The sequence below is a fragment of the Spongiimicrobium salis genome (assembly GCF_043678055.1).
GTDB classification, from domain to species: Bacteria; Bacteroidota; Bacteroidia; order Flavobacteriales; family Flavobacteriaceae; genus Spongiimicrobium; species Spongiimicrobium salis.
Map to the genome: position 1 here is coordinate 115344 of NZ_JBHEQA010000002.1, position 115343 is coordinate 230686.

Annotated in this window: 98 protein-coding genes (2 of these 98 cut by a window edge); 49 read left to right on the plus strand and 49 right to left on the minus strand. The window is 39.0% G+C overall.

All coding sequences use genetic code 11. The features are described 5' to 3' along the window. From ACEXOE_RS09905 to ACEXOE_RS09925, 5 genes are all read left to right on the plus strand, one after another. Positions 1–100: the end of an SPOR domain-containing protein gene (locus ACEXOE_RS09905; protein WP_394748618.1), read on the plus strand. The gene continues 506 nt to the left of window position 1, outside the view; the window shows 100 of its 606 coding nt (coding positions 507–606); its start codon lies off the left edge, out of view; its stop codon occupies positions 98–100. After that, the gene (gene menA, locus ACEXOE_RS09910) at positions 101–1009 is read left to right on the plus strand and encodes a 1,4-dihydroxy-2-naphthoate octaprenyltransferase (protein WP_394748620.1); all 909 of its coding nucleotides are present in this window, start codon (positions 101–103) and stop codon (positions 1007–1009) included. 32 nt (positions 1010–1041) lie between these two features. Continuing rightward, complete coding sequence (locus tag ACEXOE_RS09915) at positions 1042–1797, plus strand: LytR/AlgR family response regulator transcription factor (RefSeq protein ID WP_394748621.1); 756 nt, start codon at positions 1042–1044, stop codon at positions 1795–1797. A gap of 669 nt (positions 1798–2466) precedes the next feature. After that, complete coding sequence (locus ACEXOE_RS09920) at positions 2467–4431, plus strand: sensor histidine kinase (protein ID WP_394748622.1); 1965 nt, start codon at positions 2467–2469, stop codon at positions 4429–4431. A gap of 24 nt (positions 4432–4455) precedes the next feature. Further along, entirely contained in the window at positions 4456–5136 is a 681-nt protein-coding gene (locus ACEXOE_RS09925; protein ID WP_394748623.1) for a metal-dependent hydrolase, read from the plus strand. Here the strand turns inward: ACEXOE_RS09925 and ACEXOE_RS09930 are convergent, their stop codons facing one another. After that, positions 5137–5931 (minus strand): SDR family oxidoreductase, encoded by a 795-nt coding sequence (locus ACEXOE_RS09930; protein ID WP_394748624.1) that lies wholly within the window; start codon positions 5929–5931, stop codon positions 5137–5139. It lies immediately after the preceding gene. A 48-nt stretch (positions 5932–5979) separates the two neighbouring features. Between ACEXOE_RS09930 and ACEXOE_RS09935 the strand changes: the two genes are divergently transcribed. The 7 genes from ACEXOE_RS09935 to ACEXOE_RS09965 all read left to right on the plus strand — a co-directional run bounded on the left by ACEXOE_RS09935 (position 5980) and on the right by ACEXOE_RS09965 (position 15267). Continuing rightward, the gene (locus tag ACEXOE_RS09935) at positions 5980–7032 is read left to right on the plus strand and encodes an o-succinylbenzoate synthase (RefSeq protein ID WP_394748625.1); all 1053 of its coding nucleotides are present in this window, start codon (positions 5980–5982) and stop codon (positions 7030–7032) included. Continuing rightward, positions 7023–7955: a CPBP family intramembrane glutamic endopeptidase gene (locus tag ACEXOE_RS09940; RefSeq protein ID WP_394748626.1), complete on the plus strand. Its 933-nt coding sequence runs from the start codon at positions 7023–7025 to the stop codon at positions 7953–7955. The genes ACEXOE_RS09935 and ACEXOE_RS09940 overlap by 10 nt, the downstream gene beginning before the upstream one ends. Beyond that, positions 7939–9012, plus strand: a complete 1074-nt coding sequence (locus tag ACEXOE_RS09945; protein WP_394748627.1) for an AMP-binding protein — start codon at positions 7939–7941, stop codon at positions 9010–9012. The genes ACEXOE_RS09940 and ACEXOE_RS09945 overlap by 17 nt, the downstream gene beginning before the upstream one ends. A gap of 97 nt (positions 9013–9109) precedes the next feature. Next, complete coding sequence (locus ACEXOE_RS09950) at positions 9110–9529, plus strand: TonB-dependent receptor plug domain-containing protein (RefSeq protein ID WP_394748628.1); 420 nt, start codon at positions 9110–9112, stop codon at positions 9527–9529. A gap of 6 nt (positions 9530–9535) precedes the next feature. After that, positions 9536–11653, plus strand: a complete 2118-nt coding sequence (locus ACEXOE_RS09955; RefSeq protein WP_394748629.1) for a YfbK domain-containing protein — start codon at positions 9536–9538, stop codon at positions 11651–11653. Between the two features lie 86 nt (positions 11654–11739). After that, a complete protein-coding gene (locus ACEXOE_RS09960) occupies positions 11740–13086 on the plus strand; it encodes a M24 family metallopeptidase (protein ID WP_394748630.1) in 1347 nt (448 codons plus the stop codon). Positions 13087–13098: 12 nt separating this feature from the next. Then, positions 13099–15267 (plus strand): TonB-dependent receptor plug domain-containing protein, encoded by a 2169-nt coding sequence (locus ACEXOE_RS09965; RefSeq protein WP_394748631.1) that lies wholly within the window; start codon positions 13099–13101, stop codon positions 15265–15267. Between the two features lie 7 nt (positions 15268–15274). Here ACEXOE_RS09965 and ACEXOE_RS09970 read toward each other — a convergent pair whose 3' ends face one another. Then, positions 15275–16903 carry an acyl-CoA carboxylase subunit beta gene (locus ACEXOE_RS09970; protein ID WP_394748632.1) on the minus strand — a complete coding sequence of 543 codons (1629 nt, stop codon included), beginning with the start codon at positions 16901–16903 and terminating at the stop codon, positions 15275–15277. Between the two features lie 78 nt (positions 16904–16981). Between ACEXOE_RS09970 and ACEXOE_RS09975 the strand changes: the two genes are divergently transcribed. The 3 genes from ACEXOE_RS09975 to ettA all read left to right on the plus strand — a co-directional run bounded on the left by ACEXOE_RS09975 (position 16982) and on the right by ettA (position 20077). Beyond that, positions 16982–17965, plus strand: coding sequence for a Gfo/Idh/MocA family protein (locus ACEXOE_RS09975; RefSeq protein ID WP_394748633.1), 984 nt, complete (start codon positions 16982–16984; stop codon positions 17963–17965). A gap of 118 nt (positions 17966–18083) precedes the next feature. After that, positions 18084–18266 carry a CAL67264 family membrane protein gene (locus tag ACEXOE_RS09980; RefSeq protein WP_394748634.1) on the plus strand — a complete coding sequence of 61 codons (183 nt, stop codon included), beginning with the start codon at positions 18084–18086 and terminating at the stop codon, positions 18264–18266. Positions 18267–18385: 119 nt separating this feature from the next. Next, the gene (gene ettA / locus ACEXOE_RS09985; protein WP_394748635.1) at positions 18386–20077 is read left to right on the plus strand and encodes an energy-dependent translational throttle protein EttA; all 1692 of its coding nucleotides are present in this window, start codon (positions 18386–18388) and stop codon (positions 20075–20077) included. 137 nt (positions 20078–20214) lie between these two features. Here ettA and ACEXOE_RS09990 read toward each other — a convergent pair whose 3' ends face one another. Then, positions 20215–21009, minus strand: a complete 795-nt coding sequence (locus ACEXOE_RS09990) for an MBL fold metallo-hydrolase (protein WP_394748636.1) — start codon at positions 21007–21009, stop codon at positions 20215–20217. A gap of 506 nt (positions 21010–21515) precedes the next feature. Here ACEXOE_RS09990 and ACEXOE_RS09995 point away from each other — a divergent pair. After that, positions 21516–22403 carry a hypothetical protein gene (locus tag ACEXOE_RS09995; RefSeq protein ID WP_394748637.1) on the plus strand — a complete coding sequence of 296 codons (888 nt, stop codon included), beginning with the start codon at positions 21516–21518 and terminating at the stop codon, positions 22401–22403. Between the two features lie 80 nt (positions 22404–22483). Here ACEXOE_RS09995 and fumC read toward each other — a convergent pair whose 3' ends face one another. Next, a complete protein-coding gene (gene fumC / locus ACEXOE_RS10000; RefSeq protein WP_394749623.1) occupies positions 22484–23881 on the minus strand; it encodes a class II fumarate hydratase in 1398 nt (465 codons plus the stop codon). 418 nt (positions 23882–24299) lie between these two features. Between fumC and ACEXOE_RS10005 the strand changes: the two genes are divergently transcribed. The 4 genes from ACEXOE_RS10005 (at position 24300) to ACEXOE_RS10020 (ending at position 33405) form a co-directional block, all read left to right on the plus strand. Continuing rightward, a complete protein-coding gene (locus ACEXOE_RS10005) occupies positions 24300–24659 on the plus strand; it encodes a hypothetical protein (RefSeq protein WP_394748638.1) in 360 nt (119 codons plus the stop codon). 6 nt (positions 24660–24665) lie between these two features. After that, a complete protein-coding gene (locus ACEXOE_RS10010; RefSeq protein WP_394748639.1) occupies positions 24666–28598 on the plus strand; it encodes a hypothetical protein in 3933 nt (1310 codons plus the stop codon). Positions 28599–28612: 14 nt separating this feature from the next. Beyond that, complete coding sequence (locus ACEXOE_RS10015; protein ID WP_394748640.1) at positions 28613–32767, plus strand: DUF6443 domain-containing protein; 4155 nt, start codon at positions 28613–28615, stop codon at positions 32765–32767. Between the two features lie 464 nt (positions 32768–33231). Beyond that, the gene (locus ACEXOE_RS10020) at positions 33232–33405 is read left to right on the plus strand and encodes a hypothetical protein (protein ID WP_394748641.1); all 174 of its coding nucleotides are present in this window, start codon (positions 33232–33234) and stop codon (positions 33403–33405) included. A gap of 51 nt (positions 33406–33456) precedes the next feature. Here the strand turns inward: ACEXOE_RS10020 and ACEXOE_RS10025 are convergent, their stop codons facing one another. The 4 genes from ACEXOE_RS10025 to prfB form a co-directional block, all read right to left on the minus strand. Further along, entirely contained in the window at positions 33457–35982 is a 2526-nt protein-coding gene (locus ACEXOE_RS10025; RefSeq protein ID WP_394748642.1) for a TonB-dependent receptor domain-containing protein, read from the minus strand. A gap of 12 nt (positions 35983–35994) precedes the next feature. After that, the gene (locus ACEXOE_RS10030) at positions 35995–36453 is read right to left on the minus strand and encodes a protein kinase family protein (RefSeq protein ID WP_394748643.1); all 459 of its coding nucleotides are present in this window, start codon (positions 36451–36453) and stop codon (positions 35995–35997) included. A 119-nt stretch (positions 36454–36572) separates the two neighbouring features. Further along, a complete protein-coding gene (gene arsC, locus ACEXOE_RS10035) occupies positions 36573–36914 on the minus strand; it encodes an arsenate reductase (glutaredoxin) (RefSeq protein ID WP_394748644.1) in 342 nt (113 codons plus the stop codon). Between the two features lie 118 nt (positions 36915–37032). Then, positions 37033–38128 (minus strand): peptide chain release factor 2 gene (gene prfB / locus ACEXOE_RS10040; RefSeq protein WP_394748645.1). Its coding sequence is split into 2 segments (ribosomal slippage): positions 37033–38064 and positions 38066–38128, totalling 1095 coding nucleotides; the frame shifts between segments, so codons are not numbered across the junction. Between the two features lie 86 nt (positions 38129–38214). Between prfB and ACEXOE_RS10045 the strand changes: the two genes are divergently transcribed. Then, entirely contained in the window at positions 38215–40617 is a 2403-nt protein-coding gene (locus tag ACEXOE_RS10045) for a zinc-dependent metalloprotease (RefSeq protein WP_394748646.1), read from the plus strand. A 53-nt stretch (positions 40618–40670) separates the two neighbouring features. Continuing rightward, the gene (locus tag ACEXOE_RS10050) at positions 40671–41693 is read left to right on the plus strand and encodes a threonine aldolase family protein (protein ID WP_394748647.1); all 1023 of its coding nucleotides are present in this window, start codon (positions 40671–40673) and stop codon (positions 41691–41693) included. On the opposite strand, the gene ACEXOE_RS10055 is transcribed toward ACEXOE_RS10050, so the two are convergent. From ACEXOE_RS10055 to ACEXOE_RS10065, 3 genes are all read right to left on the minus strand, one after another. Continuing rightward, positions 41688–42011 carry a YegP family protein gene (locus tag ACEXOE_RS10055; RefSeq protein WP_394748648.1) on the minus strand — a complete coding sequence of 108 codons (324 nt, stop codon included), beginning with the start codon at positions 42009–42011 and terminating at the stop codon, positions 41688–41690. The two genes, ACEXOE_RS10050 and ACEXOE_RS10055, sit on opposite strands and share 6 nt — an antisense overlap. Before the next feature lie 145 nt (positions 42012–42156). Further along, positions 42157–42483 (minus strand): YbaB/EbfC family nucleoid-associated protein, encoded by a 327-nt coding sequence (locus tag ACEXOE_RS10060; protein WP_394748649.1) that lies wholly within the window; start codon positions 42481–42483, stop codon positions 42157–42159. Between the two features lie 62 nt (positions 42484–42545). Then, on the minus strand, positions 42546–43016 hold the full coding sequence (locus ACEXOE_RS10065; protein WP_394748650.1) for a tRNA (cytidine(34)-2'-O)-methyltransferase: 471 nt from the start codon (positions 43014–43016) through the stop codon (positions 42546–42548). A 145-nt stretch (positions 43017–43161) separates the two neighbouring features. On the opposite strand from ACEXOE_RS10065, the gene ACEXOE_RS10070 reads away from it, so the two are divergent. From ACEXOE_RS10070 to ACEXOE_RS10080, 3 genes are all read left to right on the plus strand, one after another. Next, positions 43162–45222, plus strand: a complete 2061-nt coding sequence (locus tag ACEXOE_RS10070; RefSeq protein WP_394748651.1) for a S9 family peptidase — start codon at positions 43162–43164, stop codon at positions 45220–45222. 77 nt (positions 45223–45299) lie between these two features. Then, positions 45300–46340, plus strand: a complete 1041-nt coding sequence (locus ACEXOE_RS10075) for a PLP-dependent cysteine synthase family protein (RefSeq protein ID WP_394748652.1) — start codon at positions 45300–45302, stop codon at positions 46338–46340. Positions 46341–46515: 175 nt separating this feature from the next. Next, positions 46516–47775: an aminotransferase class I/II-fold pyridoxal phosphate-dependent enzyme gene (locus ACEXOE_RS10080; protein ID WP_394748653.1), complete on the plus strand. Its 1260-nt coding sequence runs from the start codon at positions 46516–46518 to the stop codon at positions 47773–47775. A 62-nt stretch (positions 47776–47837) separates the two neighbouring features. On the opposite strand, the gene ACEXOE_RS10085 is transcribed toward ACEXOE_RS10080, so the two are convergent. Then, positions 47838–48956, minus strand: coding sequence for a GTP cyclohydrolase (locus ACEXOE_RS10085; RefSeq protein ID WP_394748654.1), 1119 nt, complete (start codon positions 48954–48956; stop codon positions 47838–47840). Positions 48957–49078: 122 nt separating this feature from the next. Then, entirely contained in the window at positions 49079–50119 is a 1041-nt protein-coding gene (locus ACEXOE_RS10090) for a transporter (RefSeq protein ID WP_394748655.1), read from the minus strand. Between the two features lie 111 nt (positions 50120–50230). On the opposite strand from ACEXOE_RS10090, the gene ACEXOE_RS10095 reads away from it, so the two are divergent. The 6 genes from ACEXOE_RS10095 (at position 50231) to ACEXOE_RS10120 (ending at position 59192) form a co-directional block, all read left to right on the plus strand. Continuing rightward, entirely contained in the window at positions 50231–50494 is a 264-nt protein-coding gene (locus ACEXOE_RS10095; protein WP_394748656.1) for a DUF4834 family protein, read from the plus strand. 21 nt (positions 50495–50515) lie between these two features. Further along, positions 50516–52957 (plus strand): YfhO family protein, encoded by a 2442-nt coding sequence (locus ACEXOE_RS10100; RefSeq protein WP_394748657.1) that lies wholly within the window; start codon positions 50516–50518, stop codon positions 52955–52957. Further along, positions 52957–54237, plus strand: coding sequence for a glycosyltransferase family 4 protein (locus tag ACEXOE_RS10105; protein WP_394748658.1), 1281 nt, complete (start codon positions 52957–52959; stop codon positions 54235–54237). The genes ACEXOE_RS10100 and ACEXOE_RS10105 overlap by 1 nt, the downstream gene beginning before the upstream one ends. Then, positions 54228–55685, plus strand: a complete 1458-nt coding sequence (locus ACEXOE_RS10110) for a lipopolysaccharide biosynthesis protein (RefSeq protein ID WP_394748659.1) — start codon at positions 54228–54230, stop codon at positions 55683–55685. Before ACEXOE_RS10105 ends, ACEXOE_RS10110 begins: the two co-directional genes overlap by 10 nt. Before the next feature lie 76 nt (positions 55686–55761). Continuing rightward, positions 55762–56523: a cyclase family protein gene (locus ACEXOE_RS10115; RefSeq protein WP_394748660.1), complete on the plus strand. Its 762-nt coding sequence runs from the start codon at positions 55762–55764 to the stop codon at positions 56521–56523. Positions 56524–56615: 92 nt separating this feature from the next. Then, positions 56616–59192 carry a M1 family metallopeptidase gene (locus ACEXOE_RS10120; protein WP_394748661.1) on the plus strand — a complete coding sequence of 859 codons (2577 nt, stop codon included), beginning with the start codon at positions 56616–56618 and terminating at the stop codon, positions 59190–59192. A 67-nt stretch (positions 59193–59259) separates the two neighbouring features. On the opposite strand, the gene ACEXOE_RS10125 is transcribed toward ACEXOE_RS10120, so the two are convergent. The 3 genes from ACEXOE_RS10125 to uvrA form a co-directional block, all read right to left on the minus strand. Next, positions 59260–60498 carry a hypothetical protein gene (locus ACEXOE_RS10125; RefSeq protein WP_394748662.1) on the minus strand — a complete coding sequence of 413 codons (1239 nt, stop codon included), beginning with the start codon at positions 60496–60498 and terminating at the stop codon, positions 59260–59262. 190 nt (positions 60499–60688) lie between these two features. Continuing rightward, positions 60689–62587, minus strand: a complete 1899-nt coding sequence (locus ACEXOE_RS10130; RefSeq protein ID WP_394748663.1) for an outer membrane protein assembly factor BamB family protein — start codon at positions 62585–62587, stop codon at positions 60689–60691. A gap of 141 nt (positions 62588–62728) precedes the next feature. Continuing rightward, entirely contained in the window at positions 62729–65506 is a 2778-nt protein-coding gene (gene uvrA / locus ACEXOE_RS10135; protein WP_394748664.1) for an excinuclease ABC subunit UvrA, read from the minus strand. Positions 65507–65757: 251 nt separating this feature from the next. Between uvrA and ACEXOE_RS10140 the strand changes: the two genes are divergently transcribed. Further along, complete coding sequence (locus tag ACEXOE_RS10140; RefSeq protein WP_394748665.1) at positions 65758–66339, plus strand: RNA polymerase sigma factor; 582 nt, start codon at positions 65758–65760, stop codon at positions 66337–66339. Positions 66340–67018: 679 nt separating this feature from the next. Then, entirely contained in the window at positions 67019–67600 is a 582-nt protein-coding gene (locus ACEXOE_RS10145; protein ID WP_394748666.1) for a sigma-70 family RNA polymerase sigma factor, read from the plus strand. A 230-nt stretch (positions 67601–67830) separates the two neighbouring features. Here ACEXOE_RS10145 and ACEXOE_RS10150 read toward each other — a convergent pair whose 3' ends face one another. Continuing rightward, on the minus strand, positions 67831–68493 hold the full coding sequence (locus tag ACEXOE_RS10150) for an endonuclease III domain-containing protein (protein WP_394748667.1): 663 nt from the start codon (positions 68491–68493) through the stop codon (positions 67831–67833). 55 nt (positions 68494–68548) lie between these two features. Here ACEXOE_RS10150 and bcp point away from each other — a divergent pair, with 55 nt between their 5' ends. Then, on the plus strand, positions 68549–69001 hold the full coding sequence (bcp, locus tag ACEXOE_RS10155; RefSeq protein WP_394748668.1) for a thioredoxin-dependent thiol peroxidase: 453 nt from the start codon (positions 68549–68551) through the stop codon (positions 68999–69001). Positions 69002–69067: 66 nt separating this feature from the next. Here the strand turns inward: bcp and ACEXOE_RS10160 are convergent, their stop codons facing one another. Next, positions 69068–70522, minus strand: a complete 1455-nt coding sequence (locus tag ACEXOE_RS10160; RefSeq protein WP_394748669.1) for a TonB-dependent receptor — start codon at positions 70520–70522, stop codon at positions 69068–69070. A 76-nt stretch (positions 70523–70598) separates the two neighbouring features. Between ACEXOE_RS10160 and ACEXOE_RS10165 the strand changes: the two genes are divergently transcribed. Both ACEXOE_RS10165 and ACEXOE_RS10170 read left to right on the plus strand, forming a co-directional pair. Beyond that, complete coding sequence (locus ACEXOE_RS10165; RefSeq protein WP_394748670.1) at positions 70599–71372, plus strand: MBL fold metallo-hydrolase; 774 nt, start codon at positions 70599–70601, stop codon at positions 71370–71372. Between the two features lie 52 nt (positions 71373–71424). Further along, positions 71425–71919: a hydrolase gene (locus ACEXOE_RS10170; protein WP_394748671.1), complete on the plus strand. Its 495-nt coding sequence runs from the start codon at positions 71425–71427 to the stop codon at positions 71917–71919. On the opposite strand, the gene ACEXOE_RS10175 is transcribed toward ACEXOE_RS10170, so the two are convergent. From ACEXOE_RS10175 to ACEXOE_RS10240, 14 genes are all read right to left on the minus strand, one after another. Then, complete coding sequence (locus tag ACEXOE_RS10175) at positions 71916–72578, minus strand: alpha/beta hydrolase (RefSeq protein ID WP_394748672.1); 663 nt, start codon at positions 72576–72578, stop codon at positions 71916–71918. The two genes, ACEXOE_RS10170 and ACEXOE_RS10175, sit on opposite strands and share 4 nt — an antisense overlap. Positions 72579–72595: 17 nt before the next feature. Beyond that, complete coding sequence (locus ACEXOE_RS10180) at positions 72596–72919, minus strand: hypothetical protein (RefSeq protein WP_394748673.1); 324 nt, start codon at positions 72917–72919, stop codon at positions 72596–72598. Positions 72920–73003: 84 nt separating this feature from the next. Continuing rightward, positions 73004–73315, minus strand: a complete 312-nt coding sequence (locus ACEXOE_RS10185; RefSeq protein WP_394748674.1) for a hypothetical protein — start codon at positions 73313–73315, stop codon at positions 73004–73006. 41 nt (positions 73316–73356) lie between these two features. Beyond that, positions 73357–74610 carry a dihydroorotase gene (locus tag ACEXOE_RS10190; RefSeq protein ID WP_394748675.1) on the minus strand — a complete coding sequence of 418 codons (1254 nt, stop codon included), beginning with the start codon at positions 74608–74610 and terminating at the stop codon, positions 73357–73359. A 54-nt stretch (positions 74611–74664) separates the two neighbouring features. Further along, positions 74665–76584: a BatA domain-containing protein gene (locus tag ACEXOE_RS10195; protein ID WP_394748676.1), complete on the minus strand. Its 1920-nt coding sequence runs from the start codon at positions 76582–76584 to the stop codon at positions 74665–74667. Positions 76585–76733: 149 nt separating this feature from the next. Beyond that, positions 76734–77741 (minus strand): glycosyltransferase family 2 protein, encoded by a 1008-nt coding sequence (locus ACEXOE_RS10200; RefSeq protein WP_394748677.1) that lies wholly within the window; start codon positions 77739–77741, stop codon positions 76734–76736. A gap of 179 nt (positions 77742–77920) precedes the next feature. After that, positions 77921–78865 carry a TolB family protein gene (locus tag ACEXOE_RS10205; protein WP_394748678.1) on the minus strand — a complete coding sequence of 315 codons (945 nt, stop codon included), beginning with the start codon at positions 78863–78865 and terminating at the stop codon, positions 77921–77923. Then, complete coding sequence (locus ACEXOE_RS10210) at positions 78865–79551, minus strand: SGNH/GDSL hydrolase family protein (protein WP_394748679.1); 687 nt, start codon at positions 79549–79551, stop codon at positions 78865–78867. Before ACEXOE_RS10210 ends, ACEXOE_RS10205 begins: the two co-directional genes overlap by 1 nt. An 11-nt stretch (positions 79552–79562) precedes the next feature. After that, positions 79563–80486, minus strand: a complete 924-nt coding sequence (locus ACEXOE_RS10215) for a carbon-nitrogen hydrolase family protein (RefSeq protein WP_394748680.1) — start codon at positions 80484–80486, stop codon at positions 79563–79565. A 3-nt stretch (positions 80487–80489) separates the two neighbouring features. Further along, the gene (locus tag ACEXOE_RS10220) at positions 80490–80726 is read right to left on the minus strand and encodes a putative signal transducing protein (RefSeq protein ID WP_394748681.1); all 237 of its coding nucleotides are present in this window, start codon (positions 80724–80726) and stop codon (positions 80490–80492) included. Positions 80727–80737: 11 nt separating this feature from the next. After that, a complete protein-coding gene (locus ACEXOE_RS10225) occupies positions 80738–81622 on the minus strand; it encodes a cyanophycinase (protein WP_394748682.1) in 885 nt (294 codons plus the stop codon). Positions 81623–81634: 12 nt separating this feature from the next. Then, a complete protein-coding gene (locus ACEXOE_RS10230; protein WP_394748683.1) occupies positions 81635–82120 on the minus strand; it encodes a hypothetical protein in 486 nt (161 codons plus the stop codon). Positions 82121–82343: 223 nt separating this feature from the next. Next, positions 82344–82958: an HD domain-containing protein gene (locus tag ACEXOE_RS10235; protein WP_394748684.1), complete on the minus strand. Its 615-nt coding sequence runs from the start codon at positions 82956–82958 to the stop codon at positions 82344–82346. 44 nt (positions 82959–83002) lie between these two features. Then, positions 83003–83374, minus strand: a complete 372-nt coding sequence (locus ACEXOE_RS10240; RefSeq protein ID WP_394748685.1) for a VOC family protein — start codon at positions 83372–83374, stop codon at positions 83003–83005. 185 nt (positions 83375–83559) lie between these two features. Here ACEXOE_RS10240 and ACEXOE_RS10245 point away from each other — a divergent pair, with 185 nt between their 5' ends. Both ACEXOE_RS10245 and ACEXOE_RS10250 read left to right on the plus strand, forming a co-directional pair. Further along, complete coding sequence (locus ACEXOE_RS10245) at positions 83560–85065, plus strand: catalase (protein ID WP_394749624.1); 1506 nt, start codon at positions 83560–83562, stop codon at positions 85063–85065. Between the two features lie 85 nt (positions 85066–85150). Then, positions 85151–85684: an ankyrin repeat domain-containing protein gene (locus ACEXOE_RS10250; protein WP_394748686.1), complete on the plus strand. Its 534-nt coding sequence runs from the start codon at positions 85151–85153 to the stop codon at positions 85682–85684. Positions 85685–85772: 88 nt separating this feature from the next. On the opposite strand, the gene ACEXOE_RS10255 is transcribed toward ACEXOE_RS10250, so the two are convergent. Further along, positions 85773–87245 (minus strand): S10 family peptidase, encoded by a 1473-nt coding sequence (locus tag ACEXOE_RS10255; RefSeq protein ID WP_394749625.1) that lies wholly within the window; start codon positions 87243–87245, stop codon positions 85773–85775. A 216-nt stretch (positions 87246–87461) separates the two neighbouring features. On the opposite strand from ACEXOE_RS10255, the gene ACEXOE_RS10260 reads away from it, so the two are divergent. From ACEXOE_RS10260 to ACEXOE_RS10270, 3 genes are all read left to right on the plus strand, one after another. Continuing rightward, entirely contained in the window at positions 87462–88592 is a 1131-nt protein-coding gene (locus tag ACEXOE_RS10260; protein WP_394748687.1) for a Gfo/Idh/MocA family protein, read from the plus strand. Between the two features lie 313 nt (positions 88593–88905). Next, positions 88906–90459 carry a hypothetical protein gene (locus ACEXOE_RS10265; protein ID WP_394748688.1) on the plus strand — a complete coding sequence of 518 codons (1554 nt, stop codon included), beginning with the start codon at positions 88906–88908 and terminating at the stop codon, positions 90457–90459. 75 nt (positions 90460–90534) lie between these two features. Then, positions 90535–92355: a cytochrome c peroxidase gene (locus tag ACEXOE_RS10270; RefSeq protein ID WP_394748689.1), complete on the plus strand. Its 1821-nt coding sequence runs from the start codon at positions 90535–90537 to the stop codon at positions 92353–92355. On the opposite strand, the gene ACEXOE_RS10275 is transcribed toward ACEXOE_RS10270, so the two are convergent. From ACEXOE_RS10275 to ACEXOE_RS10285, 3 genes are read right to left on the minus strand one after another with little or no spacing between them, the layout of a single operon-like run. Next, positions 92352–93116, minus strand: coding sequence for a TIGR02757 family protein (locus ACEXOE_RS10275; protein WP_394748690.1), 765 nt, complete (start codon positions 93114–93116; stop codon positions 92352–92354). The two genes, ACEXOE_RS10270 and ACEXOE_RS10275, sit on opposite strands and share 4 nt — an antisense overlap. Beyond that, positions 93113–93670 (minus strand): CPBP family intramembrane glutamic endopeptidase, encoded by a 558-nt coding sequence (locus tag ACEXOE_RS10280; protein WP_394748691.1) that lies wholly within the window; start codon positions 93668–93670, stop codon positions 93113–93115. Before ACEXOE_RS10280 ends, ACEXOE_RS10275 begins: the two co-directional genes overlap by 4 nt. 1 nt (position 93671) lies before the next feature. Further along, a complete protein-coding gene (locus ACEXOE_RS10285) occupies positions 93672–94334 on the minus strand; it encodes an ABC transporter ATP-binding protein (RefSeq protein WP_394748692.1) in 663 nt (220 codons plus the stop codon). A gap of 317 nt (positions 94335–94651) precedes the next feature. On the opposite strand from ACEXOE_RS10285, the gene folE reads away from it, so the two are divergent. The 3 genes from folE to ACEXOE_RS10300 all read left to right on the plus strand — a co-directional run bounded on the left by folE (position 94652) and on the right by ACEXOE_RS10300 (position 96178). Continuing rightward, entirely contained in the window at positions 94652–95248 is a 597-nt protein-coding gene (folE, locus tag ACEXOE_RS10290) for a GTP cyclohydrolase I FolE (RefSeq protein ID WP_394748693.1), read from the plus strand. A gap of 113 nt (positions 95249–95361) precedes the next feature. Next, entirely contained in the window at positions 95362–95823 is a 462-nt protein-coding gene (locus ACEXOE_RS10295) for a GIN domain-containing protein (protein WP_394748694.1), read from the plus strand. A gap of 55 nt (positions 95824–95878) precedes the next feature. Further along, a complete protein-coding gene (locus ACEXOE_RS10300) occupies positions 95879–96178 on the plus strand; it encodes a hypothetical protein (protein ID WP_394748695.1) in 300 nt (99 codons plus the stop codon). 4 nt (positions 96179–96182) lie between these two features. Here the strand turns inward: ACEXOE_RS10300 and ACEXOE_RS10305 are convergent, their stop codons facing one another. Further along, the gene (locus tag ACEXOE_RS10305; RefSeq protein ID WP_394748696.1) at positions 96183–96896 is read right to left on the minus strand and encodes a methyltransferase domain-containing protein; all 714 of its coding nucleotides are present in this window, start codon (positions 96894–96896) and stop codon (positions 96183–96185) included. 13 nt (positions 96897–96909) lie between these two features. Next, the gene (locus tag ACEXOE_RS10310) at positions 96910–97881 is read right to left on the minus strand and encodes a DUF302 domain-containing protein (RefSeq protein ID WP_394748697.1); all 972 of its coding nucleotides are present in this window, start codon (positions 97879–97881) and stop codon (positions 96910–96912) included. Positions 97882–98201: 320 nt separating this feature from the next. Here ACEXOE_RS10310 and ACEXOE_RS10315 point away from each other — a divergent pair, with 320 nt between their 5' ends. Beyond that, entirely contained in the window at positions 98202–99422 is a 1221-nt protein-coding gene (locus ACEXOE_RS10315) for a sulfite oxidase (protein WP_394748698.1), read from the plus strand. A 62-nt stretch (positions 99423–99484) separates the two neighbouring features. Continuing rightward, complete coding sequence (locus tag ACEXOE_RS10320) at positions 99485–100363, plus strand: sterol desaturase family protein (protein ID WP_394748699.1); 879 nt, start codon at positions 99485–99487, stop codon at positions 100361–100363. 63 nt (positions 100364–100426) lie between these two features. Here ACEXOE_RS10320 and ACEXOE_RS10325 read toward each other — a convergent pair whose 3' ends face one another. The 9 genes from ACEXOE_RS10325 to ACEXOE_RS10365 form a co-directional block, all read right to left on the minus strand. After that, positions 100427–100990, minus strand: a complete 564-nt coding sequence (locus ACEXOE_RS10325) for a type 1 periplasmic binding fold superfamily protein (RefSeq protein WP_394748700.1) — start codon at positions 100988–100990, stop codon at positions 100427–100429. A 16-nt stretch (positions 100991–101006) separates the two neighbouring features. Next, a complete protein-coding gene (locus tag ACEXOE_RS10330) occupies positions 101007–103418 on the minus strand; it encodes a TonB-dependent receptor (protein WP_394748701.1) in 2412 nt (803 codons plus the stop codon). A gap of 67 nt (positions 103419–103485) precedes the next feature. Beyond that, positions 103486–103785 carry a hypothetical protein gene (locus ACEXOE_RS10335; protein WP_394748702.1) on the minus strand — a complete coding sequence of 100 codons (300 nt, stop codon included), beginning with the start codon at positions 103783–103785 and terminating at the stop codon, positions 103486–103488. Positions 103786–103892: 107 nt separating this feature from the next. After that, a complete protein-coding gene (locus ACEXOE_RS10340) occupies positions 103893–104216 on the minus strand; it encodes a DUF6787 family protein (protein WP_394748703.1) in 324 nt (107 codons plus the stop codon). A gap of 32 nt (positions 104217–104248) precedes the next feature. Continuing rightward, the gene (locus ACEXOE_RS10345) at positions 104249–104707 is read right to left on the minus strand and encodes a DUF6146 family protein (protein WP_394748704.1); all 459 of its coding nucleotides are present in this window, start codon (positions 104705–104707) and stop codon (positions 104249–104251) included. A gap of 71 nt (positions 104708–104778) precedes the next feature. After that, entirely contained in the window at positions 104779–105423 is a 645-nt protein-coding gene (locus ACEXOE_RS10350; protein WP_394748705.1) for a DUF937 domain-containing protein, read from the minus strand. An 80-nt stretch (positions 105424–105503) separates the two neighbouring features. Next, positions 105504–106454 carry a D-2-hydroxyacid dehydrogenase gene (locus ACEXOE_RS10355; protein WP_394748706.1) on the minus strand — a complete coding sequence of 317 codons (951 nt, stop codon included), beginning with the start codon at positions 106452–106454 and terminating at the stop codon, positions 105504–105506. A gap of 110 nt (positions 106455–106564) precedes the next feature. Then, the gene (gene serC, locus ACEXOE_RS10360) at positions 106565–107629 is read right to left on the minus strand and encodes a 3-phosphoserine/phosphohydroxythreonine transaminase (RefSeq protein WP_394748707.1); all 1065 of its coding nucleotides are present in this window, start codon (positions 107627–107629) and stop codon (positions 106565–106567) included. A gap of 67 nt (positions 107630–107696) precedes the next feature. After that, entirely contained in the window at positions 107697–108764 is a 1068-nt protein-coding gene (locus tag ACEXOE_RS10365; RefSeq protein ID WP_394748708.1) for an acyl-CoA reductase, read from the minus strand. A gap of 66 nt (positions 108765–108830) precedes the next feature. Between ACEXOE_RS10365 and ACEXOE_RS10370 the strand changes: the two genes are divergently transcribed. Next, positions 108831–109184 carry a 4Fe-4S dicluster domain-containing protein gene (locus tag ACEXOE_RS10370; RefSeq protein ID WP_394748709.1) on the plus strand — a complete coding sequence of 118 codons (354 nt, stop codon included), beginning with the start codon at positions 108831–108833 and terminating at the stop codon, positions 109182–109184. A gap of 49 nt (positions 109185–109233) precedes the next feature. Here ACEXOE_RS10370 and ACEXOE_RS10375 read toward each other — a convergent pair whose 3' ends face one another. After that, a complete protein-coding gene (locus ACEXOE_RS10375) occupies positions 109234–110784 on the minus strand; it encodes a hypothetical protein (protein ID WP_394748710.1) in 1551 nt (516 codons plus the stop codon). A gap of 247 nt (positions 110785–111031) precedes the next feature. On the opposite strand from ACEXOE_RS10375, the gene ychF reads away from it, so the two are divergent. Then, entirely contained in the window at positions 111032–112126 is a 1095-nt protein-coding gene (gene ychF, locus ACEXOE_RS10380; protein WP_394748711.1) for a redox-regulated ATPase YchF, read from the plus strand. A 72-nt stretch (positions 112127–112198) separates the two neighbouring features. Next, complete coding sequence (locus tag ACEXOE_RS10385; RefSeq protein WP_394748712.1) at positions 112199–113098, plus strand: DMT family transporter; 900 nt, start codon at positions 112199–112201, stop codon at positions 113096–113098. Between the two features lie 93 nt (positions 113099–113191). Here ACEXOE_RS10385 and ACEXOE_RS10390 read toward each other — a convergent pair whose 3' ends face one another. Then, positions 113192–115343, minus strand: partial view of a M16 family metallopeptidase gene (locus ACEXOE_RS10390; protein ID WP_394748713.1) — the 3' portion only. The gene runs 692 nt beyond the window's last position; 2152 of the gene's 2844 nt are visible here — the last part of the coding sequence; its start codon lies off the right edge, out of view; the stop codon is at positions 113192–113194.

The window sequence follows — 115343 nt, forward strand, 5'->3', positions numbered from 1 at the left end:
ACAGTCTTTTAGAAAACAATTGGTTGCCATGGGCTTCGATGATTCTTTTGTGGCTTCCTACAAGGATGGAAAACGAATCAAAATAGAAGCATCACATTAATTGGAGACTTTTAAAGCGTGGATAAACGCAGCTAGATTACGTACCTTACCTCTTTCTATCTCAGGAATTTTAGTGGGATCGGCCTTAGCCAATTTCAATGGATATTCCAGTGTCGCCATTTTGATTCTGGCCCTATGCACTACTATTGGTTTTCAGATTACGTCCAATTTTGCAAATGACTATGGAGATGGTGTTAAAGGCACGGACAATGAAGATAGGATTGGACCTAAAAGAGCCTATCAAAGTGGATTGTTGTCTGGGAAAGCCTTGAAAAAAGGAATTTACATTTCTATTGGTATTACGATGTTGCTGGTTATTGTCCTGGTATACATCGCTTTTGGGGTTGAAAACTTTTGGTACGTATTAATTTTTCTGGCCTTGGGCCTTTTAAGTATTTGGGCCGCAATTCGGTATACCGTTGGTTCTTCGGCTTACGGTTACAGGGGCTATGGCGATATTTTTGTTTTTGCCTTTTTTGGAATTTTAGCAGTTTTGGGAACGCAGTTTTTGTATATGAAAACCTTGATGCCAATCTCAATTTTGCCGGCTATTGCCATCGGCGCCCTTAGCACCGGAGTACTGAATTTAAATAATTTGAGGGACTGGCAGTCCGACACAAAATCAAATAAGAATACCTTGATCGTAAAAATGGGGTTTCGTAAAGGAAAGCAATATCATTATCTATTATTGATTACCGCTTTCGTATGTACATTGACCTTTATGGTCTATACATTTACAGATTGGATACACTTTATTGGCCTTCTGGCGTTTGTGCCTATTTTCGTTCATTTTCTTCGTGTTTTTAGAGTAGATAGTCCTTCTTTATTGGACCCGGAGTTAAAGAAACTAGCGCTTAGCACGTTTTTATTGGCAATATTGTTTTACTTTAGTTATAATAATTTTTTGTAATTTTGAAATTAACCATCTAAAACCTACCGACTTTGGAGCAGCCTATTAAAATCCTTATTGTTGAAGACAATGTTATTATTGCAGATGATATGCAATCGATGTTGGAAGAGATTGGATATGAAATCGTAGATAATGTAATCGTTTATGAACAAGCTGAGGAAGTTCTAAAAACGAAACATGTTGATTTAGTTCTTATCGATATCATCTTGGCATCGGACAAGACAGGAATAGACTTAGGGAAACACATCAGAAAAAACTACAATATTCCTTTTATTTTCGTTACCTCCAATTCCGATAGGGCTACGGTTGAAAATGCTAAAATGGTGAAACCCAATGGGTATTTGGTAAAACCATTTGAGCAACAAGATTTGTATACCTCTATAGAAATTGCACTATCCAATTTTAATTATGCTGAAAAATCAGGGGTCACGCATAGTGATGAAGGACAGGAAGATAAATTAATGTCCAATTCTGTATTGAAAGATTCCATCTTCGTAAAAAAACAGCATTTGTATTATAGGATTCAATTTGGGGATATCCAATTTATCAAGGCAGATAATGTATATCTGGAGGTAAATACGATCGATAAGAAATTTTTGGTGCGATCTCCTTTAAAGGATTATCTGGAAAAACTTCCGCAAGACAAATTTTATAGGGCGCACAAATCCTATATCGTAAATGTAGATCATATTGACGCCATAAATTCTAAGGATATCATGATCAACAATACCTTGATTCCGATATCCAAAGATTTCAAAGAGTTTATTATTTCTGCAATGAACTCCTAAAAAAACAATTAGAAAAAACTACAAGACATTTCTTCATTTATTACCAAGGGAATCTTATAAACAGATATTTACACCTGGTTTATAGGATGTACTGTGTTTTGATGCGACCCATTTCTCGTAAACAAACCTTCCTTTGATTGCGGTGTTTTTCGAGATTTGTATGAATTTTATAGTTAAAAAAGGGCCTTTGAAAACCCAAAAAAAACGATGAAATACATCATTGAAGAAATGAGCCTCTTTTCACAACATATTTCGGATGTTACACAACAATATCCTAGACCATTGGATTCAACATGATATATTTGAAGTGTAAAAGCTAAGACCCAAATCTTATCATTTTCATATAGTGTTCATTAAAAAGGCTGTGCGTAACCATGCACAGCCTTTTTGATTTTAAAGATCAAAATGGCAATACTAAATTCCTACTGTGAAGGGCACAATGAGAAGGAAAAGCAGTATTTTAGTACGCACTTACTGTAAACAACAAATCAAATGATGAACACCAAAAATGAAATTATGACGGCAACTGCTCTAGCACCTAGGAATACATCAAGGAATGGAAATTTCATCCCTGGAAGAATTGTATAATGTAATCGAAATTGTAAATGACATCATACTACATTATTCAATAAACCAGTGATTCGATTTTTTTTACCTCGTTATACTATCATGAAAAAACAACCTACGAAACCGATTCTTTTTTTTCTCTTGTTTGTATCCTTGACGGTTGGCATAACAGCTCAGACGACCCCAGAGGAAGATACAAAACTAAAGAAGTTCCAAAATATTGACAAAGCCGAAGAAAAGTTTACCTATTTTTTCGAAACCGATAACCGCTATGACGATAATTCGGGATACGATTGGTTGGAAACTGTCAATGTCTACATAAGTAGTTCCCGAAAGATAAAGGATAGTTTGGGAATTCGGAATTACGATTTGATGCGCTCCCAGATATATTACGACCTGGAAGAATTTGATAGAAGTCTTGCTATTGCCAATGAACTTTATAAGGAAAAGGACAAGTTGGATTCCCTAAAGAAGATTACGCTCTTTAACATAATGGATCGCAACTATGGGGAAATAAAAATCTATGATAAACAGATTGAGATACGGGAAGAGAAACAGCAATCTGGCTTAACGGACGATGTTGTTTTGTATGATATCTATTCCAATTTAGGGCTTCATAGGGAAGCTATGAAGAATTATATCAATGCGGAAAAGAAAAATATCACGGAGAAAGATATGTTTGCCCAAGCCAAGTATCGCAATGATATTGGAAATTACTTGAGACTGGATAAATCTACTGCTGTGGCCCTGGATCATTATGTTGAAGCAAGAGGGTTTCTAGAGATTTATATGGGCGATGTTACTTCGGATAAAACGGAAAGTGATGTGGTTAAAAGTAAATTGTTGAGCGGGGCCATTTCCGGAAACTTTGGGAAATGCTATGTTCAATTGAACCAATATGAAGAGGCCATCCCATATTTTGAAGAGGCTATAGATATTATCCGTAAAAACAATAAGAATACCAATTCCAAAGACCTCATCGAAAGTACCTTGGGATTGGCGGAATGCTACCTTCAAATCGATAATCTAAAGAAAGCCAAAATGTATTTGGATCAGCCTTTCAGTTTGGGGAAAGTAGCCCAAAGAATGCAATACAATACCCTCTTATCTATTTATTATGATAAGATTGCAGATTTTAGAAATGCGACTTTTTACCTGAAAAAGAACGCTAGAATCCAAGATTCCTTAAATGATAGTGATTTTAGAACCAAGCAACAACGTTTGGATGTCGTTTTGGTGCAATACGATTTAGAGAATACCAAGAAAAGAATTGGAGAGCAACAACTGGAAATAGAAAAGTCCAAGAATGAACTTGTTGAAAACGAGGAAAGGATCAACTTGGTATTTATTTCATTGATATTTACCTTGCTAGGCTTTGCAGGTCTTGTATATGCATATTTAAAAAGTATTAAAAATCAGCGTCTCATTGCGGAGCAAAAGCACTTTATAGAAGCTTCTCTGGTAGAGAAGGATTCTTTATTGAAAGAGATTCACCATAGGGTAAAGAACAACTTGCAAATGGTTTCCAGTTTGCTGAGTTTGCAAACGAAAAACACGCGTAGTAAAGCAGCTATTCAGGCATTGGAAGAAGGAAAGAGTAGGGTAAAGGCCATGGCATTGATCCACCAAAAACTCTATCAACACGATGACCTGTCCGTGATTGAAATGCAAGGATATATAGAAAGTCTCATCAATAGTGTACAATCTGTTTTCAAAAAAGGAGGGCATAATATTAATATTACCATCGATGCCGAAGATGTGGAGTTGGACATTGATCGCGCTATTCCATTTGGACTTATCTTAAATGAATTGGTTTCCAATTCCTTTAAATATGCTTTCCCTGAAGACGACACCAATGGAAAGATCTATGTGCACCTTCGTAAAAATAAAGAAGTGGGGTATTTTGAATACACAGATAATGGTATCGGATTGCCTGAGGATACAGATGAGCGTACAGAATCATCTATGGGAATACGTCTGATGAATCGCTTGGTAAATCAACTACAGTCTACCTTAAATGTAGATAAAACCACCGAAGGAGTACGTTTTTGGTTCAATTTTAAATAAATTCGTATTCCAAAAACACCTGTTATGAAAATTACCTTCTTAGGGCATGCGTCCCTAAAAATAGAGACTGCGTCTAAAACAATCATTGTAGATCCTTTTATTAGTGGAAACGAAAGGGCTAAGGATAAAATAAATTTAGCAACATTGCAAGCAGATTATATCTTGGTTACCCATGCGCATCAGGATCATACCTTGGATGTGGAAGCCATTGCAAAACAATCCAACGCAACCATTGTAAGTAATTTTGAAATTTCAAATCATTATCAGGCGAAAGGATTTCAAGTACATCCCATGGCTCATGGAGGGCAATGGAATTTTGATTTTGGAAGGGTGAAGTATGTGAATGCCATCCATACCTCCTCTTTTCCCGATGGTACTTATGGTGGTCAACCTGGAGGATTTGTACTCTCTATAGCAGGTAAAAATATCTATATTGCCGGAGATACCGCCCTTAGTATGGATATGAAGTTGATTCCTATGAGGACGGCATTGGATTTGGCAATTTTGCCTATAGGGGACAATTTTACCATGGGGGTGGAAGATGCTGTATTAGCCTCCGATTTTGTGGAGTGCAATACCATTATGGGCTATCACTTTGATACTTTTGGATATATAGAAATTGATCATGAGGAAGCAAAACAAAAGTTTAAGGAAGCGGGGAAAACGCTACATTTGCTGGACATAGGAGCAACATTGTCTGTTTAATTAACGCACCTTACTGCGCAAAACAAACTTGTGCAAGAACTTGGGAAAGAAGCGTTTTAAGTAAACACCCGCCACTTCTTTTTTACCGACATAGACCTCGAATTTTTTTTGCTCAATGGCCCTGATCAAACGCTGGGATAGTGCATGGGGCGTAATTCCTTTTTGAGTCGCCTCGTCGTCTGTATTTTGTGCGCTTCCATCCGCGGTCAAGGCATTTTTTGCCACATTGGTCTGCACAAAACCAGGACAGATCATGCTTACGTGGATTTGGTCTTTTTCATGTTCCATGCGCAAGACATCAAAAAAACCATGAAGGGCATGTTTGGCACCACAATATCCCGAACGATAGGGAGATCCAAATTTCCCCATGACACTAGTGACCACGGCAAAATGCCCTGAGGCCCTTTCTTGAAAATGCGGAAGTAAGGCTTTGGTCAGGGCTACGGTTCCCAAATAATTAATATCCATGAGTTTCTTATAGACCTCAAATGTGGTTTCGGCGATAAGGGATCGTTGACTAATTCCCGCATTATTGACAAGAATGTCAATAGCACCAAAAGCTTTAAGGGCAGCATCTACTTTTTGGGGCATGGCATGGTGCTCAGCAAGATCTAAAGGCACAATTTCAATGGCATCCGGAGTAAAACTTCTGCGTTTTACTTCTTCCAGTTGTGCCGTATTTCGTGCAGAAATAATAAGTTTGCATCCTCTTTTGCTCAATGCATAGGTCAACGCTTCACCAATTCCAGAAGAGGCTCCGGTAATCCATACTACCTTATTGTCAATCTTACTCATTTCTTTCTTTTTATCACTTAAAATATAACTAAATTTGATTTTAGAACAATGAAAGCGAATTATAAAAAATACATTCTCGATTTTAAAAGGCCAAGCGGCACATCAAGAGGTGTTCTGACGCAAAAAGAAACCTGGTTCATTGGGATACAGGATGGATCTCGTTTTGGAATAGGGGAGTGTGGTGTTTTGAGAAGTCTGAGTGTTGATGATCGTCCAGATTATGAACACAAATTACAATGGGTCTGTGATCATATCCATTGGGGAATGGAAAAACTTTGGAATGCCTTATTGGAATTTCCGAGTATTCAATTTGGATTGGAACAAGCATTTCTATCTTTGGCCTCAAAGGATCCCTTTGTTTTATTTCCTTCTTCCTTTACGGAAAAAGAAGCTGTGATTCCCATCAACGGCCTCATTTGGATGGGGGATGAAAATTTTATGTTAGAGCAGATTCAACAAAAATTGGAGACGGGCTTTGACTGTATTAAAATGAAGATAGGGGCTTTAAATTTTGAAACGGAATTAAAGGTATTGGCCGCTATTAGAAAAGAATATACCGCCGAACAAATTGAATTGCGCGTAGATGCCAATGGTGCTTTTGCTCCAGAAAATGCTTTGGAAAAACTAAAGGTTTTAGCAGATTTTGACTTGCATTCCATAGAACAACCTATACGTCAGGGTAATATTTCCGCTATGGCCGAACTATGTAAAAAAACGCCCTTGCCCATTGCCTTGGATGAAGAATTGATCGGTGTTTTTTCTGTAACAAAAAAACAAGAATTGCTACAAACCATACGTCCACAATACATGATATTAAAACCAAGTTTGGTAGGAGGTATTAAGGGAAGTATGGAGTGGATAAAAATGGCAGAAGAAGTACAATGTAAATGGTGGATTACCAGCGCTTTGGAAAGCAATATAGGCTTAAACGCCATTGCGCAATGGACCTATACCTTGGAAAACCCTATGCCACAGGGATTGGGAACCGGAAGTTTGTATACAAACAATATTGAAAGCCCTTTGACCGTTGAAAATGGAGCATTGTATTATGATGCCAAAAAAAATTGGAATAAAAATTTAAGTAAAGAACTATGTACGTAGAACAAGGATATAAAGGTAATATTGGAGTGTGGAAGTATTTTATCATTCCGGGCCTGTTTATTGCCTTTATGGTATTTAACTATATCGTCACCATTATGTCTGGTATGGATGTGGAAGTTGAAATGCAACGAATGATTGAACTTATAGGGAGAAATGGTGTTTTTGTGACCTTGTTGCTGCCCTTGGCGGCAGGATTGTTTGTGGTTTTGGGATGGACCAAATTGGTGCATTCGCAATCTATTACCTCTTTGACTACATCGCGCCAAAAAATAGATTGGAAACGTATTGGGTTTTCTTTTTTACTCTGGGGAGTGCTCACAGCGGCAATTACAATGACCTTCATTGTACTCTCACCAGAGAATTATGTATTTAATTTTAGACCGATACCTTTCTTGACAATGGCCTTGATCGGTATTTTATTGGTTCCTCTTCAAACTAGTTTTGAGGAATATCTTTTTAGAGGGTACATGATGCAAGGTATTGGAATCATGGCCAAAAATAGATGGGTGCCTTTGGTCATTACCTCAGTTTTATTTGGACTGATGCATTTGGGAAATCCTGAAGTTGGTAAATTGGGATATGGTATTATGGTATACTACATCGGTACTGGTTTTTTTCTGGGAATACTGACCCTAATGGACAAAGGTTTGGAATTGGCGCTGGGATTCCATGCAGCAAATAACCTTATTGGGGCACTTTTGTTGACGGCGGATTGGACTGCTTTTCAAACCGACTCTATTTACAGGGATGTCTCCGATCCTACTTTAGGATGGGACGTTTTAATACCGGTATTGGTAATTTTCCCCATACTGCTCATGATTTTTGCCAAAGTCTATAAATGGTCCGATTGGAAAGAGCGACTGACAGGAAAAGTGCTTAGTCGTGAAGAATTCTTAGACCAAGAAGATGGCGCAAAGCTATAAAGAAATACACCCAAAATTTAAATGTAACGGAACTTCCTACAATAGGGAAGAGCTAAAAGAAGTAGCCTATAGTCTGGTTAAAGAAGGAGAAGCTTACGAACAGGAAATCGGAGATTTTCTTTTGGATTGGTTGGATGGATCCGATTTAATACATGTACAGACTTCCGGTTCAACGGCATTGCCCAAACACATACGTATAAAGAAGCAACAGATGGTCCATTCTGCACTGGCTACAGGGCAGTTATTTGGACTTGAGGCTGGAACTACGGCATTGCATTGCCTGCCAAGTCGTTTTATAGCAGGAAAAATGATGTGGGTCAGGGCCCTGGTCCTAGGATGGGAAATGGATTATGTGGCTCCTTCCTCTAAACTAGATATTCGGAAACCCTATGATTTTTCTGCAATGATTCCCCTGCAATTGGAAAATGCCCTTTCCAATATCAATTACATACAGACTTTGATTGTAGGAGGAGCTCCCATGTCCATGGAATTAAGGGAAAAAGTACAAGAAAAGGACACCCTTATTTTTGAGACCTATGGCATGACAGAAACCATTACCCACATTGCCGTCAAGAAAGTAAATCACCAAAAAGCGAATGAAAATAAAGATACCTTTACTACTCTTCCCGCAGTACGGGTTGGCATAGATGCAAGAGGTTGTCTGGTTATAGACGCCCCACGAATATCCCATGCTAAAGTAGTTACCAATGATGTGGTAAGCTTGCTATCGGAAACTGAATTTCAATGGAAAGGACGCTATGACAATATTATTAATTCAGGAGGAATTAAATTGGTGCCCGAAGTCATTGAAAAAATAGTGTCCGCCTATATTTCCCAACCCTTCTTTGTTGCCGGCCTTGCAGATGATTCCTTGGGACAGCGACTGGTATTGCTCGTTGAAGGAAGTCTGGACAAGACATTATTAATGGATGAAATCAGCAAAATTTCTGCGCTGGACAAGTTTCAAAAACCCAAGGAAATCTATTGCCTTCCTAATTTTGTTCGGACTTCAAATGGTAAAATACAACGTTCAAATACCCTGAAAATGTTGTCGTAAGCGACTTCCCTCACTCAAAAATACCCTTCCCTCATTTCTTGTTTTAAGCCCTTTTTCATTGGACTAGTTTTACATCGATATAAAAAACTAGGAAATCATGAAAAACATACTATTACTTGCCGCATGGATACTTTTAGGGAATACGGTACAGGCACAAGAAGAAAAAAACGAACCCCCAAATGAGGTCGGAATAAAAAAACTTCAGCCAGTCGCTGTGAAAACAAATGGCCCTGCATTCAAAGTATATGAGTTAGAAGCTGAAAATGAACATTGGTATTCCATCCAAGATGTCTATAGTAGTCTGATAACGAAGGTGCCCAGTATTCGTATTTCAAATCAAAGGATAGGACAAACCCCTCGAATTACTATCCGGGGAGATCAAAATACCATTGTTATTGTAGATGGCATACGCTATGACGCTTCGATTTTTACAATATTAAATCCACAAGACATTCAAAGTATCAAGGTAAGCGCAGATCCGGCTGCTGCCACCTATTTTATTGCTAATCAAAACTAAAGAGAAATGAAAAAACTAATGACAATAGGAATGATGATCCTAGGGATTTTCACCTACGCCCAAGAAATGAATATTACTGGAATAGTGCAGGACCAATCTGGTCTCCCTTTGCCCGGAGTAATGGTTACGGTTACACAAACAAAAAAAACGACCCAGACCGATTTTGATGGGAACTATACTATTCAGGCGGTTAAAGGAAATACACTAACTTTTAAGTATTTGGGATTTAAAACAAAAAAAGTAAAAGTTGAAAACTCCAATACTATTCATGTAACCCTGGAAGAAGATATACAAGCCTTGGAAGAAATTGTTGTGGTAGGTTATGGCGTGCAAAGAAGAAGTTATACCACAGCTTCGGTAAGTAGCCGAGTACCTACAAAGGCCGAACTAAAGCGTAGAAAAAAGAAAGCCTATCATCAAAGTATTAGTCAGGCCCTTCAAGGAAAGGTCAGCGGAGTACAAATTTCCAACAGTTCAGGGAATGCCGGAAATGCAAATTCCATAAAGATTAGGGGAACTGCAAGTGTTCAGGATAAACAACCCCTCTATATTGTTGATGGTGTTCCGGTAAAAAAAGAACATAATGCTATTGTGGCTCAAATAGATCCCTCCACCATAGATAACATAAATGTGTACAAAAAGGCCAAGGCACGTCAGCTTTTTGGGCGCTCTGCAAGGCATGGGTGTATAGTAATCACTACAAAAAAAGGAACCTATCAAGTAGAAAATGACGAAGCCTATGCCCAAATTACAGAGAATACCTTTGAGAAGGTACAGTTGAACCCCCTTTCCACTTTTTCCATAGACGTGGACAAAGCGTCGTATAGCAATGTCAGGAGAATGATCAATAATGGAAATAGCGTTCCTGTGGATGCCGTGAAAATAGAAGAAATGCTTAATTATTTTGAATATTCCTATCCACAGCCCAAGGAACATCCTTTTTCCATAAATACAGAATTGGCAACAACGCCATGGAATACAAAAACCAAATTGGTGAAAATTGGATTACAAGGAAAAACCTATGCCAATGAAGCCTTGCCAGCATCAAATCTCACTTTTTTAATCGATGTTTCCGGTTCTATGAGCTCTCCCAATAAACTGCCCTTATTGAAATCTGCCTTTAAACTATTGGTAAATCAATTGCGTGAAAAAGATAGGGTATCCATAGTGGTATATGCAGGAGCGGCAGGAGTGGTTTTGGAGCCTACTAGGGGGAGTAATTCCGAGAAAATCATGAATGCCTTGGACCGTCTGGAAGCGGGAGGATCTACAGCTGGCGGAAGAGGAATTGAATTGGCCTACCAGTTGGCTATGGCCAATTTTAAGAAAAACGGAAATAATAGAGTCATTTTGGCGACGGATGGGGATTTTAATGTAGGAGCTTCTTCCGACAAGGACATGGAAAGTTTAATCGAGGAGAAACGAAAGTCTGGTGTGTTTCTTTCCGTTCTAGGTTTTGGTATGGGCAATCTTAAAGATTCCAAGTTGGAAACTTTAGCAGATAAAGGAAATGGCAATCATGCTTATATCGATACCATGCAGGAAGCCCAGAAAGTATTTGGAAAAGAATTTGGAGGTACCCTGTATACGATAGCAAAAGATGTAAAGATTCAGGTGGAATTCAATCCTGAAATTGTTCAGGCCTATCGCTTGATCGGTTATGAAAATAGACTTTTGGCCGATGAGGATTTTATTGATGATACCAAGGATGCCGGGGAATTGGGAAGTGGTCATAGCGTTACCGCACTGTATGAAGTCATTCCTGTTGGGGTATCGAGCAAGTATTTGAAGGATGTGGCCGATCTAAAGTATACTACTGAAAAGTCTAATAAGAATTTCTCCAATGAGTTACTTACGGTTAAATTTAGATATAAAAAGCCCGATGGGGACGAGAGTATTGAATTGACCCATATTTTAAAGAATAAGGAAGTCGTAATGTCACCCGACTTTAAATTTGCTTCAGCTGTGGCCCTTTTTGGTATGCATTTAAGAAAATCCCAATATAGGAACAATGCTGCAATCAATGATGTAATTACATTGGCAGAAGCGGGTAAGCATAAAGATAAATCGGGCTATCGCAGTGAATTTATACGCCTGGTCAAAACCGTTGAAAATAGTTTGTAAAAGAAGCGCCGAAAGGCGCTTTTTCAATTGTCGAAGGATTGGGATACCATAAAATTCCGTATTTTCATAATGACTAATCCAAGGACATGAAAAACTATATTCTAGTGCTCTGCATTGTATTTACAGCATATGGGCATGCCCAACAAGTGCTTCCGGAACGGGAACGGGCAAAGGTGGTAGATGAAATTTTAGCCGAACGCTTTGACGAACTGCTGCCTAAATTAATGGACCGGACTGCTATTGATATGTGGATCGTAATCTCTAGAGAATACAATGAAGATCCAGTGCTCCGCACCATGCTTCCAGCTACATGGCTCAATGCCCGGAGACGCACTATTTTACTTTTTTACCGGAATAAAGAAGAAAACACTATTGAAAAACTCGCGGTAGCCCGATATAATGTGGGAAAGAGCATTACATCGGCCTGGGATAAGGAAAAGGAGCCGGATCAATGGAAACGCCTGATGCAATTGATAGAAGAGCGGAAGCCTCGGAAAATTGGACTCAACTTTTCTAAAGACCACAATATTGCTGACGGATTGGATAAGACAGACTATGATGCTTTTATGGAATACCTCCCCAAAAAATATCATGCAAAAGTAGTATCTGCAGAACAATTGGCCGTGCGATGGATAGAAACCAGAACGGATCGGGAAATGATCATTTACAATCAGTTGGTAGATATTACACACGATATTATTGCTGAAGCATTTTCAGAAAAAGTAATTAGTCCTGGAATAACCACAACAACCGAAGTAGAATGGTGGATGCGACAAAAAGTAACCGATTTAGGTTTGGAAACCTGGTTTCATCCTACGGTGGACATACAGCGGGCCAGCGAAGAACTGGTCAGTCATCTGTATTCTTTCTCCGGAAGGCCCGATAATAGCGTAATTCTTCCAGGAGATTTACTGCATTGTGACTTTGGAATTCGTTATTTGCGCTTAAATACAGATTGTCAGGAATTGGCCTATGTATTACTGCCCGAGGAGAAGGATGCCCCCAAATTTTTAAAAGAGGGGCTACGGGATGGAAATAAGGTTCAGGATTTCCTGACGAAAAACATGATTAAAGGGAGAACGGGAAATGAAATTCTGGCCAAGGCCTTAAAAGAGGCTAAGGAGGATGGCCTGCGCCCAGCTATCTATACCCACCCTTTAGGCATGTATGGACATTCAGCCGGGACTACCATAGGGATGTGGGATGCACAAGGAGGAGTGATGAAAGCAGATGGAGACGCCTATCCACTAAACCCGAATACGGTATATGCCATAGAATTAAACACCACCATTCATATTCCCGAATGGAAACGAGATATACGGATTATGTTGGAAGAAGCTGGTTTCTATGGGGAAAAAGGCTTCAGATATGTCAATGGCAGACAAACGGAATTGCTGTTGATACCGAGGATTAAAGTACATCAGAACAACTAAAAAAATGGGGAAATGAAAAGTCGTTGGCATATTGTGATTTTCTATTTTTTTGCATTTTTGGCTTTCGGACAGGAATATCAAGAAAAAGGCATCACTATTTGTTGGGATACATCTTCTTCTATGGCAGACCGGGCATTGGAAAAAGAGTTTTCTGTTTTGGATAAAATCTTTGAACGGAATCAAAATCAAACAGTACAGTTGCTATTTTTTAATGTTACTATTGAAGAAAGGGAATTTCATATCCAAAATGGAGATTGGCAAAGTGTAAAAAAAAGCATTTTGGAACAAGATTATGATGGAGGTACCCTTTACTCCTTATTGAAAAACAAGATCAAGTATGATCAAGTTTTTGTGTTTACGGATGGAAAATCTTCTTTTGCCCAAGACGTTCTGACCCTTCCATTAAAAAGTGTTATTGTCAATAGCAACCTTGACAGAAATGTTGATTTTTTAAAACGAACTGCCTTGCTCAATCGTAGTCGGTTGATGGATTTTGCAGCAATGCAACCCAAAGGCAAGAAAGTAGAAGCGCTCCAGAAAGAAGAAATTAGAGGTAGTGTATACATTGAGAACAAACCCGCTTCCAATGTACGTGTTTGGATCAAAGGCAGAAGTGATAGTAATGTGACCGATAATGAAGGTCGCTTTGCAATCAAAGGGGTTTTGGGCGATAGTTTATTGATCGAGAACGGAGGCACTTTACATACGATGGCAATCACTGCTTTGGAACAAGAGATATTTCTCAAAGCCGATGTTGTGCCTTTAGAGGAAGTTGTTTTGATAGAAGAACGCTTGGAAGAAAAAACGATTTCTGCTTATGGAACGGAAAATAAGGAAAAGATTGGGTATGCCGTGCAATCTATCGGGGACGAAAGTATTACCCCTATTCAAACCAATGTATCCCAATCCCTACAGAACAAATTTTCCGGGGTAAGGCTTGGCAATGAGAATGATATTAGTCAAGTGACCACCCGTACCGATGTTTCTATCATATCCAATAATTACGGTTTGATTGTTATTGATGGCATTCCGCAGCAACAATCGGATTCTTCCGTGGGAAGTGGAACGAGTTCTTTGGCAAATTTTAGCTCCTTAGATCCAAGTATTATTGCAGATATTACCATTTTAAAAGGTCTGGCAGCAACCAATAGGTATGGCGCCTTGGGAAGCAATGGTGTGATTTTGATCACTACCAAAAATGCAGTTTATGATGCAAAAAATACGGAAGCGAAAAATACAGCATTATTGAAGAATAACGTATATACCCCTGAAGAAGAAACTGCAACGGGAAGTACTTCTCCTATTTTCAAGGCGTTAAAAAGTGCAGGTTCCCATGCAGAAGCCTATACATTATACAAATCCCTTCGGACTTTTAATGGTAATAGGAACATTGGTTTTTACCTTGAAGCTTTTAATTTTTTTAAGGAAACCGACCCTGTATTGGCTACCCGTATTATTTCGAACGGCATTGAAGATAACAACCAAGATCTAACTACATTACGAACCACCGCATTATGCCTATCGTCTATAGGTGCTTTTGAACAGGCTCTGGCTGTCAATGAACAAATACAAGCATTATTTCCTACAATTGCACAATCTTATTTAAATAGTGCGTTGGAGAAAAAAGCCATGGGAAAATACCAGGAGGCCTTGACTGGGTTACTGGCGCTTTCAGAAGGCAAGACCAACAACGCCATTAAAATAAGGGATGTACGTAAATCGTTGCATCGGGAAATCAATAATCTGATCGCAAAACAAAAACCACTTTTAAATTTAAAGGACGTTCCAGCCAAATACAATAATGTATTGACCTTGGATGTACGTTTGGTTTTTGAATGGAATGACCCGGATAAAGTATTTGAAATTCAGTTTGTAAATCCTCAAAAACGCTTTTTCAATTGGAAGCAGGATGCGACCGCCAATGGGGATCGCGTGCAAAGCAGCATCATTCAGCGATCTACGAGTGAGGAATTTGAATTTTACGGCCCAGATGTAAAAGGGGAATGGATTATCAATACGAGATATATCCAAACCGCACTTAGCCCCAAGGAGGTGCCTCTTTTGCTTAAATGTAGTGTGTATAAAAACTATGGACGTTCCAACGAAAGCAAAGAAGAATTCCTAATTTCCCTGAATACTCCAGGGGAGAAAAAAATGATTCATCGTTTTACCGTAAAATGATGCTTCTTTACACCTGTATCACCCCCAAATTGAAAGGTTTTTCAATGGGTGCATGATTGGCAGCTTCAATACCCATGGAAATCCATGTACGCGTGTCCAAAGGATCGATGATGGCATCGGTCCATAAACGGGCTGCAGCATAGTATGGAGAAATCTGATTGTCATACCGTGCTTTTATCGTATTGAATAAGGCCTTTTCCTTTTCTTCATCAATGAGTTCCCCTTTCTTTTGTAAAGAAGCTTTCTCAATTTGTAGCAGTACTTTGGCTGCGGAATTTCCACTCATTACCGCCAATTCGGCACTGGGCCATGCGGCAATCAATCTTGGATCATAGGCCTTACCGCACATGGCGTAGTTTCCTGCACCGTAACTGTTCCCCATAACAATGGTGAATTTGGGAACAACAGAATTGCTGACGGCATTCACCATTTTGGCTCCATCTTTAATAATACCGCCATGTTCGCTTTTGCTTCCGACCATAAATCCGGTAACATCCTGTAAAAAGACCAAAGGGATTTTCTTTTGGTTGCAATTGGCGATAAAACGGGTTGCCTTATCTGCGGAATCAGAATAGATAACGCCTCCAAATTGCATTTCCCCCTTCTTGTTCTTTACCACTTTTCTATGATTGGCCACAATACCGACGGCCCAGCCATCAATTCTGGCATAACCTGTTAAAATGGTTTTTCCGTAGCCTTCTTTGTATTGCTCAAACTCCGAATTGTCTACCAAACGTTTAATGATTTCCAAAGTATCGTATTGATCACTTCGGCTGTGCGGCAATATGCCATAGATATCTTCAGGATTTTCCTTGGGTTTTACCGCTTCGATACGGTTATATCCGGCCTTGTCGTAATCCCCTATTTTATCTACAATATTTTTAATGGTATCAAGGGCGTGCGCGTCATCTTTTGCCTTATAATCCGTGACGCCACTAATTTCACAATGTGTGGTGGCTCCTCCAAGCGTTTCATTGTCGATACTTTCCCCGATGGCTGCTTTTACCAGATAACTTCCCGCTAAAAAAATACTGCCCGTTTTATCTACAATAAGAGCTTCATCACTCATAATGGGTAAGTACGCGCCTCCAGCAACACAACTTCCCATCACCGCCGCAATCTGCGTGATTCCCATACTGCTCATCACCGCATTATTCCTAAAAATCCGACCAAAGTGTTCTTTGTCAGGAAAAATCTCATCCTGCATAGGGAGATATACCCCAGCGCTATCTACTAGATAAATAATGGGTAATCTGTTTTCAATGGCTATTTCTTGAGCCCTAAGATTCTTTTTCCCGGTAATGGGAAACCAGGCCCCCGCTTTCACCGTAGCATCATTGGCCACAACAAGACATTGTTTTCCCTTGATATATCCTATTTTGATCACTACTCCGCCTGAAGGACATCCCCCGTGTTCCTCATACATTCCCTCTCCGGCAAAAGCACCTATTTCAATACTTTTGGAATCCTCATCCAAAAGATAATCAATACGCTCCCTAGCGGTCATTTTGCCATTGGCGTGCAATTTTTCAATGCGTTTTTTTCCACCGCCAAGGGCGACTTTGGCAAGCTTGTGCTTCAATGTAGATAATAGTAATTTGTTTCGGTCTTCGTTCTTATTGAAGTTAATATCCATGCGTAATAGTAGTTTCTTTAACGGACGTAAAGATAAGGAGTAATATTCATTAACTTTGATAAATTTTCAAAATCAAAAATGGGGAATAAAATACGTTGGGGGATATTGGGCCCTGGAAAAATAGCACATCACTTTGTAAAGGATTTACAGCTTGTAGAAGAGGCAGAATTATGTGCCGTAGCCTCCAGGACACTGGAAAAAGCGGAGCAATTTAAGTCGGACTATAACGTTAAACATGCTTTTGGAAGTTACCAGGAATTATTTGCTTGTGAGGAAGTGGATGTCATTTATATTGCCACGCCCCATACCCATCATGCCAAGTGGGCCATTGAGGCCATGAGAAATGGAAAACATGTATTGTGTGAAAAACCTCTTGGCATCAACACGGCAGAAGTGCACCGCATTATCCAAGCCGCCAAAGCGAACAAGGTTTTCCTTATGGAAGCGCTATGGAGTAGGTTTAATCCCACCATTCAAAAAATAAAAGAACGAATTGATAAGGGGGATATAGGAACTGTAGGCTATGTCAATGCCGATTTTGCTTTTTATGCCATGGATAGGGATGTCCATGGGAGGGTCTTGAATCCTGAACTGGCAGGGGGTACATTATTGGATATTGGAATATATCCTATTTTTCTGGCGTATCTTATTTTAGGCGTGCCATCACAAATCTTGGCAACATCTAATTTTCATGAAAACGGTGCCGAAGTACAAACCTCCATGATTTTTTCCTACGACAATGCCCAAGCTGTCCTGTATTCTGGATTTACAAGCAAGTCTAGAATGAAAGCCGAAATTGCAGGAAGCGAGGGATCTATATATTTGGATGCGCGATGGCATGAAACCCAAGGCTATACTATAGAGAAGAATGAAGTTATGACGGAGGTGAATTCTCCGACCTCGGGAAGAGGCTATAGTTACGAAATTGAAGAAGTGCATCGCTGTCTAAAGGCCAATGTATTGGAAAGTGAACTGTGGTCTCATCAAAATAGCATGGATTTAATTGGTCTTCTGGATCAGGTGAGGTCACAAGCGGGAATACGTTTCCCTTTTGAAGCATAGGGTGAATATGCTTCATATAGGAATTTAAATCCTAGATAGTAGGTGAAATTTGTTTTTTTGATGCCTAAAATGTCTTATATTTCACGATATTTGATATTTACGATTAACCTTTATAAAAATGGGAATGAATAAAAATACGGTGCTTGCTTTGGCGACGATGATAATGATTTTTGTTGGTCTTGGCCTCATAGCACTTGGAGCCTTTAGATATGACGAAACCGCAGGATGGGGCTTTGCCGCAGTTGGTGTTGGTTTCTTTGCTATTGCTTGGGTGTTTAATGCCCTAAAAGGTAGAGTGTAAGGGCTGCCATTTTCTTATCCTTAAGCTGAATATGAGATCACTTTTATTCATTAAAGCGAAATACGAACAGTAATTTTTTTCGTGCTTACTTAAAAACTACAATTACAAAATACAAGAACATGTCGGACGATAAAAAAGTCATTTTTTCCATGTCTGGAGTGACAAAAACCTATAAGAATGCCAATACTCCAGTTTTAAAAAATATATACTTAAGCTTCTTTTATGGAGCCAAAATAGGAATTCTAGGCCTCAATGGTTCAGGGAAGTCCACCTTATTAAAAATCATTGCAGGCGTAGATAAGAATTATCAGGGAGATGTTGTTTTTTCTCCTGGATATCGCGTGGGGTATTTAGAACAAGAACCCCAGTTGGATGAGGAGAAAACGGTATTGGAAGTGGTAAAAGAGGGAGTGGCCGAAACGGTTGCCATTCTTGACGAGTATAATAAAATCAATGATATGTTCGGCCTTCCTGAAGTCTATGAAGATGCGGATAAAATGCAAAAACTAATGGATAAGCAGGCCGACCTTCAAGATAAGATCGATGCTTCCAATGCCTGGGAATTGGATACTAAACTAGAAATTGCCATGGATGCGCTGCGTACCCCGGAACCGGATAAAAAAATAGGCGTACTTTCTGGAGGGGAACGAAGACGTGTTGCCCTGTGTCGATTGCTTTTGCAGGAACCGGAGATTCTACTATTGGATGAGCCCACTAACCACTTGGATGCAGAGTCTGTACATTGGTTGGAACATCATTTGGCACAATACAAGGGCACGGTAATAGCAGTGACCCATGATAGATACTTTTTAGATAATGTGGCAGGTTGGATTTTAGAGTTGGATAGAGGAGAAGGTATTCCTTGGCAAGGGAATTATTCAGGATGGCTAGATCAAAAATCCAAACGATTGGCTCAGGAAAGTAAAACAGCGTCCAAACGTCAAAAAACCTTGGAACGTGAGTTGGAATGGGTACGTCAGGGGGCCAAAGGTCGACAAACAAAGCAGAAGGCGCGTTTGAAGAATTATGACAAACTAATGAGTCAAGATCAAAAACAGTTGGATGCAAAACTAGAAATCTATATCCCCAATGGACCTCGTTTGGGTACAAATGTAATTGAGTGTACCGGAGTGAGTAAGGCCTATGGTGATAAACTGTTGTATGAAGATTTGAATTTTAATCTTCCCCAAGCAGGTATTGTTGGGGTAATTGGACCTAATGGCGCAGGGAAAACCACCATTTTCAGAATGATCATGAATGAGGAAAATCCAGATAAAGGGGAATTCAAACTAGGAGATACGGCCAAAGTAGCCTATGTAGATCAAAGTCATTCCAATATTGACCCGAACAAGACCATTTGGCAAAACTTTAGCGATGAACAGGAACTTGTCATGATGGGAGGACGTCAGGTAAATTCAAGGGCATATTTAAGTCGATTCAATTTTTCTGGGAGCGAACAAAATAAGAAAGTAAACATGCTTTCGGGGGGAGAACGTAATCGTTTACACTTGGCAATGACCTTAAAGGAAGAAGGTAACGTCTTGCTTTTGGATGAGCCTACGAATGATTTGGATGTGAATACATTGAGAGCACTGGAAGAAGGTCTTGAAAATTTTGCCGGTTGTGCCGTTGTGATTTCGCACGATCGCTGGTTCTTAGATCGGATCTGTACACATATCCTGGCCTTTGAAGGAGATTCTCAAGTGTATTTCTTTGAAGGGTCTTTCTCGGATTATGAGGAGAGTAAGAAAAAACGTTTGGGCGGAGACTTAATCCCTAAACGTATTAAATACAAGAAACTCATTCGCTAGATAAGATAGAATTAGGGTATAAAGCGAGCCCTGCCCCTAAGCGTTTTGACAATATCTAAAGACCACATGAATGAAGGCTAATCAATTCATTTTTGTGGTCTTTTGTTTTTTAATAAGTAGACAGTATCCTAGGAAAACTAGTAGTCTTGGGTAGGATACCAATCCAATTGTACTACTTCAATGTCGGGATTTCCTTTATTGACTAAGGTCTTGAATTTAGCAACATCGCTTACATTTGGGTTGCCTCTATAATGATAAGGATATACTTGTTTAGGGGCAAATTCCAAGACCGCGGATGCTGCGCTTTCTTCTGTCATGGTATAGGGTAGGTTCATGCAAATAAAGGCCTTATCTATATTTTTTAAAGCCCGCATTTCCGGAATATCCTCCGTATCTCCCGAAAAGTAGAGGCGTTGCCCTTCAATGGTCAGGACATATCCATTTCCACGTCCTTTGGAATGAAATCTGCGCGCTTCTTCCCGCAGATTGTACATGGGAATTGCTTCAACATGAATTTCATAGCGTTCTTTGCTTTCCCCATTGTTCAATACATCTATTTGAGGTGTAAATACAGCGGGCATTTTATCGGCAATAGCTTGAGGCATTATGATCTTCGCTTTTTCCGTATGCAATTCTTCCAATGTTTTTAAACTGAAATGATCCCCGTGGATATCGGTAATCAAAATAAGGTCAGGCTGTTTTTGCCCTTTAAAGGCCTTCGCTCCCCCTACGGGATCTACATAGATGGTAATATCGTTCCATTCAAGAACGGTTGTAGCATGTGAAATGGGTATAACTTTAATATCTGAAGAAGTTTTAGAATATCCATGAGAGACCTGGGCAATGATTTTTTCATTGGTCTTTTCAACACTTTGTTTGCAACCTAATAGGAACAAGGTCAAACAAGAAAATAATACGATCGATTTTTTCATAGACTCGTTTTTAATGAAAATCAAATACATTTAAGAGTACAATACTGCGATACTACTTCCGTCGTAATAGGTAGGGATTTTATACATAAATAGGTATGATTTATCAATTTTTCAAGGATTTTTTACTTTGATTTTACCCCTTTTATACTCCATACCGCGCTACAATTTCGTCATAATATTTCAAAAAAACAGCGGGGAGGATATATTTTATAGCAAATTTTTAAAGCGAAAGGGAGAAAGAGATTCTTAAATCTTGAAGAGTATTTGTTTTTATCAAAAAATCCTTTCAAACCTATGAAAATCAGTATGTAAAAGTATTTTCTTTTGGAATGCCCTGGTATTTTAAATTGAATTGCCCCTGTGATAAAATACACTTTTTCTCTAGAAGTGCCCGGCTAATTTTTTAACTAAAAAGTCTAAAAATAAAATTGATCCGTATATTAACATATACAAACAGATAACTTATAATTGAAAAAAGGAGATTCTAATTAATTAATTTTAATATTATGACGGAAACAAAAAATAATAATGGATTAAAAGTAATAGCTGGTTTGCTAGGAGTAATTCTTATAGGAACCATTATCTATACTGTAAGTCTTTATCAGGATAAGCAAAAAGTCACTGCGGACTTGACCAAAGAAAAAGAATTGGTCGTAGAAGATCTTAATGGTCTGAAATCTGAATATGACAAGGCTATTTTAGAAAGTAACGCTACCAATGAGGAATTGGTGACGGCAAGAGATAATATTGCAAAATATATTGATTCTGTAAAAACAATGAAGGCAGATATCTCTTCTTTGTACAGATATAGAAGACAAGTAAGTGTATTAAAGAAAGAAAGAGAGCAGTTATTGAAGCAAGTAGATTCATTGACGCAGTCCAATACTTTAATTGCTATGCAGCGTGACAGTACGTTTGTAGAATTAGAAAAACAAACGGTATTCAATGATTCTCTAGTAGTACAAAATACGCAATTGGCCGATGTTGTTGAAAAAGGTTCTGCATTGAACTTATCTAGCTTTACGGTAGATGCGGTAAAAGAACGTAAAAGTGGAAAATTGGTTTCTACTTCCAGAGCGAGCAGATCGGATAAATTTAAAATTTGCTTTACGGTAGCCAATAATGTTATTGCCGAAGCTGGAGACCGGGAATTCCTAGTTGAGGTTTTGGATCCCCAAGGAAATGTAATGGGAGAGAGTTATTCTAAAACTTCAGATAGTGGAGCTTCTATTACCTACAGTAAGGGAACAAATTTCTACTATGAGAACAAGGCTTTGGACGTATGTGATTATGTTAACAAGCCTGAAGGAAATTTCCAAAAAGGAAATTATATGGTGAATATTTATGACGAGAAATTAAAATTAATGGGGACCTCTAGGTTTACATTGAAATAATAAACACTATCCATAATATAAAAGGGGATCAATATATATTGATCCCCTTTTTCATTTTATACTATTTTTATGTTCGCCTTCTATTTCAAAGATCCTACCATATCCTCTGGGCGCACCCATTGATCGTACTCTTCAGCAGTTACATATCCTAGATTAATAGCTTCCTCTTTTAAGGTTGTTCCATTGGCATGTGCCGTATTTGCTATTTCGGCAGCCTTATAGTATCCAATTTTTGTGTTTAAGGCGGTGACCAACATCAACGAATTATTCAAGAGTTGTTTAATGACCTCATGATTGGGCTCAATTCCAGCGGCACAGTTCACATCGAAACTAACACAGGCATCACCTATGAGTTGTGCCGATTGCAAAATGTTGGCAGCCATCATAGGTTTAAATACATTGAGTTCATAATGTCCTTGAGTTCCTCCAACACTAACGGCTACATCATTCCCCATTACCTGTGCGCAGACCATGGTCAAAGCTTCACATTGGGTAGGGTTTACTTTTCCAGGCATGATAGAACTACCAGGTTCATTGGCCGGAATAATAATCTCTCCAATTCCCGAACGGGGTCCCGACGCCATCATGCGAATATCATGGGCAATCTTGTTTAAGGAGACCGCTAATTGTTTTAGAGCGCCGTGACTTTCCACAATGGCATCATGTGCAGCCAAAGCTTCAAACTTATTTTCGGCAGTGATAAAGGGCAATTGTGTAAACTCGGCAATATACTTGGCTACAAGGACATCATAACCTTTAGGGGTATTTAAGCCTGTTCCAACCGCTGTACCACCCAAAGCCAATTCACTAAGATGATCTAAGGTATTGTTCAGTGCTTTTAGACCGTGATCCAATTGGGATACATACCCAGAAAACTCCTGACCAAGGGTAAGGGGAGTGGCATCCATTAAATGGGTACGCCCAATTTTTACCACTTGGGCAAAATCTTTTGCTTTTTGGTCCAAGGTATTTCTAAGTTGGGTTACCCCGGGGATAGTCACTTCTACGATTTTCTTATAAGCAGCGATATGCATTCCCGTGGGGAAGGTGTCGTTGGAAGATTGGGATTTATTTACATCATCGTTGGGTTGGATCGTTTTCTCGCCTTCCCCAATTTTTTTTCCGGCCATTTCATGAGCCCTGTTGGCAATCACTTCATTGACATTCATGTTGCTTTGAGTACCTGAACCCGTTTGCCAGACGACTAAAGGGAACTGATCATCGTGCTTACCGTCCAATATCTCATCACATACGGCACTGATCAAATCTCTCTTTTCTTCGGTTAAAACCCCTAGTTCACAATTGGTATGGGCAGCCGCTTTTTTCAAATAGGCAAATCCATAGACAATATCCAAGGGCATGGATGCAGCGGGCCCTATTTTAAAATTATTTCTGGAGCGTTCCGTCTGGGCACCCCAATATTTTTCTGCGGGAACCTTCACTTCCCCCATAGTATCTTTTTCTATTCTAAAACTCATCTTGGCAACAATTAAATTAGATCGCAAAGGTAGGGGTTTGAAGTGTAAGATGAAATTTTTTGAGATTTCAAAACGATGTTCAACCATCTTGAAATTAACCTGAATCCAGCTATTCCCTATATAGAAAATAAAATTTCATTTTTTTTCGATTTTTTTCGGGTAACAAATTCTGGAGATAGGAAGTGATAGGTGACAAGCATCATTGATGTCCACCTAGTTTTAACCTCTTATAGCCAATATTTATGAATAGAAAACCAGTATTCTTTTTAATTTTTCTAATGACGTTCCCTATGTCATTGCCTTAGTCTAATCCTGAGAACAGAACCACACAATGTGTTTTCATATAGAGCTCTAGAAACATGGAACTATTTGTGAAAATACACTTTAATAATGTTTAATTAAACAAACAATATCAATAATGAATAAATTGTTTTTCTTTCTATTATTTGTTCTTATTTCTACCAGTTCCATAGGTCAGGAAATAAGAGCCTCCAAAAAGGTAGAAGGGTTGATTTCCCACACCTACCTGAACCATGATTCCCCAGTTCGAATTCAATATAAAGCCTTTGTATATACTGGATCGGGCAAGTACAGCTATAAATGGCGAATTAGAGGGGCCAAATTTAATAAATCCTCAAGAGGGGACACCTACAGCAGTTACTTTGCTTGCCAAAAAGGAGAACGCCCAGAGCGCACCGTTTATTGCGAGGTTACCGACTTGGGTACCCGAAAAAAAATACTTCTAAAAACCACACATTCCGTAGAATTCTGTAATTAATCCAATATGAAAAAACAATATATACTTCCTGTTTTTCTATTATTAATTTTTATAGTACAAGCGCAAGATTCACAACCGTTTATAACGGGAGGGGATCCTTTTAGTGCAAATGAAAATATAATATCGAGCCCTGAAACAGCTTCCCTAGGGCAATTTGGGGAGTTGTCTGCTAGTCCGTATAATGGTACGGCCAATGTCAATGTTCCTATCTATAATCTCGAATGGGAAGGCATGTCTATTCCGATAAGCCTATCCTATAGTTCATCAGGAGTCCAAGTGGCCTCCGAAGCATCTTGGGTGGGTTTGAATTGGAGTTCGTCCACTACCTTTGGAATACATAGAAAAATCTATGGGCAAGATGATTTTAACGACCGTGCAGCGGGAATTTATCAAGGAGCGCCTAAAAGTGGATATATCTATAACCCCTTGACATTGGAGTTGGAAGAAGGGGCCCCACAGCCATATCTCAGTTTAGATGATATTTTAAATGTACATCATAGCTTTGCAATAAGAACAGCGGAAGGGAGGCAGAAAGTATTTATGGATACGCAACCCGATGTATATACCGTGAATGTTTTTGGAGCATCCTACACATTTATTTTTAATAAGAAAGCTTCCAATAGCGATATTTTGACAACGCAGGTTTTCAATAATAATAATGCAGTTATTACCTATGATTTAAATGATCATACCTTTACCCTAATCGATGAAAATGGTTTTACCTATACTTTCAACACCAAAGAGATTAATACCACCTTTGATTCTGTTCAAAGTGATGGGGGATCGCCACCTGGTGACTACATCAGTGCCATTCGAAGTATTTTCGCTACTCATAACAGAGACAATGCGGGCCTTGTCACGTTCTGGCATCTTGATCAGGTGACCTCTCCCAAAGGAAGAACACTGAACTTTACCTATCAAAAAGGACTGAATTTTACATTTCCTTCTTATAACATTAGTGAAAGAATAGACGACCATCAGATATTAAATAGGAATGATGAACAATATATGGGCCTTGGAGGAGGGGGTAAAACCCATTCTGTTTCTACAGTGGTCATTGAAAACAATTACCTTACTAGAATCGATGGTGATTTTGGTAGGATACGATTTAATTTATCAGAGCGCGAAGATCTGGCCACGGGTCATACTATAGACGAACTTTCCGATGACGCACTAGTGTTAGTTATCACCGGAACGGGAGAATTTGTAAGAGACTGTCATGGTTTAAATACCACTTGCGGAACCAGTACAGCCTTAAAACCCTGGAAATTGGAGAGTGTAGAGGTAGAAGACTTCATTGGGAATACGATTCTGAACGCTGCTCTGGAATACAGTTATTTCGATTCACATAAACTAGGTACAGTTGCAGCGGAAAGATATTTGCGCTTGAAATTGGATCAGGTAACCGTTAACGATCAAATATATACTTTTGATTATTTAGACTTTGATTTACTTCCTGCAAAGGATACTTTTGCTGTAGATTTCTGGGGTTTTTATAATGGTGAGGATCAAAATACCCATCAAGTACCAAGTTTGGGACGGTTCATAACCACGGTGATCAATCTTCAAGCTGGCGGCGTGAGTTCCTTAGCACAGTCTTTCTTTACATACGATGGCGCAAATCGTTCTAGTAATTTTAATTATGGAAAAAGAGGAACACTCAATAGGTTCACTTACCCAACTGGTGCATCATTGCATTTGGAATATGAACCGCATGACGTGGTACTTGAAGCACCAGCACCATTTGAAGAAGTATCCAACTTTTTGGATTACACTAATTATACGGGACCATCTCGAATCGAATGGACCAATATGATAGATGAATCCTTATTTAATCCAACCTATCAGTATTTAAAATATGCTAAAGATCCCACCTACAATTACTTTGAAAAAGAATTGCCTACCATACAAGGAGACCCTGTTGTAATTCCCTTAGGAATCAATCAATCCTTTGTAGTCGATTTCACATCGGTTATCAATATAGAAGGGCATCTTCAAACACATTGCAATTGGGAAGGATTGGAATATTGGGGCAATTTCCCCACCGTGGTCTTGGTCAATTTGGATACAGGGAATGAAGTGACACTTTTTACCTATAGTGATGCTCCAAATGAATTTGGAAATACGCAAGCTGTGAATCACGTCTCTGCGTCCAGAACGGTTCTACCTGGGGAATATGTAGTTTCTCGTCGCCTAGGGGTTTTGCCACCTGGAGAAGATTACAATGACTACCCGGGAGCTCCCCACGTGGAATATCATAGTGATGATATACAGCTTTTTACCTTTGAAACATTGACCGATGAGGATTTGGCGCAATTTCTAGAACGTTTTGAAATAGGAGGCTTGCGTGTAAAATCATTGACCAATCGTTCGCGTAATGGAGATTTTTTATCATCCAAAGAGTATAAATACGAATATTCCGATGGATTGCCAGGCCTTCTTTCTTCTGGAAGGCTTATGGATGACCTGATTTTCTATTCAAAGGCCTCTGGATTCCATTCCTACAATCCACGAGGTTATGCAGATTTTGTATATACGGGATCAAATATGCTCGGGGGAAATAATAGTGCACAAGGTTCCCATATTGGGTATTCCAATGTTCAGGAATTTCAGGTCAACGCCCTTGGGGAACCCTTGGGAATGATTGAAACTGAGTTCCATAATCAAAAGAATGAATACTTTACAGATACATTTGACCTTCCCTATGCCTATAATTCTTTGATAGGGGATGGAGATCCCTATATTAACGTTCTGGGAATTAACTTACAGTGGTTCTGTAGTGGATTGACTTTTGGAAATGATTGTGCTGGAACTACAAGGTTTACAAGTACATATGGGTATTCAGAGATTAAAAACACAGTGCTTTTGGGCCTTCCGTTGCGACTTAACTATAGTTATATTAATGGTAGTGTTCTGGAACAACGTGTTTTTAATAGTGCTTCAGATCTGGTAGAGAAAACGGAGAATACTTATATTTCTTTGAACGGAAATGTGTCATTGGATCATTATGCCAGTTTTATGAATATTCCTATGGCTGCAGTGGAAGCTGGTCCTAATTCGGGAGAAGCTGCTGGCAATTGGTTGTCTTCTTGGGAAGAAGGGGTATGGGGGGCAAATCATCATACCTATTATCCTTATTCATTTCCTATACACCATGGTCTTGTGGCCAAAGTAGCCAACTCCACAAAGACGACATTTTTAGAAAATGATTATGTATTGAACGAGGCGTTCACTATCTATGACCCTAGTACCCATTTTACGAAAGAACAACAGGTTATTCTGGATGAAGTAGATCAAATTTCCAACAAACTCTATTATCCCACGGACACCGAAGTGTACAACCATCCAAACATTAATAGGCTTCGTGATGAAAATAGATTGTCCACATTGGTCAAAAGAGAAGAATTTAGGAATCAGGACAAAACCTTGACACAACTCTTTGGTTTCGATAATTCCGCAGATACCCAGAATACGACCCTGATACATTCGATAGCCTCTGCAAAAGGAAATGATGCCTTAGAAACACGATATTATATTGATAAATATGATGAATACGGTAATATTATTCAGAAACATCATAATAATGGGATGACAACCTCTTATTTATGGACTTATTTTTCCTTGTACCCCAGTGCTGTGGTGCAAAATGCAACGCATCAGCAAATTTTAGATACAGGCGTCAATTTAAATATTGTCAACAGCCAGGTATCCAGTATAGAAGAAAAAAATACAGAGCTGCAAAAAATACGTGATGGCTTGCCCACCTCTCTGGTAACTACCTATACGTACGATCCTTTGATTGGGATAACGAGTGAGACCGATCCAAGAGGCTATACCATGTACTACATCTATGATGATCATAACCGACTCAAATATGTCAAAGATCAAAACGGAAAAGTCTATAGTAAGAATGAGTATGAATATAGAATTAACCATTAAAATCGGAAAAACAGATGAAAAAATATATAATCGCTATCATAGTATTACTTCCGATTGTAGTTCTCGGGCAAATCGATACTACCGATGGAGGAGATACCACTACAGATACCTCCAATGCAGCACCCTCATTAAATTATATAAAAACGACCACCTATTTAGAAGCTAAAGATCAGGGACAAGAAGATAACCTAGGTCCCTTTCAAAAAATAGAAGCTATCAGTTATTTAGATGGTCTTGGAAGGCCCATACAATCCATTGCTCTAAGAGCAGGAGGGCAACTTCAAAACATTTTCAGTTATACAGAGTACGATGAATTCGGGAGGACCCCAAAACAATATCTACCGTACGCAAGTGATGTGGAAGTGATAGATCCGCTGGACTTTATGGACCAAGATGCCCTTAAGATGGCTATTGGTCAGTTTTATGCTACGCCAAAATATGAAAACACCCAAAACCCCTATTCGGAGATGGTATATGAATCCTCTCCTTTGAACAGGGTATATGAACAGGCAGCACCTGGGAATTCTTGGGACCTGTCCCAAGGACATACGGTCAAGTTTGATTATGAGACTAACTCGGTGAACGAAGTGCGCTATTTTAAGGTCACCTTTTCGGGAGGAAATACGCAAAACCCCCGACTCCATATAGCGGGTTATTATGCTACAGGGCAACTCTACAAGACCACCACCAAAGATGAGAACTGGACTCCTACCACCGGAAACAACCACACTACGGAAGAATTCACGAATAAACTGGGACAAGTGGTTTTAAAACGAACCTACAATGAGGGCACTGCACACGACACCTATTATGTCTATGATAATTTCAAAAATCTTAGCTTTGTACTATCTCCGGAGGCAACCTATAAAATATTGATTACCAGTACTGCGGCACACCCATCTATATTGGATAAGCTTGGGTACCAATACAAATACGATAACAGGAACAGGCTTATCGAAAAGAAAATACCCGGAAAGGGATGGGAATATATTGTCTACAATACCTTGGACCAGCCCATTTTGACTCAAGATGCCAATCAGCGTACAAAATCCCCCAAGGAATGGCTCTTTACCAAATATGATGCCTTTGGGCGAGTGGCCTATACGGGAATAAAAAAATCGAACTTAGGGAGAGGAACCTTTCAGACGGTAGCGAACAGTGTTGGGGAAGGGGAGCTTTATGAAGAACAGGCTTCCGCACCGATAACGGTTGCGGGCACCTCACTGTATTATAGTAACACAGCTTTACCAAGTTATCTAGGTCTCGAGGACCAGATTCTTACAGTGAACTACTATGGTGCATATGTAGATCATGAGGGTCTTGAAGTACCATTGACGGTATATGAACAGAATAGGACCGATCAAACGCAAGGATTGCCCACAGTATCCAAAGTTCGTGTCTTGGGAACTGATCATTGGATTACGACCCTTACGGGCTACGATGATAAAGGTCGCCCTATTTTTGTAGGGAGCGAGAATTCGTATTTGGGAACTTTGAACACTGTGGAGTCCCTCCTGGATTTTACCGGAAATGTACTGGAGAGTAGAACAACGAACCAAAAAGAAGGTCAACCAGAGATAGTGACCAAGGATTATTTTAGCTACGACCATCAAAACAGACTCATTACCCATATGCAACAGATCAATAATGAGCCCGTTCAGCTTATCGCCAGTAACACCTATGATGAACTGGGTCAATTGGTATCTAAACGTGTGGGGAGAGAACTCTTTGAGTCAGGATATACCGATCTGGTCAATGTAAGCATGTCCGATGGGGGAAGGCTCATTACAAAAACCAGCGCGACCAACAATTATGATGCGGGATTGGCTACCGTGGGACAACTGGAAGGCAATGGAGGACTTTCTTTTCGTGTAGTATCCATTGGAAAGGAAATGCGGGTAGGTTTCAACGAATTGAATGAAAATGCGGGGGTATATGATATCAATTATTTCTTTCGATTTATGACAAATTTGGTGAATGGTAAATATAGGTATATTGTCTACAAACGTCCTCTGGCAGGAGGAGCGGCCACTAATATTTTCTCTGGTTATTACGATGCATCCGATAATAATTTCGGAATCGAACGGGAAGGAAACCAGATACATTTTTTACAGAACGGCAATATTGTGGCATCCACTCCATTGGAAGATATGAGCTTGGACCTTATCGGGGATATCAGTTTAAGGACACCAGGTTCGCAAATAAGCGATCTTAATTTCTACACCACTAACATCAATAGAAGCCTGCAACGGGTAAATTTTCGTTACAACGTTCGTGGATGGCTGACCGATATCAATGATGTCAACGGCTTTAGTTCGAAAGAAACTAGCCTTTTCAACTTCCATATTAATTACGATGGCCCCGTTCAAGGAGATGCCGGACTCCCCGGACGTGCAAAACCCCTATATAACGGAAATATATCACAGACGATCTGGAAAACAGCAAATGAAGATATGGAAAAGCATACCTATGGCTATAAATATGACGCTTTGAACAGGCTTAAAATTGGCTATAGTAGAAAAGGGATAAGTCTTACGGGATATGACCATTATAATGTATCTGGCATTGATTACGATAGGAATGGAAATATCGAGAATTTGATACGCCAAGGGGATTATAACGGGAATGCTCTTGCCATGGATGATCTTACCTATAACTATAACGGCAACCAGTTGTTAGGAGTAAGTGATAATGGCCATGCAAATCTAAAAGACGAAGGTTTTTTTGATGGGAATAGTTCTGGAGACGATTATGAGTATGATGTTAATGGAAATGTGACAAAAGACCATAATAAGGGAATCAGTGGTATTACCTATAATCATCTGAACCTCCCAGAACAAGTAACGATCTATGGGAATGGGGGAATAGGAACCATTACTTATGTATATGATGCCACGGGAAACAAAATTCAAAAGAAGGTAAGCCAGTATCAGGGACCATTGGTACCGCCCACAATAGAAACGACCCATTATGCTGGCAGTTATATCTATAAGGATAACAATGGAGTTGAACAATTACAGATGTTTTCCCATCCCGAAGGTTATGTAGAACCGATATATGATATCAACGGTTTTTCCGGCTATGGCTATGCTTTTAATTATACCGACCACTTGGGAAATGTTAGACTCACCTATTCCGATAGCAATGGAAACGGTTCCATAGATCCGGTCACGGAGATTATCTCCGAGAAAAATTATTATCCTTTTGGCCTACAGCAAAAAGGCTATAATCATGAAGTTACCTCTAACGCTAACCCAATGGCAGAGCGCTTTGCCTATAATGGAAAAGAAAACAATCCGGAATTTGGATTAGAATGGTACGATTTTGGAGCTAGGAATTATGAAGCTTCTTTAGGGAGATGGATGAATATTGATCCATTGGCAGATCAAATGAGAAGGCATTCTCCATATAATTATGCTTTTGACAACCCAATTTTCTTTGTGGATCCAGATGGGATGATGCCTTGTCCTAATGGGAATTGTAATGAAAAACGAAAAAACGAAAAAACATCAGAGGTGGGTGCTTTTATAAATTATTCCACCAGTTTTGAATCACAAAAAGGTTTTTTTCTTATGGAGCCTTTAACTGTTTGGAGGGTAGGAAGCAATAAAGTTAAAAAAGGCAGAGCAGTTAAGTCTAGTACATATAATACTGATGGCACGGAGGAAGAGGGTAAATTAAATGAGTTAATTAGTGAATTTACTGGAATTGAAGATGTAGATAAGACTTTTAACCGTGAAACAACGACTCAAGAATCTCAACTATTTGACAAGGAAGGTAACATAGTAGAAAATCCGAGGGATGCATGGACGCTCGAAATAACAGAAATGTCTGTTTTTGAAACAATTAATTTAGAAGACGGAGTGAATTTAGATACTCAGATTAATACAACCACCAAAATCACGACACGAGTTTTCTCAAGATCAGGCAAAAATGACGGTTTTTTTACGGCTACATCTAAAACAAGTACCGTAAAAACATATAAATCTAATGCTACTTTAGGTACTATGGATACAGGGTTTGTAGAAGGGGTCATAAATTCGGTTTCTAAAAATGCGGTAATAAGACGGAATCAAACCTCTCAAGCACAGAACAATATGCAGAATCTTCAAGAATTGTGGCAAAAAGCTGCTGAAGAGACAACAAGGAGAGCAGGAGGAGGAAACTAACTGAATTAATAGTAGACGTCAATGCATTCAACTGTAAGAGAATGGATATAGTTGTAAAATTATATAAAAAAGACCATGACATCTTTGTTGTGGCTTTTGATATGATATCCAATATGTTGGACAACTTTCATAGACCAACTATGTGGAGCCGATATATGATGTCACTAGTTTTTCGAGCTTTGGGTATGTTTTTGATTATACCGACCACTCGGGAAATGTGGGACTTACCTACGCCGACTGCTTGACAGCGAAGTTTGGAACTTGGTAATAAAGCCCTAATTAGTAAAATCACGAAACCGCGACAATTTTGTTGCGGTTTTTTTATCATCGACTTATTTTAGGCCTTCTTGTACAAATGGAAGCAATTATTTAAACTGTAATAGCAGTATTTTTAGATTTTTTAAAATTTGATTTGCAGGATATCCACTTTTCCAACTATCTTTGCAGCATTAAAACGCAATAACATGTTCGATTTTGACCAGTATTTAGGTTTTTTAGCTTTCTTGACCATTTTGACCATCGGATTTTGGTTAATGATATTCTTACTGACTTTTGTGGTTCCTTACTGGTTATTCGGTAACATCATAGAAATATTCAAAGAGAAAAGAGCGGCTAAAAAAGCCAAAAGAGAAGCATAAAAAAAGAAGCCATTTGGCTTCTTTTTTGTTTCTGTACTATTTCTTATTCTACTATCCTTCAAACTCAAAATCGTCACCGCCACCACCATTATTTTGCTGTTGACCTCGCCTTCCACTTCTTCTTTGATTTTGCTGTTGGTTAAATCGGTATAAGAAAGAAAGCGTTACTTGTCGTTGTCTAAATTGAAATTCACTATCCGTAAATACATTGGCCGTTCTGGTTTCACTTCTGCGCTTTCTGCTATTAAAGACATCGCTTACATTTAAAGTGAGGGTCCCTTTATCCTTGACCACATCTTTACTGAATGCCAAATTGGTACTTAAGATTCCCTTATTTCTACTTTGGGCATTTCTGGAAGCTCCCCTGTAAAAGATGTTGGATTGTACGTTGATGGAATAGGGTAAGGGCAAACGGGCACTTACACGGGTAAACCAGGTAAAGTTATCCGCGTCGAAATTTTGTGTAATCTCTTCGCCCTGAAAATTGGTAAAGGTATTACTACCTCTTAACTCTTGTTGAAATAGGTTGAGATTCCAAGTCAAACGCCATTTTCTTTTGGGGGTATAGGTTGTCGTAAATTCTGCTCCATATCTACTATCTGTAGCCAAGTTTATAGGGGTACGTGCCTGTACAGGAACCACAATAGGTGTCGTAGGATCATCGGGGTTTTCTATGGTTACAAAATCCCCCGTCTCCTGGGTAATAAATTGAAATACTCCCGTAGATCGATTAAAATAGCCCGAAGTAGTAAAGGTTACTTTATCCCAGCGCTTTAAATACCCCAAATCAAAGGCATTGGTATAGGTAGGATTTAGGTCAGGATTTCCTTGAAACAAATTGGTGTTACTAGATCGGGATGGAAACGGATTGATAAAACGAGATCGCGGTCTTCGTAAACGTCGGCTATAACTTAGGGTAAGCTGTTCGGTTTCCGTAAACTCATACCCTAAAAATAGGGAGGGAAACCAATCGGTAAAATCTTTGTCGGTCACATCATTGGTATCGACCAGGGTAATGCCAATATCAGAATTTTCTACTCGGAGCCCTCCAAGAATATTGAATTTACCCCATTTGGTGCCCAATTGTACATAGGCGGCATTGACGTATTCCCTATAATTCAATTCGTTACTGAAGTTGGGATCACTGATAAAGTTTCCATTGGATTCTAAAATACCGAAGTCAAAATCGGTCGTAAAATCATTAAAGGTCCCTCTATAGCCCAATTCCAATTGGGAGCTATTGTCTTTCCCAAAGGGCAATACGTAATCGGCTTGTACCAATTGATTCACCTGACGTTCATCATTTAAAGTCTGTTCCGTAGGAAGATTGCTATTATCATTTAATATGATTTCATTGATCAATGAATTCTCCTCTTCATCTCCACTGGAGAATTGATAATCAAAAGTCAAAATATGCCCCTCATCATTGAATCGTTTTTCAAAATTCAAGGAATACTGTATCCGTTCATTATTATCGTCTTCAACGGTAAAACGATTCCGTTGAATGGTAGGTACATTGTTTGCATCAAAATTGGAGAAATCGATATCGGTTTCGTTTTCGCCCGAAGACTTTCGGTATACAAAAGAATTGGTAATGCTGCTCGTTTCATCCAAGAAAAGCTCAAAACCAATATTGGTATTAAAGTTTTTGTTTTGTCGTTGAAAATCGCGGACTTCGTCTTGAAAACTAGCCGTATTCCCATTTTCGTCAAAGTTTTCCTGCTCAAATAAAGCATTTCCAGGAGCATCTCTATAACGGAAAGAGGTATTCGTAAAAATATTGAAATTCTTTCGTCTGAGGTTTAAACTCAGGGCTCCTCCGAAATTATCAGGGTTCCCGGCAAAGACATTAACGGAACCGTTCAATCCGGCCGTTTTGCTCTGTTTTAAAATAATATTTAGAATCCCTGCGGTTCCTTCCGCATCATAACGTGCCGAAGGATTGGTAATGACTTCTACTTTTTCAATAGCATCTGCCGGAAGTTGCTGTAAGGCTTCAGGACTCAATCCAGAAAGGGCAGAGGGTTTTCCGTTGATCAGGATTCGTACACTTTCATTTCCACGTAAGCTAATGTTCCCTTCAACATCTACAGTAACCGAAGGCACATTGTCCAACACATCGGTGACAGACCCCCCTTTTACCGTTAAATCCTGTCCTACATTATACACTTTCTTATCGAGACGTAGTTCTACCGTGGTGCGTTCTCCCACGAGTTCCACACCTTCCAGTTGGGCGACATCCAATCCCAATTCAATAGTACCTAAATCCGTTGCCCCTTGAAGCATTTGATCATTAAGGGTATAGGTTTTATAGGAGATGTATTCTACTCTAATATTGTATTTTCCAGGAAATGTTTCCACCTCAAACACTCCTTTCTCATTGGTAATTCCACCCGTTACTCGATCGGGATTTCTTATGCTTTGGAGAACTAAAGTAGCATACTCTAGGGGTTCTCCTGTATCTTTATCTAAAACTGTTCCGGTAATCTTTATAGGTTCTGGACGTTTTCCTTGGGGCCTTTGGGCAATTGTAGTAATAGTCGTTAATAAAAGGATTAACGGAAATAGTTTCTTCATTGATTTTTTAAGTTAGTCTTTGTTCTTTTTTTTCTTCCTCTTCTTCTTTTTTTTCTTTTTGAAGCCGTTATTTCTCAATTCAATAAAAGCTTCATATTTATCCTGGGGAAGTCCAGCTTTTAATTCTGCATCTTGTTTTTCAAACAACTTGGAAATGGCTTCTTGTGTCTCCCGCTGTGGAAGATTGGATAGGATGACCTCGTTTCGCGATTTTAGAAATTTTAATAATGTCGCTCGCATAATAGCCGTTTCAAACTCGTTCAACGCTATTTGCTTGATGATCTTGGGCATCTCATTATCCACCATTTGCTCTGGTGTCAATGGCTCCTGTTCCTTCTGTGGCGTTTGCGCTTGAGGAATCCTGCTCCGTTGCCGTTGTCTGCCGTATCCATTACCGTATTGTGCCTGGGCCCAGGATAATGAAAGCAGCGTTACTAGTACTACTAAAAGGTTTTTTTTGGTGGTTTTCATAACTTAACTAGTTAATTGGATTTCAAAAATAGATGAAGGTTTAAGTAGGCTGGGTTAAATGTATGTTAAAATGATATACCTGCATTTTACCCTTATATCCTTTAGGATGTTGACTTTTCCTAAAGCAGATCTTTAATGCGAACCGGGGGGCGCCCAATAACTGCTTTACCATCGCGAATGACGATAGGTCTTTCAATGAGTTTTGGGTGGGCCGCCATGGCTGCAATAATGGCGTTGTCCGAGAGTTCTTTTCCTTTGAATTCTTCCTTCCAAATCGCCTCATTTTTGCGTACAAGATCAATAGGAGGGATTCCTAATTGTTTTATGACTTCGCTAAGTTCCTCCGCTGTGGGAACGGTTTCCAGATATTTTATGATTTCAAAGTCTTGACCTGAATTTTCAAGAATCTCAAGACCTTCGCGTGATTTTCTACAGCGCGGATTGTGATAGATTTTCAGCATGGTATTTTTGATATATTAAATAGGTTCATTTTCTATAGATGCCTAAAAGGAAGTATCAAATGAAAAATGTACATAATTTAAAGCAATAATGATGCCTAAACAACCAGGTAGAAGAGACCTATTCTTCTTTCTGCCCCATCATCATTAAATAGGCCTTCAAAAAAGGGTCAAGGCTGCCGTCCATAACGGCATCTACATTTCCTGTCTCTTCCCCCGTACGAACATCTTTGACCAATTTATAAGGCTGCATGGTATAGTTTCGAATTTGAGAACCCCATTCGATCTTCATTTTCGAAGCCTCAATTTCACTACGAGCCTCCATTTTCTTTCGAAGTTCAATTTCATACAATTGGGACTTTAGCATTTTTAGCGCGGTAGCCCTATTATCATGTTGTGATCTGGAATCGGAACAAGAAATCCTAATCCCTGAAGGCTTATGTGTTAATTGTACCTTGGTCTCTACCTTATTGACATTCTGCCCCCCAGCACCACTGGAACGAGCCGTAGTGATTTCAATATCTGCGGGGTTTATTTCTATTTCAATACTATCATCTACCATGGGATACACATATACCGAGGCAAATGACGTATGGCGTTTGGCATTACTGTCAAAAGGGGAGATGCGTACCAAACGGTGCACCCCGTTTTCCCCTTTTAGCCAACCAAAAGAATATTCGCCTTCAATTTGCAGGGTCACGGTCTTAATTCCGGCCACATCACCTTCTTGATAATTGAGTTCCTTGACTTTATACCCATTCTTTTCGCTCCACATCATGTACATGCGCATCAGCATGGCCGCCCAGTCACAACTCTCTGTACCCCCTGCACCAGCTGTAATCTGTAAAATTGCTGTTAAATCGTCACCTTCTTCAGACAGCATATTTTTGAACTCCAAATTTTCGATCGTTTCGATGGTCTTTTGGTAATGCGTTTCGACTTCTTTTTCGCTTACTTCTCCTTCTTTTAAGAATTCGACGAGCACTTCAAGATCACCAACTAGGGTTTTTGCCGCATTAAAATCATCGACCCATTTTTTTTTGGATTGAATGAATTTCATCTGAGCTTGGGCTTCTTGGGCATTGTCCCAAAAGTCTGGAGCTAAGGTTTTCTCTTCTTCGTTTTCTATTTCAATAAGTTTCGCATCGATGTCAAAGATACCTCCTTAACGCACCAAGGCGATCCATAAGATCTTTAGATTGATCTGTTGTTATCATTGTAATTTTGATTTTTGTCAAAAATAGGACTTAACTATGGTTGTGCAATCAATTTTACATAAATTTAGTGCTTCAATCTAAGAAAAATGAGACACTATTTACTTTTAGGATTTTTATTTGCTGGATACCTTAGTTCTTTTTCACAATTCAGTGAAAAAAGCAAGGATTTTCAGAAATTCAAGGGACTTTTTAATTTTTACTACGATGCGGGAAACGATAAGATGTATCTGGAAGTAGATGAGCTCAACAAAGAGTTTCTTTACGTGTATTCCCTGAGCAGTGGCATCGGAAGTAATGATATTGGTTTGGACCGCGGACAATTGGGGAACGAACAGGTAGTGTATTTCAAGAAAGCGGGAAATAAGTTACTATTGGTACAACCTAATTTAAGGTTTAGGGCAATTACAGAGAATGATTTGGAAAGGAAATCTGTAGAACAAGCCTTTGCTAAATCGGTGCTTTTTGGATTTAAAATAGAGGAGGAGAAAAAAGGGAAGTACATTATTGATATTACGGATTTTTTAATGCAGGATGCCCATGGCGTAGCAGGCAGGTTGCGAAGTTCCAATCAAGGGTCGTACAATCTGGACAAATCCAAAAGTGCCATGGCCTTGGAAAGGACCAAGGCTTTTCCAAAAAATATTGAATTTGATGTGACATTGACCTTTAAAGGAAACCCCACAGGTTTTAATATTCGTTCGGTAACACCAAATGCTAATTTGGTCACAGTGGCACAGCATCATTCTTTTATTGAACTTCCGGATAACAAGTATAAACAGCGGGTTTTTGACCCAAGGAGTGGTTCTTATCCTTTTTCGTACTATGATTATGCCACTCCAGTAGAGAAACCCATTTTGAAACGGTTCATCACCAGACACCGACTGGAAAAAAAGAACCCCAATGCAGCCGTTAGTGAAGCGGTAGAACCCATTGTATATTATTTGGACAATGGTACTCCAGAACCTGTGCGTTCTGCCCTGTTGGATGGAGGTAGATGGTGGAATCAAGCTTTTGAAGCTATAGGATATAAAGATGCATTTCAATTAAAGATCTTGCCCGATGATGCAGACCCTTTGGATGTGCGTTATAATGTGATCCAGTGGGTGCACCGATCCACAAGGGGTTGGAGTTATGGAAGCAGTATTACCGATCCGCGGACGGGAGAAATTATTAAGGGGCACGTAAGTTTGGGAAGTTTGCGCATACGTCAAGACTTTTTAATCGCGCAGGCCTTAATGAACAGACCCTTTGCCCAAAGAGATGACAATCACCAGGAAATGTTGAATTTGGCATTGGCCAGAATCCGACAATTATCGGCTCATGAAATAGGACATACGCTTGGTTTTGCTCATAATTTTGCAGCAAGTACCAACGGTAGGGCTTCGGTAATGGATTATCCGCATCCCCAATTTTCGATAAAGAACGGAAACATTGATTTTTCCAATGCCTATGCGGTAGGCATTGGGGATTGGGATAAAGTGACGGTAGCTTATTCTTATGCAAATTTCCCTGAAGGAACAACAGAAAAAGAAGGGTTAAATGAAATTTTAGCCAAAGCCCAACAACAAGGCTTGCGTTATATTTCCGATCAGGATGCCAGACCACAGGGAGGAGCTCATGCTTTGGGCCATTTGTGGGACAATGGAAAGAACATTAGCGAAGAACTGAACGATGTTTTAAAAGTACGTCAATTAGCAATAGACAATTTTTCTATTGATAATATCAGAACAGGAGAATCCAATTCTACCTTAGAGGATGTTTTTGCACCACTTTATTTCTTCCATCGCTATCAAACCGAAGGGGTTGCCAAAATAATTGGTGGTTTGGATTATAATTATACGGTGAAGGGAGATGGACAAATTACGGTGGAGACCGTTGAAAAAGAAATTCAAGAACAGGCATTAAAAAGTATTCTTAAAACCTTGGATGCCGAAACTATTGCCATTCCAATAGATAAGTTGTCCTTATTTCCTCCAAGAGCTATTGGTTATGGAAGAACCCGAGAGTCTTTTAAAGGGAAAACCGGCGTATCCTTCGATGCTTTGGCAGCACCTGAAACTGCTGCTGATATGACCTTAGGTTTATTATTGCATCCACAAAGGGCGTCTCGATTAATCCAACAAAAAAGCATGGATAAAAAGCAATTGGGACTTGCTGAAGTTTTAGATGCGGTGGTTGTCAATACGATGAACAAAACCCTAAAGAACGATTATATGAATACTGTGCAACAGAATATTAATTACAGGGTTTTATTCCATATCATGAACCTTGCAGCGCATACCAATGTGCATCCGCAAGTGAATGCCATTGCCCATCAAAAATTAAGGGAGTTACGGTCTGCTTTGACCAAAAACGCGATAAAAGATGCCAATAGCGCCGAAATGTTGAGACGAATAAAAATCTTTGATCAGGCTCCCGATCAATTTAAAGTACTTCCTGTTCCGGTAATACCCGATGGTTCTCCTATTGGTATGGATTGCATGGATTAATGGAGTATTGCTTTTATGGAAAAGAAAGAACAACGTAAAAATATAATATCAAATTGGAAATAAATTTAATAAGTGATACGGTAACCAAGCCAACTGCTGGAATGTTGAATGCAATGATGACAGCAGAAGTGGGAGACGATGTTTTTAAAGCAGACCCTACTGTAAATGCCTTAGAAGCTAAAGTAGCCGAGATGTTCGGTATGGAAGCGGCCCTGTATTTCCCCAGCGGAACTATGGCCAATCAGACAGGCATTAAGTTACATACCCAACCCGGGGACCAATTGATTTGCGATAAGTATGCCCATGTCTATAATTATGAAGGAGGTGGCGTGAGCTTTAATAGTGGGGTATCCTGTAAATTAGTCGATGGCCATAGAGGTATGATGACGGCTGAGCAGGTAGCTGCAAGTGTGAATCCTCCAGATTTTTATCATAGCCCGCTATCTTCTTTGGTCTGCATTGAAAATACCACCAATAAAGGAGGAGGTGCTTGTTGGGATTTTGAGGAATTGAAAAAAATCAGAAAGGTATGTGATGAACATGGGTTGGCCTATCATTTGGACGGTGCGAGAATATGGAACGCTTTGGTTGCCCAAGGGGAATCCCCAAAGGCCTATGGCGCATTGTTCGATACGATAAGTGTATGCTTAAGCAAAGGGCTAGGGTGTCCTGTAGGGTCAGTTCTCATAGGTAGTGAAGCGGATATGCAGAAAGCCATCCGGATTCGTAAGATTTTTGGTGGTGGAATGCGCCAAGCAGGATATTTGGCTGCGGCAGGAATCTATGCTCTGGACCATCAATTGGAACGCTTGGCGGAGGATCATAAAAAGGCGAAGGAAATTGGGGAAACCTTGGAGTCGCTTTCTTTTATCCAAAAAGTGGAACCTATTGAGACCAATATCATCATTTTTGAAATAGATGAGTCAAAAATGGCTGCAGCCACCTTTGTAGAAAAATTAAAAGATAAAAATGTGCACCTCATAGGTATGGGGCAGGGGAAATTGCGCATTGTTACACATTTGGATTATACCGATGAGATGCATCAGGCATTTCTCAAAATCGTGAAGGCACTATAAGATTTTGGATTGGGATAGGGAAGCAATTCGTTTTTTTAAATTCTTAATTCCGTTTTCCATCCCAGCCTCAGAACTGTATTGTTCGCTATGCCCAATAGGGATTCCTTTTCGATCCTTTAAACGGAATCGGAATTTGCCATCATGATCCGTCTTACGCTCAAAAACGCTATGGTATTGTACTAAAGCAGGCAGTTTTTCCAAGGTCTTGTTGACTTCTTCCTCATTGGAATAAGCTACACTATTGAGCAGGGTAGCCCCGTTGCTCGTACTAAGACTAAAAGAGTAGCTATTGTCAGTTCCTTTTTTTATTTCTATCATTGGGCCAGTAGGTATTATATCATCCCTTTAATATACTGGATTTTTTGGTATTGATGAAATACAAAAGAAAAATCTCAAGGACATCCTATAAACAAAGGTGGAAACCTATATTTTTATCTGACATCAAAAGACATGGATGGTACTTTTATTTAAAAAGAGAATCCATTCCCGGAATATTGGGCATGCCATCCTTGGCTACCGCTGCTAATTCTGCTTCATGTACTTCGGTAGCTTTTTCAATGGCTTTGTTCAAGGTCAAAATTAAATAATCTTCCAATTGTTCCTTGTCCTGCAGCAAGCTGTCATCTATCGCAATACGTTTTACGGTTCTATTCGCTGTAATTTCCACTTCCAATAGATTATCAGGGGATGTTTCCTGTAGCGTAACGGTGTGCAATCGTTCCTTGGTGGCCTTTACTTTTTCTTGGGTTTCTTTTAATTTCCCCATCATTCCCATAAGATCTCCGAACATAATTTTTTATTTTATTTATAAAGGTAAAATTAATAAAATACCAACATACTTTAACTAGAAACTCATAGGTTTCCTTCCAATTGACGTAGTCCTTCTCCCAAGGCCATGGCCACGGCATTTCCCAGGTTAAAGCTACGAATAGGGCCAGGAAATGGTATTTTAACGCACTGCTGCTTAAATTGTTCCAAAAGTTCAACAGGTAGTCCTTTGGATTCCTTTCCAAAAATCAACCAATCCCCTTTTTGATAGTTTTGCTCGTAATAGGTGGTTTGTGCCTTGGCCGTGAACAAGAAAATGCGAGAGATATCATGAATTTGGGCCATCAAGGCTTCAAAACTATCATGATAATGTAGTTGTAAATCCCCCCAATAATCCAATCCCGCTCTTTTGACCCTACTATCCGTAATTTCAAATCCTAGCGGGCGTACCAGATGGAGTGTGCTATGACTGCCTACACATAAACGACCAATATTGCCCGTATTATTGGGTATTTCTGGAGTAACTAGTACAATATTAAAGTTGCATGCTTTCACGCGGTTCTTTTTTAATTAATGTCAATTGCATTTTAATGTATTGGATACGAATTTTAAATACAGTTTTTTAAGGATTCATTGGAAAAAAGCCTGTTTTTTTGTTTTAAATCTTAGCTTTGCAAGCGTTTCTCAAAATGGAAAGAAAATGACGAAATTACCAAGTGCTCCCATAGCAAAGAAAATCCCGCACGAACTTACAAAACATAATGATACCAGAGTAGATGATTATTACTGGTTGAATGAAAGGGAAAATGATGAGGTTATTTCACATTTGCATCAGGAAAATGCGTATTACGAGCAATGTACGGCCCATACCAAAGCCTTCCAAAAAAACCTGTTCGAAGAAATGAAATCCCGTATTAAAGAGGATGATGCCTCGGTGCCCTATAAGAGAAATGGCTATTGGTATATCACAAGGTTTGAAATTGGAAAGGATTATCCCATATACTCCAGAAAGAAGAATAGCTTAGAGGCCCCAGAAGAAATTATGTTCGAATGCAATGAAATGGCAGAAGGACACGACTTTTTTAATCTAGGTGGCATTTCCGTGAGTTCGGACAATACTTTAGCGGCCTATGCCGTGGATACCGTTTCCAGAAGACAGTATACCATAAGGGTGAAAAATTTGAATACTGGGGAACTTTATCCAGATTGTATTGAAAACACGACGGGCGGAGCAGTCTGGGCAAATGATAATAAAACCTTGTTTTACACGAAAAAAGACCCGGTAACCTTGCGTTCCGATAAAATCTATAAGCATAAACTGGGAACATCATCTGAGGACGATATTTTGGTTTTCCATGAAAAGGATGAGACTTTTGGTACGTTCGTTACCAAGACAAAATCCAAAAAGTATATTGTTATTGGTTCATATAGCACGTTGACCAGTGAATATCAGATTTTAAGTGCTGATGAACCCGATGGAGCTTTTCAACTTTTTTCAGCACGGGAGAGGGGATTGGAATATAATATTGTGCATTTTGAATCGTATTTCTATATTTTGACCAATAGGGATGGCGCTACAAATTTTAAATTGATGCGCACCTCCCAGGATCATACCGAGAGTGAACATTGGGAAGAATTTATTGCCCACCGGGAAGATGTTCTATTGGAAGACATTGATATTTTTAAAGAGTACTACGTCCTTTCTGAACGGAACAACGGTCTTAACAAAATAAAAGTGATCCGTTGGGATGGGACGCAAGCGTACTATTTGCCCTTTGATAATGAAACCTATACCGCTTACGTAAGTGTGAATCCAGATTTTGATTCCAAAATATTACGATATGCCTATAATTCCTTGACCACGCCCAATTCGGTCATAGACTTTAATATGGATACCCAAGAAAAAGAAATAAAAAAGGAACAAGAAGTACTGGGAGGCACATTTAACAAAATAAATTATAAATCAGAACGTATTTGGGCAGAAGCTAGAGATGGTGCAAAAATTCCTGTATCCCTTGTCTACCATAAGAACACCTTATTGGATGGGACTGCTCCTTTACTACAATATGCCTATGGATCGTATGGATCTACCATTGATCCTTCGTTTTCTTCTATACGACTCAGTTTATTGGATAGGGGCTTTATCTATGCCATTGCCCATATTCGCGGAGGGGAATACCTGGGCAGGCAATGGTACGAAAATGGGAAGTTGCTGAAAAAGAGGAATACGTTTACCGATTTTATAGACGCTTCTAAATATTTAGTGGCCCAGAAGTATACCAGTCCAGAACATTTATATGCTTCGGGAGGTTCTGCAGGGGGGCTTTTGATGGGAGCAGTAGCCAATATGGCTCCTGAGCTATATCAGGGTGTCATTGCTGCGGTACCCTTTGTAGATGTTGTGACCACAATGCTGGACGATTCCATTCCCTTGACCACTGGGGAGTACGATGAATGGGGGAATCCCAATGAGATGGCATATTACAATTATATGAAATCCTATTCTCCCTATGATAATGTAAAAACCCAGGAATACCCTAATCTTTTAGTGACTACCGGGTTTCATGATTCTCAGGTACAATATTTTGAACCCGCCAAATGGGTAGCAAAACTTCGAGAAATGAAAACCGATTCCAAGAAATTGTTATTTGACATCAATATGGATGCAGGTCATGGGGGGGCTTCCGGCCGTTTTGAGGCCCTAAAAGAGGTTGCCAAAGAATATGCCTTTTTGCTGGATTTAGAAGGAAAAATCCCATAGTCGAAAAAAAAACTTAAATTTGCGGTTGGATTTATTCCAGATATAAACCAACTAGTGTTTTAAACTAGACCGAACATATGGAGAATAAGATAAATGCGCATAATAATATCCTAGAACTTATAGGAAACACTCCTCTTGTGAAGCTAAATACGGTTACACAGCATTTAAAAGGAAATTTTTATGCAAAAGTTGAGGCTTTTAACCCCGGAAACTCTTCCAAAGATAGAATAGCCTATCACATTATCGAAGAAGCGGAACGTAAGGGAATCTTAACAGAAGGAAGCACGATCATAGAAACTACATCGGGTAATACGGGCTTTAGTATTGCTATGGTAAGTATTATTAAAGGGTATAACTGTATTTTGGCCGTGAGTTCAAAATCTTCCCCGGATAAAATCGATATGTTACGATCTATGGGAGCAAAGGTATACGTTTGCCCGGCACATGTGAGTGCAGATGATCCTAGATCCTATTATCAAGTAGCCAAAAGGTTGCATGAAGAGACGAAGGGATCGGTATATATCAATCAATACTTTAACGCCCTTAATGCAGAGGCACATTACAAGTCTACCGGACCAGAAATCTGGAAACAGACACAAGGTAAGATTACCCATTTTGTAGCCTGTAGTGGTACTGGTGGAACGATTTCTGGAACTGCAAAATATCTTAAGGAGCAGAATCCCAATATCAAGGTAATTGGAGTAGATGCGTATGGTTCTGTCCTAAAAAAATATCATGAAACGGGAGAATTGGATACCAATGAAATCTATCCTTATCGAATAGAGGGCCTAGGGAAAAATCTCATTCCAGGTGCTACTGATTTTGATTGTATCGATACTTTCGTAAAAGTTACCGATGAGGCGAGTGCACATACCGCAAGGGAAGTGTCTAAAAAAGAAGGCATATTTGTTGGATATACCAGTGGAGCGGTAACTCAGGCGTTAAAGCAGTTGGATGCCGAAGGGGAATTTAATGAGAATGACAATATCGTTGTAATTTTCCCAGACCACGGTTCCCGATACATGAGTAAAATATATTCCGATCAATGGATGGAGGATCAAGGCTTCTTCGATAAAAAGAATGAAGAGGAAACCATAGAAGTCCAATACATAAAATAATAAAGCGTAATTTATACGGCTTAAAAGCAATGGAATAGCTATCCATTGCTTTTTTATTGTTATAAAATAATTTATGAATGCTGACTAAAAATCTATATTTTTGCAGCTAGTCAAATGAGGTCATGATTCTTTTTTTATCGTGAACAATTTGATAGTACAAACCAAGAAAAGCTGAATGAGAGATCTATTTGATAGAATTATTGAGAATAAGGGACCTTTGGGAAAATGGGCTTCCCAAGCGGAAGGGTATTTTGTTTTTCCAAAATTAGAGGGACCTATCTCCAACAGAATGAAATTCCAAGGAAAAGACGTAATTACTTGGAGTATTAATGACTATTTGGGATTGGCAAACCTTCCTGAAATTAAGAAAGTAGATGGAGAGGCGGCTGCAGAACATGGAGCTGCGTATCCAATGGGGGCCAGAATGATGAGTGGCCATACGGAATATCACGAACAACTAGAGCAGGAGTTGGCTGCTTTTGTACATAAAGAATCTTCTTATCTATTAAATTTTGGGTATCAGGGAATCATGTCCGCTATTGATGCCTTGGTTTCTAAAGATGACATTATTGTCTATGATGTAGATTCCCATGCTTGTATTATTGATGGGGTGCGTTTGCATATGGGAAAACGCTTTACCTTTAAGCACAATGATATTGAAAGCCTTGAAAAGAACTTGGAGCGTGCTGTGAAAATGGCAGAGCAGACAGGAGGAGGAATATTAGTGATTTCTGAAGGAGTTTTCGGGATGCGTGGTGAACAAGGAAAATTGAAAGAAATTGTAGCCCTTAAAAAGAAATATAACTTCCGATTATTAGTAGATGATGCCCATGGTTTTGGAACCTTGGGAAAAACAGGAGCAGGAGCAGGGGAAGAACAAGGTGTACAGGATGATATTGATGTATACTTTGCCACTTTTGCAAAATCTATGGCCAGTATTGGGGCTTTTTTGGCAGCTGATAAAGAAATCATAGATTATCTAAAATATAATCTGCGTTCGCAGATGTTCGCAAAATCATTGCCCATGGTCTATGTGAAGGGGGCATTGAAACGATTGCATATGCTGCGCACCATGCCAGAACTTAAAAATAAGTTGTGGGAAAATGTAAATGCATTACAAAACGGTCTTAAGGAAAAAGGATTCGATATAGGGTCTACTTCCAGCTGTGTTACGCCTGTATATTTGAACGGAAGTATCCCTGAAGCAATGGCCTTAGTGAAAGACTTACGGGAAAATCACGGGATTTTCTGTTCTATCGTAGTATATCCTGTAATTCCTAAAGGATTGATATTATTGCGAATGATTCCTACGGCGACACACACCATGGAAGATATTACAGAAACATTGAATGCATTTTCTGTAATTCGGGAACGCCTTGAAAACGGAACCTATAAACGATTGTCCGCAGCGGTTGCAGCAGCAATGGGAGAATAGTACGCTCCAGAAAAAAATCATACAATAAAAAAATCCCAAACGTTTCGTTTGGGATTTTTTTATTACAAGTTTTTGCGATAAGTCCTTCTGCGTTTATGAACTACAGGGTCAAAGTTTTTCCAAATTTGCCGTATTGCAGTATTTTCTTCCAATTCTGGGGTGCGAATACAATTTACAATGCCTTTCTCTGTAAACGTTTTATAGTATTCATTGAAAACAATGGCGGTGACTCCTTTGTTTTGATACTCAGGAAGAATCCCGATCAAATAAAAAATGACATCCTTACTATGTTTTTTGGCATTCAATAGATAGAATATACCAAAAGGGAATAGTTTTCCTTTTGCTTTTTGCAATGCTTTGGAAAAAGAGGGCATTACAATGGAAAAGGAAACAAGATTATCGTCTTTGTCTACAATGAACTTAATATATTCTGGATTGATAAAACTGATATACTTCTTTTTAAAGTACTCTTTTTGAATGTCGTTAATAGGAACAAAAGAGGCTAAGGAAGCATAACTTTTATTAAACAGATCAAACATCTTATCGGCATAAGGCATGACGTCCTTGGTACGCGTAAAATTAATTTCCCGCAATTGGTACCTTTTTTTGATCAGGGTTTGAATACGGGAAAAAAGTTCCGGTTTGGCATTGCTAAAAGCAAATTTGTTCTCTAGGTATTCTTTCTCTTTCTTGAAATTCAAAGCTTCGAAATGCTTTACGTAATAGGGGTGATTGTACCAGGTAATCATAGTTCCAATATGATCAAAACCATCGGTAAGTACCCCAACTTTGTCTAAATTGGAAAAACCAACAGGGCCTTCCATATATTCCAATTGGTGCTCCTTTCCAATTTCAGCAACCTTATCCAATAGGGTTTTGGATACTTCCTGGTCATCGATAAAATCGAACCAGCCAAATCGCATTTTCCTTATCTTTTGCTCCTTTACTTCAATCCAATTGATTATGGCCGCAACGCGTCCCACCACTTTTTTATCCCTATATGCCAAAAGGAATTTTGCTTCCGCATCTTTGAAAACAGGATTTTCGTTTCTATTGAACGTCTGGAGTTCATCATTGATGATGGGAGGAACCCAATAGGGGGAATCTTTATAGAGTGAAAAAGGGAATTTTACAAAAGTTTTTAGCTCGGCTTTGGTAACGGCCTCTTTAATGGTAATCATACATCAGCTTTTCTATCTTCAATATTAATGATATTAATCAACAGAAAAAACCCTTGTGCACAATTTTATACGGTTTCTCTAAGAATACAGAAAGACAGTAACCCAAGCTTAATGGCATAGGATTAAAATTCAATGAATTCCTTTTCCTTTTTCTTTTTGTTCTTTTTCTTTTTCTTTTTTGCAGCTTTACGTTTTCTGCGGGCTTCTTTTTTACTGATGCCTTTTTTGCCCTTCTTTTTCATGCTATTCTTTTTGATGGGACCATCCCCATCTTCTGGAGCTTGATCTTCAATAGGAAGGAGTTCGTCCTTATGAAAGTCCAAACGATAGGATGCCCCGAGTGTTCCAAAAAGGCGCGATGGCGTATTCTTAAAACTGCCGCCAATATTAAAGTCCACTTGGAATTTTTTACTGAATAAATGGGCAACTCCAGCTCTTGTAATAATGTCGGCATAGCGATCACTCTGTACACCTTGATTCTCAATAAAGACGCTCCACTTGGGGTTTTTTAGGGCATGCGAAAGGGAAATAATATAACTCCATTCTGGAAAATCGGTTCCAATACGGTCATAGGCAATATTGGAAATAAACACCAATTTGGGACTAAGGGTACTTTGTGTGGCTACCATTACCCTTGGGGAAACTGTAGGGTCTCCCGGTAAAAAAGGATTATTACCCAGGGCAAAACTAGCTCCGGCATAGACAGATACGGCAGGAATTAAATTTTTCCAGCGAAACTTGTTATTGGCCCTCCAACTGTAGAGGTTGGGCTTACTGAGTTCAGAATTTTTATAAGGATCATAAATTAGGTATTTAACACCAAGGCGATTCCGAGAGAAATTCGTTCTTGAAATGTCTGAACCGGTGCGCTGAAAAGTAAGGTTTTCGTTTTGATAGGTGCCTTCCCAGTTGATCTCTAATTCTTCGAACAAAAAACCATATCGAAAGGAAAAATCCGTTCCCAAGAAATCAGATTCGGTCAACAAAAGATTATGTTCCTGTTGTTCGTAGAAAACGCCAATTTCCGCCTGAACAACGTTTTTGCCAACAGCATAGGCACTTACGGATTGCCCCGGTCTATTGGAATTGATGACATCGGTATATTGGGATATTCCCAGAAATGGCATTAAAAAAAGAAGCCTAAAAAGGATTATTTTATTCATTTTCATTGGAAATGGCTGCCCCATAGGTATGATTTTATTATTATTTTATGATAGTATCACCTCTAATACAACGTTAGAATTGTATTTTTGATATAAAGTTTTAGAATTATTATGGGTTTTTTAATGACGATTTTGATTCTGGTATTGATTTACTATTTCCTTAAAATAGTGGGGAAATGGTTTGCTCCTAGGCTGTTTGCTTATGCTGCTAAGAAAACAGAGCAGCATTTTAAAGAACGCTTTGGTGAATTTCAATCGCAACAGGCTTCAGAGGAGGAGCAGATCGGAGATGTCATTATTGATAAAAGCACCATGAAAAAAACCAAACCCTCAAAAAAAGTTGGAGATTATATAGATTTTGAGGAAATTGACTGATTATTTGCGAAAAACCAACCTATGAATACAGGGATTAAAGTCTTTTTTACCCACTTTTTTGTTACCGTATTTTTTATTGTAATCGCCCTGGCCTACTTTCACCCTGTGCTTCAGGGAAAAGCCATTTTTCAATCGGATATTGTTCACTATACCGGAATGGCTAAGGAACAGAACGATTTTAGAAAAGAAAATAAAGAAGAACCTTACTGGACCAATAGTGCCTTTGGGGGAATGCCCACGTATCAGCTAGGAGCCAATTACCCGCATAATTACGTAAAGAAATTAGATCGCTTGATTCGTTTTCTACCAAGACCTGCGGATTATCTCTTTCTTTATTTTATTGGATTCTACATTTTGTTATGTTGTCTTAAAGTCGATTTTAGATTGGCCATTTTAGGAGCATTGGCCTTTGGTTTTTCTACCTACATGATTATTATTTTGGGTGTCGGGCACAATGCTAAAGCCCACGCCTTAGGATATCTGCCTATGCTTTTGGGGGGAATCGTACTGGTTTTTCGAAAGAAATACTTATGGGGGGCATTATTATCTGCCATGGCCATGGCCTTGGAAGTAGGGGCCAACCACTATCAAATGACCTATTATTTTATGCTTTTGGTACTTATACTGGGAGTGGTGTATATGATAGATGCCATTCGAAAAAAGGAATTGAAATCCTATTTTTTGGGGGTAGGAATTCTTTTGGTTTCTGTTACGCTGGGAATAGCTGCAAATGCAACAGGTTTAATGGCCACTAAGGAATACGCGGACTGGAGTACCCGGGGAAAAAGCGAATTGACCATAGAAGCGAACGGTGCAACAAAAGAAAACACCAATGGCCTGAGCAAAGAATATATTACACAATATAGCTATGGGATCTCAGAATCTCTGAATTTATTTGTTCCCCGTTTGTTCGGCGGCTCGGGAGGTGAAAATTTAGGAGAAGATTCCAAGACCTTTAAATATCTTGTAGATCATAATATTCCAAGAACAAATGCCCGGGAATTTTCGGAAGGCCTTCCGCTGTATTGGGGAAGTCAACCTATCGTTGCCGGCCCTGCCTATATTGGAGCTGTCATATTTTTCCTCTTTATTTTAGGGCTTTTTGTCGTTAAGGGAAAACACAAATGGTGGTTATTGGGAGGTGTGATTATGTCTCTATTGCTTTCATGGGGAAAGAACTTTGGGGTTTTGACCGATTTTATGATCGACTATTTCCCGATGTACAATAAATTTAGAGCCGTTTCCTCTATTCAAGTTGTTTTGGAATTGTGCGCTCCTATTCTGGGGGTTTTGGCTTTGGCCGAATTATCTAAATCCAATCTAAATCAAAAAGAAAAACTCAGATCATTAAAAATAAGCTTTCTAATTGTTGCCGGATTGGGAGTGGCTCTCTTGTTGTTTAAGGGGGCATTTGATTTTACAGGAGCAAAAGATGAAGTTTTGCTCGCGCGAGGACTCCCTAGTGAATGGATGGATGTAATACAGTTGGATAGGCGAGCGGTGTATACCAGTGATACCATAAGGTCACTACTATTTGTAATTGCGACCGCTGCTGTTTTATGGTTGTCTATCAAAGGGAGAATGAAACAAAATTTTGCCATTTTAGCCCTTGGCGCTCTGTTGCTTTTGGATTTGGTGGGGGTTGGTAGACGTTATGTGGACAGTGATGATTTTGTACGTCAACGACAGATGACAACACCTTATCAGGCAACTTCCTATGACAAACAAATATTGGCGGACACCACGATTTTTAGAGTTTTTGATCAAGCAGAGCAATTAAATGGTTCCCGAACTTCCTATTTTCATAAATCCATTGGGGGATATCATGCCGCAAAACCGGCTAGAATGGAAGATTTATTTTACTTCCATATAGCGCAAAATAATATTGGAGTTTGGAACATGTTGAACATCAAATATGTTATCCAACAAGATCAAGAAGGTAGAAGTTATGCAGCCGTTAACCCTGATGCTTATGGGAATGCTTGGTTCATTGAAAAATTGGAGCAGGTAAAATCTTCGGATGAAGAAATATTGGCCCTTGGGAAGTTTGATCTGGCCAATGTGGCCGTAGTCAATACCAATACCTTTCCCAATATCAATAGATTCGATTTCCAAAAAGATTCCACGGCATCCATTTCATTGGTGAAATATCAACCGAATCAACTAATCTATGAATCCACAAATCCCAATGCGGGAATTGCAGTGTTTTCTGAAATGTACTACGCTAACGGATGGAATGCATACGTAGATGGAAAATTGCAGGATCATTTTAGGGTAAACTATGCTTTAAGAGCCTTACGTTTAACCGCAGGAACCCATAAAATAGAATTTAAATTTGAGCCAGAATTGATTAAAACGGGAAGTACCATTACCTTGGCAAGTTCCATTGTTTTAGGAGTATTGGCTATTAGTAGTATTGTCTTTTCATTTTTACGTTCGCGCAAAAAAGAAGAAGAAGCCTAATGAAAAAGGTACTTGTCATCACATACTATTGGCCTCCTGCGGGAGGACCAGGGGTGCAACGTTGGTTGAAATTCGTAAAATACTTAAGGGATTTTGATATTGAACCAGTGGTTTATGTTCCTGAAAACCCCAATTATCCTATTGTTGATGAAAGCTTTATGCATGACATTCCTTCCGGAGTACAAGTCCATAAACTAAAAATCAAGGAACCCTATCGTTTGGCCAATATCTTTTCTAAAAAAGCCAAAAGGATAAGCTCGGGTATTATCACACAAAAAAATCAATCTTTCGCAGAAAAACTGCTCCTGTGGATACGTGGAAATTTCTTTATTCCCGATGCACGTAAGTTTTGGATAAAACCTTCTGTTCGATTTCTGTCAAAACTTATTCAGGAGGAACAGATCACAACAATGATTACAACAGGCCCTCCACATAGCGTACATTTAATTGGCAATAGGATCAAAGAGCAATTGGGGATACATTGGGTGGCCGATTTTAGAGATCCTTGGACCAGCATTGGATATCATAAACAACTGAAATTAACAGCAAGTTCCAGAAAAAAACACAAGGAACTTGAGAAAAGGGTACTTCAAAATGCCGATCAAATAGTGGTCACAAGTAGGACTACGAAGCGAGAGTTTGAAGCCATTGCAAAAACGCCGATTACCTGTATAACCAATGGATATGACACCAGAGATATAACGGAAGCTTCGACGCTGGATGAAAAATTTACGATTTCCCATATTGGTTCAATGCTCACAGGGCGGAACCCGGAAAACTTGTGGAAGGTATTGTCCGAACTAATAAAGAGCAATGCGGCCTTTAAGTATGCGGTACAACTACAATTTATTGGGGTAATCAGTACTGATGTGCTGGAGACCGTTCATCAATATGGCCTGGAACCTTATGTACGCGTACTAGGGTATGTGTCCCATGAAGAAGCGATTCGATATCAGCGATCTTCCCAAGTTTTATTGCTAACAGAAATCAATGCGGAGGAAACCCGAGGCATTATTCCTGGAAAGCTATTTGAATATATGAGTGCAGGGAGGCCAATTTTTGGCATAGGACCCAAAGATTGGGATGTTGCCGCTTTGGTTGCAGAAACCAAAACAGGGGCAATTTTTGACTACGATTCGTATTCCGAATTAAAAAATGTACTTTTAAATTGGTTTGCACAATATAAAGTAAATCAGCTGAGCGTGTCCTCGGCGAATGTAGAACAGTATAGCAGAAAGAAACTTACAGAAAAATTGTCCAAAATATTGCAATGGGAATAGTTTTTAAACAAGCATTGAGCAATACCCTGATTACCTATTTTGGATTTGGTATTGGAGCTGTTAATCTCCTCTTTTTATATACTAATTTTTTAACCGAAGAGTACTTTGGTCTGGTCACCGTAATCCTTTCTACCTCGGCAATTTTAATGCCTTTGATCGCTCTGGGCGTGCCCAATGCGCTTATAAAATATTATCCCGGATTTCATGAAGACCGCGAACAAGATGGTTTCTTGACCTTGATGTTGTTCCTGCCCCTTGTATTGATTGTTCCCATGGGCTTGGCTTCCTATTTTGCCAACACCTTTATAGGCACCTTTTTATCGGGCGAAAATCCTATTGTGAAAGATTATGTATGGTATATCTTTCTTATAGGTATTGCCATGGCCTATTTTGAAATATTTTTTGCCTGGTCCAAGATTCAGATGAAATCGGTTTTCGGAAACTTCATGAAAGAAGTTTTTGTTCGGGTAGGCGTCACGATTTTATTGCTTTCGGTATACCTTAACTATATAGAGGTTCATTTTTTCTTAAAGGCTTTAGTAGGGCTGTATATTTTACGTATGCTCATTATGAAATGGTATGCCTATCACTTGAGAATGCCCAAGCTAAGGTTCACTTTTCCTAAAAATACCAAAGCCATTTTAAATTATAGTGTGCTCATTATTCTAGGGGGTTCCGTAGCCGTGATTCTTTTGGAAGTAGATAAATTTATGATCAATCAATATATCGCTATAGAAAACGTGGCGTATTACAGTATTGGGGGATACATTGCTACAGTAATAGCGGTACCATCCAGGGCAATGCATCAAATTACCTACCCTTTAACCGCTAAGCTTCTTACCGAACAAGATAGGGTAGGTCTAAAGGATTTATATCAACGAAGTTCTTTAACGCTCTTTATTGCTTCTGGCCTTGTTCTCCTTCTTATAATTTTAAATCTCAACGATTTATATAAATTACTACCGGAAACATATAAGGAAGGTTTCTATATCGCCGTATTGATAGGGTTAGCGAAACTGTATGATGCCCTTCTGGGAAACAATAATGCAATCTTATATAATTCCGATTATTATAAAACATTACTACTTTTAGGCGTTTTCCTAGCGATCTTTACCATTTTATTAAACTTATGGTTGATTCCCAAATACGGACTCAATGGCGCGGCCTGGGCCACCTTTATCGCCATCTGCAGTTATAATACACTTAAAATAGGCTATGTCCACTTAAAATTTAAGATGCATCCCTTTACTTCGGGCACACTCAAAACCATACTACTTTTACTGTCTGTTGGATTGCCCTTATATATTTTAGAATTTCCATTTCACCCTATAATCAATATTGGATTAAAAAGTGCGTTGATCATTTTAATATATGGCATTGTACTATATCGATTTAAGTTTTCTAAGGATGTTTTTGAAGCCTTATCCAATTTTTTGAAGCGTTTCTAAAGTGTACATCTTTTTTTATTAGATGACTTTTGAACGGATGAAAGGAGCTTTTTTTTGACAAATACCGCTGTAGTATATGAAAATAGTAGATCTCTCCAAACCTATTCAATACAATAAGTTTGACCCTTGGTTTATGAAAGTAAAAATAAAGCATAAACCCCACAGAAAAGCAAAATGGTTGATTAGAGTATTGGGCTTGCCTTTTCGGTTATTTCCCAAAAATTTTGAGGGATGGGCAGATGACACCATACAAAAAATGGGAGTCCACGCCACGACCCATATCGATGCTCCTTGGCATTATTCGCCTGTGACAGCGGGGAAGAAATCAAAGACTGTAGATGAAATCCCCTTGGAATGGTGTTATGGCGAGGGTCTGGTGATTGATATGAAACACAAGTTGGATTTTGACCCGATCACGGTTAGGGATATCGAAACTTTTTTGGAAGAAAACCAATTGATTGTTAAACCCAATATGATTGTGCTTATCCGAACAGGAAGGGATGTATTTAATGGGACCAAAGATTTTCACAAACGTGGCACGGGTATGAGCGCCAAAGCAACGGATTGGTTGATTGGGAAAGGAGTTAAAGTAATGGGCATAGATGCTTGGGGATGGGACCTTCCCTTACCGTATATGATGAAAAAAGCCAAAGAAACAAATAATCCTGAATACTTTTGGGAAGCTCATCTAGTAGGGAGGGAAAAGGAGTATTGCCATATGGAACAATTGGTCAATTTGGATGCACTCCCATTGCAAGGCTTCAAAATAGCCGTTTTTCCTTTGAAAATAGTGGGGGCATCTGCAGCGCCTGCCCGAGTGGTTGCACTATTCGATTAAATTCAGTTTCTTGGGCCTTGAAAATTGCCCTAACCTATACCCAGTACCCTGTAGTAAGATGTTTATGGGATGATGAAATTTAAAATCAACAGATGAAAAAAATTCTTTTATTAAGTAGCATTATTTTAATCAGTGCCTGTAAAGAAAATCATTCAGAAGATACATTTTTGGATGAAGGTGTGCCTTTGGAAATGGCTGTTTATAGGGCAAAGCAGCTGTCCGATGTGGTCTATGATGTGTTTTTTGATATTCCAGCAGAACGTTCGGCCCCCATAACTGCGGAATTAAAGGTAAAGCTGCAGGTGCACGATTTGAAGAAGCCACTATATCTTGATTTTAAAGAAGATACAGAAGGAATACAAGAAGTCGTCGTAAACGATAAAAAAATTCCGATTGACCATCGCAAAGAGCATCTTATTATTTCACCAAAATATTTGAGTCTAGGGAATAATATAGTGGAAATAGATTTTATAGCCGGAGAACTATCCTTAAATCGGAATGATGATTATTTATACACCCTTCTTGTTCCGGATCGTGCGAGAACATTATTTCCATGTTTTGACCAACCGGATATCAAGGCCTATTTTGACCTTACCATTAAAGCTCCCATGTCGTGGGAAGTCGTTAGTGGGGGAGGGCTATTGCATAAGGAAGCAAAGGAAGGCTTTACGACCCATAAATTTAAGCAAACGGATAAGATGAGTACCTACTTGTTTTCCTTTGCTGCTGGTAAATTTGATAGGGCTTCCCATGAAGAAAATAATTTTGCTATGGAGTTGTTTTATCGTGAGACCAATCCTGATAAAATACAAAGGAGCACGAAGGAAATATTTGATCTTCATCAAAGATCTGTAGCCTTTTTATCGGATTATACGAGACAGGAATTTCCCTTTCAAAAATTGGATTTTGCCACAATACCTGGTTTTCAATATGGGGGCATGGAACATACGGGGGCAATACAATATCGCGAATCCTCTCTTTTTTTAGACCAAACGGCAACCCAGAGCAGGGAAATTGGTAGAGCAAAACTTATTGCCCATGAGGTATCCCATATGTGGTTTGGCAACTTGGTCACCATGAAATGGTTTAATGACGTTTGGATGAAAGAGGTTTTTGCCAATCTTATGGCCGATAAAATCATAAATCCGGCTTTTCCAGAGGTAAATCATGATCTACAGTTTATCACTGCACATTACCCCAGAGCTTATGGTGTAGATCGAACAAAGGGAGCTAATGCAATGCGACAAAACCTTGATAACCTCAACAATGCAGGCTCGTTATATGGGAGTATTATTTACAACAAAGCCCCCATCATGATGCGCCAACTGGAAACACTCTTAGGAAGTGAGAATTTTAGAAATGGTTTGGCCGAATATATTAAAGCATATGCCAATGGGAATGCGGAATGGCCCGATTTGATTGAAATCTTGGATTCTAAGACAAGTATTGATTTACAGAAGTGGAGCAATGTTTGGGTAAATGCCCCTGGCCGCCCACGTATAGAGTCCACAGTTTTGTATGATGACAATAAGCGTATTACATCTTTTAAAATTGCGCAAAATGCGGAAGACGGTTCTGACAAAATATGGCCTCAAGTCTTTGAAATTGCCTTGATATACCCCGACTCCATTCATACTATTCCCGTAGAACTTTTAGATAGGGAGATTGGGCTTATGAACGCAAATGGAATGCCAAAGCCCAAAGCCATACTCTATAATTCCGATGGCCTAGGTTATGGCATTTTCCCCACGAGCGAAGCTGTTTTTTCTGAGATAGTACATTTAGAAGATGAAGCGGCTAGGGGGTATGCATATATTAATCTTTATGAGAATATCTTAAATGGTACACTTTCTCCTGAGCAAGGTCTAACACTGCTTAGTACTGGACTACAAGTAGAATCCAACGAGCTAATTTTAAGTAGAATTACGGCATATACTCGAAGTCTGTTTTGGAAATACCTGAATGCAGATGAAAGGGAAAAACAACAAGGGGCTATTGAAATGGCGGTAATGGAACGCTTACTAGGAAAAGAAACCCCAAGAATTAAAAAGACATTGTTTCAATTGTTTACGGCCATTGCATATTCAGCAAAAGGAATGGATACCCTGTATAGCCTATGGAAGAAAGAACTTGTTTTGCCCGATTTAAATTTGAGCGAGGACGATTATACCAATATTGCCATGCAATTGGCCGTATATGGGCATCCGGAAAATGAGGCGATTTTGGAGAAAGAATATAGCACCATTAAAAATCCGGATAAACAAAAACGCTTTGAGTTTTTAAAACCTGCACTGTCATTGGATCCTGTCACGAGAGCTACTTTTTTTGAATCTTTTAGAAAAGCAGGACAACGGGAAAAAGAAAATTGGGTATTGGCTGCTGCAAGTTATATGCATCACCCCTTACGTCAAGGAGATGCCATTAAAAACTTAGGATTAAGTTTGGAAATTTTGGAAGAGATTCAACGCACTGGGGACATTTTTTTTCCCAAGTCATGGTTGGACAATACCATTGGCTTGTATACCTCAAAAACAGCTTTTCGGATGCGGGAAACCTTCTTGGAGCAGCATCCTGATCTTAATCCTCAACTCAGAATGAAATTGTTGCAGGCCACAGATGATTTGGACCGGGCTCAGCGGTTGATAAAAAAAACAGACCCAGATTTGTAATTAAAAAAAGCCCTGCAGGAATAAATTCACTACAGGGCTAAACAACTAACCAACCTAAAAACTATCTTTATTGCCGTCTCGTACTTCTACTACTACGGGCTTTACTTCTTGTATTTCTTGAAGGAGCTTTTGTAACACTCCTTTTAGAGGAAGTGCTTCGTGATGCAACACTTCTTTTATTATTGGAACTTCTACTTTTAGAAGTTACGCTTCTTGTCTTATTATTAGAACTCCTACTGCTTGATCTTACCGTTGCATTTCTTCTTTGAGGACTTCTATTCGTACTTACGGAATTTTGACGACCCCGGTTTTGTGATCTTGTTGCCACGCTATTATTAGATCTAGAACTTCTATTCCCGTTGGCAGCTATTGGCCTCCTATTCGTAGTAGATCTAGTAGTCGTAGATCGGGTTGTGGTCTTGGTACGTGTTACAGTACTATTGTTTCGCTGTGCAACCGACCTTCCTCTTGTATTACGAGCTACAGTTCTGTTTCCTCTGGCAACATCACTTCTTCTGGAAACTGTTCTATTGCTTCGTACCGCATCACCTCTTCTGGTAACTGTGCTATTGTTTCTAGCCCTAGTATTACTACGTCTACCATTTTCACGTACGGCTACTCTTCTGTCATTTCTATAAATTTTAGATCTTCTGTTATATCTATTGTAATCGTAATGACGTCCTACTGTGGCATATGCTCGCCTTGTATTATATCTATAAGGTCTATAGTATGTATATCGAACAGGGTTGTAATATCTTCTATATGGTGTTGAATACACATAGCAAAACCCTAAAGCTGGTCTTACAAAATAATTGTGGTACGTATTGAACACATATCTTCTATTAAATCTGTTGATATACCCTCTGTGGTATCTATAATCTCCTCTTCGGTTGTAGTATACATACAATCCACCTACTTGGGAAACTCTACCATTATAATAATTGATGTTTACATCGCCTATTTGGTTTACACGCCCATAGTAGTCATAGTATACGGGAACGTTTTCTATTTGAATTACCGCACCATAATCATCATATTGTACATAGGCATCATAGTTATATCCAGAATTGTAGGAGATACTTGTTCGGCCTAAATTAATATGGGCATTCACACCTGTTGTTCTATCAATGTAAAAATCGAACTCTCCATCTTTATAAACTGAAAACGTAATGCCATTTTCAACAAAAATAAAAGAGTTGTTGTAGTTATAAGCATTGCGTGTTGCAACCTTATCTTCTAGTGTAGCGGCCATGGTAGCACTGCTACCAAAAATCAACGCTGTAAAAAGGAGTACTAAATTTCTCATAGTATAAGGTTTTAAATTTCTGAATGTAACTATTCACATTCGATTAGTATATACCAAACAGCGTGCCAAAAAATAGATAAATTATTTAATTACCTGTAAATCATATAGTTAAAAAAATAAATAAAAGCTTTAAAATGAAAAAAGGCGATACAAAAATTTTTATATCGCCTTTTTCCTGAATTAAAATTGCTTATTTGTAATCAAAAATATGCAATTCCTTACCTTTTGTATATAATACTCTTTTTTCTACTTCATCTACGTGATAATTAGGTTTGTTGTCCAAGAAAGTAAATTTATCCATTTCCTCTCCAGAATCCTTACTTACTTGTGATAAGTATTTTGTGCCTTCTCCATTTTTGGTGAAATAAAAAGCGTAATCTTTGGTTTCTCCAAAGGCATTTAAGCGATTTGGGTTGTACAATGCTTCAGATGCCATTTGACCATAATATCCTGCCGCATGTTGATTTACTCCCTTTTTGGCTTGCTTAAATCCTCCTGTACCTGGGGTATGTACCCCTGTAATGGACTCCGCTACTCCGGAAGTGGCACCAACTCCGGCATTGTATACTCCGGAAACTTGATAAGCCGCTCCAGCCACGGACCCAACCGCAGAAAGGGTATTTAGCCATTTTCTTCCAGATTCTCCCGGTTGCGGGAAATATTGTGTCTTAGATACCTTGCCATCTTTATCTACAATGGCAAACTCCCAAGGGCTGCTCAGGAAGTAATTTCCATTTCGAACTTCCATTAAATTGAAATCTTTGGCCTTCTTTAAGGATAATTTTTGTTTGGTCTCTTTGCCCATGCCTCTATCCGGATTCAGAACATATAAACTCTTACCATCTAAAACAATAAGGTTTTTAGTATCTCCATCATAGGCAATCTTAGTATCCTCATCCGCTCCAAATTTCCAGATAGGCTTTTTTACGCCATCTTTATAATAGGCTATTCTGTAACTGGTAGCAATAATTGCTCCTTCATTATATTCAAAAGAGTCGTAAAGATCGTCCTCACCAACTTCGCTCAGGAATTCGTTGCCGTTGAACTGTGCCTTTTTCCAAAGCTTCTTTCCTTTTTCATCCAGCAACATTTTTCGGGCGCCATAATAAACCATATATCCTTCTGCGTCTTTTTCGATGTCTACAATTCTTCGTTTTTCAAAATCTTTTTTCCATAAAGACTCTCCCGAAGCATAATCATATACATTGCCACCTTTTTCATGTTGAATGAACATCTTGCCATCTACTTCTTGGGTGAACATAAAACCTTTTTCCAATTTAATGGGCTTTTTCCAAAGTTTACTGCCATCTGCTGCACTATAGGCATATACTTTTTCACCAAGCGCTGTTAGTTTGTTCAAATTAGCTGTTAAGGCTGCTCCCATCATAGATCCCAATCCGCCACCTGCGGCTTCTACGAAATAAAAGGTAGACTGATCTGGATTTTGATAAATGGCCCCTGATTTTTGCTTTTCATTGAGCACCACATCGCCAGAAGCTCCATTTAGAATTAAAATATTACTTCCAAGTGTAAAGGCGATTGCATTGTTTTGACCTACGCTAATGTTATCTACCGTTCCTTTTTTGGCAATGGAGATTTCTTTTTCCCATTTCACGGAGTTGGAGGATAATTCTACAAGAAATATCTTGTTCTTAGACTTGTCGTCTGTTTTACATTGAATTAAGTACGATTGCAGTTCGGGAACCATACTAAAGGATTTAATACTTTTATAGTTGTTTTCCTTATCCAATAGTATTTTTCCATCCCTAGTATCGATCAACATATCGGCAACAATGATATAAGGAGAGAAAGGCACCATTTCATAATTGGACTCATCACTTTGGAGAATACCTCCCAATGCAGAGAAACGATCACCGGTTACTTCCCATATCTTGGTTCCTTTTTCAGCATCAATCCCTGCCACGGTTTTCTCGGTCAATACGATCGGTACAGCTGAATATTCATGAAAGAATAGATCTTCGACTTTATAATCGAATCCTAATTTTTTGTCGGCTTCTCGCTGCGAAAAACCCTGAAAGCATGTAAAGCACAATAGTGCCCACGCCAATGGTTTCATTCTTTTGTTCATCTTAAAAATTGGTTTAAATATTTGGGGTTAATTGATTATAACGGCTAAAAACAATGCGTCATTGGGCATTGAACATAGAAAATAACGTACAAGCTCCATTTTTAGTATGGCGACGGAAAAAAAGAAAAAAGCGAAGAAAAACTATAATTTTTCCCGCAAATATGTGGCTGTATGAGATTGTTTGTTTTCGAGAAGGGCTTCAGGAACGCCTTGAAAAATAAGTTGTCCTCCTTTATTACCTCCTTCAATTCCAAGATCAATGATATAGTCGGCACATTTGATCAAATCAATATTATGTTCAATAACAATAATTGAATGTCCCTTGGCGATAAGGGCATTGAAAGAAGTTAATAATTTTTGAATATCGTGAAAATGTAAGCCTGTTGTTGGCTCATCAAAAATAAATAATGCTTTGTCTTTTGAGCTTCCTTTTACCAGAAATGAAGCCAATTTAATACGTTGCGCTTCACCTCCGGAGAGTGTGGAGGAAGATTGCCCTAGCGTGACATAACCCAAGCCCACATCCTGGAGCGGTTTTAATTTGTTTACGATCTTATGCTGAAAATGTGTTTGAAAAAAGTCAATGGCATCATCGATGGTCATATTTAAAACATCATCAATACTTGCGTTTTCAAATTTTACTTCCAATACTTCTTTTTTGAAACGCTTCCCATTGCAGATATCGCATTCTAGATGTACGTTGGCCATAAACTGCATTTCCACCGTAATCTCACCCTCTCCCTTACATTTTTCGCAGCGGCCACCATCTACATTAAAAGAGAAATGTTTGGCTTGATAGGCTCTAAGCTTACTTAATTTTTGGGATGCAAAGAGCGAACGGATATCATCATAGGCTTTAATGTAGGTAACCGGATTGGATCGTGATGATCTGCCTATCGGGTTTTGGTCCACAAATTCTACATGCTTAACATCCTGATATTTTCCTTCTATGGAAGTAAATTGCCCTGCCTTTTCGCCATAGCCTCCCACTTCTTTTAATAAAATCGGATATAGCAATTTCTTGACCAAAGTACTTTTTCCACTTCCAGAAACGCCCGTAATGACCGTTAATACATTTAAGGGAAAAGTAACATCTATATTTTGCAGGTTGTTCTCACGGGCTCCAATAATTTCAATATAGTTTTTAAATGCCCTACGTTTCTCAGGAACTTTTATTTCTTTACTTCCATTTAAATAACTGGCAGTGAGGGAGGAGGATTTCAGAATGTCCCCCATAGTGCCATGGGCTACTACGTTTCCTCCATGAGTGCCCGCTTCGGGACCAATGTCAATGACTTCATCGGCAGCCTTCATGATATCTTCATCGTGTTCCACGACAATCACCGTATTGCCCAAATCCCTTAAGGACTTTAGCACATCGATCAGATTTTCGGTATCCTTAGGATGTAAACCAATGCTGGGCTCATCCAAGATATACATAGAACCCACCAGACTACTTCCTAGGGAAGTCGCTAAATTAATACGTTGGCTTTCCCCTCCGGATAAGGTATTGGATTTTCTGTTTAAGGTGAGGTAACTGAGACCTACTTTATGTAAAAATCCTAGTCTACTTGTAATTTCTTTAAGCAATCTGGACGCAATATGACTATCGTTGTCGTTCAAGCTCATACCCTCAAAGAAGGATAATAGTTCCTCTATGGGAAGTTCCACCAAATCTGAAATGGATTTGCCATCCACTTTTACATAATCGGTTTCTTGTCGAAGTCGTCTTCCCCCGCAGGAATGACATCTTGTTTTACCGCGATAACGGGATAACATCACCCTATTCTGAATCTTATAACTTTTCTCCTCCAGCATTTTGAAAAAGTCATGGATTCCTGTGAATTTGGAATTGCCGTCCCAAACTAATTTTTTCTGATCCTCACTCAATTGGTACCAGGGTTTGTGAATGGGAAAATCAAAAGTATAAGCTACATTGACCAATTGATCTCGGTATGCTCCCATACTTTCGCCCCTCCAGGGAAAAATGGCATTTTCATAAACGGATAAAGCCGTATTGGGAATCACCAAATCTTCGTCTATACCAATAACGTCGCCATAACCTTCGCAGACTGGACAAGCGCCATAAGGATTATTAAAACTGAAGAGGTGTACATTGGGTTCTAAAAAGGACATGCCGTCCAATTCAAAGGTATTGCTGAAGGCAGTTTGAGTATTCGTTGCCATATCTTCGATGATACATTGTCCTTTTCCCTCAAAAAAGGAGGTATCTACGGCATTGGCCAATCGGTTGTAAAAATCCTCATCATCCTTTACAATGATTCGATCTACGACAAGGTCAAAGGTATGTTCCATTGTAGTGATGCTATCATCTATACGAATGATTTCCCCTTTATATTTTATTCTGGCATATCCTTGTTTGGAAAAAAGTTGCAAAGATTTTACGGGATCTCTATCTTTTTTAATAACAATGGGAGCCAGTAACAGGAGTTTGCTTCCTTCCTGAAAGGTTTTTACATGATCAATGACATCTGTAACCGTATGTTTTTTTACCTCGTTTCCGGACACGGGAGATATTGTTCGCCCAATACGGGCAAACAATAATTTTAGATAATCATAGATTTCCGTTGTAGTACCTACTGTGGATCTTGGATTGGTGGAGTTTACTTTTTGCTCAATGGCAATGGCAGGAGCAATACCTTTAATATAATCCACTTTGGGTTTATCTAGTTTCCCCAAAAATTGCCTCGCATAGGAAGAGAGGCTTTCCACATATCTTCTTTGCCCTTCTGCGTACAGTGTATCAAAGGCTAAACTTGACTTTCCAGAACCAGACAATCCAGTAATAACAACCAGCTTATTTCTTGGAATAACAACGTCAATATTCTTTAAATTGTGCAGTTTTGCACCTTTGATAATAATATTTTCTTTGGGGTTTACATCTAAAATAGTGGACATGCTCGTATTTAAGAATGCAAAGATACAATTTGTGTATTTTAAAATCCAAAATTGATCATTCAACGTTTTAAGTGATCAATATGTCGGATTAGTTTTTTTGATACTATAATATTTTTTTTATATTTGAATCGTAACTAAAAGTTAAAAAAGCCTATAAGGAGACAATTACTTTAATTAAAATTAGCCTAATAACTAGCAGGCCCCTCTACAGAGAAAGGGTCACTAATTTTAACCAAAAAAAAGTAATTGTTATGGAAGTAAAGATTAACGACTCGTTACTGATTAAAGACTACATGAAGGGTAATGAAAAAGCCCTTGAAATCCTCATCAATAAACACAATCAGCGTATTACAAGCTTTATCTATTCAAAAGTAGCGGATAGGGATATCGCCGATGATATTTTTCAAGACACTTTTATTAAAGTCATTAGAACCTTAAAAAGAGGTTCCTATAGTGAAGAAGGTAAATTTTTACCATGGGTAATGCGAATCGCACATAACCTGATTATAGATTATTATAGAAAGAATAAAAGAATGCCTTTATTTGAAGGAAGTGATGATTTCAATATCTTTTCCATTATTGGGGATGAAAAATTGAATGCGGAAGGTCAAATTATAAAAGATCAGATCGATTGTGATCTTGGTGTCTTGATTCAAGAATTACCCGAAGATCAGAAAGAAGTATTGATTATGCGTATCTACAAAGATATGAGCTTTAAGGAAATATCGGAGAATACAGGAGTGAGTATCAATACCGCATTGGGAAGAATGCGTTATGCATTGATCAACCTCAGGAAGATTATTGATAAGCATAATATCATTTTAACGAATTAATCTGCAACAGGTCGAGTAGAATTACGATTTCCATACTAGTGCCGTTATCTTACCATAACAATACATCATAACTATGGAAAAAATTTACTCTGAAAGACCGAATGTTTGTAAGATTATGAAAACCCGCTCAACAACTGTACAATTTTTGTTGAACTATTCTAAATCCTTGGAAGTAGTAGATTATAATGGTATGAAATTCGAAAGCAATAAAAATTGATTTGTACGTTTGATCGTTCAATATTTTATGATATGATTGCAAAGGCCCAAGACATCTTGGGCCTTTGTCTTTTCTATAGTATGCTGAAAATGAAGTGGAGCCCTAAACTTTAATTCTTCGCACAAAACACAATTCTTGTACTAAAAAGCGGTCAATGACCATATTTTTGCGGTTTATAGGTCCACCTACGGATTACTTTTCCGGGGTGTATACTTCAAATATGGATCAGTTCTTTTTTCGCTCAGAAATAAAAAACAAGCGTTCACATCACAAAAAAGGGCTTTGACAACAATGTTTTTTTCAAAATGCCTCTTTTATATAGTTTTATCTCAGATTAAGAAAAAGAAATACGCCCTTAAAGCGAACCTCTTTTAAAAACAAAAAACCAAAAAAAGTAATTTCTGGACCACGATAAATATAGTGGGAAAGAGCCCCTAATCTTAACCAAAAAAAAGCATTCGTATGAAATTTCAAATTGATGATTCGGCATTAGTAAAAGATTATATCAATGGAAATGAAAGAGCCCTAGAGGTTTTGATCAACCGACACAACCAACGTATTTCAAGTTTTATTTATTCAAAAGTATTGAACAGAGATATCACAGAAGATATTTTCCAAGACACTTTTATCAAAGTAATTAGGACGTTAAAAAGAGGTTCTTATAGTGAAGAAGGTAAATTTTTACCATGGGTAATGCGTATTGCACACAACCTGATTATTGATCATTTTAGAAAGAACAAGAGAATGCCCATGTTTGAAGGGAATGATGATTTCAACATTTTTTCTGTCATCAGTGATAATAAGTTGAACGCAGAAAAGCAGATTATCAAAGACCAGATTGATAGCGATTTGAGTTTATTGATCGAAGAATTACCAGATGATCAACGAGAAGTGCTTTTAATGCGTATCTATAAAGACATGAGTTTTAAAGAAATCTCCGAAAATACAGGAGTGAGTATCAATACAGCATTGGGAAGAATGCGCTACGCATTGATCAATCTTAGAAAGATTATTGACAAACATAACATAGTTTTAACAAACTAAAACCGCTGAAATACCTCTAAAAAGCAATATTTCCATTTTACTTGCGTTATGCTTACATAACAATATTATTATATGGAAAAAATTTACTTCGAGGAACAGAACAATTGCGAGCTCGTAAAAACTTGTCCATCTACAATTCAATTTTTATTGAATTACTCGAAATCAATACAAATGATTTCGTATAAGGAGTTCAAGTTCGAGAATTGCTTAAACTAACAAAAAAAGACCCCTTAGCGGGTCTTTTTTGTTTTATGGTATTCCTCCAATACTTTTTTACGGCCTATGGTATTGGTAATAATGTCTTTATCCAGGTCCCAGCCTCGTGCAGGAGAATAATCCCGTCCGTACCAGATAATCTGTAGATGCAAATCGTTCCATTTTTCTTTGGGAAACAACCTTTTCGCATCCTTTTCCGTTTGCACTACATTTTTCCCATTGGTAAATCCCCAGCGATACATTAAACGATGAATGTGGGTGTCTACAGGAAAGGCAGGTATGCCAAAAGCCTGCGAAACCACTACACTGGCCGTTTTATGTCCTACGGCAGGAAATTCTTCCAACAATTTAATATCGGAAGGTACCACACCATTGTATTTTTCGATCAACATTTTGGATAATCCATGAATGCCTTTGGATTTCATGGGGGATAATCCCACAGGCCTTATAATATCCCGTATTTCGTCAACAGAAAGTTTTACCATATCGTAGGGGTTGTCGGCCGCCGCAAATAATAAAGGCGTTATTTTATTCACCCGTACATCGGTGCTCTGAGCAGATAGTAAAACGGCTACTAATAGGGTATAGGGGTCTTTATGGTCCAAGGGGACAGGGATTGTAGGGTAGAGTTCCTCCAGGGTTTTTATTGTAAAGGCAACCTTTTCGGCTTTCGTCATTTTTTATGTAGTTTTACTCGGAAAATTTAAAACACGAATTTAACTAAAATTGACTATGAATACCTTAAAAATTGGAGACAAAGTACCTTCATTTTCTGTAAAAGATCAAGATGGAAATACGGTTACACTTTCAGACTATCAAGGAAAAAAATTGGTAGTATTCTTTTACCCAAAAGCAAATACTCCCGGATGTACTGCGGAAGCCTGTAATCTTAGGGATAATTATGCGGCCTTACAAGCCGAAGGCTATGAACTTTTGGGAGTAAGCGCTGATTCGGAAAAAAAACAATCCAACTTCAGAAATAAGTTTGAATTCCCTTTTCCGCTTTTAGCGGATGAAGACCATACGGTAATTAACACCTTTGGTGTATGGGGACCCAAAAAATTCATGGGGAGGGAATATGATGGCATTCATAGAATGACATTTATTATTGATGAAGAAGGAGTGGTGAGCAATGTTATTGCTAAAGTGAAGACAAAAGATCATGCCGCACAAATATTGTCTTAAGTTCTAGATAATAGCTACAAAAAAAGGCCGCAATCGAGATTGCGGCCTTTTTTGTTACTTACGCTTTTACTTCTTAAGTTCTTCGGTTAATTTTCTGGTAAAGAGCTTTTTATCTTTTATGATTTCCGCAATTCCTTCGGGTAGCATATGTTCCCAACCATCTTCTCCGTTGGTTATTTTCTTCAATACATCTCTAGAAAAAACATGCATAATTTCAGGATCATAATCAATAATGTCCATTACTTTCCCATTGTATTTAAAGAATTTATACAATTCTTTCATTCTCGGATGGACTTTTACATTATTACTGGTCATGATTTGCCCGGTCTCTGCGTTTTTCATGGGGTAGAGGTATACCTTTAAATCTTTAAAGAACAATTTTCCAAAGGCCTCTAATATTCCACCGCTCAAATGGCGGTAATATTTTTCATCAAATACGTCAACCAAATTATTAACACCCATGGTGAGTCCTATTTTGGCTTTCGTATAATTACTGAGGTATTCTACTAGTTTATAGTACTCTTGGAACTTAGAGATCATTACGGTATGTCCTAGGGAACAAAGCAATTCCGCACGATCCATAAAATCTTGTTCGTCAATTTCCCCTGAGGCCTTTAGATTGGCCAAAGTAATTTCGAAAACAACAATAGTATTTTCCTCTTCCACATTTTGTTCCCGAATCAAAATTTCATAAGATTTCTGGAACATATCCATATTCACCTTGGTTACTGGTCTAAAACTCCCCCGCAATGCCAAGATGTTCTTTTTATACAAAATTGCAGCCGGTAATAAGTTGTTCCCATCAGGACCAAACATTACGGCATCCGTCATATCGTTTTTGATCAAATCCAAACTGATCAAACGGTTATCCACATTTTTAAAATTGGGGCCAGAGAAGTTGATCATATCGATTTCTATGGTATCCTTGTCTATATGATCGTACAAATAGCGCAATAACTTTCTAGGCTTATCGTGTTTGTAGAAAGCGCCATAGATAAGATTGACTCCTACAATTCCCAGGGTTTCCTGCTGTAAACGCGCTTCATTTTGTTTGAATCGGATATGGATGATAATTTCATCAAATTCTTTTTGATGAGGGTCCAATTGAAAACGTATTCCCAGCCATCCGTGACCTTTATATCGCTTTGAAAAATCAATGGTAGCTACAGTATTGGCATAGGAAAAAAAGAGTTTATTTGGATTCTTTTCCCGACTGATACGCTCTTCCATCAGGTGCATTTCATGCGCCAACATTCTTTTTAGCCTGGGTTGGGTAACATAACGGCCATCCTGTTCAACCCCATAAATGGCATCACTAAAATCCTTGTCGTAGGCACTCATGGCTTTTGCTATGGTTCCCGAAGCACCACCAGATCTAAAAAAATGCCGAGCCGTTTCTTGCCCAGCACCAATTTCTGCAAAGGTTCCGTAGATGTCTGGATTCAAATTTATTCTTAAGGTTTTGGCCTTAATGGAAGGTACATTTTCAAATGCAATATTGTTTTTCGAAACAGAAGCCATTCTATATGTTTTGCGTATAACAAAGTTAACAAGATCATCGAATTTATTAAATAAATAAGTTATAATTTTGAAATTAATGAAGAATAGATTGAAGATTACTTTTTTAGGCACGGGTACCTCTCAGGGAATTCCAATAATTGGGAGCACGCATCCGGTCTGTTTAAGTAAAAACCCTAAAGATAAAAGACTTCGTGTGTCGGTAATGGTGAATTGGGATACCTATTGTTACGTTATAGATTGCGGTCCCGATTTTAGACAACAGATGTTAACACACGATGTTGCGCAATTGGATGGGATTCTATTTACGCATGAGCATTCGGATCATACTGCGGGGATAGACGATATAAGACCCTTTTTCTTTAAACAGGGAAATATCCCCATCTATGCCCATGAAAGGGTAATTGGTGCACTGGAAAGAAGGTTTGATTATATTTTTGCAACCACCAATAAATATCCAGGCGCGCCAGGGGTTGAGATTCATAAAATCAATAGTACTCCTTTTGCCATAGGAAACACCATGGCGATACCTATAGAGGCGTATCACGGAAGCCTTCCCGTACTTGGTTTTCGAATCAAAGGTTTTGTATACTTAACAGATGTGAAGACTGTGCCTGAGGAAGAAATGGTAAAACTTCATGATGTAGATGTATTAGTAGTCAATGCATTGCGGGAAGAAGTGCACCAAACCCATTTTAATTTGGAAGAAGCCCTTGCCTTTGTTGAAAAAGTACAGCCTAAAAAGGCATATTTCACGCACATTAGTCATATGCTGGGATTTCATGACGAAGTGGAAAAAAAGTTGCCAAAAAATGTGCATTTGGCGTACGATAATCTGGTCTTGACCGTTTGATTTAGAAAGAGGTAAAAACGCCTCCTTATTGTTAAATTTAAATAAAGTTTCATTGAAAAATAGATTGTTTATATACCTTTTCGTTTTCGCCGCATTGATTGCCTTATATCAATTTGTTAGTACGGGAAAAATGGTAAAGGATAAAGATGCTAAGGTAGCAACCTTAACATCTGAAGTAACCCAACTGCAGGACTCTGTACAGAAATTACAATTGAAAGTATTGGATATGCAATATTTTTCCTTGGAAAACAACGACGATGCCCTGGTGTATTATGAGCATTTGAATCTTGAAAATCCTTCCTCCTATATTGCAGATAAGCTATTGGAAACCAATGAGTCAAGAGGAGACAACCCATTGATTCCCTATGAAGGGATGCAAAGCGATTTCAAATTAAATAAGATTAAAGTACTAAATCATAAGTGGATCTTGGCCGACTTTTCAGATGGAAAATATTGGGGAGAAGTGGTTATACGCTATGAATTAAATGATGATTTGGGCGTAGAATTTCAATTGGTGGATCATTTACTGTATACTAGAAGCAATTAAATTTTTTGCTCCAACCACGTTTTAAAGGCGTAGAAGTTTTGGGGAGAAACACCGTGGCCTATAGGAAACTCCTGATAGTCATGTGAAATACCTAAACTTTTGAGCAGGCCGGGAGCTCTTTGCGCCCATTGCAATGGGATAACATCATCCATAGTACCGTGGGATGTATATACGGCAAGTTTGCGATGATCTTTTTCCTTGTAACCTTCCGTAAGAATGCCTTCGAGAACATAACCGCTTAAGGCAATTACATTTTTAATTTTTTCTGGAAAAGATAAGGCTAGGGCATAACTCAAAATAGCGCCTTGGCTAAACCCTAGGATACTTACATTTTCCTCGTCCAAGCCATAGGTATTACAGGCTTCGACAATGAAATTCCCAATGGCATCCCTAGATTCGGCAGCTTGCTTTTCATCGCTCCATTTGCCATCGGTGGAATCAAAATTAATGGAATACCATGCATAGGCATTGGGAACCATAATATTATGGGGAGCCCTTACAGCAATAATGCATAATTGTTCGGGCAATTCCGCAGCAAAAGAAAACAAATCCTCTTCGTTACTTCCATAGCCATGAAACAGAAACAAGACAGGAGGTTTGTCGTCTTGAAATTTTGATGGCCTTATAATATGATATAGCGAGAGGTCTTTTGTTTGCATAAATTACAGTATAAAAATTAGCTTACAAATGTAAACCATTTTTGAAAGTACGGACCCAAAACAGGAACGGATTGTTTTTTCCCATTAATGGCCCCTAAAAACCCATAAAACCATAAGGTGATATAGAAAACATACAAGCCTATCCAAGCGTATTCATTGAACCATTTGCTTAAGAAAAGTGCAAAACCTAAAAAAATAAGGTGTAAACCAAATGCCTGACGAATATGAAAGCGGGCAAAGGGGTTTTTTGGCTCTAAATTCATGGTAAGGGCGATCAAAGCCCCAACAAGGGTAAGATATGCCACTATAGCCGTAGTTTTCCCTTCCTTAACAGTGTCCATAGTTTTAAATTTGTTGCAAGGTATACAATTTTGCAAAAAAAAAGAGGCCCAAAGAAGGACCTCTTTTCAAAAAATATAATGACGTTATCCAATGGTGCCAATAACGGGTAGGGGCTCATCTTTTAAGTTTATGGCATTGACGACGCCAAGAATCATAAAAACAAGAATCCCTAAAGAAATAATACTGGAAATGAACCATAAGCCAGAGGGTAGAAACCAATTAAGTACATAGTTTGCAGCCCCTAAAATGGCAATGCGGACAGATTGTCCAATATGAAATTGTGCGAAGGCATTATTCTTAGAATTGTTCATAATAAATGCAATGAGTAATCCAATGACCGTGATGTAACTGATAATAGCCATTGTTTTACCTTCTTCTTTTACTTGTTGATCCATAATTATTGTTGTTTAGGTGAGTTACTATAACTTAAAAATGTTCAGATCAGTATTTGGTCATTACAAATAACGCCGTAGACCATCCCTTTCATTTTTTTGCCGTGGTACATGGTATTCAAGGAAGTAGAGGAACTGTTTTCACGACTTAACATAAACTCTTCCTCTGCGTTGAAAAGTGTGAAACATGCCCTTTCCCCTTCTTTGATTTTTGGAACCTTCAATTGGTAACGCTCTCGTCCTTGGGTGAGGAGTTCCACGGCTTTGACCATACCAAATATTTGATTTAGAACGCCGAAGGTACTTTCCAAACCTATAGCGCCATAAGCGGCATTATCAAATTCCACACGCTTTTGTTCTATATCAATGGGCGTGTGATCGGAAGTGACGAAATCTATAGTGCCATTCTCAACCCCTTTAATTAAAGCGCTAATATCCTTACGTGACCGTAAAGGAGGCATTACCTTATAATTAGTATCAAATTCGCTTAGGACATCATCTGTAAACCACAGATTGTGCACGGGCACGCTACAACTAACATCCAATCCTTTCTTTTTGGCCGTGGCAATTAGTTTTACCGAATTGGCCGTTGAAATCGTGGGGATGTGTAATTTTCCTCCGGTATATTCAAGAATAAACAAATCTCTGGCAATTTGCAATTCTTCGGCCAATGGGGGAATACCTTTTAATCCCAATTTTGTGGAAGCAATTCCCTCATGTACCATTCCTTTTCCCGAAATTTTGGTGTCAATGGGGAACGAATGCACCAAGCCATCAAAGCTTTGGGAATACTGTAAAGCAATTTTCAGGAGGTTGGAGTTGTCTATGGACTTTTTATGATCATAAAACCCTACAGCACCGGCATTTTGCATATCATAAAGTTCTGCAAGATCTTTTCCTTCAGCTTTTAGGGTTAAAGTTCCCAAGGGATGTAACCTACTTACACTGTTCTTTGCCGCATTTTTAAGGAAGACCACGGTAGCACTATTATCGGGTACCGGGAAGGTATTGGGATTTAAAACAATATCCGTAAAACCACTTTGGGCCGCTACTTTGAGACCATTGGCAATAGTTTCTCTTTCTTCGTAGCCAGGCTCTCCAAAACTTACACTACTGTCAAACCAACCCACGGAAACACAAAGCCCCTTGATATCGATGATTCTCGTTTTTGCGGGAGCTTCAATTTTAGCGGCTATTTTGTGAACAATTCCATTTTTAATTAAAATGTCTCGCTTTTTTAGATGAAGGCTCTTAAGGGAACTATCTATGATTTTTGCAGACTTTACAAGTATGTTCATGATCTTAGGTTATGGCTTTTCCTCTATATAATTCGTATCAATCTTAGCAAGGTGCTATTTCAACACTTTCTGAATCAAAACTTCAATAAGCGCGAAAACTATGGCAAAAATAATAAACCATTTCCAGAGCTCGTTTATTTTATTGTCTTGCCTCATTTTTTCAAAAAGTGCTGTAATGGTTCCTTGTTGTATGCTATTGGGATTATCCTCCAATGGTAGGTACCTAAGATCGCTTTCTGCTCTTGGGTGATTGAAACTTATATTTTTCACACGTTCTTCCCCATTTGCTATGCTATAAATACCATCGTTTTCCAAGTTTTCATCGAAAGTCAAACGTACTTTGTTTGAGAAAGATTGCTGCTGGGGAATCAATTCATAACCTGAGGTAACCAGTTTTAGGATGTTATCTTTCTCCAAGGAAATAGGCACGTCTATAACCGTTGAAGTTCCCAAATTCTCATAGGGTCTGGATAATTTAAGACTATTGATACCAATGGTATAGAATGTTGGAACAATGAGCGGGGAATTCTTGAAATTGGAATTTTCTGCCCTAATGGGAGCGGTAAACAGATAAACACCATTGGACCCTAGTAAAAAGGGAGCGCTATCTTCAAAGGATAAAACAGATGCAGCCCTTGTTTGGGCCTTAAAATATTGACTCACCGTAGGGTATTGAAAATTCTCCACTTTTTTTTCAAAGACATTCTTAAAGAGGGGATGGGAAAAAGCAATGGAAGCAATATTACGTTTGCTATCAATACGTTGTGTAAACGTGGTTTGAAAGGTGGACAGAAGTTGGTTGTAATTGGCTAAATCACTATCACTGGCAGGTACAATGATCACACTTCCTCCATTGGCTATAAACGAACGCAACGCATTCTGCAGTGCATTTGGGATTTGAGTAAGTTCATTTAACACAATCAAATTTTGACTATCCAGAAGACTGTAATTTAGGCTTTGCAATGGAGTGGTGGTCAATTGAAATTCATCTTCTGTAAAAATACGACCAAGATACTCATCGTCTCCACCCCGTACAGCCAATACATTGATTTTTTCTTTTTCATTGATGTTGAAGAAAAGCTGATTGTCATAGGGTAAACCCGTATCCGTAATCTCTATTTTTCCGTTGATAATTTCATTGATCGGTAATGAAAACATTACCTCTGCGATTCTATTTTCATTAAAAACGGCCGCTGTTTTGGCGATTAGTTGATCCCCATTATACAGGGAAACAGGAGTAGATTCTATGGTGGCATTCGTAGATAACAAAGTGGTTAATTCCATATTTTGAAGTCCAACATACTCCACATAAGCGGTGTCAATGGCGATGTTCTCATTTACATCTGGAAGCATCTGTGCCCAATGCTCTACCATAGTAGTTGTAGAATCGATGAATTCGGATTGTAAACGTTGTTGAAAATCAGAAATGAGAACAAGATTTTGGATAGTATTTTCCCTGGAATCAAAAAGAGTCTTGGCTTTTAGCCGAATTTCATCCAAACGCAATTGTTTTGGAGTTGGCGTTAATTTTAAAAGGTCGTTTTGTATATCCTTTATGGTCCTATTTCTAAAAACTTGCTCATTGGTAAATAAACTAAAAGTCTCCTCTTTTGGAACTACCTTTATGATATCCTGTATTGCATTTTGGAATAGGGAACCGTTTCCGGTTTTAGCCTGCATACTGAAAGAATCATCCAAATAAATGACCGTTTCTTTTGCTGATAATGCTGTTTCCTTGGCAAAAAATGGTTGGGCAAAGGCAAGAATCAAGGCCGCAAATAATAGAAGCCGCGTCATCAATAAAAGCCATTTTTTTAGGGTATTGCTCTTGCGCGATTCGGCAACAACCCTTTCCAGAAGTTTTACATTGGTAAATGCCGTTTTCTTAAACCTTCGAAGTTGAAAAAGATGAATGATAATAGGGATGAGTAGTAGAAATAGTGCCCACAGGAGTTCCGGATATTTAAACTGCATTCCCAAATTTTAATTTGCCAAATATAACAAAACTAATCTCCACTATATATTAACGCAATGGTAAAATAATAGGTTCTCTTTTAAATTTTGATGGATTTTTTGAACGAAATAAGGTAGTCTTTTGATTTATAGTGAACTATGATGTACACTCAACAAAAGAAAAAATAATCTTCCGCAGCTTTTAGCTTAAGTGCTGTTAAATAGGTCACAATAGTTTTTTGCTCCACTTCATTGGCAACACTGATAATACATTGCGGTTTTTTTAAAGTAGGTAAAAAAGTATAGGACTCCATTTTTTTTCCATAGATCTCCTTTCCGATCTTACGTGGATTATCACATACCCAATAAAATGGGATTCCTTCTTTCAGCAATCGTTGGGCAATGGCCTTTCCCTTATTTCCTGCCCCCCATACACACAAGGGCCTAAGGCTCTGATGATCCAGTTTTAAAAAATAAAAAACCTTGATATCCAAAAAGTAGTTTTGGGCATAAACCACACTGGTTCTTGAAGTTCTTGAGCTATAATCCCGCCATTGGTGCAACACTTGATCGGAAGGAATACAATTTAATTTCCCGGCATAAAAGCGAAATGCAAGATCATAGTCTTCTGGGTAACGATCGGACTCAAAAGCCCCAATCTTGTTGAAATCTTCCCGATGAACCATCCAGCAAGGGGAAGGGATCACACATTCTTTATAAATTTCTTTAAAATTATTTCCTTGGGAAGTCAATGCATTCAACCATTTCTCATAACGGGCATAGCCGGGCTTAATTCCACTGTCCGAAAAATATTGTACTTGCCCAATACTTAGGTATCCTTTTCCATAGACTTGTAGATCTTTCGCCATATACTGTATCCTATTGGGGAGCATAATATCGTCAGAATCCATCCGACTGATTAAAGCACCTTGTGCATAGGTATAGGCCGTGCGTAAAGCCGCAATGATACCAGTTCCCGTATTAAGGTAAACCTGAATGCGCTCGTCTTTTTCTGCAAACTCTTTCAATATCAGGGAGCTATGATCTTCGGAATGATCATCTACCGCAATAACTTCCCAATTTTGATACTGCTGATTTCGTATGGATCGAATACATTCTGGAATAAAAACAGCTGTATTTTTAAACGGAATTAGAATGCTCACTAGAGGGTTTTCCATGCTTGGCAAGTTAAGAAAATGAATTTTCCTTCCTTCTAAAGAAACAGCAAAGGTCAAAAAAAAGCTGAAATGTATCCTTCTAAAAGAACGTTCTGCCTCAGAAAGGAGTGGAGGTATATAGGGAAAGAACCTAAATTCTTTTATAAAACGCTGAGGGAATAGATGTCTAGCGATGAAACTTATTCCTTCGCGAATACACTTTTTAAATTGACTTTATAAATTCTACTGTATCCATTTTCATAACTGAGAACATCTTTTGAAAAGACTTCTATAGATCGCTTTTTATTAGGCGTTATGGAACTTCTTCTACTGGTAAAGTATAACGTTTTGGAAGCGACATGTACAAATGGACAATAATCCATATATTTAGAATTAACGGTTGTCATATTCTTGGCCAATTCCCAATTTCCTTCTTTATTTTTATAACTTATATATAGATCTCCACTACCCAAGCCATCTTTTCTATTGTAACCACTAAAAATTAAGTAAGATTCATCTGGTGCAATAAAGGCATTGAATTCAAAACCTTCGGTATTGATAGCAGAAGGCAAAGAAACAGGGGCATTATAGGCCACTCCATCCCGTTTGCTGAAAAAAATATCATCCTTTCCTTTTGCCTTTGGGCTATCGGAAGTAAAATAAAGATTACCATTATTGGAAACGGATGGATAAAACTCATTATGAGAAGTATTAACGGGAGCCGGTAAACATTTAGGTTTGGACCAAGTAGCCGTTAAACTTTCCCGTTCCACATACCAGAGATCATAATCTTTAGGGCTAAGGTGCTCCTCGTTCATGGGTCGGTTGGAAGCAAAATAAAGTTGTAGTCCACTTGGTGATAGAAAGGGTTCTAGGTCATTGTATTTTCCTGAAAAGGCCGCAATTTGAGGTTTGGACCACTTTTTATCCACTTTTTGGGTAAAAGCTATAACAGATACTTCTTCCAAGGGGCTCTGTAAGGTAAAATAAGCCTCATTCTCCGAGGAGGATATGGTAAAATCCCTAGCTTTTGGATAAGAAGATAATAGCTCCAGTGCAGGCATTACTTTGGGCTTTGATTGCTGTCCTTGTGCAATGAACACGCCTAAAAGAAGGGAGAGGAATGAAAAAAGTTTTGTGTACATCAACGTAAAGCTTTTTGAATTGCGGCTTCAACCAAAGGTTCCATTACTTGGTAACCTGCCGATGTAGGATGTACCTCATCATGAGCATACTTTTTAGGTAAGCCATTGCGTTCATCGGCCATAGCAGAAAAATAATCCAAATAAATATGACCTTTTTCCAGGGCATAGGCCTTGATCATTGCGTTGAGTTTTGGGATTTTAATATTAGGTTCCAATCCAGGTCTCCATGGGTAATCATAGGCGGGCAATACCGAAGAAAGTATCACCTTGATTTCATTGGATGTGGCCAATTCCGCCATGGACTTTATATTATCCATAATCATTTCCAAGGTAGAAGGCCCTGTATTTCCGGCGATATCGTTGGTACCGGCAAGTATGACCACAACCTTAGGTTTTAAATCAATGACATCCTGTCTAAATCGCAAAACCATTTGGGGAGTAGTCTGACCACTGATTCCTCGATTGACATAAGGTTTCCCTTTAAAAAACGCCGGACGGGAATTGAGCCATCCTATGGTAATGGAGTTACCCATAAATACCACCCTATTTTCATTTTTGGCGGGAGCTGCCAATTTGGAATTTGCTTTTGCGAAATGGTCTAGATTTGCCCAGTCTTGGGCTTGAAAAGTCTCTGGCATAAGAAATACAATGCTAAGGAATAAGATACGGTACGTAATGGTTTTCATAGAGAATTCAATTAAGGTTCTTCTTGGATGTTAGGTTGCCCTATAGCTTTAAATTCAAAGATATCATTTCTAGCATAGTGCCCAATGACATCAAAGTCCATCTTTCCTAACTTTAGATGCTCTAAATCCAATTCTGCCATTAGGACACCGGCTTCCCCAAATAAAGGCCCTGCCATAACTTTACCCATAGGGGAGACAATGATACTACCGCCGGGACACATTTCCTCTACTTCATTTTCTACTAAGGATTGGTATTTCTCGGGGTACATGGATTTGGTGTAATATTGATTGCACCCTAAAACAAAGCATCTGCCCTCCAAAGCAATATGTTTCATGGTAGAAATCCATTCTTCCCTAGAGTCTGCTGTTGGTGCAATATAAATCTCAACCCCCTGGCTATACATGGCCATACGAGCCAAAGGCATGTAATTTTCCCAACAAATGAGTCCGCCCAATTTCCCTATTTTAGTCTTAAAAGTAACTAAGGATTCTCCAGCGGCCTCTGCCCAGACAATACGTTCTGTTCCAGTAGGTTTTATTTTCCTATGTACCCCAAGGATACCTTGAGTAGGGGAAATATAGACCATGGAACAGTACAGGCTGCCATTAGTGTCCTGTTTTTCTGTAATCCCCAGTACCAGATATACATTTTGCTCTTTGGCCAGACGTTCCAGACGTTTGGCATCGGCTCCTTCCAACGAAATGCTATTGTTGTAATATTCGGCATATAAGGCTTTGCCCGAATCACTTCTTCGGCCAATATTGGCGCCAAAGGTAAAACCTCTTGGGTATCCAGGAATAAAAGACTCGGGAAAAACTAATAATTCACATCCCTCAGCAGCATATTTTTTTACAAGAACTTCCGTTTTTTTTAAGCTTTCTTCTTTGTCGAAAAATACGGGACTTTCCTGTACAAGACCTACTTTTACTTTCATGGGTTAATTTTGATTTTCTTTAAAAGCATTTAAGATTGGCATAGCTTTTTCTTTATCTATCTGCTGTACATAGATGTCTACAATATTAGAACTGCCTCCACGAAAGCCCCCTGCCACTGCGGATTGTTGTTCATCTTTGACAATGGTAGGGATATTTTGGGCAGACAATAGTCCTTTTAAGAGAATGATGGCTACTTCGGAGCCGCTGTATAATTTAATGTATTTTTCACTATTTTCCATGGGCTGTTTTTTTATCGGTTCGTAATTACTTTGCGTTCAGTCAAATGGTACTGATCACCCTCACGTAAAAAATAGAATAGATTTTCCTGAGGAAGATCTTTTAAGGAAGACCCTTCACGAGACCAAAAGGATCCGTCATAGATAAGGGCATATCCTTTACCAAGGACCTCAAAGGTATTTCCTTTGACGATAAGGGCCGTTCCTTCATCAATACTGACCCCTAATAATTCAGGTTTCTTTTTTAAAATGTTGAACATATCAAAGTGTCTGTTGCGTGCCAAGACATGTTGGTCTATCGCAATATTTTTGATGTACCCAAAACCTTCTTCATGATCTCCCATCATGATTTGATTGTTTTTGGTATCTCCCCTGGCAAGATAGGAACCTTGAATGGATGCACCTGCAGAAGATCCCCCAACGACACCACCGCGGTCCAACACTTCCCAAATTAATTTCTCGGTTTTGGTATTTTTATAGGAATCTACGAGGCGCCATTGTCTACCTCCACTAAACCAAACCCCTTTTGCCTTTTTCAAAGGAGCAATAAAGGCGTCGGAATTGGCGACATTTTTGTCATTGGTATGAATTACGGTTACGTTGGTTGCACCCATACTACGCAATCTTCCGGCACCTCCTGCATCTTGGCTATACGAATTTCGACCTCCCGCCGTGGGAATCACAACGATAGGTGCATCATAACCTCCGGCCAATTCTATAAATTTTTCAGGAATTGTACTAGGCATGGCGCCACCCCCTACGATAACGAGAGAACCATTTTCAGGCCCAGTAGTTGCCGATTGCTCCAAATTGGGAGCATTTGAATAAGAAAACAGGGCTATACAAGCCAATATTCCTAAGATTAAAAAGATTACTTTAAATGATATAGCTCTCCACATAAGGTATTTGTATTATAGATTTTTAAAATAACGTTGCTCCGCATGTCCCAATTCCAGATCTTTGATAATGCCATCCTTGCTAGGGCGTTGGAAAAAAAGGTAAACAACCAATGAAACGCCAATTAGGAGATACAAAGGATGACTTACATTCATGTAGGCAAAAAAACTTAATAAAGCGGGGCCTTCAAGCAAGGCGTATTTTACCAGTGAAGCCCCTTGGTAACCACTCAATTTTTGCTGAAGGTTTTTCTTTTGTCGTAATCCACCTATAATTTTTCCAAAAATAAAACTGCTCCCAAAATATCCTCCAAGTGCAATTAACGGAACAATATAGACAAATACATCTTCAGGATGATTAAAGTCCATCTGTAATGATTCATGGGAATACACTACAAAAACCCCAAATAAGCAAGGGGCAACAATGATGGCCAAATGCAACAATTTCAACATTTTCAAATAGGCAGTGGCATTGACATTTTCTGGAGTAGTATCGGACATGTGAAAAAATTTAATTCAATGCTCTAAGATAATTTTTTTAAGTGGAAAACAACAACCAATGGCGAATTGGTATTATCTTATTTCGAGCCGGCAAACATTGTATTTTTCAATGCATTCGCGCTATTCCATAAAACCCGGTTTTTGAAACCCTGCTACAGGCTAATTTTCTCTTATATGTAGTGTAAATACGATATTTGTTACAATCAGAGATCCATGGATTGGTTTATTTGGAGAGCAACATTATTTCCGCGCTGATATTATTTCGAGCTCTAACTTCCATACCCTCATAGTAGATAGCGGTATGATATATGCGCTTCTTTTTAAGAAAGAGATGCAAGATCTCCTTTCGTTTTTTACGGTATAAAAAACCAGGGACGCTTTTGTATTCTTCCCTGATTTTGGCAGTATACGACTCATAAACAGCACTTTCACTACCTAAGATAGAAAGGTCAATGTCCACCAATAAAGCCTCTGCATCATTTTTCGGAATACCATTATGTAAAGTTGTCATAATCATATCCCATATACAGCGTATTGTTTCTGGTTTTGCTTGCTGACTTAAAAGAAATTGTTTTGCTTTTTCTGCACTTTTTAACTCATTGTCCTTGCCATAGGGATTATAAATGCAGTCATGAAACCACAAAGCCAGCTCCATTTCTTTTTTAAAGGGAAGAAAAGAGGTAATGGCGTCCAATTGTTGTAGGCAATCATTAATATGGGTGGTATTGTGATAAGCGCGATGCTTCTCTGAATATAGAGCCAGCAGTTCTTTAAAAACGCTTTGATTTTCCGAGAACCCAAAGACATCCATCAAGGCCAACCATCGATTTAAATCCATAATACCATGCTTTTACGCTACTTCAGGGATATCCCAGTAAGCTATTAAACGTGCTGATCGATGAGGATAGTATTGCCATCGGGATCAAGGAGCACAAGACTTGCCGGCCCACTGGAAGTCTCATCTGCTTCCCGTTCCAGAGCAACACCTTGTTGTTTTAACGTCTTTTGGATCTGCCGTACATCCTCATAATCTTCCAAGGTAGTGGCATTTTGATCCCAACCAGGATTAAACGTAAGGATGTTGTTTTGGAACATCCCTTGAAAAAGCCCAATGATCGTCTCCCCATTTTTCATGATGAGGTAGTTCATTTCCATGTCCCCGGCAAATTTGCTGAACCCCAACTTTTCATAAAATACTTTGGAAGCCTTGAGGTCCTTGACCGCCAGACTTACCGAGAATGCTCCTAGTTTCATATGTGTTTGTTTTTTGATAAAGAAAATATAAGAAAAATTTATGATGATATGGTCATTGCTAATAATAAGCTCCCCTTATGTCACTATAATATTTCAATAATGAAAAGTGATTCGTGTCTGCTTTTCCCGCTTTAGTTTTATCAATGAAAAACAAAAACATAAAAAACTACATTGTTATGAAGAAAATGAAACTATTTGTATGTTTCGGACTATTGATCTCGGGGATGGGAAATGCCCAGCAAATGACCACAAATGGAGGGGTGCCCGTAGGGGATAACCAAAATTCCCAAACCCTTGGAAAAAATGGACCTGTACTGTTACAGGATATTCATTTAATTGAAAAACTTGCCGCTTTTGATAGAGAGCGTATTCCAGAAAGAGTGGTCCATGCCCGAGGCGCTGGCGCTTTTGGCTATTTTGAAGCTTCAGCGGATATGTCGGATTATACTATGGCTGTTCCTTTTGTTCGCCCAGGGAAGCGCACCGATCTTGCCGTTCGTTTTTCTACGGTAGCCCATGGAAAAGGTTCAGCTGAAACTGCACGGGACCCTAGAGGTTTTGCCGTAAAATTCTACACGGAACAGGGCAACTATGATATTGTAGGGAATCATATTCCCATTTTTTTTATTCGGGATGCCATTAAGTTTCCGGATTTGATCCATTCCGTAAAACCTTCTCCGGTGACCAATAAGCAGGATCCCAATCGTTTTTTTGATTTCTTTAGCCTGACTCCGGAAGCCACCCATATGGTTACACGGCTATTCACGGATTTAGGAATTCCTAAAGGATATCAGTATATGGATGGCAGTAGTGTGCATGCCTATAAATGGGTGAACCAAAAAGGAAAGGTTACCTATGTAAAATACACTTGGAAAACCAAACAGGGGGTACAGAATTTGACGCCCGAAGAAGCTGCTGCCATTCAGGCTAAAAATTTAGGGCATGCCACAGAAAGCCTGAGAAAAGACATCGATGCTAAGAAATTCCCGCAATGGGACCTTTATGTACAGATGATCCAACCGGAAGATTTAGATTCCTTTGATTTTTGGCCTTTAGACGATACAAAGCATTGGTCTGAAGAAAAATTTCCATTGACCAAAATAGGAACCATGACTTTGAATCGAAACCCGATCAATTTCTTTGAAGAGGTAGAATCCATTGCAATGGCTCCAGGAAATCTTATTCCAGGGGTAGCACCTTCAGAAGATAAGATGTTGCAAGGACGATTGTTCTCTTATTTTGATACCCAACGGCATAGACTTGGAGGGAATTTTCAGCAGATTAAGGTCAATCAGCCCAAAAACAAGGTGATTAACTACAATTCGGATAGCTGGAATAGTGCTGGAAATGATCGGTTTGCAAGTGCGGATATCAATTTTCAACCCAGTAATAAGATTGGGGTAACAGAAGATACGAGCTATAGGCAAGTTGGGCATACCGCATCCGAGGCAAGTATAATTACGCAGAGTACGATAGATAAGTCGAATAATTACGGCCAAGCAGGGGAATTCTATCGCTCCTTGTCCGAAGAAGAAAAAAAGCACCTGATTAAAAATTTAGTAGGTGATCTGGGACAAGTGACCAATAAAGAGATACAGAAGAAAATGATCACCCATTTTTATAGGGCCGATAGGGATTATGGGATGCGTGTTGCCAAAGCCTTAGGCTTTTCGGCAAAGGACTTTAGATAATTTTTTTACTCAAAAACCGGATATGGCATTTAGGAAATGACCGCAAGCTTGTTTCTGAATGCCATGATCTTTTAAAACTTATGAAATGAATTATAAATTGATGCTGCTCTTAGGAGTGTTCCTAAGTTTTGGAACTACCAGAGCACAAGATTTTGAAGTATTGGAAACTGTAGTGCGCGAGGGAAAAGTGGTCATACTGGAAGAATCTGTGAAAAAAAATGCCTCTTTATTGGAGTATTCCAATACCAAGGGCTATTCCTTGCTGATGATTGCCGTTTACAACAAACAATTGCCCATGGTGGAATATTTACTTTCCCAAAAAGTGGATGTCAATGGTATGGATAATTCTGGGAATACGGCGCTGATGGGAGCCGCTTTTCAGGGGTATAAAGAAATTGCAGCACTATTGCTCTGCAATAATGCGGCCATTGATCAACAGAATTACAATGGGGCTACGGCGTTACACTTTGCGGCTACCTTTGATCAGCGGGAAGTAGTACAACTATTGCTAGAGGCCGGGGCCAATAAGGAGGTTAAAAACAACTTTGGGGACACGGCATATGCCACAGCCTTAAAACAAGGAAACAAAAGCACTTCCAAACTTTTGGAAACCCGGTGATTACTGGGTTTTCAATAATTAAAGTATAAAGAAATTCTTTTTGTCCACTTCCTTTTGGGGATTAGACTACAAACAAATAGGATACACATTATCGTTCGTACCGGGCCGCTTTTCCATTGGATAGTGTTCTTTTTATAAAATCACGAATGTCATTGTTGGCATTCTGAAGGTCTTCTCTTCGCAAATACATCATATGTCCACTGCGATACCCCTTAAAACTGAAGCGATCTTGCATACGTCCACTAGGGTCAACTTGCCACATGGAATACTTCGCATTAAAATAGGTCGTGGCCCCGTCGTAGTACCCAGATTGGTACATGACGTGCAAATACGGGTTTTGGGCCATGGCCTGGCGGAGATTATCCCTGGTATTATCATTACTATTGTCCCATGGACGAACGGGGCCAAACATATTGTATTTGATATCTGTTTTGAATTTGAGCTCTTCTTGAAGGTAGTAATTGATGGCAGGAGTAAAACTATGCAACCATGAAGTTAATTCCGCACTATAATCCGGGGATTGCCCGGATAATTGCCGGTCTAGCCCTAAATAGCGAGAATCCAATCGTCCGGTAGTGTATCCTCCTCGATCTCGCAACAGCGCTTTCCAAAAATACTGCGTAGGTACGGCGAGATTATGTTCCAAAATTTCCTTTTCATGAAGTCCGGAATAGTACGCTATTTTTTTTGCCACTTCCTTTTTTTCCGTATCCGATAGAAAGCCACCTTTGGCGAGTGCGGGAATCAATACATCCAGCGTATAGGCCTCAGATTCCGGGAGAATCTCTAGGAGATCTTTCTGTTGTAGGGTAGGTGGGAGCGCTTTATGATGCCAAGCTGCTGCTGTAAAATAGGGGAGGTGCAAGGCGTTACTAACAGGGCCACCATTTCTAAGTACCTTATAATCTGCTGGAGAAACCATAATCACTCCGTTCAGATACATCCATTGTCGGTTTTGTAACTCCAAGGCTAAACCAGAAACGCGAGTCCCTCCATAACTTTCTCCAATAATATATTTTGGGGAACGCCAACGATTATTTCGGCTAACAAAAGTATTCAGCCATTCCGCCAAATAGCTAATGTCTGCGTTGATGCCAAAGAATTTACTGCGATCCACCTCTTTACCACTTTCTGGGATAGTTCGGGAGTATCCGGTATTGGCAGGATTTACATAAACAATATCGGCAATATCCAAAATAGAAAATGGATTTTCCTTCACACCGTATGGTTGTACAGGATAGCCTTCATCATCTATTTTTAGTATTCTAGGACCCGTATAAGCCAAATGCATCCAGACCGATCCAGATCCAGGACCTCCATTGAAAGAAATCAATAAGGGTCTAGAGGCCCTATCTTTAATATTGTTTCTGGTGTAATAGGTATAATGAAGGGAAGCTATGGGAGCCCCCATATCGTCCCAAACAGGCTGTGTTCCTGTCTTGGCGGTATACGGAATTACTGCCCCATTGATTTTAACGGTATGTTGTGTAACCACGGTTGTATCTATAGGTAAACTTCGCATGTGGGCGCCTTTGGAATACTTCATTTTAGAAGATTTCATCTGTGCCTGAGTGCCAGAAATAGCAAGAAAGGAAAAAAGGATACTTATTTTAAAAATGGTGTTCATGATATGGATAATTAGTCAGACTCTAAAAATAAGGATTAATACCAAATGAATTATGATTCTTTTAAAGATTGGAAAAGCATTTGTTCACTATCTTTAGCAAGATAGACAGATTACTTTACGTCCTATATAAATTTAAAATATACCATAATTATGGAGAAAATATCGCGTAGAACCTTCAGCTCAACCTTAGGTAAGGGAATAGGGGCAACGGCTTTATTGAGCGGAATGCCCTTTGCCTGCGGAATGGAGAATAACAATAAGAAAAAGTTGGGGATTGCCCTTGTGGGCTTGGGAAGGTACAGCGAATACCAACTGGCACCGGCGCTTCAAAAAACAAATTTTTGTGAACTTAAAGGTATTGTGACCGGAACTCCTGCCAAAGAGAAAATATGGGCAGAGAAATACAACATACCCCAAAAGAGCATTTATAACTATGAAAATTTTGATACGATAGTTACGAATGATAGTATTGATATTGTCTATGTGGTATTGCCCAACGCCATGCATGCCGATTTCTGTATTAGGGCGGCCCGAGCTGGTAAACATGTAATTTGTGAGAAGCCCATGGCTATATCCACAGAAGAATGTGAAGCCATTATTAAAGCTTGTGAAAAAGCGGGTGTAAAGTTGAGTGTGGGATATCGTCTACATTCAGAACCTTATACGCAGGAAATAAAACGATTTGTAAAGGAAAAAACTTTTGGGGATATTGAATATATCACGGCCGATGCAGCTTATGGATCTCGTACAGATCCTGGTCAATGGCGATTGAACAAAGCACTTTCAGGAGGTGGAGCCCTAATGAATATGGGCGTTTATGCCATTCAAAGTACCATTTATGGTTCTGGAGAGAATCCTATTTCTGTTACGGCCCAAGAATTTAGTACTAGACCGGCTTATTTCAAAGATACCGATGAGACCATTACCGCTCAATTTGAATTTGCCAGTGGTGCCGTAGGCGCTATATTTACCTCGCATAACACCAATATCAATAGACTACATGCTTCTTGTAGCAAGGGGTGGTTTCAATTGGACCCTGCCAATAATTATGGCCCTTTAAAAGGGAGCACTTCAGCAGGTCAGCTTATCAATTTCCCGCATGAGAGTCAACAGAAGTTACAAATGGACGATTTCGCCCGGCATATTTTACAAGGAACTCCTAATATTGTACCAGGAGAGATGGGCCTTAGAGATATGATTATTGTAGAGGCAATTTACCAATCCATTGCGGAAGGCGGGAAAAAAATAAGTATGGATTTAGGAAAAATGGGGCTGATATAAATTTTCTTGATACTAGGCCATCGCAAGTGATTATTGTGTATTTTTTCAAATGTATTCTTGTATGGGAATCATGGTAAAAAAAATCATATTCGCCTATTTTTTAAGGTAAAAAACTGATTTTGAGTATATTGTATTTTTATTTTACAAGATTTTTCTTACGCACATATTGTCTTGGTTAATCTTTTCCTAACTTTTTGGTTACACCTTAACATAAAGTTAAGATCGTCTTAATTTAAACACCATCCTGAGTTAACTGTGACCTATGCTTTCATAAATAGTTTTGTGGAAACAATTAAAAAAATCTCAACTAATTATGAAAATGTCAAAAAATGTATTGCTAAAAGCACTATGCCTGTCGGTTACCGGATTTATGGTCTACAGTTGTAACATCAACGATGGAATAGATATCTTTAATGATGGTGACGGGGACGGTGATGGAGAGCCAACCGAAGAAGGAACTATTTTTGAGAACAAATCCTCTTTAGAGCCTCTAGTAGCGATTCAATCCCAATTTAATTTTGTAGAAGCGTATTCATTGATCAGTTCAACTGATGTTTTGGATAATGGTTTCCGTTTGGTAGGAGCCCAAGATGGAGCAGGCTTTTTAAGAGACGGGGATGGATATATGTATGTAGTAAATGGAGAGGATAACTACGCCGTATCCCGTATTCGTTTTGATAAAAATCTAAACCCTTTATCTGGAGATTATCTTTTAAATTCTGGAGTGGCCGATTTTGCCCGTCAGTGTTCTGGTACCATGTGGGAAGCCGCAATACATGGAGGTTCCCAAGACATTTTTCTTTCAGCTTCTGAAAGCTTTAACTTTGATGTTAAGGCCATAGATCCCCGTGTTGAAACACCTACACCTACGGCCGATTTTGGCTTGGATGCCCTAGGGGAATTCTCTTGGGAAAATGCCGTTCCACTTCCTCGTAACGCTTATCCTGGTCAAACTGTAATTTTGGGTGGTGACGATGATTCTAGTGGATCCATGGGACAAATCACCTTGTATTACTCAGAAAATGGGGATGCTGATTTTAACGGTGGAGAAATCTATGTCCTTAAGGTAAAGGAAATTTCAGATGGTGCCGGAAACGTCATTCCCGTTCCTAGTGAAACTACCGTTTATGATGAGTCTAACTTAGACCGAGGAGCTACTTACGAATTTGAATTCGTTAAAATAGAGAACGGGAGCGATTTAACTAAAAGTGAAATGGAAGATGCTTGTGTTGCCGTAAATGCGACAGCTTTTATGCGAGTTGAAGATGTAGATTACCAAAAAGGTTCTGCGGACAACAATAGAAACGTATTTGTTGCGGTAACAGGAAGAGGCCCTGGAAGAGGCACCTTCAACGATTGGGGAACGGCGTACAAACTAGAATTGGATGAAGATTCTCCTTTGACGGGAAGGTTGACACAGATCATCAGTGGGAACACAGATTCTAACAATCAAGATGGAAACTTGGCCGAGCTACAGAGTCCCGATAATATTACGGTAACGGAAAACTTCATTTACCTACAAGAAGATCCAAACTCTTTTGACAGAGGACATGCTGCTTACATCTACCAGTCCGATTTAAATGGAAACAATATCAAGGTTGTTTTGGAAATGGTAGTACGTCAAGATTTAGATCCAACAGGAAGTACTGGATTGAGCGGGGAGTATGGAGCTCTTGAAGATATCTCTGATAAAATTGGGGTTCCCAATACGTTCTTATTGAATCTACAACCACACTATTGGGAAAGCGATGATTTTAAGAACTTGGATGGTCATGATATGACCACACGTCCAGATGCCATTGCTCGCGGTGCACGCGAAGATGATCAAGGAGGACAGATCGTTCTTCTTCGTGGTCTTCCTAGATAATGTATCCTATTCTTCTTTAAGACCTTCATTTTCGAATGGAGGTCTTTCCTATTTTTTTTAATTACTACTTTATACATGAAAATTCAAGTCTACAGTATTCTCGTTTTTATTTTTTTATCCCTATTATCCTGTAAAAACCCTAAAGAAACCGTTGTTGCTAAAGAGAACGGACCCAATTGGGAGTACGCACAGCAGTTCTATGAAGAAAGCATGACCAAAGCGGTTTCTCTTATGGACTCTTTATCCAAAGTTGCTGTGGATAGTAAGGATGCCAAAGTCATTTTTACCAAAATAAGGCAGGAATTTAAAAAGGCAGAACCTTATGCCTCCTACCTGAATCCATCGGTAGGCCATCGGGCCAATGGGCCTGCTTTACCCGTTTTTACGGAAGATAGTGAAAGAGTATTATTTCCTATTGGATTACAAAAAATCGAAGAATCTATTTATGAAGGGGAAGTCAGCAATGACATTTTTCAGGAAGAAGTGTATTTGACCAAAGGGTTGATGGTCAATTTAGCCCGAAATATAAAGGATAGAAAAATAACCCCTGAACGTTTCTTTATAGCAACACACCAGCAATTGCTGAGGATTATAAGTCTTTCCATTTCAGGTTTTGATACTCCTGTAAGTCATTTGGGTTTTTCGGAAGCCATTGTTTCTCTAGAAGGCCTTCAAGAAGTGTATGATCATAGTATTCGATATTTGTTGGATGCCAAAAACCCGGAATTGGATCAGGAATTCCATGACAACATTGAAAAAGCAGTAGATTTTATCGGGACCAATATGGATTTCGATACGTTTGATCGTTATACTTTTATACGGGATTATATGAACCCCATCACTAGAAATTGGGTTGAGATTCGAAAACAAAGTGGATTATGGGAAGGAGTAAACAACAAACCTTTTAATTTTGATGCGCCCACTTTTTTTGAAGTGGATGCCTTTAATACGACCTATTTTACCTCAATAACCAATAGAAAAGGAAATGCCGCACAGCTAGAGTTAGGGGAAAAATTATTTTTTGACCCTAACATTTCTGAAGGTGGAAAAATCTCCTGTGCCACCTGCCACATACCCGGCAAGACCTATGCCGATGCCATGGTGACCAATATGGATAATGGAGGAAATCCATTACAGAGAAATACCCCTACTTTAATAAATTCTGCCTTGCAAAAATCTTTCTTTTGGGATGGCAGAGCCGAAGACCTGCTAGCACAGATATCATCGGTTTTTACCAATGATAAAGAGTTCAATACCGGAGTCCATCGATTTTCAAGTGAGATCATGATCGATTCTAGTTATACTCAACTTTTCGATGAAGCCTATGGAGGAATATCCAACAGGAATTTAGATATTATAAAGGCCTTATCTGCATATATTACGACATTAAATGCCTTTAATTCCAAGTTCGATAGAAATATCCGTGCTGAAGAAGATACCTTTACGGAAGAGGAGAAACTAGGACTTAATATTTTTATGGGGAAAGGCTTATGTGCTACCTGTCATTTTATGCCTTTGACCAATGGAACGGTACCTCCATTTTTTACGGAAACCGAAAAAGAAGTAATAGGTGTTCCGGAAACTGCCGAGAATCTAAAACTCGATGACGATTTGGGCTTTTATTGGAGATGGGAACAGGACATCCATAAGGGAATGTTCAAAACACCAACAGTACGAAACGCGGAACTTACGGCCCCTTATATGCACAATGGAGTATATGAAACTCTAAAACAAGTCATGGATTTTTACAACAAAGGCGGTGGAGGTGGAATGGGCTTTGATCTAGAGCATCAAACCTTACCTTTTGACGAGTTAAACCTTTCGGATGAAGAGCAAAAGGCATTGATCGCTTTTATTAAGACATTGACCGATACGGAAATTGCGGCCGCATATTAAAATTTTTCAAAAACCCCTAATCCAAAAAGAGCAAAGTCATATTTTACAGGGTCTGTAGCATCTAATTTTCGCAAATTGGTATCCAATTCCAAGAGGGCTTTGGCATCGTTTTGCTTTCTTTGGAGCAGTCCTAACTTTCGGGCTACATTCCCAGAATGAACATCTAAAGGACAGGAAAGCACAGCTGGAGAAATGGATTTCCAAAGTCCAAAATCTACCCCTGTACTATTGTCTCGGACCATCCATCGAAGAAACATATTGATGCGTTTGGCCGCAGAACCTTTTGCAGGATCCGAAATGTGTTTCGTGGTTCGCAAAGGGTGAGGCAATTCAAAGAATAGCTGTTTAAAATTGCTAATACCCGCCTGGATGGAGTTTTGGCGAACTCCTTTGGCAAAGACCGCTTCCAAGCCTTGGTGCTTGTTATAGATATGTCGAAGGCTTTGTATAAAATAGCGTAAATCGGTTGCATTGAAGGTGCGGTGTACAAAATGCTCCAGCGTCTCCAGGTCTTGTGCACTATGATTCATGATAAAATCCGAAGGGGAATGATCAAAAAGTTCCATTAAACGATGCGCATTATTAATGATACTTTTGCGATTTCCCCAAGCAATGGTAGCCGTTAAAAATGCACTGATTTCAATATCTTTTTTTACCGTGAATTGGTGAGGAATCTGTATAGGGTCGCTCTCCAAAAACTTGGGATGATTGTATTGGGCCACCTTGGCCTCTAAAAATTCTTTTAATTCATTTTTGGTCATACGGCAGGAATATCCATCACTTTAGTGAGTAATAGCGGAATCATTAATATCCCATTATGGGAGGCATGTAGTAGTATGGACCATCTGAGTCCCAACTTTACACGGATATAACCTAAGAAAAAGCCCATAATTAATTGTGGGGCAACCAAGAGTGGTGCCATCAATAATGCGGGTAGGGAGAATTCAAAATTAAAGAAATGGACAAAACCAAATAGAATGGCGGATGCATAAAAATAGAAACGAAAATGCGGGTGATGTTTAAAAAAAATCAATGGACCTCTAAAAAAGAGTTCTTCAAGCAAAGGGGCCGCAATAACGATTAAGAAGAAGATGATCAAAGGAGAGTAAGAATCCATAAGGCTTTCCGATGCGTGATCCCCCATATCCAATTCCAAAAGTGTGATCAACCCTTCATTGAGTACAACAATTCCAATACCAAAAAAAAGATTTAAGGACAGCAAACTAAAGAATATACGGGCTTTATATGCAGGTGTTGCGTCCTTATAGGTTTTATAAACCGGATTTTTTATGAATTTCCAAACGTTTTTTAGCACTTTAATAAGGTATTAAGCCGTCAATCATGGTTAGTTTTCGATCGGCCATATCTGCCAATTCTTTATTATGGGTCACGATAACGAAGGTTTGCCCAAAAGTATCGCGCAATTCAAAAAATAACCGATGTAGGTTATCGGCACTTTCCGAATCTAAATTTCCACTGGGTTCATCTGCAAAAATAATGGAAGGATTATTGATCAATGCCCTTGCAACGGCAACGCGTTGTTGTTCCCCCCCGGAAAGTTCATTCGGTTTATGATCGTATCGATCAGACAAGCCTAGAAAATCCAATAGTTCTTTGGCTCTTTTTTCAGCATTTGACTTAGGCGTTTTTTTAATAAATGCCGGAATACATACATTTTCTAAAGCGGTAAACTCGGGAAGTAATTGATGAAACTGAAAAATGAAACCAATATGTTCATTCCTAAACTTTGCCAAGTCTTTATCAGAGAGTGTAGTGACGTCCGTATTATTAATGGAAATGGTACTATCGTTTTTGTTGGATTGCACATCTAAAGTACCTAATATTTGTAATAAAGTGGTTTTTCCCGCTCCGGAAGAACCTACTATAGCAACTACTTCTCCCTTTTTAATGTGGAGGTCAACACCCTTTAGCACTTGAAGTTTTCCGTAAAACTTTTGAATGTTATTTGCTTTGATCATTCCCGACTCCCGATTTTAGAGGATGAAAGTAAACATTAGGGAAGACATGACAAAACCTAAGTATTGGGAATACACCATGTTTTTCGTTGCGATAGTAATTATTTATAGTATTGTAAGACTTATCTAGAGTGAATACTATAATGTGCTCTATAAATTAACTATTTTTAACAAAATTTTAAAAACAAACAAATAGCAGATAACATCATTTCTTAAACGACCCGCTAAGAGGGTTATAGTGCAAGAAAGTAGTTCGGGGCAGTTTTGAAAAAGGTTGTAGTATTTTCAAAAAAATAACAACAAGCAATAAATAAAGAAGTATGTCTTATAGAAATTTAGAAGAATATAACATAGAAGTAACCGATGAAGTACGGGAAAACTATTCTTCTATTATTACTGGCATTGGAGAGAATGTTGATCGAGAGGGATTATTGAAAACCCCGGAACGCGCAGCCAAGGCCATGCAATTTTTAACACAAGGGTATGAACAAAATGCCGTTGAAATTCTAAAGGGAGCTATGTTCCAGGAAGATTATGACGATATGGTCATTATTAAGGATATTGAACTATATTCTTTGTGCGAGCATCATATGTTGCCCTTTTTTGGAAAGGCGCATGTAGCTTATATCCCCAATGGACATATTGTTGGATTAAGTAAGATACCTAGAGTAGTAGATGTATTTGCTAGACGATTGCAAGTTCAGGAACGATTGACCCACGATATTTTGGAATGTATCAATAATACCCTCAATCCCAAAGGAGTTGCGGTCGTAATTGAAGCCTCACATATGTGTATGATGATGCGTGGAGTGCAAAAACAAAATTCAGTGACCACTACCTCAGGTTTTAGAGGTCAATTTGAGAAGATAGAAACAAGAAACGAATTTTTGAAGTTGATTAGCTCAAGTTTATCCTAAAAAATGGTACTTATTAAGAAAGAAATAAGTTTTTTTTAATAAAAATTAACTTTTCGTGTAACATTTTTGGATTTCCAGAGTCTTTAAAGTAGATAGCCATAAAACCTTAGCGAATGAAAAACTTTGTTGTATTGATCGGCATGCTGTTCACCTTGTTTACATTCGCCCAAGAAAGCCTTGATTTAGATGCTTTTGACGGGTTGGATTGTACTATTGGAGTGACTATAAATATTATAAAATCCGAAGACCATAAAATGGCTATTTCAGGCGATAAGAAAATTGTTGAAGGTCTCAAATGGGAAATTTTGGACAATAATCTGATGCTACAACCTGCGAAAGAAGACATCGATTATAGTGAGGTAACCATTACCCTATACACCCCCTCTATTCGCCTCCTTTCCATGACCAATGGAGGAATTGTTACTTTGGATAATAATTTTGACAGAATCCGTGATTTCACGGCCAAAGCGGATTATGAAGCTATTATCGACTTATCTGATGTAAAATTCGTGAATTTGGTAACCCGTTCTACCAATGGGGGGGAAATCCGGTATAACTATTCCGATCACCTTTGATTCTTCCTGTGGTCAAAACACTTTTTTTCTTTGCGTTTAATCCTTATTTTTAATCATGGATAAAAATAAAGATCACAAAATTAGAAACTTATTTCTAAGCTTGTTATTCGATGCTTTGGGAATGGCTTCCTTTATCATTCCGGGTATAGGCGAGTTTTCAGATGTCATTTGGGCACCCTTGTCGGGTTGGTTAATGACACGCTTGTACAAAGGAAAAATTGGTCAAATAGCCGGAGTTGTAACCTTTGTAGAGGAACTAATGCCAGGATTGGATGTTGTTCCTACCTTTACCATTATGTGGTTGTATACTTATGTTTTTAACAAGACAAAAAAGGGAAAGGTGATCGAGGCATAATACCTTAAGCACTTTCTGCCTGAACCAGCATTCTAAACCAAGGTTTTTTCTTTACCGCATATTGCTTTAATGCGGACTGCTCTAGTATTGTTTGCATTTCCTGAATGGTAAAAGCCCGTTGTATGGCAAGGAGACCATCCCGTTTTGCCATATTTGAAATGGGAAGAATGAGATGGGAGATTTTAAAGAGGTAATAGGCTAGACGACTTCGATATAGTTCACTGAAAAAAAACATTCTTTTGCCTTCAGAAGCTATTTTTTTCAGGAACGATACCAATAGATCGTCTTTAAAGTGATACATAAAATGACTGCTAATGACCAAGTCGCAAGCAGGAAGTTTAAAACCCTCATTTAGGATATCGGCAGTAATGTATTGGATATGCTCTGGCCTTAGGTTATGGGCTTTGGCATGCGCAATACTTTGAGCGTTTCCATCAATGCCGATATAGGTAGCGGAAATGGTATTTTTTTCTAACTTTTTGGCAATGGCAAGGATACAGTCCCCACCTCCACATCCTAAATCTACAATGGTGATAGGGCGTCCGTTACCATTGTTTTTGGCATAGGATAGTACTGCATTTCCCAATTGCCTGTGATTTCCAAAAAGACTATTGATCCACTTTAAACTTTTCAAGGTTTCATGCAGCGAATTTCCGGATAATTCCAAATTATCCAGTTGCTCCTTTTTATGCGATCGTTTCTTTAAATTCAAGGGCAATCCCAATGGCGTATTAATTACCTATAGCAACTTCAGATAATTTATCCAAGGCGCCGGAAATCGTTTGCACAATAGTTTCATTTTGGGTAATTCCATGTTTCGCTACCAAGAAGCTAGGCGCATTGTAGGATACCCGTACGACCCCTTCCTTATCTTGCCATACCAACATTTTTTGTGGCAAATCCAGCGCAGTGGTCCTTGCATTTTGCATTAAAGGAGTACCAAGATTTGGATTTCCAAAAATGATTAAACGGGTAGGAAGAAGTTCTTGACCTACCTTGGCGGCATTTGCCTGATGATCTACCTGGGCAATAATTCGAAGTTTTGGGTTATTGTTTATGGCATTTTCCAAGGCAGTATAGGTATCTTCAAAAGAACGCGAACTGACCTTGCTTACAAGACCTTCACCTAATCCTATATCCGATGCTCCTTCAATAAGAGTACTTCCATTTCCTGCGGTAGTACTTATTTTTGTGAGGGCATTCTCAATTTTAGCCAAGGTTTCAACCCCTTCCAATCCATGTCTTTTAGACAAGTATTGTACACTATTAAAGCTTAAACGAACCTCACCCTCATTTTCGTACACCAATATTTTTTGTGGTAAATCTATAGCAGCCAATGGATTGCGCTGCATTAGGGGCGTACCTAAATTGGGATTTCCAAATAACATAATTTTAGTGGGGGCCAATGCTAAATATGCGTTAGAGGCATTACCGGCATGATCTACTTCTGCCATGATGCCAATATTGGGATTTGCTTCAATGATATTTTTTAGCGTATGATATGTTTCGGAGAATGTGCTATTGCTTTTTGTGTAATTCATTCCTAAGGTATTTGAAAGTGTTGCTGTTTCTATATGGGTTTCTTGAAGCTCCTTGGGTTCCGATTTTTTATCTGTTTTACAGGCATATCCTAAGGAAAAGATTCCTAAGAGCACTATAGTTTTTTTAACGGATGTATACATAGCCATCATATATGGTTTCATGAATGGGAAATCAAGAAAAATTCTTCTATAGCTTAGTGGTAAAGGAAAGCAAAACCTATCACGGGAAGGATAAATTCCGCCTAAAAAATAAAAATATGGGAAGCGATTATTGGGCAAGCTTATAGAGCGCTTCAATGAGTAAAACCAAGCCCGTGACCAAACTCGCGCAAATAACACAGACCATAATCAATTTAATGCCTTTATTTGATTTCATAGGATGAATTTAATGTTTATCTTTCATTTGGCTGTAACAATTGTTACGATGTTAAGCTAAAAAAAGCATTATTTTTGAAATATAATCGAATCTAGACCGTTGATCGATGAAAAGACGAAACTTTGTTAAAAAAACCTCTGGAAGCGCTTTAGCCACATTAATAGGCACTAATATTGTATTTGGAGCAAAAATGCCTAAAGACTATATGCCCTTAGGAGCACAAGATCCTGATCCTTTTAGTTTGTTCAATAAAGATAAGGAAATGGTCCTGGTCAATGACAAACCTTGGAATATGGAAGCCAAGGCACATCTGTTGGACGATAGAATTACGCCCAATAAATATATGTTTATACGGAACAATGGCCTGGTTCCAGAAGGAAATTCGGCCTCGTCTTGGAAATTGACCATTGATGGAGAAGCCGTAAAACAACAGAAAAGCTATTCTTTGACAGAATTAAAATCAAAATTTAAGCAATATTCCTATCAATTGACTTTGGAATGTGGGGGGAATGGAAGAAGTGAATTTAATCCGCCCGCCAAAGGGAATCAATGGACCATAGGAGCCGTATCTTGTGCATTGTGGACGGGTGTACGCCTACGGGATGTATTGGAAGATGCCGGAATTAAGGATAATGCAGTGTATATTGGCTATCATGCGGCTGACCAACATTTGAGTAGGGACCCCAATAAGGAAGCTATCTCCAGAGGTGTTCCTATGGCCAAGGCATTGCAGGAGGAAACGCTTTTGGCGTTTCAAATGAATGGGGAAGATATTCCTCTGGCACATGGCTATCCATTGCGATTGATTGCCGGGGGTTGGCCTGCTTCGGCTTCTGGAAAATGGATCAATAGGCTAAGTATTCGAGATCGAGTGCATGATGGAGCAAAAATGACGGGTACCGCATACAGAGTACCGTGTAAGACGGTTGCTCCAGGAGAAAAAGTGAAAGAAGAAGATATGTGTATTATTGAATCCATGCCCGTGAAATCTTTGATTACGTATCCCAAATCTGGAGCAATACTACAAGAAGGACGATCTTTAGAAATTAGGGGGCATGCTTGGGCAGGGGAACGCGAGGTCAAACAGATGGAATATTCAATAGATTTTGGAGCTACCTGGACTAGTTGTACTCTAGAAAAGCCAGTGAATAGATTGGCTTGGCAGCATTTTTCAGCACGCATTAATTTTCCAAAAAAAGGATATTATGAAGTTTGGGCGAAGGCTACGGATTCAGAAAATATCGGACAACCTATGCTGGTCCCGGGTTGGAACCCTAAAGGATATTTAAATAATGCCTGCCACAGGATTGCGGTTAAAGTAACTTAAAAAATAGAGGCCAACCATAACCAAAGAACCAAAAAATACATTACTAAAAGATTACAGAAACAATGAAGTTGTATTGGGATGCTTTAATTCAAGGGTTTAATGGTACCGTTCAATGGACCTGGAGGTCTATTTTATTTGATGTGCCTTGGTACGAGAATTATTTTTGGGGATTGATCCTGATTTCTCTTTTGATCTGGGGATTGGAAATTGTATTCCCCTGGCGAAAAAACCAGTCTATTTTTAGAAAGGATTTTTGGTTGGATGGTTTTTATATGTTCTTCAATTTTTTTGCCTTTTCCATTATCATTAGTGGTGTATATAAAATGTTGGGCGTTCTTTTCAGTGATATCGGTATTACCTCTAAAAGTTTGGCTTTGATCAATATTTCGGATTGGCCTATGTGGGGACAACTGTTGATCTTTTTTATTGTATTGGATTTTGTACAGTGGTTTACCCATGTATTGTTACATCGATATCCTTTTTTATGGCAATTTCATCAAGTTCATCACTCTGTTAAAGAAATGGGTTTTGCAGCGCACTTGAGATACCATTGGATGGAAAACATTTTATACAAACCGTTGAAAACCTTTGGAATCATGATTTTGGGCGGGTTTGAACCAGAACAAGCCTATGTGGTACATTTTTTGGCCATTACCATTGGACATTTCAACCACTCCAACATTAAACTCACTTGGGGCCCCTTAAAGTATGTATTGAACAATCCTGTGATGCATTTGTATCATCATGTGTATGCTTTGCCAGAGGGCAAACACGGCGTAAATTATGGGATTAGCCTTAGTTTATGGGATTATATTTTTAAGACCAATTATATCCCTGAAGATAGCGGGACCATAGAATTGGGATTTGAGGGAGATGAACATTTTCCGAAAAACTTTTGGGGTCAGCTCATTTATGGTTTTTCAAAAAAAAGTCAAAAATAAAACCCCTGGATATTACGGTTTAACTATATCCAAGGGTTTTTTTATGCTTAGATGCGTTGTTCCTTATTGCACAACAATAGGGAAAGTAACGTCTACATCGGTAGAACCTCCTGCATTGGTGATATCTCCATCGGATACCCCGGCTGCATTTTTATCCAATAAATGACGTAAGATAATTTGAAGACTTCCAGTACTGGCGTCTCCTGTTGTCAATGTAAAATTGATGCCAATTGGATTTCCATCAGCATCCATATCCGTATAGTTCACAGTTAAGGTAGCATTTCCTACAACTTGGAAAAAGAATTGGTGTTCATCATCTTCTTCGGCCACTTCTTCTGTAATATCCTCTGCAGGACTCTCCATTTCGTTCAATAACTCCACCGTTCCGGTATAGGACATATTGGCTGCCAATGCAGGAGCAGTGATCACAGGGTCGTTAGGCCCTTCCCCATCCAAGTCTTGGCTAGTCAATACAATATCACTTCCTGTAGTAGGACTTAGTGTTAAATTCACAGTGGTAATGACTTCTTCTTCATTTACGGGTGCTGGCGCCGCGTCGTCATCACTTGAACACGAAAAAATAGCAAATGTTCCGAAAGTAATCAATAGCAATTTAAAAAGCTTCATAGTAGTAAAATTTAAATTAGTAATTAAGAATTAAGTTTATTTTAAAATTTCTTCCCAAATCGTCTGCAAAAAAGCGGAATCGATTTAGATATTGTCGGTAATCGGTATTCAAAATATTGTCTACCCCTAGACCCAATTGCATGGATAGAGGACCATTCAGTATGTTTATAGATGAATTAAAATGCAGAAGGTGATAGGATGGAGGAGGAGTGCTGACATCTACAAGGGTCTGCACAAATTCGTTGTTCACCACCACCGGTGCAAAGAAATTATTATCTGGAAACCGCTGTTGTTCCAGATGAAGCTCACTTTTGAGGCTTATTTGTAAATCGTTCCACTTTGCGTTGCGATAGGTCAGGGTATTGAACCAATTTGGAGGGGGAATATTGATCAAAGGTCTATTGCGTTCCGTATCATCGCCCTGTAAAAAAGAAAAGCTGGAAACAAAATCAAAATGGGAGTCAATAGTATAGGCTAAATCGATATCGGCTCCGAACAAACGCGCATCATTTTGCAAATATTCAAAAACCTGAAATACTCCTCTGTTTGTAGCAATGACATCCGTAGGTTCCAAGACAATAAAGTCCTTTACAAAATTCACATAAGGCGTAACCTCTAACTGCAGTTTATCTTGAGCTAAGGGAAGGGTCAAACCAAGGGATATTTTGTTGGAAATTTCCGAATCAATACGAAGATCCCCCAATTCAAATGCCGCGGAGGACTGATTAAGTCCTTCACTGAACAATTCCGAAGCATTTGGGGCTCTACTGGCCAGTCCATAATTTAAGCGTAAATCAATACCCTTTCCAAGGTCCCAGGCCAGTCCTGCTACTGCAGAGAAATTGGTATAATCAAATACGGGATTGGTCAACAACTGGGTGCCAATATCTTGGGTTACGAGTTCCGGAAAGTCAATGTTATAGCCTCGATCCTCCCAAAAACTGGTCCGATAGAACTTTTGGGCATCGATTTGCGAGAAATCCACGCGCCCTCCTAAATCCAGTTCCCATGAAGCGCCCAACCTATAATTTAAGCCAGCAAAAAGACCAAGATTAAACCGTTCATAATCTGGAATTACACGGCGTACACCGGTTTCAGGGTTTGCGAAATTTTCTTGATAAAGCCCGCTGACCCCCACATTTAACTTCATATGCTCGCGAGCATCAAAATCAAAAAGAACATCCAAGCTATGCGTGCTTAATTCCAGGTCTACCGTAGGAATGTCATCCCGATCTCCACGTCTATTATCAAATTCTTGTCTATCATTGAATTGATATGCATATTGCAGACTTAGTTTACCAAGTCCTTGAAATCGAAAAAACGATTTTGCCTTAAGCAGATGGTGTGCTACTTCCTGTCGCGGAGGAGCAATGGTATACGTAAAATCTCCAATAAAAAAAGGTTCGGGAGCATTAATGGCATTGACCAAATCTGTAATATTTCCAAAATCGGCGGCTCTTAAGATGCCTATTCTAGTGCTGAGATAGCTATAATACAATTCTGCTCCATAGGTGAATTTATTGATGCCCAAATTCAGTGACACTGCCTTTAAATCCGTTCCAGTATTTGACAATAAGTAATCCGGAGCTTCAAAATCCCCAAAACGCTTATAGGTACCTTGAAGGCGCAGTCCGAAGCCATTTTTAAAACCCTTGTCCACGCTAGTACTTACGGAACCACCCCGTCCATTACTGGCACCCGAAATCAATGTTTTCCCAAAAATGGTGTCCTTTCGGGCAAGGGGTTTTGGTTGGGCCAAAACAATGCCGCCTATGGCATCCCCTCCGTATTGCAAGGCTCCTGATCCTTTTACGACCGTCAATCTTTCAGCAGTATTCAAATCTACGTTAGGCGCATGTTCTATACCCCATTCTTGATCTTGCAATCGAACATTGTTGGTAATAATTAAGATTCTGCTGCTGTTCAATCCTTGGATGACTGGCTTTACAATAGTACTCCCCGTATTTAGGGAAGACACACCACTAATTTCTTTCAAAGCATCTCCCAAGGAAGCGGAAGTGTATTGCTCTATCTTGGCTGTGCCTAAAGATTGGGTGTTCACCGTTTTGGCTACTTCTTTGTTGTTCTCACCGGTAACGGTTACTTCTCCAAGTTTTTCAAGGTGATGTTCCAATGTTATTTTTTGAAAGGTATCTCCCTCAATAAGAATGCTGATGATTCTAGAAGTACATTCTGGGTGGAAGACTTCTATTTCATAGGTCCCATTGCATAGTCCTTTGAGGCTAAATTTTCCGTTTATATCGGAAGAAGTAGCCTTGCTCAGTCCAATAAACTCAATGGTAGCGCCTACCAGAGGAGTTTTATCGTGGAAATCCACAATTTCTCCCTTAAAACTATAGGTGCAGTCCTGTGCAAACAAGTTGGAAAAGTGCACTATAAAAAACAGTGCAAAAGATAAAAATCTCATTATAAATGATTAGAATTGAAAATAAACATCACTTTTGGGTATAAAAACGATGTTTCAGCTAGGGAATTTAATCTAGTGCAGGAGGAGGCCTGCCATATAGGGTATGGCATACTTTGGGCAGAACTAAGGTAAATACAGTATTAAAACGTTCTTCACTGATAGGAATAAATTCAACTGTATTTGGAAGAATGATTTGTGGCGGGGTAGAGAGTTCTACATCTTGACTATGAATGGCCACATCACAAATAGAACATTGTTCTACAGAGTCGTCATTTTGATGTGAATATACATGCAGCGCAGAAACCTTGAATACCATCAAGGTAAAAAGCACAAAGCTTGCCAGTATTTTTTTTTGGCTATAATTCACAGGACAAATTTATGTAATCTAATAGGCCCATATATGTTAAAGAAATCATAAGATTTTTTTGATGCCCCTAAATAACAGGGAAAAGCGGACATTTCATGCCTTTAAGTTCAGGGTTTACTGAATAAGAATCCTAACCCCATTCTACTCAGCATCTTTTTCTCGAACCCCCAGAAAAATTTAAATTGCCCGAACAACCATCCAAAAATAACCAATAAAAATTGATAAATAGGAAAAATAACAAGAATCCGAATCGTCCAATAGAGTACTGAAAAATACCAATCTTCGGCAAAAATTTCTCGTGTAAACCCTAAAAACTCCAATACGGGACGCGCAATTTTAACGGAAGTAGATCCGGTGACTGCGAAAACAAGAAGTATCATTAAAATATCGAAATTGGAATTGATTCCCCAACGTTGCTTTAATTTTTCCATGGAAATTTTACAAAATTGCTGCAAAGATAAACTTAAATCCGTGGAATGAAAGGCCCAAGGCGCTGATTATATCTTCTTTGGAAAAAAATGAAGTAATTGTAGAGCTTATAATTTACTTCATAACCGTAATCAATGGAAGAATTATAATTGATTCGTTGTTCGTACAGATTAGGATTAAAGAGCTGTGGCTGCAATACGCGTTGATTCCAATTGATTACAAGTATGCGGTTCCTATTTTCCAAAAAGGATTGGGAATAAAAACCTTCCGGGCGAGCAATACTTTGCAACCAGAAATTAAAACCGGGCTCTATGATGATAATTTCATATTCTGTCTTATCACTGGAAATGGTAATGGTATCCCCTTCGGTCTGATTAAAGGCGATTTTTTCTTCATCCGTTACGGTAATGCTCTTTTTGGCGCTATTACAGCTCCCAAGGAAGAGCATGCAGACAAGGCCAGAGAGTGCCAATGGAATACATATCTTTTTCATAGCGATAATATACAAAAAAACCACTCACAGTGCAGGAGTGGTTTTGTTAAATATCGTTAAGGTTTTATGGACTATTTTCCAAAAAGACCCCCGAGAAGACCGCCTAGGCCTCCTTTGCTTTTTTGATTTCCCCCTCCTAGGACCATTCCGGCAACATCGTCTAAAATACTACCGTCTCCATCGGAATCCAGAAAAGATTCAATGAGGGATTGTTGTTTCCCGGCATTGCTTCCTCCACCGAGCATACCGCCCAATAAATCTCCCAATCCATTGGAATCGCTAACATTATTTTGTCGGGTCTGTTTTCCCAGCATTCCCATTAATAGGGGGGCAGCTACCTTTAGAATAGTGCCAATGGTTCCGGCATCCATTCCTGATTTCTGACTTAAGGCATTTTCTACTCTGGGTTGACTTCCTCCCAACACATGGCCTAGTATCCCGGCACCATCATCCATCACAGATTGATCTACACCTCCACCGAAGAGACCACTTAAATTGTCAAGTACACTTCCATCATGTTTACTGTTCAAGGCATTCAAAAGCCCATCGGCACCTTCAGGAGTAGAGGCATTCCTTTTCATAGCTCCCATAAGCACAGGAAGGGCCATGGATAGGACACCACTAGTTTTATCGGCGGATTGTCCTGTTTGTTGTGCAACCCCGCTAATCAATTGTTTGCCCATAGGGCTGTTTAATAAATCCAGTATTCCAGACATTCTATAGTTATTTAATGGTTAATCTAATATATTTTGACCTCAATGTATGAAAAATAATGGATTGAATACTCCAAAAACCATTATTTCAGTAAATCTATGATTTGAGAAGCCAATTCTTCTCCGATTCTATCTTGAGCTTCTCCAGTGGCAGCTCCAATATGTGGGGTCAAGGAAATATTTGGATGCATTAAAATCTTTATTTCAGGAGAGGGCTCAGATTCAAAAACATCCAAACCTGCAAAAGCAACTTTTTTGCTCTCTAGAGCATTAATTAGGGCTACTTCGTCAATAACACCACCTCTGGCGGCGTTTACAACGCCAACACCATTTTTCATAAGGTCAAACTCCTTTTGACCAATGATATACTCTTTTTGAGCAGGAACATGCAGACTTATAAAGTCGGCCTCCCGTAAAACATCTTCCTTAGTACTGTTATTAAGCTCAAAGGATACGGATTGTCCATCAAAAAAAGATACTTCAACGCTTGCTTTTTCCATAAAAGGATCAAAAAACACGACTTTCATACCAACCCCTAAGGCAATTTTTGCAGTGGCTTGGCCAATTCTTCCAAAACCAATAACTCCTAGAGTTTTACCTCTAAGTTCAATGCCTTTGGCGTAGGCCTTTTTCAGCTCTTTAAACTTATTGTCCCCATCCAAGGGCATATTTCTATTGGCATCATATAAAAAACGAACACCTCCGAACAAATGGGCGAATACCAATTCGGCCACGGAAGAGGAAGAAGCTGCCGGGGTATTGATGACATGCAATCCCTTTTCCTTGGCATAGGCAACATCAATATTATCCATGCCTACGCCTCCACGACCAATGAGTTTCAATGAACTGCAACTATCAATAATATCTTTCCTTACTTTTGTGGCACTGCGTACCAAAAGTCCCGTAATATTGTTCTTGTTGATATAATCGATCAATTGTTCTTGAGCTACTTTGGTAGTGATTACTTCAAAACCTCCTTCTTGTAAGGCAGATACTCCTGTTTGAGAAATACCATCGTTTGCTAATATTTTCATTTTTTTGGAAATTTAAGATTTTGTGGTTGTTGCATTTAACGAATAAACTTAAAACTAATAAGCTCGTACAACATACCCTATTTTATATACAATGTATCAAAATGGAATACTTATCCTTTGCGCTCCATTTCGCTCATAATATCCACTAAGACACCCACGCTTTCCAAAGAAAGGGCATTGTAGATGGAGGCCCTATATCCTCCAACAGAGCGGTGGCCGTTCAATCCATTGATTCCTGCTTCTTTCCAGAGCGCATCAAAAGTATCCTTTAAGCGATCATCACTAAGATTAAAAGTAACGTTCATATTGGAACGGTCTTCTTTATTGGCAAAGCCATTAAAAACAGGATTCAAATCAATTTCCGAATACAATAATTGTGCTTTTTTGGCATTGATTTCTTCAATAGCGGATATGCCTCCCAGGTTCTTTAACCATTGTAGGGTGAGCATTGATACGTAAACGGGAAATACGGGAGGCGTGTTAAACATACTATCCTTTCCAATATGTACTTTATAATCCAACATCGATGGGATTTTTCGGGAAACCTTCCCAAGAAGTTCCTCTTTAACAACAACCAATGTGGTTCCCGCAGGTCCCATATTTTTCTGGGCTCCGGCATAAATCAAATCGAATTTTGAAAAATCCAGCGTTCTGGAAAAAATGTCGGAACTCATATCACAGACCAAAGGGGTATTGACTTCAGGGAACTTCTTCATCTGCGTTCCAAAAATGGTATTGTTAGAGGTCAAATGCAAATAGTCCAATCCGTCTGGAACAACATAACCTTTGGGGATATAATTAAAGTTTTCGTCTTTGGAAGATCCCACTTCAATTATTTCTCCGAAGAGCTTTGCTTCTTTAATGGCCTTATCGCTCCACGTACCCGTATTTAAATAACCTGCTTTGGTTTCCAAGAGGTTGTAGGCTACCATTAAAAACTCCATACTTGCTCCCCCTTGTAGGAACAGGGCTTTATACCCTTTGTCTTCCAAATCCAATAATTCCAAGGCCAGAGCTCTTGCATTTTCCATGACCTCCACAAATTCCTTACTTCGATGTGATATTTCAATTAAGGATAATCCAAGCCCATTAAAATCCATGATGGATTCTGAAGCTTTCAAAAGAACTTCTTGAGGTAAGATACAAGGACCGGCACTAAAATTATGTTTTTTCATTGATCAAAAGATTTAAGTGCCAAAGATCATAAAATTATAACAAAACCAAGCAACAGATAATCAAATATTATCCGCGTGTTTTTAACAAGAATTCCATAGTATCGACCTCATCTGCATAATCGTTCAATTTTGGATGCTGTGTTTGTCCAAAATCAACCTCTTTATCCGTAAAACCATGGGAAACGATACATTGTAATTGGTCCTTATCATTCTTTAATCGCAATTGCAGTGCCTCCAAAGAGTCATAGGTTTCATAGAATACCGTTGCAATGGGTGAAGCATAACTTTTATCTTCCTTGATCATAAGAAAACCATTGTCCAAAATATCAAATTCACTCATGAGATATACCGCTTTATTATAGTCATAATTATTGGCATATTTAATTTGATTGATAATGGGGTGATGCGGGTACATCGCCTGAAAAAAGGCATCAAAATCATACTCCTTTGGAACAAAGAGTTTGGACACGCTACGGCAACCCAATCCATAATAGCAGAAAATGTCTTTACTCAATGCTTCCAATTGTTCCTTAGTCTCCGTGCCCTGAAGTACGGCCACTGAATTCCTGTTCTTGCGGATAATATGAGGTTTTTTTCCAAAATAATGCTCAAAATAACGCGAGGTATTATTACTGCCCGTAGCAATAACGGCATCAAAGTTTTCCAATTGGCCTTCCGAAAATAGGATGCTATCCTTTAAGGAGGGCATAATATGGCAGAGATAGTGGCTAATAAAGGGAATTAAGAGGGTGTCATTGGAAGAGAGCTTTACCAGGACATGATTTCCAGAAAGCAAAACACAAAGAAAATCATGAAAGCCAACGAGGGGAATATTCCCCGCCATGATCAAAGCTACGGTTTTAGGCGGTTTTTCCACTAGGGAATACGCATTGAGCCAGGCGTTCAGTTTTTCTGCTTTTAAGACATTGGCCCACTCCTGAATGCTAAAAACAACTTGTGCTGTGGTAAACCAACCGTTTTGATGTTTGGCCTGACGTATTTTTTCATCAAATTCCTGATGCCAAAAATCACTATTTTTATCACTGCCTTGTGGATTGTTGTGATATTCACAAAATCCTTGGAAGAATTCCCCAAGTTTAACAAAAGCTTGTATTCTTTCTTGATGGTCCGTCATTATATTTGTGCAAAATTTTAATAGGGCTTACCTTTGTGCAAAAGTAAGCATTAGAAAAATAAAATTATGGCAATCATTATAACAGACGAGTGTATTAATTGTGGGGCATGTGAACCAGAATGTCCCAATACAGCTATCTATGAAGGGGCCGATGAATGGCGTTATAGTGACGGAACATCTTTGACGGGAGACATTGTACTGCCCGACGGGAAGGAAGTCAACGCAGACGAAGTCCAGGAACCAATAAGTGATGAAGTATACTATATTTCACCCGATAAATGTACAGAATGTATGGGCTTTCATGAGGAGCCACAATGTGCGGCAGTATGTCCTGTAGATTGTTGTGTTCCAGATGAAGATCGTGTGGAAAGCGAGGAAGAATTATTGGGAAAACAAAAATTCATGCATCCGGACGGATAAACAACGGTTTATATAAAATATGGAAAACCCGATGTACTATCGGGTTTTTTTATGGCGTGAATTTTACTTTTACAAAACGTTGATTTTTTAAATTATCGATATCCTGACCGAAAAGTAAGAGCGTGTTTTCATCGATCCAGTTGCTTAAACCCGGACGAATGGTAATGCCCTCCATTTCTGTTTTATCGGTGAGCATTTTTCTTTCATAGTGGCCGTCCGCGTGTATTTTAGCCGCAATCAAGGCACTTCCTTGCGTAAAAGCGTTGATTACCGAACCATTGGAATGGTTCAAGTTTTCTAGGTTGCCATTGTAAATCAAGAACGTGGCATCGTCTTTTGGAATGGTTAAATAAGAAGAGTAGATGGCCACATTTCGTTTCTGTTGTTTTTTACCGATAGCATTGGACCACTGCATTTTTCCAGATTCATCCAATTGAAAAACGGCCAAATTTTCATGATAATAGGTGGTGCTGTTATAGATGGTCTGGGAGTGTATTTGCTCGGCCAGGAAAAGCGATCCGCCCGATGCGAGTTCCATACTTTTGTTCAGAATATAATAGGGCGCTTCAAATGTATTCTCCTGAACTTTTTTCATTACTTTTTTTTGTCGTTTTCCTTCAGGCATAAGTTTGGTGAAAAAATCGGCATCAAGCGGATTGAATTGCGAGTATAGTACGGTTCCATCCTGTACATTTATTTTGGTCTGGAAAATACCTTTTAAGCCGTACATATTTTTATCGGAATAGAGGGAGGAGAGTAGCAGGTGTCCATCATCTTTCATAACGCAGCTCAGATAGCGCAGATGTTTTCCGTCCGCGGGAATGGTCGCTAATTTTTCCAAGGTCCCATCTTTGATACGATATAAGATATGCTCATATTGTTTCTTGCCTTCCAAGGCAACAATATTGGAACCAAAGTAGTTTTTTCCCAGCACTAAAATTTCATCGTCATTTCCTTTAAGTACCTTATATAAGGTAAACTGCTTATTGGTATAGGGAAGTTCAAATTCATTTTCGTTGATCAGATTAAAATCCGTGTCAAAGTGCTGCAGTTTTACCCGCTGCATTTCCTTGTTCTTATTGGGGATGGTATAAAAAAGTTGAAACGTATTGGTTTCCGGATCAGGAAAAAAACTGGCACCGGTATATCGGGCACTTTTGGAATCATTTTTTATTTCGGTCAGGAAACGCTTTTCACCTAGGGAAAAAGCTTCAAGATCTACGTTTTGATAATAATAAGATTTTCCAGTATCGCTTAATTCTGTCCAGACATGAACAATTTTATCCTCAAATTGGGCAATACCCACGGTTCTTCGCTTTTCCTCGGTTTCGTTTAAGTCGATTTCCTGTCCTGTAGGGGTAAGGTTCAGATTGAATTTACGGATAGATTGCTTGCCTTGACCAAAACGCCCTCTGGAATAGAGCACATAGAATCCATCCTCATCATTGCCCAGTATTTCCAAGGGGATTTCCCGAGTATCATTTTTAAATACCGCTCCGAATTCCAGCGTAGGGAAATCCGGGGATTCCTGTGCCAGAAGTGGAAATGTTATCAGATAAAAGAAGACAATGATGCAGTTGTGTTTGAAGTATTTTTGCATGACAGTTCGGTTTGGTACCTTAAAAATAAGATATTAGTTAGAAAATTTACCTGATTTTAAGATAAAGATTGAAGCTGGTTCAAGACCTGGAAATGATCATCGTAGTTTCTTGAAAAAAGAAATTAAGAGGCCCAGGCAAAGGGAAAGAACTTCCTATAGTGTTTTTAAACACTTAATAGTATCTTTGCACCCGAAATACGGAAAGTGGAGGTACCAACCTTACTTTTAATCTTTAGCATCTTAAATTATGAAAGCAGGTATTGTAGGATTGCCCAATGTAGGAAAATCGACACTTTTTAATTGTTTATCCAATGCGAAAGCCCAGAGCGCGAACTTCCCTTTTTGTACCATTGAACCTAATATTGGGGTGGTCAATGTTCCCGATGCCCGATTGGAGAAATTGGAGGAATTGGTGCATCCCGAGCGTGTACTTCCGGCTACGGTAGAAATCGTGGATATTGCAGGTTTGGTGAAAGGAGCTAGTAAAGGAGAAGGATTGGGAAATCAGTTTTTAGGAAATATACGGGAAACCGATGCTATTTTGCACGTGTTGCGTTGTTTTGATAATGATAATATTGTTCATGTAGATGGTTCCGTGGATCCTATTCGGGATAAGGAAACTATAGATATGGAACTACAGTTAAAAGACCTTGAAACTGTTGAAAAAAAATTGGATAAAGTAAAGCGTGCTGCCAAAACAGGCAATAAGGAAGCGCAGAAGGAGGAAGCTGTTTTAATGCAGCTCAAGGAAGGACTTGAAGCGGGAACCTCGGTGCGGGCCATTGCCATTGGTGATGATGAACGCATGGAATATGTTCGCCCACTACAATTCATTACGGATAAGCCCGTATTATATGTTTGTAATGTAGATGAAGGTGCAGCCGTATCCGGGAATGCTTATGTTGATAGCGTAAGGGAGGCCGTTGCCCATGAGAATGCGGAAGTTATTGTTTTGGCCGTTGGAACGGAGGCAGATATTACCGAATTGGAAACCTATGAGGAACGTCAAATGTTCTTGGAAGATCTAGGTTTGGAAGAACCGGGCTCTGCCAAACTGATTAGAGGTGCGTATAAACTACTGGATTTAGAGACCTATTTTACGGCTGGAGTAAAAGAAGTCCGTGCATGGACCATTCCTGTTGGAGCCACGGCACCGCAAGCAGCAGGAGTAATTCATACAGATTTTGAAAAAGGGTTCATTAGGGCAGAGGTAATTGCGTATGATGATTATATCACGTATGGGAGTGAACCTAAGGTAAAAGAAGCAGGGAAAATGCGGGTAGAGGGAAAAGAGTATATTGTGAAGGATGGAGATGTTATGCATTTTAGATTCAATGTATAACTACAGTTTTCTGTTTTTTTAACTACGCCATAGCATCTATTGAGGCGCTTGCAGTTTCATTAAAAGCATTTCATGTCTACAAATACATCGTACAAAGGCGTTGGAATAGCCTTTGCTATCTTAGGGGTGGTCCTGTTTTCGGCAAAGGCCGTGATGGTGAAATTGGCCTATACCTATCAGATAGATCATCTTAGTTTGCTCCTATTTAGAATGCTATTTGCCTTGCCATTCTATGTTTTTATTGCTTTTTGGAAAAAACCTTTACAGCCTGATCAAATTAGGAGTAAGGATTATTTGTGGATTTTTATCTTTGGTTTTTTCGGATATTATCTGGCAAGTCTTTTCGATTTTATGGGGCTTCAGTATATCAAGGCCGGTCTGGAACGTATTATTCTGTTTATCTATCCAACCGTTGTAGTGTTGCTTTCTTGGTTATTCTTTAAAAAACGACTTTCCAAAAAACAACGGATTGCCATTTTAATTACCTACCTGGGTGTCGTGGTTACCTTCTGGAATGAAATCACAATAGAGGGTGAATCTGTCTATTGGGGAGGCTTTTTGGTGCTGTTGAGTGCTATTACCTATGCTTCCTACCTTGTTGGGAGTGGTTGGTTGATTCCCAAATTTGGCGTGCTTCAATTTACCTCTTACGCCATGATGGTCTCCACATTGTGCATTTTTGTCCACTATAGTATGGTAGGGGACTTTAATTTATGGGATTATCCTAAGGAGGTGTATTTTCTGGGGATTGCCATGGCCATATTTTCAACTTTGCTTCCTTCTTTTTTGGTTTCGGCAGCTATTGGACGTTTAGGGGCAAATACCTTTTCCATATTTGGAAGTTTGGGACCGATATCTACCATTATTTTAGCATTCTTCTTTTTGGATGAACGGATTACGTGGATACAGGGGCTGGGCATGTTAATCGTTATTTTTGGTGTTACCCTGGTATCCCGAAAAAGCAAAAAATAATTATGGCAATTAAGGTAGGAATTAAATAAAACATCCCTCTTTACATCTCAAAAGACCTAATAGAGGGATGAATATATGTGATAGCGCAGAAAACTAGTCTTTTAAGACCTGATTGTCCTTATTCAGTAAAATAGGATCACCTAGCCCTAGTTTTCTCAACTTGTCCATCTGTGTTTTGGCATCACCAACAACAAGATAATACATCTTGTAAGGATCTAAATACTCTGTGGCCAATTCCTTTATTTCTTCAACGGTCATGTTGTTTACAATAGTTTCACGTTGTTTGGTATAGTCTTCGGAATAGCCCAAGGTGCTGATATTGCCCAACATATTTAATTTGGCGCCTAGGGTTTCAAAGGAGCGAGCACCACTTTTAATCAGGAAACTCTTGGTAACATCCAAATCTTCCTCATTGAAGTTCTTTCCATAATTTTCCACAATATTTTTGACAAGATCAGTGGCTTCATAGGTAATATTGGTACGGACACCACTGGAAATGGTGAACGGGCCAGGAATTTCACTTCCTGAGAATTGAGAGAAGATCCCATAGGTATATCCTTTTCCTTCACGCAATTGTTGGGTCAATTGGGAGGCAAAACCACCTCCGCCCAAGCGGTAATTCATGACCTGCAACGGATAGTAATCGGGATCTGTTGCCGCCAAGGCAGGGTATCCAAAACGAATGACCGACTGCTTAGCCCCCGGGATATCATAAAAATAAACATGGGCACGTGTAGGTCTGTTGATTTCGGGCAATACAGGGAACACTACTTCTTTAGCTTCCCATTTGTCATTGAGTCCGGCCAGGGATTTGGCAACAGCTTCATTGGAAATATCACCTACAATTTGCAAACTTGCAACAGAAGGAGAGATATACTTATGGTAATATTGTTTTAAATCTTCAATGGTTATCGCATTTACAGAGGTTTCTGTACCTAAATTATTTTTGGAAAGAATATGGTTTTTGCTATACACCAATTTGGCATACTCATTGGCCGCGATCCTATTGGGACTTGCCTTGGCCTGTTGGATTTGGCTAATAACACTTTGTTTGATCAATTCAAACTCTTTGTTGTCCCAACGGGGCTCTAGAAGCATTTCTTCCACGAGAGCCATTGTTTTTTCATAATTTCGGGCTAGGGTATTCCCGCCAATGGTCACGGCCTGATCTCCGGCAAAGACAAAAATATTGGCACCTAAGCTTTCAATGGCATTTTCCAATTCCGCAGGCGTTTTGGATTTGGTGCCTTTGGAAAGCAATTCTGCCATAATATTGGATACCCCAACCTTATCCAATTGTTCCAATAAAAGCCCTCCTTTGATATTTAATCGGAATTGAACCAATGGGACTTCACTATTTTGAATTCCGAAAACCCGTAAACCAGAAGATAAGGAGTCTCTCCAAACTTTAGGAACGCTTACTTCGGGACTAGGGCCATAAGGAGGTTCGGAACGATCAATGGCAGAAGGCGTTTTGGTATAGGTGGAGGCAATGCTAGCATCAAAACTTTCTTCGGCGCCCTCCACGATTTTTTCCTCGACAACTTGGGCAATGGCTGAACCTTCCAAAGCCAGTTCGCTTTGTCCTATGGGAACAAAACTAGTGGCAATGTAAGGCTTCCCTTTGATATACTGATCGTAAACCCGTTGAACATCTTCAATAGTTACCGCTAGAATGTTCTTGCCATCCTGATTGATAAACCCTGGATCTCCGGCAAAAATTTCATATTGTGCCAATTGAAATCCTTTTCCCAGAACGCTGGACAGGCTGTTGTAAAAATCCGTTTCTTGTCCCGCTTTGATCCGTTCTAAGTCCTGCTGTTGGATTCCTTCTGTTTCAAATTTGGCAAAAGCCTCTTGAATAGCGACATCCACATCGTCCAAATCTATTTTATTGAACCCGCGGACAACCAAGCGATATTGCCCGGCCAATTCTTGTCCAAAATTGAACATGGTGACATTATCGGTCAGTTGTTTGTCTTCGACCAAAACCGTATTAAAAGGCGCCTTTTTCCCTTCAGAAAGGTAGGTGGCCAATACATCCAAGGCATAGGAATCTTTATGATATACGGGAACGGTTGGCCATGCCAACGTCAATTGGGGTAATTTTGCAAAATTATCCTCATGGTATAGCTTTTTTGTGCTTTCCAAGGTAATAGGACGCTTTTCCATTTTGGGAATGTCCTCTCCACGCTTGATCTCATCAAAATATTGGTGCACCCATTCTTTTGCCTGAACGGTATCA

Excerpts from the sequence above, each read along its gene's own strand:
- ACEXOE_RS09920 (WP_394748622.1), top strand. The coding sequence starts at position 2,467 with ATGAAAAAACAACCTACGAAACCGATTCTTTTTTTTCTCTTGTTTGTA.
- ACEXOE_RS09925 (WP_394748623.1), top strand. The coding sequence starts at position 4,456 with ATGAAAATTACCTTCTTAGGGCATGCGTCCCTAAAAATAGAGACTGCG.
- ACEXOE_RS09930 (WP_394748624.1), bottom strand. The coding sequence starts at position 5,931 with ATGAGTAAGATTGACAATAAGGTAGTATGGATTACCGGAGCCTCTTCT.
- ACEXOE_RS09935 (WP_394748625.1), top strand. The coding sequence starts at position 5,980 with ATGAAAGCGAATTATAAAAAATACATTCTCGATTTTAAAAGGCCAAGC.
- ACEXOE_RS09940 (WP_394748626.1), top strand. The coding sequence starts at position 7,023 with ATGTACGTAGAACAAGGATATAAAGGTAATATTGGAGTGTGGAAGTAT.
- ACEXOE_RS09945 (WP_394748627.1), top strand. The coding sequence starts at position 7,939 with ATGGCGCAAAGCTATAAAGAAATACACCCAAAATTTAAATGTAACGGA.
- ACEXOE_RS09950 (WP_394748628.1), top strand. The coding sequence starts at position 9,110 with ATGAAAAACATACTATTACTTGCCGCATGGATACTTTTAGGGAATACG.
- ACEXOE_RS09955 (WP_394748629.1), top strand. The coding sequence starts at position 9,536 with ATGAAAAAACTAATGACAATAGGAATGATGATCCTAGGGATTTTCACC.
- ACEXOE_RS09960 (WP_394748630.1), top strand. The coding sequence starts at position 11,740 with ATGAAAAACTATATTCTAGTGCTCTGCATTGTATTTACAGCATATGGG.
- ACEXOE_RS09965 (WP_394748631.1), top strand. The coding sequence starts at position 13,099 with ATGAAAAGTCGTTGGCATATTGTGATTTTCTATTTTTTTGCATTTTTG.
- ACEXOE_RS09970 (WP_394748632.1), bottom strand. The coding sequence starts at position 16,903 with ATGGATATTAACTTCAATAAGAACGAAGACCGAAACAAATTACTATTA.
- ACEXOE_RS09975 (WP_394748633.1), top strand. The coding sequence starts at position 16,982 with ATGGGGAATAAAATACGTTGGGGGATATTGGGCCCTGGAAAAATAGCA.
- ACEXOE_RS09980 (WP_394748634.1), top strand. The coding sequence starts at position 18,084 with ATGGGAATGAATAAAAATACGGTGCTTGCTTTGGCGACGATGATAATG.
- ettA (WP_394748635.1), top strand. The coding sequence starts at position 18,386 with ATGTCGGACGATAAAAAAGTCATTTTTTCCATGTCTGGAGTGACAAAA.
- ACEXOE_RS09990 (WP_394748636.1), bottom strand. The coding sequence starts at position 21,009 with ATGAAAAAATCGATCGTATTATTTTCTTGTTTGACCTTGTTCCTATTA.
- ACEXOE_RS09995 (WP_394748637.1), top strand. The coding sequence starts at position 21,516 with ATGACGGAAACAAAAAATAATAATGGATTAAAAGTAATAGCTGGTTTG.
- fumC (WP_394749623.1), bottom strand. The coding sequence starts at position 23,881 with ATGAGTTTTAGAATAGAAAAAGATACTATGGGGGAAGTGAAGGTTCCC.
- ACEXOE_RS10005 (WP_394748638.1), top strand. The coding sequence starts at position 24,300 with ATGAATAAATTGTTTTTCTTTCTATTATTTGTTCTTATTTCTACCAGT.
- ACEXOE_RS10010 (WP_394748639.1), top strand. The coding sequence starts at position 24,666 with ATGAAAAAACAATATATACTTCCTGTTTTTCTATTATTAATTTTTATA.
- ACEXOE_RS10015 (WP_394748640.1), top strand. The coding sequence starts at position 28,613 with ATGAAAAAATATATAATCGCTATCATAGTATTACTTCCGATTGTAGTT.
- ACEXOE_RS10020 (WP_394748641.1), top strand. The coding sequence starts at position 33,232 with ATGTTCGATTTTGACCAGTATTTAGGTTTTTTAGCTTTCTTGACCATT.
- ACEXOE_RS10025 (WP_394748642.1), bottom strand. The coding sequence starts at position 35,982 with ATGAAGAAACTATTTCCGTTAATCCTTTTATTAACGACTATTACTACA.
- ACEXOE_RS10030 (WP_394748643.1), bottom strand. The coding sequence starts at position 36,453 with ATGAAAACCACCAAAAAAAACCTTTTAGTAGTACTAGTAACGCTGCTT.
- arsC (WP_394748644.1), bottom strand. The coding sequence starts at position 36,914 with ATGCTGAAAATCTATCACAATCCGCGCTGTAGAAAATCACGCGAAGGT.
- ACEXOE_RS10045 (WP_394748646.1), top strand. The coding sequence starts at position 38,215 with ATGAGACACTATTTACTTTTAGGATTTTTATTTGCTGGATACCTTAGT.
- ACEXOE_RS10055 (WP_394748648.1), bottom strand. The coding sequence starts at position 42,011 with ATGATAGAAATAAAAAAAGGAACTGACAATAGCTACTCTTTTAGTCTT.
- ACEXOE_RS10060 (WP_394748649.1), bottom strand. The coding sequence starts at position 42,483 with ATGTTCGGAGATCTTATGGGAATGATGGGGAAATTAAAAGAAACCCAA.
- ACEXOE_RS10070 (WP_394748651.1), top strand. The coding sequence starts at position 43,162 with ATGACGAAATTACCAAGTGCTCCCATAGCAAAGAAAATCCCGCACGAA.
- ACEXOE_RS10075 (WP_394748652.1), top strand. The coding sequence starts at position 45,300 with ATGGAGAATAAGATAAATGCGCATAATAATATCCTAGAACTTATAGGA.
- ACEXOE_RS10080 (WP_394748653.1), top strand. The coding sequence starts at position 46,516 with ATGAGAGATCTATTTGATAGAATTATTGAGAATAAGGGACCTTTGGGA.
- ACEXOE_RS10085 (WP_394748654.1), bottom strand. The coding sequence starts at position 48,956 with ATGATTACCATTAAAGAGGCCGTTACCAAAGCCGAGCTAAAAACTTTT.
- ACEXOE_RS10090 (WP_394748655.1), bottom strand. The coding sequence starts at position 50,119 with ATGAATAAAATAATCCTTTTTAGGCTTCTTTTTTTAATGCCATTTCTG.
- ACEXOE_RS10095 (WP_394748656.1), top strand. The coding sequence starts at position 50,231 with ATGGGTTTTTTAATGACGATTTTGATTCTGGTATTGATTTACTATTTC.
- ACEXOE_RS10100 (WP_394748657.1), top strand. The coding sequence starts at position 50,516 with ATGAATACAGGGATTAAAGTCTTTTTTACCCACTTTTTTGTTACCGTA.
- ACEXOE_RS10105 (WP_394748658.1), top strand. The coding sequence starts at position 52,957 with ATGAAAAAGGTACTTGTCATCACATACTATTGGCCTCCTGCGGGAGGA.
- ACEXOE_RS10110 (WP_394748659.1), top strand. The coding sequence starts at position 54,228 with ATGGGAATAGTTTTTAAACAAGCATTGAGCAATACCCTGATTACCTAT.
- ACEXOE_RS10115 (WP_394748660.1), top strand. The coding sequence starts at position 55,762 with ATGAAAATAGTAGATCTCTCCAAACCTATTCAATACAATAAGTTTGAC.
- ACEXOE_RS10120 (WP_394748661.1), top strand. The coding sequence starts at position 56,616 with ATGAAAAAAATTCTTTTATTAAGTAGCATTATTTTAATCAGTGCCTGT.
- ACEXOE_RS10125 (WP_394748662.1), bottom strand. The coding sequence starts at position 60,498 with ATGAGAAATTTAGTACTCCTTTTTACAGCGTTGATTTTTGGTAGCAGT.
- ACEXOE_RS10130 (WP_394748663.1), bottom strand. The coding sequence starts at position 62,587 with ATGAACAAAAGAATGAAACCATTGGCGTGGGCACTATTGTGCTTTACA.
- uvrA (WP_394748664.1), bottom strand. The coding sequence starts at position 65,506 with ATGTCCACTATTTTAGATGTAAACCCCAAAGAAAATATTATTATCAAA.
- ACEXOE_RS10140 (WP_394748665.1), top strand. The coding sequence starts at position 65,758 with ATGGAAGTAAAGATTAACGACTCGTTACTGATTAAAGACTACATGAAG.
- ACEXOE_RS10145 (WP_394748666.1), top strand. The coding sequence starts at position 67,019 with ATGAAATTTCAAATTGATGATTCGGCATTAGTAAAAGATTATATCAAT.
- ACEXOE_RS10150 (WP_394748667.1), bottom strand. The coding sequence starts at position 68,493 with ATGACGAAAGCCGAAAAGGTTGCCTTTACAATAAAAACCCTGGAGGAA.
- bcp (WP_394748668.1), top strand. The coding sequence starts at position 68,549 with ATGAATACCTTAAAAATTGGAGACAAAGTACCTTCATTTTCTGTAAAA.
- ACEXOE_RS10160 (WP_394748669.1), bottom strand. The coding sequence starts at position 70,522 with ATGGCTTCTGTTTCGAAAAACAATATTGCATTTGAAAATGTACCTTCC.
- ACEXOE_RS10165 (WP_394748670.1), top strand. The coding sequence starts at position 70,599 with ATGAAGAATAGATTGAAGATTACTTTTTTAGGCACGGGTACCTCTCAG.
- ACEXOE_RS10175 (WP_394748672.1), bottom strand. The coding sequence starts at position 72,578 with ATGCAAACAAAAGACCTCTCGCTATATCATATTATAAGGCCATCAAAA.
- ACEXOE_RS10180 (WP_394748673.1), bottom strand. The coding sequence starts at position 72,919 with ATGGACACTGTTAAGGAAGGGAAAACTACGGCTATAGTGGCATATCTT.
- ACEXOE_RS10185 (WP_394748674.1), bottom strand. The coding sequence starts at position 73,315 with ATGGATCAACAAGTAAAAGAAGAAGGTAAAACAATGGCTATTATCAGT.
- ACEXOE_RS10190 (WP_394748675.1), bottom strand. The coding sequence starts at position 74,610 with ATGAACATACTTGTAAAGTCTGCAAAAATCATAGATAGTTCCCTTAAG.
- ACEXOE_RS10195 (WP_394748676.1), bottom strand. The coding sequence starts at position 76,584 with ATGCAGTTTAAATATCCGGAACTCCTGTGGGCACTATTTCTACTACTC.
- ACEXOE_RS10200 (WP_394748677.1), bottom strand. The coding sequence starts at position 77,741 with ATGGAAAACCCTCTAGTGAGCATTCTAATTCCGTTTAAAAATACAGCT.
- ACEXOE_RS10205 (WP_394748678.1), bottom strand. The coding sequence starts at position 78,865 with ATGTACACAAAACTTTTTTCATTCCTCTCCCTTCTTTTAGGCGTGTTC.
- ACEXOE_RS10210 (WP_394748679.1), bottom strand. The coding sequence starts at position 79,551 with ATGAAAACCATTACGTACCGTATCTTATTCCTTAGCATTGTATTTCTT.
- ACEXOE_RS10215 (WP_394748680.1), bottom strand. The coding sequence starts at position 80,486 with ATGAAAGTAAAAGTAGGTCTTGTACAGGAAAGTCCCGTATTTTTCGAC.
- ACEXOE_RS10220 (WP_394748681.1), bottom strand. The coding sequence starts at position 80,726 with ATGGAAAATAGTGAAAAATACATTAAATTATACAGCGGCTCCGAAGTA.
- ACEXOE_RS10225 (WP_394748682.1), bottom strand. The coding sequence starts at position 81,622 with ATGTGGAGAGCTATATCATTTAAAGTAATCTTTTTAATCTTAGGAATA.
- ACEXOE_RS10230 (WP_394748683.1), bottom strand. The coding sequence starts at position 82,120 with ATGTCCGATACTACTCCAGAAAATGTCAATGCCACTGCCTATTTGAAA.
- ACEXOE_RS10235 (WP_394748684.1), bottom strand. The coding sequence starts at position 82,958 with ATGGATTTAAATCGATGGTTGGCCTTGATGGATGTCTTTGGGTTCTCG.
- ACEXOE_RS10240 (WP_394748685.1), bottom strand. The coding sequence starts at position 83,374 with ATGAAACTAGGAGCATTCTCGGTAAGTCTGGCGGTCAAGGACCTCAAG.
- ACEXOE_RS10245 (WP_394749624.1), top strand. The coding sequence starts at position 83,560 with ATGAAACTATTTGTATGTTTCGGACTATTGATCTCGGGGATGGGAAAT.
- ACEXOE_RS10250 (WP_394748686.1), top strand. The coding sequence starts at position 85,151 with ATGAATTATAAATTGATGCTGCTCTTAGGAGTGTTCCTAAGTTTTGGA.
- ACEXOE_RS10255 (WP_394749625.1), bottom strand. The coding sequence starts at position 87,245 with ATGAAATCTTCTAAAATGAAGTATTCCAAAGGCGCCCACATGCGAAGT.
- ACEXOE_RS10260 (WP_394748687.1), top strand. The coding sequence starts at position 87,462 with ATGGAGAAAATATCGCGTAGAACCTTCAGCTCAACCTTAGGTAAGGGA.
- ACEXOE_RS10265 (WP_394748688.1), top strand. The coding sequence starts at position 88,906 with ATGAAAATGTCAAAAAATGTATTGCTAAAAGCACTATGCCTGTCGGTT.
- ACEXOE_RS10270 (WP_394748689.1), top strand. The coding sequence starts at position 90,535 with ATGAAAATTCAAGTCTACAGTATTCTCGTTTTTATTTTTTTATCCCTA.
- ACEXOE_RS10275 (WP_394748690.1), bottom strand. The coding sequence starts at position 93,116 with ATGACCAAAAATGAATTAAAAGAATTTTTAGAGGCCAAGGTGGCCCAA.
- ACEXOE_RS10285 (WP_394748692.1), bottom strand. The coding sequence starts at position 94,334 with ATGATCAAAGCAAATAACATTCAAAAGTTTTACGGAAAACTTCAAGTG.
- folE (WP_394748693.1), top strand. The coding sequence starts at position 94,652 with ATGTCTTATAGAAATTTAGAAGAATATAACATAGAAGTAACCGATGAA.
- ACEXOE_RS10295 (WP_394748694.1), top strand. The coding sequence starts at position 95,362 with ATGAAAAACTTTGTTGTATTGATCGGCATGCTGTTCACCTTGTTTACA.
- ACEXOE_RS10300 (WP_394748695.1), top strand. The coding sequence starts at position 95,879 with ATGGATAAAAATAAAGATCACAAAATTAGAAACTTATTTCTAAGCTTG.
- ACEXOE_RS10310 (WP_394748697.1), bottom strand. The coding sequence starts at position 97,881 with ATGAAACCATATATGATGGCTATGTATACATCCGTTAAAAAAACTATA.
- ACEXOE_RS10315 (WP_394748698.1), top strand. The coding sequence starts at position 98,202 with ATGAAAAGACGAAACTTTGTTAAAAAAACCTCTGGAAGCGCTTTAGCC.
- ACEXOE_RS10320 (WP_394748699.1), top strand. The coding sequence starts at position 99,485 with ATGAAGTTGTATTGGGATGCTTTAATTCAAGGGTTTAATGGTACCGTT.
- ACEXOE_RS10325 (WP_394748700.1), bottom strand. The coding sequence starts at position 100,990 with ATGAAGCTTTTTAAATTGCTATTGATTACTTTCGGAACATTTGCTATT.
- ACEXOE_RS10330 (WP_394748701.1), bottom strand. The coding sequence starts at position 103,418 with ATGAGATTTTTATCTTTTGCACTGTTTTTTATAGTGCACTTTTCCAAC.
- ACEXOE_RS10340 (WP_394748703.1), bottom strand. The coding sequence starts at position 104,216 with ATGGAAAAATTAAAGCAACGTTGGGGAATCAATTCCAATTTCGATATT.
- ACEXOE_RS10345 (WP_394748704.1), bottom strand. The coding sequence starts at position 104,707 with ATGAAAAAGATATGTATTCCATTGGCACTCTCTGGCCTTGTCTGCATG.
- ACEXOE_RS10350 (WP_394748705.1), bottom strand. The coding sequence starts at position 105,423 with ATGTCTGGAATACTGGATTTATTAAACAGCCCTATGGGCAAACAATTG.
- ACEXOE_RS10355 (WP_394748706.1), bottom strand. The coding sequence starts at position 106,454 with ATGAAAATATTAGCAAACGATGGTATTTCTCAAACAGGAGTATCTGCC.
- serC (WP_394748707.1), bottom strand. The coding sequence starts at position 107,629 with ATGAAAAAACATAATTTTAGTGCCGGTCCTTGTATCTTACCTCAAGAA.
- ACEXOE_RS10365 (WP_394748708.1), bottom strand. The coding sequence starts at position 108,764 with ATGACGGACCATCAAGAAAGAATACAAGCTTTTGTTAAACTTGGGGAA.
- ACEXOE_RS10370 (WP_394748709.1), top strand. The coding sequence starts at position 108,831 with ATGGCAATCATTATAACAGACGAGTGTATTAATTGTGGGGCATGTGAA.
- ACEXOE_RS10375 (WP_394748710.1), bottom strand. The coding sequence starts at position 110,784 with ATGCAAAAATACTTCAAACACAACTGCATCATTGTCTTCTTTTATCTG.
- ychF (WP_394748711.1), top strand. The coding sequence starts at position 111,032 with ATGAAAGCAGGTATTGTAGGATTGCCCAATGTAGGAAAATCGACACTT.
- ACEXOE_RS10385 (WP_394748712.1), top strand. The coding sequence starts at position 112,199 with ATGTCTACAAATACATCGTACAAAGGCGTTGGAATAGCCTTTGCTATC.